The following is a 101,690-nucleotide window of genomic DNA, read 5'->3' as shown; positions in this document are numbered from 1 at the left end:
CGAAGCTCGAAGCTCGAAGCTCGAAGCTCGAAGCTCGAAGCTCGAAGCTCGAAGCTCGAAGCTCGAAGCTCGAAGCTGGGTCGTTATGGTAAGCTGTGGCTCCATTTTCCGAGCAGCGATGCCTTCCCCATGGACGACGTCACGGCGATCCTCGATCAGATGAATCCGGCCCAGCGCGAGGCCGTCAGTGCTCCCCAGGGCAACATGCTGGTACTGGCCGGTGCGGGGTCGGGCAAGACGAGGGTCCTGGTGCATCGCATCGCCTGGCTGATGCAGGCCGAGGGGCTTTCGCCTTATGCCGTGCTGGCGGTGACCTTCACCAACAAGGCGGCTCGGGAGATGCGCACGCGGCTCGAGGCCTTGCTGGGCATTTCGCTGCGCCATGTCTGGGTGGGGACCTTCCACTCCATCGCCCATCGCTTGCTGCGCACCCATTGGCAGGATGCCCGCCTGCCGCAGCATTTCCAGATCATCGACAGCGATGATCAACTTCGCCTCATCAAGCGTCTGCTCAAGGACTACAACATCGACGATGAGCGTTATCCGCCACGTCAGGTGCAGTCCTTCATCTCGGGATGCAAGGAAGAGGGCCTGCGTCCTCATCAGGTGGATGCGCATGGCGATGCCTATCTGTCGCAGATGGTCGAGCTCTACGAGCGTTATCAATTGACCTGTGAGCGTGGCGGGTTGGTCGACTTTGGCGAGCTGCTGCTGCGCAGCCTGGAGTTGCTGCGTGACAATCCCGCTCTGCTGGCCCATTACCAGGAGCGCTTCGGTCATGTGCTGGTCGACGAATTCCAGGACACCAATACCCTGCAGTATGCCTGGCTGAAGCTGCTCACCGGCATGCGCACGCCGATGACCGTGGTCGGCGACGACGACCAGTCGATCTATGGCTGGCGTGGCGCGCGGATCGAGAACATCCGCCGCTTCGAGAACGAGTTTCCCGACACCAAGCTGGTGCGCCTGGAGCAGAATTATCGTTCCACCAGTGTGATCCTTGATGCTGCCAACGCCCTGATTCGCTACAACGCCGATCGCATGGGCAAGGAGTTGTGGACCGCCGGAGATCATGGCGAACAGATTTCGGTGTATGGCGGCTTCAATGATCTCGACGAGGCGCGTTATATCGTCGACACTATTCGCGAGCGGGTCGCCGAAGGCTTCAACCGCCGCGAGATTGCCATCCTTTATCGCTCCAACGCCCAGTCGCGGGTCATCGAGGAAACGCTGATCCGCCAGGGCGTGCCCTACCGGATCTATGGCGGCCAGCGTTTCTACGAGCGGCTGGAGATCAAGAACGCCCTGGCCTACCTGCGTCTGCTGCTCAACCGCGATGATGATGCCTCCTTGGAGCGGGTGATCAACGTGCCGGCGCGCGGCATCGGCACCCGCACCGTCGAAACCCTGCGCAATCGTGCCCGCCAGACCGGGGAGTCGCTCTGGCAGTCGCTCCACGATGCCACTTCGGATGGCAGCCTGCGTGGGCGTGCCGTCACCTCGTTGAAGGCCTTCGCCGACTTGATCGAGCAGCTCGACAACGAGGCGGCTGGGCTGTCGCTCCACGAGATCATCGATCGTGTCAACGAGCGTACCGGCTTGGTTGAGCATCACCGCAACGAGAAAGGCGAGAAAGGCCAGGCCCGGGTCGAGAACCTGGAAGAACTGGTCACCGCCGCCAAGGCCTTCACCCAGGGCGAGGCCTTCGAGGGCGTGGAAGCCGGAGAAGGCATGGCCGCCCTGGAAGCCTTTCTGGCCGAAGCGGCGCTCAATGCCGGCGACCACGAGGCCGATGAGTTCGAGGACTGCGTTCAGCTGATGACGTTGCACTCGGCCAAGGGCCTGGAATTTCCGGTGGTGTTCATGGCCGGCGTGGAGGAAGGCCTCTTCCCGCACAAGATGTCGATGGAAGAACCCGGGCGTCTCGAAGAGGAACGCCGGCTCTGCTATGTGGGCATGACACGCGCCATGAAGAAGCTCTATCTCACCCATGCCGAGCTTCGTCGACTGCATGGCAAGGAAACCTTCCAACGGCCTTCGCGCTTCCTGCGCGAGATACCCGAAAACTTCATGGAAGAGGTCAGGCTGCGTGGCCAGATCTCTCGTCCCGTTACCACCTCGCGGCCTTCGCCGGGCCTGCAGCAGAACGGCGTCGAGGGCGGAGCGGATTTGCCATCACTGTCGCTTGGCCAGCGGGTCAGTCATCCCATCTTCGGCGAGGGTGTGATCCTCAACGCCGAAGGCGAGGGCGAACGCGCACGCGTCCAGGTCAGTTTCGAAGGCGAGGGCGACAAGTGGCTGGTGCTGGGCTTCGCCAAGTTGACGCCGCTGTAGTTGATGCTCTTGTAGGATGCCTCTGTAGAAAGGCACAAGCGCGTGATGCATCGTCGCGTTCGCGACAAAGGGTAGCTCCAGTGGTTCGCTTGCCGATGAAATCGGCCTTCGCGCATACTGCCTATCGGACACGGTGCCGCTTGGCACGCCGTATAAAAATCATCAAGGAGCCGCCCTCGCCATGGAGCGTCGCAACTTTCTCAAGACCAGTCTCAAGACCCTGGGTGCCGGTACTGCCGGCGTCGTCGCCGCCCCCTTCGTCAATACCGCCAGTGCGCAGGAGACCATCACCTGGAACATGGTGACCTCTTGGCCGAAGAACTTTCCTGCCCTGGGAACCGGCGCGAATGCTTTCGCCGAGCGCATCGAGCGCATGTCGGGCGGGCGCATGCGCGTGAAGGTCCATGGTGCCGGGGAAATGGTACCGGCCATGGAAGTCTTCGATGCGGTATCGGCCGGCACCGCCGAGATGGGCCACTCTGCGTCCTATTATTGGCGTGGCAAGGTCGCCGCCGCCCAGTTCTTCACTGCCGTGCCCTTCGGCATGACCACCACCGAGACCAATGCCTGGCTATATGATGGCGATGGCCAGCCGCTGTGGGACGAGGTCTATGCCGAGCACAATCTCAAGCCGTTCCCGGTGGGCAACACCGGCACTCAGATGGCCGGCTGGTTCAAGAAGGAAATCAAGTCTCTGGAGGACATGCAGGGGCTCAAGCTACGCTTGCCCGGGCTGGCCGGGGAGGCGATGAGCGGTATCGGCGTGACGACCATGACCACGCCCGGCAGCGAGATCTTCACCTCCATGCAGACCGGCGTGCTGGATGCGGCTGATTGGGTCGGCCCCTACAACGACCTGGCCTTCGGCCTGCATCAGGTGGCGGATTACTACTACACCTCGGCCTGGAACGAGCCCAGTGCCATTCTGGAGGGGACCGTCAATCTGGACGCCTGGAAGGCACTGCCGGATGATCTCAAGGCCGTGGTGACGGAAGCCGCGCGGGCCTCCAACCTGGCCATGATCAGCGAGTTCGCGCTGCGCAACGCCGAGGCGCTGAAGACCCTGGTCGACGAGCACGGCGTCAAGCTGCGGGAATTCCCCGACGATGTCATGTCGGCCCTGCATGAATCCTCGAAGAAAGTGCTCCAGAAGCAGATCGACAGCGACGAGGCATCGCGTCGGATATATGACTCGTATCGTGCTTTCCAGCAGAAGGTGCGCCCCTTCACTGATGTCGGCGAGTTTGCCTATCTGAAGGCGCGCGAGCAGCAACTGAGCGAGAGTTGATCGATTCAGGCTTCGCCCTGACGCACGGCCCGGATTCGGCCCTTGTCGTCCAGGGCGACCATCACGAAGCGCGCTTCGGTGACCTTGTGCAGCTCGTTGGGGTCGCGTTCCTGGGGTGAGCGGCTCCATACCTCGACATCGATCTTGAGCGAGCTGTGGCCAATTTCGCGGATCTCGGTGAAGATGTTGACCATCGAGCCCACTCGGACCGGGCAGAGAAAATCCATCGCCTCGATGGCCACGGTGGCTGTGCGGCCGTGGGCCTCACGGCCAGCGGCCAGTTCGGCGGCCTGATCCATGTGGCCGACCAGCCAGCCGCCGGGAATGTCGCCGTGGAAATTGGTGTCCTGGCGGTTGGCGACCAGCTTCAATGTCAACTGACCGCGCGGAGCCGGGATATCATCGAGTTCATTCATGGGTCGGGGCCTGGCTTATTGTTTTGAGTGAGTTGTTTTGAGTGAGTTGCTTTGGGTGAGGGGCCATCAAGGATTGATTCAGCATTTCCTGATCATCCCGTCCTGGCGAGCCATGATAAACGGCAAGTTCGTGGTCGCTCCACCTTTTGCGACATCATGTCATGCGAGAGCCCATCAACCGCTTGTTCCGTCGGGAGGACGCATGCCATCCGCCATTCGCCAACGCCTATGGGCCGTCTTGCTGGCCATGAGCGTCATCTGGACGTCGCCGGTGTGGGCCGAGGAGCCCGTTGGCACTTTGGGGACCGTGGGCTCGGATACCATGGCAGGACTGATGTTGCGCTGGGGTGAGCGGTTGGCGCACCAGCATCCGGGCATGCGTCTGCAACTCCAGGCCAGTGGCTCGGCCAGCGCACCGCCGGCGTTGACCGCCGGGACCACCCTGATAGGCCCTATGTCGCGGCCGATGACCGAAGACGAGAAGGTGGCATTCGAGCATCGTTATGGTTATCCCCCTCGGGCCTTGGTGGTGGCGAGGGATGCGCTGGTCGTGGTGGTGCATCGGCATAACCCGTTGCAGAGCCTGAGCCGCCCCCAACTGGATGCGATTTTCTCGGATGGCCGCCGTTGCGGTGCGGAAGATGACATTAACCGTTGGTCGTCATTGATCGATGGAGCTATTCAGGGGCGCATTGCGCGGCATGGCCGCAATGCCGTCTCCGGCACGCACGAGCTGTTCCGTCGCGAGGTCCTGTGTGATGGGGCCTTTCGTCCCGAGATCAGTGAGCATCCCGGCTCCGCCGCCGTAGTCGAGGCGGTGGCTTCGGACCCACGGGCGATCGGCTATGCGGGCCTCAATCACTTGACGCCCAGCGTGCATCCGGTGGCGCTGCGCGGTGCCGATGGTGTCCTGCATTGGCCCGATCCGGCAACGGTACGGCGTGGCGACTATCCTCTGGCCCGTGATCTGCGGCTTTACGTGAACCTTCCACCAGGCGAGTCGTTGCCCGATGTCGAGCGTGCCTTCGTCGACCTGATCCTGTCGCCGGAAGGCCAGGCGATCGCCGAGGAACTGGGTTTCGTCGCATTGCCGCAGGAGGCTCTGGAGCGTCAGCGTCAGGAACTCGGTCTGGAAACGCCGGATTCCTGATGGTTGTCACTGCATTGTCATGATTCTGTCGTATTTTTCCGCTACCGCATTCATTCCGTTCTGGATCCGTCATGCAGCACATGCCTTCACCACCTCCTTTGCGTCGGCATTTCCGGCAGACCCGTGACCGCCTGGCCACGGCGCTGATCACTGCCGGTGGCATTGGCGTGATCGCTGCGGTGATGGCCATCGGCGTGTTTCTGGCGGTGGAAGTCGTGCCGCTGTTCTGGTCGTCATCCGGTGACGCGCCCCGGATCAACATGGAAACGTTGTGGCTGCCCCAGACCTATGAAGGTCATCAGACGCCGGTGCATCGTTGGCAGCCCGCCTTGTCCGAAGGAGGCGGCGAGCCGCGTTTCGGCATGTTGCCGCTGGTATGGGGAACCCTGGAAGCGGCGGTCTGGGCGCTGTTGATCGCCGTGCCGTTGGCGTTAGGAGCGGCGGCGCACTCGGCGCTGTTCATGTCGCGTCGCCTGCGGGCACGCATAAGGCCGACCCTGGAGCTGATGGAGGCCATGCCGGGCGTGGTCATCGGCTTCGTTGCCGGGCTGGTGCTGGCGCCCTGGCTCGATGTCCATCTGGCGCAGGGTATGACCCTGCTGATCGTGCTGCCTGCGGGGCTGCTGCTCGCCGGGAGGCTGTGGGCGCTCCTCGGGAGTGGGCTGCGTCGTCGCCTGCCGATGGGATGGGCGGCGTTGTGGCTGTTGCCCTGGTTGCTGCTGTTCTGGTGTCTGTCGTCCTGGCTGGCGCCTTTGCTTGAGGCGTGGTGGTTCGGCGGCGATCTGCGCGCCTGGCTGGAAGTCTCCCTGGGACTGGACTACACGAATCGCAACGCGATCATCGTCGGCATGGCAATGGGCTTTGCGGTCGTGCCCAGCATCTATGCACTGGCCGAGGATGCCCTGTCGGGAGTGCCGAAGAGCCTCGTCGAGGGCGCCGAAGCGCTCGGTGCGACACGCTGGCAGACGCTCTGGAAGGTGGTACTGCCAGCCGCCGGTCCTGGGGTGCTGTCGGCGGTGATGATCGGTGCCGGTCGGGCCGTGGGAGAAACCATGATCGTGCTGATGGCCAGCGGCAATACCGCGCTGATGACCGCCAGTCCGCTGGATGGCCTGCGCTCGATGGCGGCCAGCATTGCCATCGAACTCCCCGAAGCTGCACCGGGCGGGACCCATTATCGCCTGCTGTTGCTGGCGGCGCTGCTGCTGTTCGTCTTCACCTTCTGCGTCAATACCTTGGCCGAGGTGGTCAGGGCACGGCTGCGCCGTCGCTATCGTCGCATGGAGGGACTGTCATGAGGGCTCCCTGGCGACGTTCATCGACGCGTGCGGCGCGCGGCGAAGGGCCATGGGCCTGGCTGGCTGCCGGCAGTGTGGCGGTGTCGCTGGCACTGTTGGCGGTGCTGTTGGGGCTACTGGCGGTACGTGGACTCGGGTATTTCTGGCCGGCCGAGGTATCGTTGGTGACGCTCGATAACGGCCAGCAACTGGCCGGACGCGCGGTCAAGGAGGCCCCATTGCCGGGTGGCGATGCTCGGGAGCGGCTGTATCGTACCGGCAACCGCGATCTGGATGGTGCCATCTGGACCTGGGTGGGTCTGGACGAGATCCGTGAGGAGAGTCATCCCTCCGATCTGGTGGTCCTGGAACGGCGGCGCTGGAGCGCGTTTATCGGGCGTCTCGAGGCCATCGAGACCGGGGATGCAGGGCGGATCACCGGGGAGGAGGCCTGGGGGGCCCTCAGGCAGCGCCTGCACTCGCTAGACTCGCGTTGGGCAGAGATCGAGAGCTTGCACCATCGGACCATCCAGCCCCTGGTGCGTCGCCTCGAGGCGGGGGCGGCGACACCGGAGGAACATGAAGCGCTGACCAGGGCCCAGGCACGGGTTCGTGAGCTGCAGGCCGGTATGCCCGATGACACTCTGGTGCTGAAAACTGTCGATGGCCGGCAGCTGCGCGAACCATTGATCGAGGTGGCAAGGGCGCTGCGGCCCAATAACATGGACATGCTCGAAAAAGGGCGTGTCTGGGTTCAGGGCGTCTGGAGCTTCCTCTCCGAGGGGCCGCGTGCCGCCAACACGACCGGTGGCGTCTGGCCGGCGATCTTCGGCACCATCCTGATGGTGGTGCTGATGTCGATCTTCGTGACACCTTTCGGTGTGCTGGCGGCGGTCTATCTCAACGAAGTGGCTCACCAGGGCCGCCTGACCCGCTGGGTCCGCATCGGGGTGCGCAACCTGGCCGGCGTGCCATCCATTGTTTATGGCGTCTTCGGGCTCGGGGTCTTCGTCTATGGTATCGGCGGTCATCTGGATGACTGGTTCTTCGCGTCGTCGTTGCCGTCGCCGACGTTCGGCACCGGTGGCCTGCTGTGGGCGTCATTGACGCTGGCGCTGCTGACCCTGCCGGTGGTGATCGTCGCCACCGAGGAAGGGCTGGCGCGCATCCCCGAGAGCCAGCGCGAAGGGGCTCTGGCGTTGGGCGCCACCCGGCTCGAGATGCTGACCCGTGTGGTATTGCCGATGGCTATGCCGGCCATGTTGACCGGGGTGATCCTGGCCGTGGCGCGGGCGGCCGGGGAAGTGGCGCCGCTGATGCTGGTCGGGGTCGCCAAGCTGGCGCCCCAGGTTCCGGTGGACGGCGAGTTCCCCTTCCTCCATCTTGAGAGAAAGTTCATGCATCTGGGCTATCACATCTTCGATGCCGCCTTCCATAGCGGCGATGTCCAGGCAGCAATGCCGTTGATCTATGCCACGGCATTGCTGCTGGTCCTGGTGATCCTGGTGCTTAACCTGACTGCAATATTTCTGCGTCACTATTTGAGATCGCGCCACGGCACCCTCTCGAAATATTGAGACAGCACCGTCGCGCCGAGGGGAACCTTGATGACAGTCATGCAGGAGACGCGATCCTCGCCGGGAGCGTTCATCGATTTCAGCCCCGATGCCACGAGCCTGGAAGTACGCGGTTTCGGCTTGCGCTATGGTGACAAGCCGGCACTCGACAACCTGACGTTGCGGGTGCCGCGCCACCGGGTCACGGCCTTCATCGGCCCTTCGGGGTGCGGCAAGTCGACGTTGCTGCGTGCGCTCAACCGTCTGCATGACCTCAACGAGGAGGTAACGTGGGAAGGCACGATCCGTCTCGAGGGCCAGGACATCCATGCCCCCGAGGTGGCGGTGGCCGAATTGCGTCGTCGGGTGGGCATGGTCTTCCAGGCGCCCAATCCCTTCCCCATGTCGATATATGACAACGTGGCCTTCGGGCTGCGGTTGCAGGGGAGGATGCCCAAGCGACGTGTCGACGACATCGTCGAGTGGGCGCTGCGCTCGTCGGCCCTGTGGGATGAGGTGAAGGACCGTTTGCGGGCCTCTGCCTGGTCATTGTCCGGTGGTCAGCAGCAACGCCTGGTGATTGCCCGCACCCTGGCGGTGGGTCCCGAGGTGCTGCTGCTCGACGAACCGGCCTCGGCACTGGATCCGATTTCCACGTTGAAGGTCGAAGAGTTGATCCGCAACCTGAAATCGAGCCTGACCCTGGTGCTGGTCACGCACAACATGCAGCAGGCAGCGCGTGTCTCGGACTACACCGCCTTCCTGCAGGACGGCGAGCTGGTGGAGTATGCCCCCACCGATACCCTGTTCACCAATCCGCGTCTCGCGCGTACCGAGAACTACATCACCGGACGCATGGCCTGATGGCCCTGCCCCCAGGAGAGTCAGATGGACATCACCAGCGACATTCATAGCCAGCATATTTCTCGCCAGTTCAATCATGAACTCGAGGAACTCAAGACCCACCTGATGGCCATGGGCGGTCTGGTCGAGAAGCAGGTACAGGACGCGGTGAGCGCTCTGCTCGACGCCGATTCCTCCCTGGCCGAACGGGTGGTGGATAACGACCGCGCCGTCAACGACATGCAGATCAAGATCGACGACGAGTGCACCCGGGTGCTGGCGCGCCGCCAGCCTGCCGCTTCCGACCTGCGGCTGGTGCTGGCGGTGATCCGTGCCGCCTCCGATCTGGAGCGCATCGGCGACGAGGCCAGCAAGATCGCCCGTAATGCCATCGAGCTGATCGAGAACAATGTCGGCAACCGTGGCTTCGTCGAAGTACGCATCATCAGCGAACACGTGCGACGCATGATGCGCGACGCCCTGACGTCCTTCGCCCGCTTCGACACCGAGCTGGCGCTGCAGGTCGTTCAGGAAGACGAGCAGGTCGACAGCGAGTACCAGACCGCCATGCGTTCGCTGATGACCTTCATGATGGAAGATGCCCGCTCGATCTCGTCGGTACTCAGCATCATGTGGATCCTGCGTGCCCTGGAGCGTGTCGGCGATCACGCCAACAATCTGGCTGAATATGTGGTCTATCTGGTCAAGGGACTCGACATTCGTCACACGGATCCGGAAGATCTCGATCAGGAGCTCGGCGAGAACTCTTGACCTGGCCATCAAATAGATCATCCTGATCCATCCGACAGGCAAGGGGCCGTCGCCATGCGCGACGGCCCATGTCGTTGTGATTGAGGATATTGAACCGATGCTGGATGCTTTCACGGCCCTGTCCCGAGGGACTCGCCTGGTCTACACGCGCGGAATGCGCCGCTATGTGTTCCTGCCGATACTTGCCAACTTGTTGGTCTACGCGAGCATGCTGACCTATGTGCTGGGCCATTTCGGTGGCTGGTTGGACGGCTGGATGGCAATGGTGCCGGGGTGGCTCGATTGGCTCTCCTGGCTGATCTGGCCGCTGTTCGTGATCAGCCTGGTGTTGATCGTGTTCTTTACCTTCACCCTGGTGACGCACCTGATCGCCGCGCCCTTCTACGGCTTCCTGGCGGAGAAGGTCGAGATCGCGGTCACCGGGCGTGCACCGCTGGATGACCGCGGCCTGGCGCGTACCGCCATCGATGCTCTCGGCCGTGAGCTGGTCAAGCTGGCCTATATCCTGCCACGCATGGCGATTCTGTTCGTGATCAGCTGGATTCCCGTGATCAACCTGATCGCGCCGCTGCTGTGGGCCGCCTTCACGGCCTGGACCATGGCCATCACCTATCTCGACTACCCCATGGACAACAACAAGGTGAGCTTCGCCGACATGCGTCGACGGCTGGCGGCGCGTCGTTGGCCGACCCTTACCTATGGCGGCTGGGTGACGCTGATCACCTGGGTGCCGCTGGCCAATCTCTTCCTGCTGCCCGGTGCCGTGGCCGCCGCGGTGCTGATGTGGGATCGCCATTATCGGGAGCTAGGCCCGCTCGGCAATGGTGCCGCGCCGCCTCGGCCGCGCTGAGCCGCTGCGTCAGGCCCGTCTCATGCCTGGCGCTGGTGACAGCTGTCGTGTTCGGCGTCGGTGAGCCGTGTATCGGGGAATACGCAGCGAAAGACGGTGCCTTCGCCGGGATGGGAGCTGATTTCCAGGCGTGCGTCATGGCGCAGCAGCACGTGCTTGACGATGGCCAGGCCCAGTCCGGTGCCGCCGGTGGCGGTACTGCGGCCCTTGTCGACCCGGTAGAAGCGCTCGGTGAGACGCGGAATGTGGTGCGGGTCGATGCCCTCTCCGTCGTCTTCCACTTCCAGGCAGGCACCGTCCGTGTGGTGCGTCCAGCGCAGCACGATATGGCTCTGATCGCCGGCGTAGCGCACGGCGTTGAAAGCGAGATTGGAGAGCGCGCTGTGGATTTCCTTCTCGCTGCCGACCAGGCGGCGGGGCTCGTCGATCTCCACGTCGATGCGGTGGTGGCCGTTGGAGAGGGCCTCGGCATCGCGGCGAATATTGTCCAGCAGGCTGGTCAGCTCGATGGGGGTATCGTCCTGGCCGCCCTGGTCGATCTCGAGCCGTGACAGCAGCAGCAGGTCGTTGACCAGGTTCTGCATACGTGTCGTCTGGCTTCTCATCTGCTCGAAACCCCGTCCCAGCCGGCCAGGCAACTGGTCGGCCATGTCGCCATAGGTTTCCAGATAGCCGCTCAGCACCGTCAGCGGTGTGCGCAGTTCATGGGAAACATTGGCCACGAAGTCGCGCCTCATCTGTTCAAGGCGGTGCAGGCGGGTGATATCGCGGGCCATCACCAGGCGTTCGTCATCGCCGTAGAGGGTGATCTGGAACTGCAGGATCATCTGCTCGTCGATGGGGGAGCTCAACGTCAGGGGCTCACGATAGTCGCGGGCCTGGAAGTAATCGACGAAGCGTGGATCGCGCAGCAGGTTGGTGATGTGCTGGCCTCGATCGAGGGCGGGCTTCAGCCCCAGCATGCGTTCGGCGGCACTGTTCCACCATTCCATGTCGCCGTGACGGTCGAGCATGACCACGCTGTCACGCATCGCCTCGGAGGATTCCTGAATCCGGCTGAGGGTGTCGCGCAGACGCCGCTGGGTGATGCGCTGGCCCTTCTGGTAGCGATACAGGCGGTCGAACAGCTCGCCCCACAGGCCCGAGGCGGAAGGGGGCTCGTCATGGGGATGCTGGGCCAGCCATTCGTGCAGGGCGCGCAGTTGGTGCAGTTGATAGGCCAGCTGGAGTGCCAGAGCCACCGCGATGCCGGCGCCGATGGCGGAGAAAGGCCAGCCGATCAGCGCGCCAATGGCGGTCAGTCCCGCCAGGCGCCATAGTTCGCGTTTCCAGAGGCGTTGCACGTCAGCCCTTGGTGGAGAAACGGTAGCCCGTACCACGCACGGTCTGGATCAACTGTTGGTACGGGTCACCCAGTGCCTTGCGCAGGCGGCGAATATGCACGTCCACGGTACGCTCCTCGACATAGACATTGCCCCCCCAGACCTGATCGAGCAACTGCCCACGAGTATAGGCGCGCTCTTGATGGGTCATGAAGAATTGCAGCAGCCGGTATTCGGTAGGCCCGACTTCCAGGGAGTTGCCGTCGACGCTGACGCGATGGCTGACCGGATCGAGCAGCAGGCCCTCGACTTCCACCGGATCCTCGACACCGTGAGGCGTCGAGCGGCGCAGCACCGCCTTGAGACGGGCCACCAGCTCCCGGGGCGAGAACGGCTTGGTGATGTAGTCGTCAGCGCCGGCCTCGAGTCCCTGGATCTTGTTGTCTTCCTCTGTCTTGGCGGTCAGCATGATGATTGGCATTTCGGCGGTGGTTTCCTCGCGCTTCAGGCGACGCGCGAGCTCGATACCGCTGGTACCGGGCATCATCCAGTCGAGCAGGACCAGGTCGGGCTGGTGATCGACGATCATGGCGTGGGCGGCCTGGGCATTGTCCGCCTCGAGAACATGATAGTCGGCCATTTCCAGCGCGACGGCGATCATTTCGCGGATCGGCGCTTCATCATCGACGATCAGTACGGTCTTGGCAGTCATCCCGGGGCCTCATGGTCAAGGTCAATGACAAGTCGGTGACGATGACAGCATTTCTTTATGACAATACCGTGACAAGCGTGGCTTGTCGCCTCCCTGGCGTCGCGCCTCCTCGCGGATTTTTCCTCGGCGCCCCTCGTCATATCCCATGGCGATAGCCTTGCCCGTTGGTCATGATCTTAGCCGCCGAGGGTGGGCCACCAGGACAGTCCGATACCCGCGAATACCAGCAGGCCCGACCAGTGATTGTTGAGAAATGCCTGGAAGCAGCGGTCGCGTTCCCGGCCGTGAATCAGGCGTTGCTGGTGCACGAAGGTCGCCGCCATGGCGGCGAGCCCCAGCCAGAAGAACCCGCCCAGGCCCAGGGAGTGACCGACCCAGGCCAGCAGCGCCAGGGTGACGAGTTGCAGCAGGCCGATCATCAGTTTGTCGGCGCGGCCGAACAGCACGGCAGTGGACTTGATGCCGATCTTCAGGTCGTCGTCCCGGTCGACCATGGCATATTCGGTGTCATAGGCCACGGTCCAGGCCACGTTGGCTGCCAGCAGCAGCCAGGCTTCGACGGGAATGTGGCCGAGCACCGCCCCGAATGCCATGGGAATGCCCCAGGAGAAGGCCGCGCCCAGAAACACCTGGGGCAGGTGGGTATAGCGCTTCATGAAGGGATAGATGAAGGCCAGGAAGACGCCACCGATCGACAGCATCACCGTAAAGGGATTGGTGAGCCACACCAGGGCAAAGGCGAGCAATACCAGGATGACGAACAGTCCTTTCGCTTCCCGCTCGCTGATCCGTCCCGTGGCCAGGGGGCGGTTGCGGGTACGCTTGACGTGGCCGTCGAAATGGCGGTCGGCGTAATCGTTGACCACGCAGCCCGCGGCGCGCATCAGATAGACGCCGGCGACAAAGACCAGCACGATCTTGCGCTCGGGAATGCCCTGAGCCGCCATCCAGAGCGCCCAGAGCGTCGGCCACATCAGCAGCCAGGTACCGATCGGGCGGTCGAGGCGGGTGAGATGCAGGAAATCGGGGAGTCGGGCCAGCCCGGAAGGGCGCATCAGGGATGAATCCATCAGGTTCTCTCGCATGGAGGCGGCCTTGTCGCTGTCGCGGTTTCTGGAAGTTCTTAGCCTAAAGGAAGCGCTGATTTATGTCGCGAGCGACGAGAGACTGGTTCGTCGCCGGAACGCAATAACCGCAGTTTACACGATAGTAAATGAGGATTTGACCGGGCTCGCGCGCGAGTACCGCCGGCGGCCAGGCTCTCGAGCGCAGTAATAAATCAGTGTTTTCTTAACGTGAAGGCAGCCCAAGATCATCCACCATGGCCCGCTGAAAGAACTCCTGGACGAGCACCGTGCAACGGTCATGTTGCAGCACCGAGCGGCGTCCCCAGGGGCCTTCGGCCTCGCGGAAGGGGCCCGGGGACGCGCAGATCTCGATCGGGCCGCGTTCGAGGTCGGGTTGGCGGAACAGCCAACTGCCCATGGAGCGCTCGCCGAGCCATTCCAGCCAGTGCTGGCCGTGGGAAGGGTTCAGCGGTGCCACCGAGCGGGCCATGACCCAGGGACGATCATCGAGGCACAATGCCACCTCGCGCACCCAGGCGAGTCGGTGCGTAGCCAGGTCCAGCGCCAGGGCTTCGTCGCGGCTCGGGTATCCATGACGCTGATCGAGCAATCGAACCCGAAAGTGACGCGGGTGGCCTGCCTCGATCAGCCGTTCGGTCAATGAGTCCCGGGAAGCCAGCCATTCCCACCAGCTAGGGCTCATGTCCGGACGAGCCGCCGCCAGGGGGCGCCATCGAGGTTCGAGTGATGGGCCATTGCGCAATTGAGGCTCTCCGCGTCCAATCCTGAGGCCGGCTAGTGTACCATGGCGTGCCGATATTCCGCTCCGTGGTGGGCCATGGCGGCCCGTGCAACGAGGATTTCCATGACCGCTCCTCTGACCCTTATCGGCTCCGGCATGGCCGGTCTCGGCCTGGTGCGCCAGCTGCGTGCCCTGCAGCCGGAGCGGCCGATCACGCTGATTACCGCCGACAGCGGCGACGACTACTCCAAGCCGATGCTGTCCACTGGCTTCTCCAAGCGCCTGCCTCCCGAGCGTCTGGCGAGCCGCTCCGCCTTCGAGGTCGCCGAGGCGCTCGATGTGGTGGTGCGCACCCAGACCCGGGTCGACGCCATCGACCCGGCGAAGCGCCACCTGAGCCTCGGCGCCGAGCGCCTGCCCTACGACGAACTGGTACTGGCCACCGGCGCGGTACCCACGCCGCCCTTCGCCATTCCCGAGGCTCTGGCTGGCCGGGTCTTCACCATCAATGATCTCGATGATTATCGCGCCTTCCACGCCGCCCTGGAGGCGCTGGGCAGACCGGCCAGGGTGGCCGTCGTCGGCATCGGTCTGGTGGGTTGTGAGTACGCTAATGACCTGTCCGCCGGTGGGCATGCCGTCGAGATGATCGCGCCGGAAGCCGCGCCCCTGCCGCGCCTGCTGCCGGAGCCCTTGGGGCATGCTCTCGGCGAGGCTTTCCTCGAGGCCGGCATCGCGCTGCGCACGGGTCGCCGTGTGGTGGAACTGCGTGATGAGGGCGCCCGAGTGGGCGTGAGCCTCGACGATGGTGTCGGCCTCGAGGCCGATCTGGTGCTGGTGGCCACCGGACTACGGCCGCGCAGCGAGCTCGCCGAGGCGGCGGGGCTATCGGTCGCCGCCGAGGGCATACGCACCGATCGTTATCTCGCCACCTCGGCGCCCGGTATCCACGCCTTGGGGGACGTGGCTTGCGTCGACGGGATCAACGCCATGTATGTCCAACCGCTGCAAGCCAGCGCCAAGGCACTGGCGGCAACGCTGGCCGGAACGCCCACTGCCGTGCATTATGGGCCCTGGCCGGTACTGGTGAAGACACCATTGCTGCCCGTGGTCTCGCTGCCTCCGAAGGAGGAACCGGTGCGTTGGCGCATCGAGGGCGAAGGCTGTAACTTGAGCGCCCTGGCCGAAGATGCAGACGGACGTTTGATCGGATTTGCGTTGACAGGAAGCCAGGTGCGTCGGAAAGTCGAACTGGCGCGGATCGCTCCGCCGTTGCTAGGCTAGAGTCGTCGTCGACGGCGCCACCCGGTGTCTCCGGTTGTCGGCCGTTGCCAGCGGGCGGAGTTGGACGATTCATGATCAAAGAGCATGACCGAAGAACAATAGTACCGGTGGGGCTACACCGGTAGGACGTCAAACAAGGAGGGCTGTATGCGCAAACCAGAACTCGCCGCGGCGATTGCCGAGCGTGCCGATCTATCCAAGGACAAGGCCAGTCAGGTACTCAATGTCATTCTCGATGAGATTACCGGTAGCGTGTCCGATGGGAAGGATGTGTCCTTGATCGGCTTTGGAACCTTCACCGTGCGCGAGCGAGCTGCCCGCACCGGCAAGAACCCCCAGACCGGTGAGCCGCTCACCATCCCGGCCAGCAAAACGGTGGCTTTCAAGCCGGGCAAGGGGCTCAAGGACGCTGTCACCAAGTAACGATGACCCGCTGCGTCCCGGCACGGTCCGCCGCCCAGGCGGGCCGTGAATTTCCCGCCCGAACCATCCGGATATCCCTACATGAAGCTTCGAGTGATGTTGTGGTTGCTGGGTGTGCTGCTCAAGCGGGCTCTGCGCCGCAAGCCCCGATTCCGTGAACGTCTGACCGAGATGCGCGGGCTGGACTGGGGCATTGCCACCGAGGATCTTTCCATCGCCCGGCACTATCGGATGTCGCCGAAAGGTATCGAGAGCAGTACCGGCCTCCCGGTGGACCTTGACCTTGAACTGCGTTTCGAGGATGCCGCTACCGCGGTACGTGTCCTTCGTAAGCCGACCCAGCAAGCCTTTCTCGACGGCATGATGGCAGGTCGGGTTCGCCTGGTTGGTGATTCCGGCGATCTAAGTCGATTGCAGAAGTTGCTGCGCGATATTTGAGCAGTCGCTGCCGGGGAGTCGGCGAACTGCAGAGAAGGCGTTATACTAAAGTCTAATGCTTGGCCGTTATTCAGAACCGGCCTGCGCTTTCCACGACCCCCACGGAGCCTATGCTGCCGCCTTCTCTCTCCCATACCCTGCGTCGCCTCTGGACCCTGGAGTCCTTTGCCTACAGCCTGCGCGTCTTCATCGCCCTGACCGGCACCGTCATCCTGTGTTGGTGGCGCGATGACATGAACAGCCTGATTCCTCTGTTCCTGGGGATCATCGCCAGCGCCCTGGCCGAGACGGACGACCACTGGCGAGATCGGCTACGGGCCTTGCTGGTGACCCTGTGCTGTTTCACGGTGGCATCGCTGGCGGTGGAGCTGCTGTTCGACAAGCCGGGATGGTTTGCTCTCGGGCTAGCGCTGTCGGCCTTCGCCATGACTATGCTCGGTGCGGTGAATCAGCGCTATGCGACCATCGCCAGCGCCACCCTGATCCTGGCGATCTACACCATGATCAGCCTCGAGCATCGCGGTAACCCGGCCCTGGGCGATGTCTGGCGCGAGCCGGCCCTGCTGGTCGCCGGTGCCGCCTGGTATGGCGTGATCTCGGTTGTCTGGTGCGTGCTCTTCTCGCGTCAGCCCTTGAAGCTTTCCCTGGCACGGGTCTTCCGCGAACTGGGCCGTTACCTGGCGCTCAAGTCGGCGCTTTTTGAGCCGTTGCGTGACCTGGATGTCGAGGAGCGTCGCCTGGCCCTGGCCCGGCAGAATGGTCGCGTGGTCGAGGCGCTCAACCAGGCCAAGGAGATGATCTTCCGCCGCCTGCAGGGCGCCCGAGGGAGCGGCAAGCTGGATCGTTACCTGCAGCTTTATTTCATCGCCCAGGACATTCATGAACGCGCCAGTTCGACGCATTACCCCTATGGGGAACTGACTGAGGCCTTCTTCCATCATGATGTGCTGTTTCGTGCCCAGCGTCTGCTCGATCAGCAGGGGCAGGCCTGCCGGGCCCTGGCCAGCTCACTCTTGCTCAATCGTGCCTTCGAGCACGCGCGCAGCGAGCGGGCGCTGGAGGACCTGAACGCCTCGCTTGCCCATCTCGAGAAACAGGATCGGCCCGAATGGCGCTCCCTGCTTCCCTTCCTGAGTGCGCTGGCCGATAACCTGGCGACCCTGGAGCAGAGTCTGGCCCGCGCCAGCAATCCCGAGACCACGAGTCCGCGGTCGGACACGGCGCTCTACGACCGCACGCCCCATGGCGCGCGGGACGTCGGGGAGCGCATCCTCGACCAGTTGACGCCGCGCTCGGCGGTGTTTCGCCACGCCGTGCGCCTGACCGTGACCCTGCTGGTGGGCTATGGGGTGCTGCATCTGATCCATCCCACCCAGGGGTACTGGATCCTGTTGACCAGCCTCTTCGTCTGCCGGCCAAGCTTCGGGGCCACGCGACGCTTCCTGAGACAGCGTATTCTGGGCACCGTGGTCGGCCTGGTGGCCGGCTGGGCGGTGATCACCCTGTTTCCCGCCGCGCCACTCCAGGTGGCCATCGCGGTGCTGGCCGGCGTGGCCTTCTTCGCCCTGCGAGGACGACACTACCTGCTTGCCACGGCCTCGATCACTCTGATGGTGCTGTGCTGCTTCAACCAGGTGGGCGATGGCTTCGGGCTGATCTGGCCGCGCCTTTTCGATACCTTGCTGGGCGCCGGCATAGCGGGGCTGGCGGTGATGCTGATTCTGCCCGACTGGCAAGGGCGCCGTCTTCACCATCAGGCGGTGGCCACTCTGGATGCCAGCCGTGCCTATCTCGTCGCGATCGTCGACCAGTACCGTCATGGCAAGCGTGACGATCTCGGGTATCGGTTGGCACGACGCAATGCCCACAATGCCGATGCCGAACTTTCGACGCTGCTCGGCAATGTGCTGCAGGAACCGGAGTTCTTCCGCCGGGATGCCGACGTCGGTCTGCGCTTCCTGCTGCACTCGCATACATTGCTCAACTACCTTTCGGCCCTCGGCGCCCATCGTGACGAGCGGGAAACGTCATTCGACGCCTCGCTTGAGGCGGCGGCCGAAGCCATCGAGGCATCGCTGGGGAAGCTGGCACACGCCCTGAGCACGCGTGAGCCAGTGTCCGAGAAGGACGAGGCACTGTCGACAGGACTCGCCTTCCTGGACGCCGAACCGGCCTCGGACGAGCCCCCGCTGTTGCGCACCCAACTGGCGCTGATCGGTCAGCAGCTGGTGCCATTGCGGCAGGCAGCGGCGAGACTCGATCACGCCGATGAGTCAGAAAACGCCGGGCTGCGCTCGGAGTCGTAAGTTAGGGAAGCACCTGCATAAATACCTGCTCCTGCAAATCGCTGCGTTACGCGGTACTCGAAAGCTCGCCTAACGCCTCTGGCTTGTTTGGCAGCAATAGCTCTTACTTCATTCCGCCTAGACCTGCCCATAACGGTCGGCAGTTTCGCCGAGCCAGCGGCGGATAAGCGGTTGGCTGGCTTCCGGGTGGGTGGCCAGCAGCGCTTCGGCGAGGGGCGAGACGTGCGGCAGCAGGTCGGCGTCGCGTTCGAGATCGGCGATCTTCATCTGTGCCAGGCCAGTCTGGCGGGTGCCGAGTACCTCGCCGGGTCCGCGAATTTCCAGGTCGCGTTCGGCGATGCGGAAGCCGTCGGTGGTCTCGCGCATTACCGTCAGGCGCTGTCGTGAAGTGTCGGAGAGCGGCGGATGATAGAGCAGCAGGCAGTAGCTCTCGGTGGAGCCCCGGCCGACCCGGCCGCGCAGCTGGTGAAGCTGTGACAGGCCCAACCGCTCGGGATTTTCGATGATCATCAGGCTGGCATTGGGCACGTCGACACCGACCTCGATCACGGTGGTGGCCACCAGCAGATCCAGTTCGCCTTCCTTGAAGGCTTCCATGACCTCGGCCTTTTCGCTGGCCTTCATGCGGCCATGCACCAGGCCGATGTTCAGACCTGGCAGCGCTTCGACCAATTCGTCCTTGGTCGCTTCGGCGGCCTGGCACTGCAGTGCCTCGGATTCCTCGATCAGGGTGCAGACCCAATAGGCCTGGCGCCCCTCGGCGCAGGCGTGGCGAATCCGCTCGACCACCTCCGGGCGGCGTTCGTCAGGCACCACCGCGGTCTTTACCGGGGTACGCCCCGGGGGCAGTTCGTCGATCACCGAGACATCCAGGTCGGCGTAGGCGCTCATCGCCAGGGTGCGCGGGATGGGGGTCGCGGTCATCACCAGTTGGTGCGGGGTGAGCCCACCGGCCTCGCCCTTCTCGCGCAGCGCCAGGCGCTGGTGGACCCCGAAGCGATGTTGTTCGTCGATGATCGCCAGTCCCAGGCGCTGAAAGTGCACATCGCCCTGGAAGAGTGCATGGGTGCCGACCACCATCCGTGCCCGGCCGTCGTGAATCGCCGCCTTGGTATCGAGCCGTGCCTTGCCCTTGAGCTTGCCGGCCAGCCAGGCAACCTCGATGCCGAGGGGCTCGAACCAGGCCCGGAAGGCACGGTAATGCTGCTCGGCGAGAATCTCGGTGGGCGCCATGATGGCTGCCTGGCAACCGCCGGCGATGGCCGACAACGCCGCCATGGCGGCCACGACCGTCTTGCCCGATCCCACATCGCCCTGCACCAGCCGCAGCATGGGCATTTCACCGGCCAGATCGGCCCGTATCTCGTCGAGAACGCGGCGTTGGGCACCGGTCAGCGAAAAGGGCAACTGGGTGAGAAAGCGTGCCTGGAGACCGCGTCCGTCGGGCAGCGAGGGGGCGCCATCACGCTGGATGCGCAGGCGAACTTCGCGCAGGCTCAACTGATGGGCGAGCAGTTCCTCCAGGGCCAGGCGACGAGTAGCTGGGTGCTGGCCTTCAGCCAATGCCTGGGGATCGGCATCCGGCGGCGGGCGATGCAGGGTCTGCAGGCATTCGTGCAATGCAGGAAGCGCGAAGCGCTGGCGCAGGGTCTCCGGCAGCCATTCCGGCAATTCATCGGGCGAGGCGTCGAGGCGGGTCAGCGCCTGGTCGATCAAGGCGCGCAGTCGGGTCTGATGCAGCCCCTCGGTAGTGGGATAGATCGGTGTCAGGTGATCTTCCACCGGGGCGGTGGCATCGTTGAGCAGCCGATATTCCGGATGATAGATCTCGAGACCCGTGGCCCCGGCGCGGGCCTCACCGAAGGCGCGCACCCGGATGCCGGCGCGGAACTGCTGCTGCTGGGCCGGGGAGAAGTGGAAGAAGCGCAGGCTGAGGATGCCGGAGCCATCGCGCAGGCGCACCAGCAGGCTGCGGCGGCGGCCCCGGACCACTTCGGCGGCGGCCACCTCGCCTTCCACCACCGCCTCGCCACCAGCGCGGAGGGTGGCTATGGGCGTCACCCGTGTGCGGTCCTGGTAGCGCAGCGGCAGGTGAAACAGCAGATCGGCCACGGAATCGATCCGCAAGCGGGCTAGTTTCAGAGCCAGCGCCTCGCCGACGCCCTTGAGGTCCGTGACGGGGGCGTCGAGCTCACTCATGCCGGTGCCGATTCTTGCGCTCGACAGTGCGCGATGGCGTTGGTCACCGCGTCGATGGCCTGGGGCCGAGGGAAGCTGGCTCTCCAGGCGATGGCCACGGTGCGTCCCGGCGCCGGCGGCGTGAAGGGCAAGCTGGTCAACAGCCCTTGCTCATAGTGGCTGCCGATGGCCGAGTTGGGCAGCACCGTGATGCCGAGCCGTGAGGCGACCATATGGCGAATGGTCTCCAGCGAGCCGCCCTCGGCGGTGAGAGTGTTGTTGGGGCTGTTGAGCTTCTGGCTGATAGCCGGACAGGCCTCGAGAATCTGGTCGCGGAAGCAGTGGCCCTCGCCGAGCAGCAACAGGCGTTCCTGGAGGAGATCTTCCTTGGCGATGCTGTCGCGGCCTGCCCAGGGGTGGTCGGCGGGCATCAGCACCTTGAAGGCTTCCTCGTAGAGCGGCTTGGTTACCACATCGGTCTCGGTGAAGGGTAGTGCGACGATAATGGCGTCCAGTTCACCGCTGCGAAGCTTGCGACGCAGTTCGCCCGTGAAGCCCTCTTCGATGTAGAGAGGCATCTGCGGCGCCTGTCGACCCAGCTCCGGCACCAGATGCGGAAACAGATAAGGGCCGATGGTATAGATGGCACCGATGCGCAGCGGGCTGGCCAGTTGGTCGCGGCCAGCGGAGGCCAGCTCCTTGATCACGCTGCTCTGCTCGAGCACGCGCTGGGCCTGTTCGACGATCCGCTCGCCCAGCGGCGTGACTTGCACGGTGGATTTGGAGCGCTCGAAGAGCGCCACGCCGAGCTCTTCCTCGAGCTTCTTCACCGCGACAGACAGGGTGGGCTGGGAAACGAAACAATGCTCGGCGGCGCGCCCGAAGTGGCGTTCCTGAGCCAAGGTTACGATATAACGGAGTTCTGTTAGAGTCATCGTGGTGCCGGGCATCCTCTCATATACGTCGTGGGTCGCGCCGTCAGGGTGTACTCATATGATAGGGACTTTTTATCAGGGGGCGAAGCAAAGGTGAAGAAGACAACGCTTATTCTTGGTTGCGGTGATATCGGCACGTTCCTGGGAAAGGAGCTTCATGGGGTCGGTCATCGGGTCGTCGGCGTACGCCGGGACGCCCGTGAGCTGGCCGATACGGTCATCAAGGGCGTCTCGGCGGATCTCGGTGATGCTGAGGCTCTGGCCGCGCTGCCGGATGCCGATATTCTGGTCTATGTGGTCAGCGCCGATCGCTTCGAGGAAGATGCCTACCGCGCCGCCTACCCGGATGGCCTGAAGGCGGTGCTCGCCGAGTTCGCAGAACGCAAGCGGGCACCTCGTCACGTTTTCTTCGTCTCTTCCACCAGTGTCTATGCTCAGCAGGACGGCGAGGTCGTCGATGAGGAAAGCCCGACCGAACCCAGGGGGTTTTCCGGGGTGCTGATGCGCGAGGCCGAACAGGCCCTGATCGAGCACCGGCTGCCCGGCAGCGTGGTGCGCTTCTCGGGCATCTACGGGCCGGGTCGCGACCGCCTGATCCGCCAGGTGGGGGAAGGCCGGATCGCCGCCGCCACACCGACCATGTATTCTAATCGCATCCACCGCGATGACTGCGCCGGCGTACTGGTTCACTTGATCGAACGCGCCCTGGCCGGCGAGACGCTGCACAAGCTGTATCTCGCCAGCGATTGTGAACCCGCGCCCATTCATGAGGTGATGACCTGGCTGGCCAAGCAGCTCAAGGTCGAATCCAGCGAGACCATACAGTCGCCGCTGCGGCGGCGTGCCAGCAAGCGCTGCGACAATACCCGCCTGCTCGAGAGTGGCTATCGCTTCCGCTATCCCAGCTTCCGGGAAGGTTATGCCCAGGTGCTGCGCGCAGGCGGCCACTTGCCGGATCCGGCCATGGGCTGACCCCGGTCCTACATTCGAGACCAGGCCAGGGGCGTGTAACGGCTTCCCTGGTCGGTGGGTTCCGAGAGCACCAGTGCCGCCCGCGTATAAGACCATTCCTCGTCGAAGTCGGGCAATGATGGTCCGGGCGGCTGTTCGGCACGTCTCAGCAGGGTGATGTGCGGCGTGAAGCGTCTGGGCTGGGAGGCGATGCCGAGGCCTTCCAGTTTCTCCCGCAGGGATTGCTGAAGCTGCACCAGAGGGTTTTCTGGTTCACCACCGATCCACACGATGCCGGGTCCGGCGAAGTGTCCCCAACGATCGAGCCGCCATTGCCCCGGGGCAATGCGGATACCGTTCAGCCAGTCGGCGAGCTCCTCGGCTTGCCGCTCGGGCTGCTCGCCGAGAAAAGCCAGGGTGAGGTGCAGGTTGTCATCGGGAACGCGCCGCCCGCTGCAGTGGGCGTGGGCGGTGTCGGCGAGTTCGCCGAACCGCCGCCGGAGCGCCGGCGGCGGAACCAGGGCTAGAAAGAGTCGCATGGTGCTAGTGAGCAGGAGCCATCCAGGCGTTTCGTTGCCATGTGCGTGAGGCGACAAGCGTGAGCGAGGGTCCTTTGCCATGGATGGCAAAGGTAGCGCCCAAGGAAGGGTTCACAGCGCCCTCGCGAATGCTTGCCGCCGCCCGGTCGAGCATCGCTCAGTCACCGATGACCAACACCGCCTCGGCCTCAACCTGACTACCCTTGGGCAGCGCCTTGACACCGACAGCGGCGCGCGCCGGATAAGGCGTGTCGAAGACCTCTTCCATGATGCGGTTGACGATGGCGAAGTTGTCCAGATCCACCAGGTAGAGGTTGAGCTTGACCACATCCTTGAGGCCGCCGGCGGCTTCCTCGCAGACGGCCTTGAGGTTGGCGAAGACCTGGCGTGCCTGAGCCTCGAAATCGTCGGAGACGATCTCCATGGTTTCCGGGTCCAGAGGGATCTGGCCGGACAGATAGACGGTGTTGCCTGCCTTGATGGCCTGGGAATAAGGGCCGATGGCGGCGGGCGCCTGGTCGGTATTGATGACAGCCTTGTTGCTCATGGTGTTCTCCGTGTGGTGGCTGTGTTGAAACGCGGCAAATAAAAAGGACTACCTCGCCCGTCGCTGCCGCGACGGGCGAGGGCGAAACGGATCAATTGCTGAGTCGGGTGATCTTGCCGACGTGCGAGAGGTTGCGCAGTCGCTTGATGATGCGTGCCAAGTGCACGCGATTGCGCACGGCCAGGGTCAGACTGACGATCGACAGGCGAGCATCGCGCTCCTCGATATCGATACGCTCGATGTTGGCGTCCGCGTCGGTGATCAGGCTGGCCAGCTCCGCCACCAGACCGCGCCGGCTTTCCACCTCGATGCGCAGCGGGACCGGGAAGTCCTCGTCGGTCTGATCGGACCAGTTCAGCGCGAACAGTTTGTCCGGGTCGCTGCGAAGCTCGGCGAGATTGCGGCACTCCGTCCGGTGGACGACGATGCCCTTGCCCGCCGAGAGATGGCCGATGACCGGGTCGCCGGGCAGCGGATGGCAACAGCGCGCGAACTTGATCACCATGCCTTCGGCACCACTGATCATGATGGGCCCCTGGGGCTGACCTTCGACATCGGCTAGCGGCGCATGTTCGCCGTGCTGGAAGTCGACGAGGCGCCGCGCGACCACGTGGGCGACCCGGGTGCCGAGCCCGATGGAGGTCAGCAAAGCATCTTCGTTGGCCAGGTCGTTCTCGGCCAACAGGGACGCCAGCGGCCCGGAGGGCAGTTCCTCGAGGCTCGTCTCGAAGGTGGCCAGTGCCTTGTTGAGTAGGCGTCGTCCGAGCTGCACGGCCTCGGTATGCTGTTGGTGCTTGAGGGCGTGACGAATCGCCGAACGGGCCTTGGCGGTCACCACCACATTGAGCCACGCCAGGTTGGGGCGGGCTCCGGGCGCGGTGATGATCTCCAGGGTCTGGCCACTCTCCAGGCGCGTGGAGAGCGGTGCCAGGTGGCGGTCGATACGACAGGCGATGCAGCTGTTGCCGATATCGGTATGCACGCTGTAGGCGAAATCGATCACCGTGGCGCCCTGAGGCAGCTCCATGATGTCGCCCTTGGGAGTGAACACGTAGATATCGTCGGGGAAGAGGTCGTTCTTGACGTGCTCGATGAATTCCAGCGAATCCCCGGCATGGCGCTGCATCTCGAGCAGCCCCTTGACCCAGGCCCTGGCCCGGGCGTGACTGCCCTCGGCGATGGGATGCTCGGTCTGGCCGGCCTTGTAGAGCCAATGGGCGGCGATGCCGTTGTTGGCCATGGCCTCCATCTCGCGGGTGCGGATCTGTACCTCGATGGGCATGCCGCCGGTGCCGAACAGGGTGGTGTGCAGGCTCTGATAGCCATTGGCCTTGGGGATGGCGATATAGTCCTTGAAGCGCCCCGGCACCGGCTTATAGAGGTTGTGCACCACGCCGAGGATGCGATAGCAGGTATCCACGTCCTGGGTGATGATGCGAAAGCCGAAGACATCCATGATCTCGGCGAATGACTTCTGCTGGTCGCGCATCTTGCGGTAGATCGACAACAGGTGCTTCTGGCGACCGATCACCGACCCCTTTAGGCCCTCGTCGTCGAGGCTCTTCTGCAGGCTGTTCTGTATCTGGCGGATCGAGGCACGGCGCTGCCCGCGGGCACTCGCCACGGCGCGCTTGATGCGCTCGGAACGCATTGGATGCAGCGCCTGGAAGGAGAGATCTTCGAGCTCGACGCGGATGGTATTGATGCCAAGACGGCTGGCGACGCGAGCGTAGATTTCCAGCGTCTCGCGGGCGATGCGGCGCTTCTTCTCGGGACGCAGCGCGCCCAGGGTGCGCATATTGTGCAGGCGGTCGGCAAGTTTGACGATGATCACCCGGATGTCCCGGGACATCGCCAGTACCATCTTCTGGAAATTCTCGGCCTGGGCGACCGCCTTGTCCTCGAAGGTGATCTGGGTCAGCTTGGAAACACCGTCGACCAGTTCCGCCACCGGCTTGCCGAATTGCTCGCCAAGGGCCTCCTTGTCGACGCCGGTGTCCTCGATCACGTCGTGCAGCATGGCCGCCATCAGGCTCTGATGGTCCATGTGCATGTTGGCGAGAATGTTGGCGACCGCCAGGGGGTGGGTCACATAGGGCTCGCCGGAGCGGCGACGCTGACCGTCGTGTGCCTGCTCGGCATAATAGAAGGCACGCTTGACCTGCTGGATCTCGTCCTGGGGTAGGTAGCCGCTGAGACGGTCGGCCAGGTCATCGATAGTGAACATGCGGCGCGCCCTGAATGCTTCGTGATGGCCCCGAGGAGGCGTCGGCGGAAAACCGAGGGACCGGGATTACTCCTCGATGGGGGCGCCCTGCTCGGCATCGGGCCCTGTGTAGTCGCGGCGTACCGGGGGCGGCGTGGCTTCCAGGGGCTCATCCAGCACGCTGGCGTCCACCAGACCCTCGGCAATTTCGCGCAGGGCCATCACGGTGGGCTTGTCGTTCTCCCACGGCAGCAGGGCGTCGCGGGAGCCGCGTGACAGCTGGCGGGCCCGCTGGGTGGAAATCATGACCAGCTTGAAGCGGTTTTCGACGTTTTCCAGACAATCTTCGACAGTGACTCGCGCCATGGATGCCTTCCTGAGTGCTGACGGGAAAAGCCCCAGCGACGTCTTGGCGCCCCGGGGATTCCAGTGGATAGACGGGATAGATTACTCGACCCTCGGCTCCTCTGACAAGAGCGTCTGAAGCAGAGGGGCCAGGCGCTCACCGGCCTGCGCCTGGCTCAGGCGCTGGGCAATCACCAGCGACTGCAGTTCGCGCAGGGCGGTGGTGAAGTCGTCGTTGATCACCAGGTAATCGTATTCATGATGATGCGACATCTCGCTGATCGCCTCGTGCATGCGTGCGGCGATCACGGCGTGCTGATCGGTGCCACGGCCAGCCAGGCGGCGCTCCAACTCCTCCCGCGAAGGCGGCAGGATGAAGACCGAGACGGCATCGGGAAAGCGGGCCCGTACCTGGCGAGCGCCTTGCCAGTCGATCTCGAGAATGACGTCCTGGCCGGCGTTCAGCAGGTGTTCCACAGCGGAGCGGGAGGTGCCGTACAGGTTGTCGAAGACCTGGGCATACTCGAAGAATTCGCCCTGCTCGATCATCGACTCGAAGGTTTCGCGGTCGACGAAGTGATAGTTCACGCCATCGACCTCACCCTCGCGGCGCGGACGCGTCGTGTGCGAGACCGATACCTTGAGGCCGTCAAGGCTCTCGATCAGCTCGCGCACCAGGCTGGTCTTGCCGGCGCCGGAGGGAGCGGAAACGATGAACAGCGTACCTTGGGGCATGAGCGGAGATCCTAAGCAATGGGCGGCTCGTGGGAAGGGCCGCAGTATCGCATATTCGCCCCTGTCGCCCTACCCCCGCCCCGCGCGTGCTCAGGCCGCGTTCGGCGAGCCGTATCGGCGACGCTCCTGCCACAGGCCGATGGCGAAGACCACCAGACCGCCGAAGGCGAGGGCGGCGCCCACCAGGCCGGATGACGACCAGACGGCTCCCGACTTGATGGTCACCGCGGCCAGCCAGGCGCCCAGGGCATTGGCGCAGTTGAAGGCCGCGTGATTCATCGAGGCTGCCATGGTCTGGGCATCGCCGGCAACATCCATCAGGCGGGTCTGCAATGCCGGCCCGAGCGCCATGCTGGTGCCGACCAGGCCGACGAAGATCAGCCCGGTGACGAGATGGTTGGCGGCGAAGAAGAAGCCGCCCTGCACCAGCAGGCACCAGACCAGGATGTAGGGAATCGACTTGATCAGGTTCTTGTCGGCCGCGCGGGCGCCGACCAGATTGCCGATGATGGTGCCGACACCGAAGATCGTCAGCACCCAGGGGCCCACAGTCTCGGACATGCCGGCCTGATTCGACAGGGTGGGCACCACATAGCTGAATACTGCGAACATGCCGCCGAAGCCGATGCTGGCCACGCCCAGGGTGAACAGCACGCGCTGTTTGACCAGTGCCGAGAGCTCGCGCTTGGGACTGGCGTTGGGGTCGTGCGGTTGGCTCGGCACCCAGAGGCGAATCATCACGGCGGTAACCAGGGCGATCACCCCCACACCAAGGAAGGCGCTGTGCCAGCCGAGCCATTGGCCGGTCCAGGTCGCCAGGGGGGCGCCGATCACGATGGCCGTGGTCAAACCCAGCATGACCCGGCTGACCGCCCGGGCGCGCTGTTCGATGGGAACGGCAGCGGCCGCCACCAGCGCGGCAACGCCGAAATAGGCGCCATGCGGCAGGCCGGCCAGGAAACGCAGGCCGACGAAGGGCCAGAAGGAGGTGGCCAGGGCACTGGCGATGTTGCCGACGGCGAACACCAGCATCAGGACGATCAAGAGCAGGCGACGTGGGACACGGGCGGCCAGCGCCGAGATCAGCGGCGCGCCGACCACCACGCCCAGGGCGTAGCTGGAGATGGCATAGCCCACCTCGGCGGTGGCGACCTGCAGGTCGGCGGCGACTCGCTCCAGCAAGCCCATGATCACGAACTCGCTGGTGCCGATACCAAAACCGCCCAGGGCCAGCGCGAGCTCGGCCAGGCGGGGGTTGTGCGCCTTGGTGTCGGTCGACATGGTTTTCTCCGAAAAAACGAAAGCGATCCTGCCGGGAGGACAGGATCGCGGAAAATTACTACGAAAGTATAAAGGGTGGTGGCGCGGGATGCGACCCAAGGCGTTCACATTTGCCGTCGGTTGGGGCTCAGGGCGCCTCACCGCCCATGATGGCGCGTAACTTGTCGGGCGAAGGCGCGCCCATGACCCGGTGCACACCTTCGTCGTCGCGATAGAAAGTGACGGGCGTCGCGGGAAGCTGGGCATCATCCATGAGCCGGGTATTCGCGCTGACATGGTGCTCGCTCTCGTCGCTGCCCTTGATGTCCGGCATGGTGCCGGTGCGATAGTGCTCGGCAATGGCTTTGCTGGGGTCGTCGGCACTGAGCAGGGCGGCTGCTTTAGGGGCGCTACTGGGCTTGAGCACGCCGACCATCAGGTGACGAATCTGGACCTGGCCGCTCTCGATCCAAGGTTGGGCATCCTGCCAGAACTTGCGGCAATAGGGGCAATTCGGGTCACTGAAGGTATACACCACCCGCTCGGCATCGCCATCGCCATCTCTGACCCAATGATGGTCAGCCAGCTTGTCCCAGAGCTTGGCATTCTTCGGTCCGTTGACCAGCCTTTCTAGCTCTTCGGCCGATACGTTCTGACCCTGTGCATCGATCAGCGTGCCCACCACGGCATGCTCTCCATCCGGTGTCAGGTAAGCTGCCACGGTCTGGCCGCTGACACTCGCCGCATAGCCTTCGAGACCGCCCGGGGCATCGAATTGACCATGAAACGTAAAGCCTTGCTGCTTGAGTGCCTGCATCGGCTTGGGCAGCTCATCGGCGCTGGCGGGCAGGCTGACTGCCAGAGTGATTCCAGCGCCCAGGGCGAGGGCAAGCGGCAAAGTCTTCACGCGGGGAAGGCGAGCATTCATGCGTATTGTCTCCATCATCAGAAGGGTCATGGTTCGAGATGCGCTGAAAATGAAGCTATCAGGTGCTACTGGGCCGCAGGAGTAGTTTCGTGACGTGCTTGGTCGGCGCTACTCAATATTCTGAATCTACTCAATCAGCACCTTTAGCTCCGCGGCGCAGCGAGGCGAGTTCATTCTTGACAGGCGATAATATCTATTCTATTGGTGTATTTATTCGTATAAATATAATAATTGATTGGTCGCCAGCACGATCACCCCCGGTCGGTTCTGTAACGTCCGGGACATACCGCCCCCACCGTCAATCAGAATAAGGGGATGAACGATGCGAAAGATGCTCCCACCTCGCAAGCTTGCCCTCTATGGCAGCATGTTTTTGGGGTTCTTGATGCTCGAGAGCCCGATGATCCTAGTAGCTAACCAGATCGAGCCCATGATCATGGGCGTGCCTTTTTTCTTTATCTGGAATCTCGGTTGGTGGGCATTCCTTACTGCCCTGTTCCTGGTGGCCTACCTGACCAATTGGGGAAGTGAAAGCGTATTTTCTCAGAGTACGACCACTCAGGAGGCTTCGCTATGACCGGCAGCATTCTGATCATCGTTGCTTTCATGGTTATCCCATTGATTGTCGGGGTAGTCTCGTCGAGACAATCTCAGGAAACGAGCGAGGATTTCTTCGTCCAAGGCCGTGCGATGGGGAGTATTGCAGTGTTCTTCACCGTCGCTGCCACCTGGTGGAGCGCCTTCGCCTTTTTGGGTTCCAATGCGACCTTCTATACCAGTGGACCTGTATATCTCACAGCTCTGGCCTGGAATCTGCTTTTTGGCTTCATGTACTACTGGGTTGGAAAGCGTGTCTGGTTTTTGGGTAAACGCTTCAATTATCTGACCCCATCGGATCTGATGGGCGATTTTTATAACAGCGAAGCACTACGCATTCTGGTGGCGTTGATTACCTTGGTATTCACTGTGCCTTATTTGCAGATCCAACTGACAGGTGGCGCCTACCTGATCGAGGTTGCCTCGAATGGCGTTGTGCCTTTCTGGCTAGCTGCGTTGCTGTTCTATTTCATCATCATCGTATACGTCTGGGTGGGAGGTATCCGTGCCATTGCCTGGACGGACGTAATCTATGGCGCCCTGTTGTTCTTCGGCATGATGTTCGCCGGCTACTATATATCTAACCAGGTGGGTGGTCCCGCAGCGTTGTTTGCCCAACTGCAGGAAGGTTCACCCAGCCATCTGACCATGCCGGGACCAGATGGCAATATGGGTTACAGCATGTGGTTTTCGCTGTTCGTGATCGTTGCCATCGGGGCCTTTATGGGACCGCAGATTTGGCTACGCATGTATTCGGTGAAAAGCGGCAAGTTGTTCAATCTGATGCCCTTTCTGCTGGGCTTGGCGGCTTTTGCCTACTTTGGTTCGGTGCTCACTGGCTACACAGGCGTGCTGCTCGAGCCCGACCTGGAGAATGCCGATCAGGTTCTACCGGTCATGCTGATGAACTATGCCCCTTACCTACTGGCTTCGATGATCATGGCCGCAGGTGCCGCTGCAGCCATGTCCACAGCTAACTCTCAGATCCATGCGGTGTCCACGGTAGTGACCATGGATATCTACCAACGGTATGTGAACCGTCATGCCTCACAAGCACGTATTGTCACCATCGGCCGTCTATCGTTGGTAGGTTTCTCGTTAGTTGCCTACATCCTGGCCCTGACAGTGCCCGGTCTGCTGGTGACAATCGGTATCGCTGCGTTGGCCGGCACCGCCCAGCTCATCGTACCTACGATTGGGGCCATCTCCTGGAAGCGTGCCCATCCGATGGCTGCCTTCTGGGGGCTAATTGGTGGCGTAGGCTGTGTTCTGTTGTTGACCTACGGTGCCAGTGTCAGCAACCCGCTCGGCTTGCACGCCGGTATCTGGGGGTTGCTGCTCAATACCACGCTGTTTGTTGGTTTGAGTCTGGTGTTTCAGCGTCACGATCAGGATGTGGTCGAGCGCTTCGCCAAGGCCCGCAAGGAATATGATGCCCAGTTCCACCCGGAGCGCCTGGAGGACGGTGTGAAGCGAGTTGCTGAGGTGACCGCAACTCGCTGAACCTCAATACGGGGCCTGTTTTGGAGGGCCTTGTTTCGCAAGGAGTCATGCATGGACCAGACCCCATCACCCCGTCGTCGCCAGAAACTCGCTGAATTGATCAGCGACGACATCAAAAGATGGATTGCTACCGAAGGGTTGACGGAGGGTGACCGCCTGCCCAATGAGAAGACCTTGATGGAGCTTTACGGCTGCGCCAAGGGTACGGTCCGCGAGGCTCTGAAGATCCTCGAAGTGGAAGGCCTAATTGCCCTCAAGACCGGGCCTGGCGGTGGTGCCATCTTACGCACGCCGAGCATGGAGCCGGCCAGTCGAATGCTGCGTAACTTCCTACACTTCCGCTCGCTCGATGGTCACCAAGTCTACCAGTTGCGTCGCCTACTGGAGGTGGAGATGGCCGTCTCCGTGGTCGGTCGGTTGGGCAAGGCTGACCTCGATGGCCTGGAAGCTAACATGTCGGCGTGCGAGTGCAGTCGTTCCGACGATGAGGACCAACGACGCCAGCGTTTCCTGGAACTGGAGTTTCACAATCTGCTGGCCAGGGCCTGTCCCAATCCGTTACTGGCATTCATGTGTCGGTTTCTCAACGACATGCTGCGCGACCTGGTAGTGGTCAAGAAGGCCTATGTGCCGGAGCGCAAGCAGTTCGACGAAGCCAATCATCGCTACCACCGCGAGTTGGTCGATGCCTTTCGTGACGAAGATGCTGAGCGGGTTCGGCGACTGATGGATGAGCATATGCGCGATGCTGAGGACCATATGGCGGCGTTGGAAGGCGAAATGGCTGAACAGATGCTCATTTCCCTGGACGCCTTCAATGGAGCAACCGAGGCGTCGCCGTTGCTGCGGTTCGTCAACAATGATCAATAACGAGGAAGACCAATGACGCTCACCGAGACCCAATCTCCTGTCACTGCTTTGCGCACTGACCGTGAACGCCTGTGGCGATCCCTAATGGACCTGGCCCGACTGGGCGCCACTCCCAAGGGTGGTGTCAATCGCCAGGCACTCACCGAACTAGATCGTCAGGCCCGTGATTTATTTATTGAGTGGTGTCACGCCGAAGGCTGTACGGTGCGTATCGATGCCATCGGCAACATTTTTGCTCGTAGGCCTGGTCTCGATCCTGATGCGCCGGTAGTGATGACAGGTAGCCATCTCGACAGTCAACCTACCGGTGGCAAGTTCGATGGATCTTACGGCGTATTGGCTGGCCTGGAGGTGATTCGGACCCTCAATTACCACGATATCCGTACTCGGGCACCTATCGAGGTTGTGGCCTGGACCAATGAAGAAGGCTGCCGTTTTCCGCCCTGCATGATGGGGTCTGGCGTGTTTGCCGGACAGCTCGAGCTTGAGGCGATGCTCGCCCAGACCGATGCCGAGGGTGTTACTGCTGGTGAGGCGCTGGATGCTATTGGCTATCGTGGCAGCAACGAGATCGACAAGTATCATATCAAGGCCTTTTTCGAGTGCCACATTGAGCAAGGGCCAATACTCGAGGATACCGACAATGCCGTGGGTGTCGTGGTGGGGGCGTTAGGCCAGAAGTGGTTCGATCTCACTCTCACTGGTCTGGAGGCCCATGCTGGCCCCACGCCGATGTCACTAAGGCGTGATGCGATGCTGGGGGCTGCTGAGATCACTCAGGCGGTCAATCGTATCGCCAACGATCATCCGCCCCACGGTCGCGGTACTGTTGGTGTGCTGCAGCTGCATCCCGGGTCGCGCAATGTTATCCCCGGGCAGGTCAGGATGACTGTCGACTTGCGACACTTCGAGCCTAAGGCACTTGTCGCCATGGCCGAGGAACTGCATCAGGTCGTGGAAGAGACTAGCCAGCGCCATGGCCTGAGCGCCGAACTCAAGCCCACCGCCGACTTCGCTCCCGAGCATTTCGCTGACAGGTGCGTCGATGCAGTGCGTCGTGCAGCCGAGGCACTGGAATGTTCGCACATGGACATCGTCAGTGGAGCCGGCCATGACGCTATTTTCATGAGTCGAGTTGCGCCGGCGGGAATGATTTTCGTGCCCTGTGAGAACGGCATCAGTCACAATGAGATCGAGAATGCTGATCCGAGTGACTTGCATGATGGTTGCAACGTCTTGCTTCATGCCATGCTCGAACAGGCCATCACGGTCGAGGAGGAATGATCCTGTATGGTGTCATCATTCTCTTCTTCTGGGCTGGCTGATCTGACGGCCAGCGAGGCCTTGGTTCTGTTCCGGCGACACGCTCTCTCCCCGGTAGAGCTGACTGAGGATTGCCTTGCGCGTATCGAACGTGACAACCCGCAGGTTAATGCCTTCGCGCATGTTGATGCTAACCAGGCGTTAGCTGTTGCTAGGGCATCGGAGGCGCGTTGGCGAGCCGGTACTCCTTGTGGCGTTCTGGACGGTGTGCCGACCACCATCAAGGACCTGACATTGACTAGTGGCATGCCAACGCGCTTCGGTTCAGCCACTTCCAGCGCCGAAGGTCAGTGGGACACGGATGCCCCCATAAGCCGCCACCTGCGCGAGGCTGGCGCAGTAATCCTTGGCAAAACGACTTCCCCGGAATTTGGTTGGAAAGGGGTCACTGACAACCCATTGCATGGCATCACTCGCAACCCTTGGGATCTGCGCCTGACGCCGGGGGGATCTTCTGGTGGCGCAGCCGCAGCCGCAGCTCTCAATCTCGGGCTGCTCCATCAAGGCAGCGATGCCGGCGGCTCGATCCGTATTCCTTGCAGCTTTACAGGCACCTTCGGCATCAAGCCTACATTCGGTTGGGTACCCCAATGGCCGGCCAGTGCTATGAGCACTCTCTCCCATCTTGGCCCCATGACTCGCACCGCTGCCGATAGTGCCCTGATGCTCAGCGCCATGGCCCGCCCTGATTCCCGAGACGGCTTTCTAGGCAATCCTCGTGTCGAAGATTGGCTGATACCACCGCCTGCTTCTCTGAAGGGATGGCGGATCGCCTATAGCCCGGACTTGGGATTTGCGAACGTGGCGCCCGATATTGCTTCTTGTGTACGCGAGGCGCTCCTGCTGCTGCAGGAACTGGGGGCCACGGTCGAGGAGGTAAATCCTGGCTTTGGCGATGTCCTCGATACTTTCAATACCCTGTGGTTTGCCGGTGCTAGTCAGGTGCTCGAGCGACTGGATGAGGAAAAGCAGGCTCTTCTTGACCCGGGGTTCCTCGACATAGCTCAGCGCGGCCAGGACATTACGCTTCGTGACTACCTGGCTGCATGCCGTGAACGAGAGCGCTTAACTGCCTGGATGCAGGCGTTCCATCAAGACTATGATCTTCTTGCGACGCCCACCATGCCCATTGCCCCCTTCGCTGCAGGTCACAACGTGCCACCCGATGGTCCCTATCGCGACTGGATGGACTGGACGCCCTTCAGCTATCCCTTCAATCTCACCCAGCAACCTGCGGCTTCTTTACCCTGTGGGGTTGATGGCCAGGGCCTTCCGGTTGGTCTTCATCTGGTTGGTTCTCGCTTTCAGGACCTCAAAGTTTTGCATGTGGCTCAACTGCTTGAGGCCCGGCTACCTCGGCTGACACCTCCTCATCCGCATAAGATGGAAGATGGTTAATAAGTCTCGAGCGAGTTTTCTGCAAGCTTCATCGTACCCCAGCGCGATAGCTATCGGGTTCGAGCCATAGTTGGTCGTGGAGATCTCCTTGTAGGCAGAACATCCGTGGCTGCTTGCGGAAATCGAACAGTCGATACAGATGGTAACTCTCTGCGTTGTCGCGTGAGCAGTTGAGCTCATTTGGCGAAATGAAGAAGGCGCATTCCTTAGCGAAAGCGGTAGTTTTTACCTCAATCAACCGCTCGCTGCCATCGGCTGAAAATGACCGAATATCGAAGCCGGTACCGTCGCCCTGAGTCTCGGCAACATGTTCCACAGCTTCGGCAAGCTGGGAGGCGCCTTGGCTAATCAGGCGTTGGCGTTCGTAAGCGAGTATGAAGCACTCGCCTGCATGACCTAGGTCGCGGTTGCGAGCTTCACGAGCTAAATAGTCTCGTTTAATGACATAGCTGCCAGGCCTTTCTTGTACCTGCAGAGACGTTGTGGGGGGGTGAACAACCAAGCCATCGAGTGTTTCAGGAGAAGTCTCGATGGCGGGACGCTCTGCCGCTGACAGGGCCGCACGATCGAATATTTCGCTGCGCAATAAGCACTCTTCGACGCTGTCGGCCAGTATTGCCTGATAGTTACTGCGCGGCTTGTAGCCTGGAACATAAGGGCAGTCGGCATCGCGTAGGATTGCACTGATGTTGCAGTGCTTGAATTCGATAGAGCCAGGCGAGCGCTTGGGCAAGCGTTCTGCTAATTGACGGTTAAGCGCCGCTTTGTTGTAGCGCTGTTGGCCTAACTCAGCGATCAGCATTCGCCGATAAGTTTCGACAATAGCTTCGATTTCGTCGACGGACCACGAATCCTCTCGGGGCATGATATTCACTCGATGTTCTGAATCTACTCGCACATTTATTCAATCGGCACCTTTAGCTCCGCGGCGCAGCGGGTGGCGGTGGCCGTTGGCGCCACGAGGGGGCGGACATGAACGCTCAGGCTGGGGTGAAAAGGCCGAGCATGTCAGCATGCCCGGCCGGGGTGTCATCCACGTGGTGTGGTAGCCGCAGGTGGCGCATTCGAGGCGTGTCGGTGCTTCCAGTAACCGGCCAGTAGTGAGCCGGACACGTTGTGCCATACTGAGAACAGAGCCCCGGGCAGTGCCGCGCCGGCACTGAAGAACTGGTTGGCCAGTGTCACCGCCAGCCCGGAGTTCTGCAGGCCGACCTCGAAGGCGATGGTACGTGCAGTGCGCGTGTCGAAGCGCAGCAACCGCGCCAGACCGTACCCCGCGGCGAGACCGATGCCATTATGCGCGATGACCGCCAGCGCCACGATCGGCCCCAAGGTAGTCAGTCGTCCGGCATTGAGTGCCACCACGATGGCGATGATCAAGACGATGGACGCCATGGCCAACGTCGCCAGAGCCGGTTCCACACGCTGGATATGTGTCCCCAGGAAATGGTGGATCACCACGCCCAGCATGATGGGGGCCACCACCAATTGGCCGATGCTCATCAGCATTCCCATAACAGGCACCTCGATGCTCTGGCCCAACAGCAGCAGCGTGAGCAACGGCGTGGCAAAGACCGAGATCAAGGTTGAAACCATGGTCATCGACACCGACAGTGCCACATGCCCGCCGGCCAACCAGGTCATCACGTTGGATGACGTACCGCCTGCCGTGGCGCCCACCAGCACCATGCCAATGGTCAATTCGGTGGAGAGACCCAACAGCCTTGAGATCAATAACGCTGCCAGCGGCATCACCAGGAACTGCAGGAGCACGCCCACGGCGATCGGCTTGGGCGATTTCACCACGCGCGCGAAATCGCCCTTGGTGAGTGTCAGTCCCATGGCGAACATGATGACTACCAGCAGTGTCTTGATATAGCCGGCCAGCCCAGTGAAAAACTCCGGCACAAGGGCCGCGATGACCGCCAGCAGGATGGCCCAGACGGGAAACAGGCGGTTGATGCGTTCGAAGGTGGCCATGTGTATTCCAGGCGTTGAAGGATCAATTAACGGCCGCTGAAATGCGACTCTGATTGTCGCGAGGCGTCGGGCGCCGTCGCGTTGAGAGAGGCATATGATGCCGCAATGACACGATGCTCGAAAGTCGACCTTCTATGCATCGCATCGCATTCACGATGTGGTTGGGCCGCCATCACTCAATATTCTGAATCTGCTCGCGCATCTGTTCGATCAACACCTTGAGTTCCACGGCGCAGCGAGTGGTGTCGGCGACGATGGACTTGGACGACAGGGTGTTGGCCTCGCGGTTGAGTTCTTGCATCAGGAAGTCCAGTCGTCGGCCGATCGGCCCTTTGCTGGCCAATTGGCGCCTCACCTCGGCGACGTGCGTCTCGAGGCGGTCGAGTTCTTCAGCGACGTCGGCCTTCTGGGCGACGAGGACCATCTCGGCTTCGAGGCGTTGCGGTTCGAGCTCGGCCTTGGCGCTTTCCAGCCGCTCGTGGAGCTGGTCGCGTTGGCGCGCCAGGATATCGGGCAGTAGGCGGTGAACCTCGGCGATCTGCTCGAGGATGGCATCGAGGCGTTCGTCGATCAGGGCGGCGAGCTTGTCGCCTTCACGGGCACGGCCGGCCTCCAAGTCATCCAGAGCGCTGCGGAAGAGGGCGCGAGCCTCGGACTTGACGATCTCCATGTCAGGACCGGGAGCGTCCAGCACTCCCGGGTGGTCGAGCAGCGCCAGGGCGTCGGGCATGGCGGCCTCGGGCACGTTTTCGCGCACTTCGGCCAGCGCCGTGGCGAGGGTGGCCAGGCGAGTGCGGTTGACGGTCAACCGAGCATCGCCGCCAGCGGGCGTGAAGCGCAGGTGACACTCGATCTTGCCGCGCGCCAGTCGGCCGCGCAGGGCCTCCCGAAAGTGGGGCTCGAGGTCGCGCAGCGTTTCGGGCAGGCGGAAATGGGGTTCGAGATAGCGCTGGTTGACCGAGCGCAGCTCCAGTTGCAGGTACCCCCAGTCGGCATCCAGGTCCTGCCGGGAAAAGGCCGTCATGCTGTGGACCATGTCAGACTCCGGTCGGCGGTCGGTGAAACTGGCAGTGTAAGGGAAACCCACGGCAAATGCCTGGGGTCCGTCGTGGGTGGGGGTTTTCCCGGAATGGCCACGATTCTTGTGGTGGAGCGTGTAGAATGTGCCCATTCCGTTCGTATCTGATTCCCTTACAGCCAACAGCAAGAGAGGTGCCATGCCCTCGGACATCCGGCGTCCCAGCGGACGCGCGACCGATCAGACCCGCGATATTCGCCTGACCCGCGACTACACCCGTCATGCCGAGGGATCGGTGCTGGTGGAGTTCGGCGATACGCGTGTGTTGTGCAATGCCAGTGTCGAGGCCGGCGTGCCGCGCTGGCTGCGTGGCAAGAAGCAGGGCTGGGTGACCGCCGAGTACGGCATGCTGCCGAGGGCCACGCACACCCGGGGCGGTCGCGAGGCCAGCCGCGGCAAGCAGGGTGGCCGCACGGTGGAGATTCAGCGCTTGATCGGCCGCTCGCTGCGCGCCTCGATTAACCTCAAGAAACTCGGTGAGTTCACCATCACCGTGGACTGCGATGTCATTCAGGCAGATGGCGGTACCCGCACGGCGGCCATCACCGGCGGCTGCGTGGCCCTGGTGGATGCCGTGCGCTATCTGCAGCGCGAGAAGCTGATCAAGGGCGATCCCTTCCATCAGTTGATCAGTTCGGTATCGGTGGGGATCTATCAGGGCACGCCGGTGGTCGATCTGGACTATCCGGAGGACAGCCGCGCCGGTACCGACATGAATGTGGTGATGGCCGAGAACGGCGAACTGATCGAGGTGCAGGGCACCGCCGAGTCGGGCACCTATAGCCGCGCCGAACTCAACGCCATGCTCGACCTCGCCGAGAAGGCCGGTGGAGAATTGTTCGACCATCAGCGTGAGGCACTGGGCATCCGTCGCTGAGGTCTGGCTCAGATCGTCGGGCGCGCTGCTCCGGGCCGCGGGCACGGCAGATCAAGGCTTCCCGAATGCAATACGCCGGCCACTGGCCGGCGTATTGCATCGCGCGGCAGCACGATAGCGACGTAGGGAGGCGCGTCAGAGTGTCAGGTCGTACTCGACGATCAGCGGCGCGTACTCGGAGAAGGTGGCGTCGTAGTCGATCCAGGCGTCCACCACATGGCGGCGGAAGTTGGGTCCAACGATCTGATAGTCGATGCGCCAGCCCTCCTGGCGTTCGCGCGGCTGGTCCTGGTCGAGTGCCGGCCACCAGGTGTATTCACCGGCGTCGCGGTTGATCTCGCGGAAGGTGTCGATGAAGCCGGTCGGGCCGAATACCTGGTCCATCCAGGCACGTTCCTCGGGCTTGAAGCCCGGGGTGGTCTGGTTGTCCGCCCAGTTCTCCAGGTCAATGGTCTTGTGGGCGATGTGCCAGGTACCGCAGATGATGTACTCGCGGCGCTTGCGCGCCATCTTGGTCAGGTATTCCTGATACTGCGCCATGAAGTTCTGCTTGGCGGCCGGGTCGCTGCCGTCGGGCATCAGGAAGGAGGCGATGCTGAAACGGTCGTAGTCGGCTTGCAGAAAGCGCGCCTCATGATCGCACTGCGGGAAGCCCAGGCCGTACATGATCGCCTTGGGAATCTTGCGGCAATAGAGGCCAACACCCGAGAAGCCGTCCTGCTCGGCGTCGAGGAAGTAGCCTTCGTAGCCTTCCGGGTAGAGGATGCTGTCGTCGAGCTCGAAGCTCTTGGCCTTGAGGTTCTGCACGCAGACGACGTCGGCGTCCTGGTTAGCTAGCCAGTCGAGAAAACCTCGGCCGACTGCCTCGCGAATGCCGTTGACATTGATGGTGGCGATTTTCATACATGGTCCCTTTTGCGTCGCGCGTGTACGATACCCGACGTTTCGACGTTTGGGTAAATGGCATCGGTCCATGAACGTGATAGGAGGCCCCGTGGCGGATCATCGAGTCGCATCGTCCCTGCAACCGTATCAACAGGCGTTCATCGCGTTCGCCATCGAGCAAGGCGTGCTCCGCTTCGGCGAGTTCACCCTCAAGTCCGGCCGGGTCAGTCCGTATTTCTTCAACGCTGGTTTGTTCAAGTCCGGTGCTGCCCTTGCTCAACTGGGCCGCTTCTACGCCCAGGCCATCGCCGACAGCGGTCTGGAGGCTGATGTCCTGTTCGGCCCTGCCTACAAGGGTATCCCATTGGCGGCCACCACTGCCGTGGCACTGGCCGATCATCATGACCGCGACTTGCCTTATGCGTTCAATCGCAAGGAGGCGAAGGCGCATGGCGAGGGCGGCAATATCGTTGGCGCCGAGCTCGCTGGCCGCATCCTGATCATCGACGATGTCATCACCGCCGGCACAGCTATCCGTGAGGTAATGGGCCTGATCGAGAATGCCGGGGCTGGGGCTGCCGGGGTCGTGGTGGCGCTGGATCGCCAGGAGCGCGGCGGCGATGACGGCGACGCTCGCAGCGCTATCCAGCAGGTCGAAGCGGCCTACGGCATGCCGGTGGTCAGCATCGTTAACCTGGACATGGTGCTCGAATACCTCGAAGTCCATGCCGGCGAGGCATTGCGGGGCCATGCCGAGGCCATCCGCGATTACCGTGATCGCTACGGCGTGACCGCCAGCTGAACGAGGTCAGCCGTGCCTCGTCGGCGTTCGACCCCAGGTAGCCGACTATGCTCGATGTGGTGCTTTTCCAGCCCGAGATTCCGCCCAATACGGGCAATTTGATCAGGCTGTGCGCCAATACCGGATTCCGCCTTCACTTGATCGAACCGCTCGGTTTCGAGCTCGACGACAAGCGCCTGCGCCGCGCCGGGCTCGATTATCACGAATGGGCCAGGGTCCGTGTGCATCGGGATTGGGACACCTTCATCGAGGCGGTGTCGCCCCGGCGGGTCTTCGCCGTCTCCACGCGCGGTCGCACCGGCTATCACGAGCCGGCTTATGGTCCGGGCGATGCCCTGGTGTTCGGCCCCGAGACCCGTGGTCTGCCCCAGACGATGCTCGATGCCCTGCCGGAAGCGCAGCGGCTGCGCATTCCCATGCTCCCCGAAAGCCGCAGCCTGAACCTTTCCAATGCCTGCGCCATCCTGGTCTATGAGGCCTGGCGTCAGCTCGACTTCGACGGCGCCCAAGTGCCGACGACCGGGAGTCCGCCATGACGACCAGCATCGCCAGCCGTCTCGCCAAGCTCAATCCTCGTCAGCGCGAGGCCGTGAAGGCCATCGACGGCCCCTGCCTGGTGCTGGCCGGTGCCGGTTCCGGCAAGACCAGCGTGATCACCACCAAGATCGCCTACCTGGTGCAGGAATGTGGCATGAGCGCCCGTCGCATCGCGGCGGTGACCTTCACCAACAAGGCGGCCCGGGAGATGAAGGAGCGGGTGGGGCAGATGCTCAAGGGGCGCGAGGCGCATGGGCTGAGGGTTTCCACCTTCCATACCCTGGGGCTCAACATCATTCGCGGCGAGCTCAAGGCGCTGGGTTACAAGCCGGGTTTCTCGCTGTTCGATCCCGAGGACGCCAAGGCGCTGCTGCGCGACCTGATGAACAAGGACGCCCAGGTCGATGCCGAGCAGATCAATCGCGTCCAGTCGGTGATCTCCACCTGGAAGAATGACCTGGTGCTGCCCGGCCAGGCGCTGTCCCATGCCGCCGATGAGGACGAGCTGTTCGCGGCCCGGGTCTACGAGGCCTACGTTCGCCATCTCAAGGCCTACAACGCGGTCGATTTCGACGACCTGATCCTGCTGCCGGTCACCCTGCTGTGCGATGATCCCGAGGCGCTGGCGCGCTGGCGGCGCAAGATCCACTACATGCTGGTGGACGAGTATCAGGACACCAACGTCAGCCAGTACCAGCTGGTGCGCATGCTGATGGACGAGCGGGCGACCTTCACCGTGGTCGGCGACGACGACCAGTCGATCTATGCCTGGCGCGGGGCGCGGCCCGAGAACCTGGTGACGCTGGGCGAGGACTTCCCGCGCCTCAATGTCATCAAGCTCGAGCAGAACTATCGCTCCACCGGCACCATCCTGCGCGCCGCCAACACCCTGATTGCCAACAATCCCCACGTCTACGAGAAGACGTTGTGGTCGGACATGGGGCAGGGCGAGGCGATCCGTGTGGTGGTCAACCGGCACGAGGAAGCGGAGGCCGAGCGGGTGGCCAGCGAGATCCTCACCCGACGCATCAAGGAACGTGCCGAATGGCGCGACTTCGCCGTGCTCTATCGTGGTAACTTCCAGGCGCGGCTGCTGGAGCTCAAGCTGCAGCACTACCAGATTCCCTACAAGCTTTCCGGCGGCACCTCCTTCTTCTCGCGCAACGAGATCAAGGACGCCATGGCCTACCTGCGGCTGCTGATCAATCCGGCCGACGACAACGCTTTTTTGCGCATCGTCAACGTGCCGCGCCGGGAGATCGGCCCCGGTACCCTGGAGAAGCTGGCCAACTACGCCACCGAGCGCGGTGCCTCGCTGTTCGCCGCCTGTCATGAGCTGGGACTGGCCGAGCAACTGCCGGCGCGGGCGGTCGAGCGCCTGGGACGTTTCACCCATTTCATCGACGGCGTGCGACAACGCATGGATGGCGGCGACGCCATCGCCGCCATCCGTGGGATGCTGCATGAGATGGACTACGAGGCCTGGTTGTACCAGAACGCCAGTGCACCGACCATCGCCGAGCGGCGCATGGCCAACGTCTGGACCCTGGTCGACCAGCTCGAGAAATCGATGCGGGCCGACCCGGATGAGGAAAGTCCCAGCACCGATACTGAAACCGACGATGTGGAAGCGGCGATCTCGCGACTGGTATTGCGCGACATCCTTGAGCAGCAGGCCGAGGAGGACGATTCCGATCGCGTCCAGCTGCTGACCATGCACGCTTCCAAGGGGCTCGAGTTCCCGCATGTCTATCTGATGGGGCTCGAGGAAGAACTGCTGCCGCACCGCAATGCCATCGAGGTCGGTACCGTAGAGGAAGAGCGCCGTCTAGCCTATGTGGGCATCACCCGGGCGCGGCGCACCCTTACGTTGACGTTGGCCCGCCAGCGCAAGGCATATGGCGAGCTGATGGACTGTACACCCAGTCGTTTCCTCGATGAATTGCCCGAGGACGCGCTGGAATGGGAAGGTCGGGCCGACCGGGAGGATCTGGACAAGAAGCAGGCCCGGGGGCAGGATGCTCTGGCGGGGATTCGCTCGCTCTTGGGTTAATAGCGCCTGGCGCGAACCCTGCGAGGGATTTACAGCGCCTTTGCAGGCTTCCCCGGACAAGCCTCTATGGGTGGCAAGAGGCCCCGAAAGTTGTGCCTGGCCTGGCTACTGCGATTCTTCGAGCAGGTAATCGACGGCCGCCTTGACTTCGGCGTCGGAAAGACTGGGATCGCCCCCCTTGGGCGGCATGGCATTGAAACCGTCGATGACGTGGGTATAGAGCGTATCTGTGCCCTTCTCCAGGCGTTGCGACCAGGCCTCGGTGTCGCCCATCTTCGGTGCATTGGCCACGCCGGTAGCATGGCAGGACGTGCATATAGACTCGTAGATGGCCTGCCCATCGATGTTGCCGTCTCCACTCCCTGCACTGGTATCGCCACCTCCGGCCGAGGACGTACTGGTCCCGCAGTCCTGGCCCTGCAGACAGAGATCTCCCACGGGTGCCAGGCGCTTGGCAATGGCATCGTGACTCGCGTCTTCCTGGGCGAAGGTCAGGCCCGTCAGGCCGAGGGTGGCCAGGCACCCCACGATCAGCTTGCTGGACTTCACTGTGCCACCTCTCTTGTTATTGGGCGCCGTCACGGTCGGCATTCGAGCCGCGCGCAACGCAACCGGAACGGCCATGCGATGGTGGTCAGTATAACCAGCATCGGCAAAAGCGGAAAAACGCGCTGACACCTCAAAGCACAGCGCCCGTCCGGGTGGACAGCCGCCAGGCGGCAAGGTAGGATAACGCCCGCCTTAGCGCAATCGCTGTCAGGCATCAAGCGCCCTTAGCTCAGCTGGGCGTAGCCGGAGCAGCAGAAGCACGCCTTCTGCCCGGTGGAGCGCCGAGCGCCATGCAAGGCGATCGGCAGGACCCGAAGGCAACGCCTGAGGGGAGCGTCAGCAGCGCGCAGCGCTGCCGGCGAGCGGAGTGAACGAGGCTCCGACAAGCAGAAAATCCGCGCCCTTAGCTCAGCTGGATAGAGCGTCGCCCTCCGGAGGCGAAGGTCAAAGGTTCGAATCCTTTAGGGCGCGCCAGAATCGCAGTAGAAACGGCCACCAGCTCACAGCAGCGGTGGCCGTTTTTCGTTGTGCGCACCATGCCATTCGATGATCGAGCCTCATTGTTGCGCCAGCCACTCGCGTCCTGAAGTCACGGCACCATCGCGGGTGCCAGCTTGCATACCTTCGCATGCGTCTGCATCCTTGAGAGACATCTCCAATAAAGGCAAACCAGATGACCAAGCAACCCATGAGTCACAGCCTTCGCATTGCTGGCCTCGCCTTGGCCGCCGGAAGTGCTCTCGCTGCCGGTACCGTCCAGGCCCAGGACAAGGGAACCGTGGAACTGGGATATGTCGAGTGGTCCTCGGAAGTCGCCTCTACCAACGTGGTTCGCGCCGTGCTGGAGCAGGCCGGTTACGATGTCGAGCTGACCTCATTGTCCGCCGCTGCCATGTGGCAGGCGGTTGCCAGCGGCGATTCTGATGCCATCGTCGCCGCCTGGCTGCCCACGACCCATGCCGACTATCTGGAGCGTGTCGGTGACGAGGTCGAGAATCTCGGCCCGAACCTCGAGGGCACTAAGCTCGGCCTGGTGGTGCCCGAGTACACCAATGTCGATTCTATTGATGAACTCAATGCCAACGCCGACACCTTCAATAACGAAATCATCGGTATCGATCCTGGCGCCGGCTTGATGGGCCTAAGCGAGGAGGTTGTCGACGAGTATGGCCTGGATCTCGACCTGCGCAGCGGTAGCGGGGCCACCATGACCGCCGCCTTGCAGTCGGCCATCCAGAATGAAGAGGACGTCGTGGTGACCGGCTGGACGCCGCACTGGATGTTTGCTCGCTGGGATCTCAAGTACCTGGACGATCCCAAGAATGTCTATGGCGGGGCCGAGCACATCAACACCATCGTGCGCCAGGGGCTCAAGGAAGACATGTCGGAGGCCTATGCCATCCTCGATGCCTTCGCGTGGACGCCCGAGCAGATGGGCGAGGTCATGCTGATGAACCAGGAAGAAGGCGCCGACCCATACGAGAACGCCAAGAAATGGGTCGAAGAGAACCAGGACGTCGTGCAGGAGTGGCTGCCCGAGTCGTAAGTGAAACGCCTTGGTTCATTGAGGCAAGTGACGACAAGAGGGAGGTGCCATTGGCACCTCCCTCTTGCGTTGTGGGCGACCGGTACACGGCGGGTGAAGCGTTGTTTTCGGGGGAGCATGCCCGCACCTACTGAGTACATCTCACTATAGGCACATGGGCTGCCTGTTCGAAGGAGTTGAAACATGAGTAACGCGATCCAACCGATTCTCATCGTGATGACCAGCCATGGCACCAAGGGCGAGGGCGGTGATCCGACCGGGTTCTTCCTGTCCGAGGTCACGCATCCGCTGGCGGTGTTCGAGGCGGCAGGCATCCCGGTGGATTTCGCTTCCATTCAGGGCGGTGAACCGCCCGTGGATGGCTTCGATCTCGAGGACGAGACGAACGCCCGTTACTGGAACGATGCCGATTTCCGCGAACGGCTCCGCCATACCAAGGTGCTTGCCGAGATCGACCCCGCTAATTACTCGACGATCTTCTTCGCCGGTGGGCATGGCGCCGTGTGGGACTTTCCCGACAGCACCGCCGTGCACGACAAGACCCGAGCGATCTGGGAGCGTGGCGGCGTGGTAGGAGCGGTCTGCCATGGCCCCGCGGCCCTGGTGAACGTGACCCTCTCGGACGGCACTCATCTGGTGGCCGGCCGGGACGTCGCGGCCTTCACCGATGCCGAGGAAGAAGCGGTCGGACTCACCGACGTCGTGCCCTTCCTGCTGGAATCGACGCTTGCCGAGCGTGGGGCGAAGTTGCACCCCGCTGCTGACTGGACGGCCCAGGTGATCACCGACGGCCGGCTGGTGACGGGACAGAATCCGCAATCGGCCACCGGCGTCGGGGAAGCGCTGCGCGACCTGCTCGTGTCCTCGAGCTGATCCGGTATCGGGAAACGGCCCGCACGGGAGGTCTTCGGATATCGGTGCGGGCCGCCCTGATGCGAGCCATGTCGTGAGGGATAGGTAGGTAATTAGACCAAAGTATATAGACCAAGGTATAATGCCCAGTACATTCCTCAACGCACAGGTTCGACTGTCATGACGACTACCAAGGTTGTTGAACGTACCGACCGCATGCCCCTGCTCAAGCGCTTCGGCAAGATGGCCTACCGTTTGCTGGAAACCATGACCGAGAGCGCCTATCGCGGCTTTCAGTCCCGCATGCCCTATGCCTACATCTGAGCCCTGTCGGCTCAAGGTTCCCTCCGGCGAGCCACAGCTTCGCTAGCGCGCCTTGCCCGGTGACCTTTTCGGGTAACACCAGGAGGGCGCCGGCCCCTTTCTTCTCTTCTTCATGTGACGCCTCATGCGCGATGAGCGGCCATGCCCGCCTGCACGGTTGCCCCGGTCAGGCGCCGTTATCAGGGTCGGCTGGTTCTTAGAAAACCCCTATCGGTTGGATCAGAGAGTTCAATTTACCCTATAAGACCTTGGTAGATATCCTAGGCGCTGTCTTAACCCGATTATCCACGACAGCAAGGAGCATCATCGATGTCACTGCTCAATACCGAAGTCCTGCCGTTCAAGGCCACCGCTTATCACAACGGCGAATTCGTCGACGTTACCGATGAGAGCCTGAAGGGCCAGTGGAGCATCTTCTTCTTCTATCCGGCCGACTTCACTTTCGTCTGCCCCACCGAGCTGGGCGATCTGGCCGACAACTACGAAGAGTTCAAGAAGCTGGGCGTGGAAATCTACAGTGTCTCCACCGACACCCACTTCACCCACAAGGCCTGGCACGACAGCTCCGAGACCATCGGCAAGTTGCAGTACCCGATGCTGGCCGACCCGACTCACGTCGTGTCTCGCAACTTCGACGTGCTGATCGAGGAAGACGGCGTCGCTGACCGTGGCACTTTCGTCGTCGACCCCGATGGCAAGATCCAGATCATCGAGCTGAACGCCGGCAACATCGGCCGTAACGCCGAGGAGCTGCTGCGCAAGGTCAAGGCCGCCCAGTACGTGCGTGCCAACCCCAACGAAGTCTGCCCGGCCAAGTGGGAAGAAGGCGAAGAGACCCTGGCGCCGTCCCTGGACCTGGTCGGCAAGATCTAAGTAAGCCCTGCCGACACCTTCCTGATGAGCCCGGGCGTCGCCCGGGCTTCTCTCAGCCGAATTTCATGCAGGACGCGCCGCCCCGCCCCCGCCCCCGCGAGCGTGAAGGGCGAGTTGCGTCTTGATGATCCGCGACGAGGATATCGCCGTTATGTTGGACGACAATCTGAAATCCCAGCTCAATGCCTATCTCCAGAAGGTCACGCGGCCATTCGAGATCGTCGCCACTCTCGATGACGGCGACAAGTCCCGAGAACTGCACACCTTGCTGCAGGAAGTCGCGGGTCTGAGCGACAAGATTAGCCTGCGCGAGGATGGCGACGACGCCCGTGCGCCGTCCTTCGCCCTGTACCGCGAGGGGGAGTCCACCGGCGTGGTGTTCGCCGGCATTCCCATGGGCCACGAATTTACCTCGCTGGTCCTGGCACTGCTGCAGGTGGGCGGACACCCACCGAAGGCGAGCGACGAGACGATCGAGCAGATCAAGGCGTTGCCTGAGGGCCTGCACTTCGAAACCTATTTCTCGCAGTCCTGCCAGAACTGCCCGGACGTGGTGCAGGCGCTGAACCTGATGGCGGTTCTCAACCCCGGCATCAGCCACGTGGCCATCGATGGCGCCCTGTTCAAGGACGAGGTCGAGGCCCGCGAGGTGATGTCGGTACCCGGCATCTTCCTCAATGGCGAGCCCTTCGATCAGGGCCGCATGAGCCTCGAGCAGATCCTGGCCAAGGTGGACACCGGCGCCCAGGAGCGCGAGGCGGAGAAACTCAACGCCATGCCGGCCTTCGACCTGCTGACCGTGGGCGGTGGCCCGGCGGGTGCCGCGGCGGCCGTCTATGCGGCGCGCAAGGGCATTCGCACCGGCGTCGCTGCCGAGCGTTTCGGCGGCCAGGTGCTCGACACCCTGGGCATCGAAAACCTGATCTCGGTGCCCTATACCGAAGGCCCCAAGCTGGCCGCGGCGCTGGAAGAGCACGTCAAGCAGTACGACGTCGACATCATGAACCTCCAGCAGGCCGTCGAGCTGGTACCCGCCAGCGAGCCCGGCGCTGAGCACGAGGTGCGTTTTGCCTCGGGCGCGAGTCTCAAGAGCCGTACCCTGGTGCTGGCCACCGGCGCCCGCTGGCGGGAAATGAACGTGCCCGGCGAGGCCGAGTATCGCAACAAGGGCGTGGCCTACTGCCCGCACTGCGACGGCCCGCTGTTCAAGGGCAAGCGCGTGGCGGTGATCGGCGGCGGCAACTCCGGCGTCGAGGCGGCCATCGACCTGGCCGGCCTGGTCAAGGAAGTCATCCTGATCGAGTTCATGGACGAGCTGCGCGCCGACGAGGTTCTGCAGAACAAGCTCGCCAGCCTGCCCAATGTCGAGATCATCAAGGGCGCGCGGACGACCCAGATCAATGGCGATGGGGCGAAGGTTTCCGGCCTCACCTATGAGGAGCGCGCCAGCGGTGAGCTTCGCGATATCGAGCTGGAAGGCGTCTTCGTGCAGATCGGCCTGGTGCCGAACACCGAGTGGCTGCGCGGTTCGCCCATCGAGCTTTCCGCGCATGGCGAGATCATCACCGACGAGCGCGGCATGACCTCGGTACCGGGCATCTTCGCCGCCGGCGACGTGACCACCGTGCCCTACAAGCAGATCGTCATCTCGCTGGGCGAAGGCTCGCGGGCAGCGCTGGGGGCCTTCGACTACTTGATTCGCCAGTAACACCTAGCCAAGCCATCATCCCGTGGCGGATGACGCCCTCGTCGGATTACCGGCGGGGGCGTTGTCTTTTGGGCTTGAGGGCGGCGTCTCGCACAGGCGGCTCATGCGGGCCAGTGCCTGGTCGGCACCGTTCAAGCTGAAGACCATGAACCAGTAGTCCTCCTCAGCTCGGTGGATGCGCAGGCGCAGTGTCTCGCCGTGACGCATATCGTCGAGCAGGGCATCGGTGTCCGGCATCGACAGGCGCACGTAGAAGCCATCGTCGCCGCGCTCGGTGATGAAGGCGGCCTCGCCGCTGTGGACATCGTCGCGGTCGATCAGCACGTCCACCGGCACTTGGTCCCAGGTGGTGCTGCGGGGTTGGAGCTTGCCGAGCGCTACGCGAATTTCCATCCAGGGATGGGCGCAGGCGCCGGGCGTGGCGTTGATGCTGAACACGCTGTCGTCGTAGCTGTGTTGCTCGATGGCCCGAACGTGGCGTTCTCCGCCCAGGGCCAGGCTCAGCGAGTGCCAGTTGCCATGGGCCTGGACATCGCCGGTGTTGAAACTGGTGGCCTGGGTCGGGGTGACGAACAGGGCGGCGAGCGGCAGCAGCCCGCTCGCGAGGATGGTGACAAGACGCATGGGATATTCCACAACCGTGATCCGCGCAGGCTAGCATGTCGCCCACCCGGCTGTCCGGTGGCTCAACGCACCTCGCAGGGCCGGCGTAGAGGTGCACGATCCGCCGCCACTCGTCTGACTCAACGGCCGTGGTTCAACGTGCTTCGGCGATGGCCGCGGCCAGCGAGCGGACCCGCTCCAGCACGGCTCGCTTACCGTCGGCCGGTCGCTCGGCTTGCTGGAAGCAGTCGGTCAGCGCGGAGCCGACCACGACGGCATCGGCGAATTCGGCGATGCATCGCGCCTGGTCGGGCGTGCGGATGCCGAAGCCGACACCGATCGGCAGTTCGGTCTTCTGGCGGATCCGGCTCAACTGGGCCTCGATCCGTTCCGGGCTGGCCTGGGTCGCGCCGGTCACGCCGGTGCCGGAGACGTAATAGAGAAAGCCGGTGGCATCCTGCAGGACCCGCGGCAGGCGGCATTCGTCGGTGGTTGGCGTGGCCAGCCGGATGACGTGCAGGTCGTGTTCCCGTGCCGGCCGGCGGATCTCCTCGTCATGTTCCGGCGGCAGATCGACCACGATCAGCCCATCGACACCGGCAGCGGACGCCAACGCCAGGAAAGGCGCCACGCCCAGGCGATGGATCGGGTTGTAATAGCCCATCAGCACCAATGGCGTCTCGTTGTCGTGCTCGCGAAAGGCACGGACCATGGCCAGGGTCTTGTGCATGTCCTGCCCGCCCTGGAGCGCGCGCTGGGAGGCTTGCTGGATCGACGGCCCGTCGGCCATCGGGTCGCTGAATGGCATGCCCAGCTCGATGATATCAGCACCGGCCGCCGGCAGGCCCAGCAGGGTGTCGAGGCTGGTGTCGTAATCGGGGTCGCCGGCGCTGATGAAGGTGACGAGCCCGGCGCGATCGGCCGCCTGGAGCTCGGTGAAGCGGCGCGCGATGCGGTTTCGCGTGGGAGCCATCATTGCGTTCCTCGGTCGTTGGGCTTGGCGGTCATGTAGTCGGCGACGCTCGCCATGTCCTTGTCGCCGCGTCCGCTCAGGTTGATCACCATGCGGTGCGAGCGCGGCAATGTCGGCGCCAGCTTGATGGCGTGGGCAATGGCATGGGAGGACTCCAGGGCGGGAATGATCCCTTCCAGCCGGCAGAGGGTATGGAAGGCGTCGACCGCTTCGTCATCGGTGACGGCGACATACTCGCCGCGTCCCGTCTCGTGCAGCCAGGCATGCTCCGGGCCGATGCCCGGATAATCGAGCCCGGCCGAGATGGAATGGGCATCGACGATCTGCCCCTCTTCGGACTGCAACAGGTAGGTGCGATTGCCGTGCAGGACACCGGGCGCGCCGCCCTGCAGGCTGGCGGCATGCCGGCCGGTCTCGAGGCCCTGGCCGGCCGCTTCCACGCCGATCAGGCGTACGTCGGGCTCGTGCACGAAGGGGTGGAAGAGACCCATGGCATTCGAGCCGCCACCGATGCAGGCCAGCAGGGAATCGGGCGGCCGTCCTTCCCGTTCGAGCATTTGCTCGCGAACCTCCTGGCCGATGACGGACTGGAAATCCCGGACCAGGCTCGGATACGGATGGGGGCCGGCCACGGTGCCGATGACATAGAAGGTGGAGGCCACATTGGTGGTCCAGTCGCGCATCGCCTCGTTCATCGCATCCTTCAAGGTGCCCGTACCGTGACTCACCGGCACGATCTCGGCACCGAGCAGTTGCATGCGCTCTACATTGGGACGCTGGCGGTCGATGTCGGCGCTGCCCATGTAGACGGTGCAGTCCATCCCGAAGCGGGCCGCCACGGTGGCTGTCGCCACGCCGTGCATGCCGGCACCGGTTTCGGCGATGATCCGTCGCTTGCCCATGTGCCGGGCGAGCAGCAGCTGGCCCAGGCAGTTGTTGATCTTGTGTGCGCCGGTGTGCATCAGGTCTTCGCGCTTGAGGTAGATCGTCGCGCCCTGCAGTCGCTCGGTCAGGCGCTCGGCGAAATACAGGGGACTTTGACGGCCGACGAAGTCCCGCTGCAAGGCAGCCAGTTCGGCACGAAATGAGGCGCTGTCCTTCACTGCCGCATATTGCGCCTGAAGGTCGAGCGTCAGTGGCATCAGGGTCTCGGCGACGAAGCGGCCCCCGAAATGGCCGAAGCAGCCATTGGCATCGGGGACGGGGTCGTGCCTCGGTGTGGAAAAGCCCATGGCGATCACTCTCTCGCGGCAGGTGTAGTGGCATGCAGATTAGCCAGCCGACGAGGCGGTGAAAATCGATGATTATGCGCTAATATGTGAGAAAAACTGACATGATGGAGAAGGCGTTGAGCCAGTCACTACCATCGCTGAATGCCCTCAGGGCCTTCAATGAAGTCGCCCGGACACTGAGCGTGACGCGTGCGGCAGAGACGCTAAATGTCACGCATGGAGCGGTGAGCCGGCAGATTCGCCAGCTTGAGGATCAACTCGGGGTGAGCCTTTTCCGTCGCGAAGGACGAGGGCTGGTCCTGACGGCGGAGGCGGAATATCTTCGTGCCTCGACCTCACAGGCCTTCGAGCAGCTGACCCATGCCTGTGGCCACCTGAGGCGGCGCGCGGCGGGAGCGCCCGTCGTGCTGGGGTGTTCGGGAAGCTTCCTGGCGCGCTGGTTCATTCCGCGTCTGCATCGCCTGAAGGCGCGGTACCCGGACCTGAACCTGCATCTCACGGCCGATGAGGGCGAGAAGTGGCCGCTGGGAGCCGATGTCGACGCCGTGATGCGGTTTGCCGAGCCGCCCTGGCCGGCTGACGCCCGGGTGATCGAGCTGGCGCCGGAGCGCATCGGACCCGTCATGGTGCCCGAGCTGATCGAGGTGGCAGCGCCCGACCCTAGTGAATTGCTGGGGTTGCCGCTGTTGCACACCGAGTCCCGGGAACAGGCATGGCCGCGCTGGTTTTCCGCAGAGGGGCTGGATGTGACGCAGGTGCGCAAGGATCAATCGTTCGAGCACCTCAACTACATGCTGGAAGCGGCCCTGGTGGGATTGGGCGTTGCCATCGCGCCGGCCTATCTCGTGGAGGAAGACCTGCGGGCCGGGCGTCTCGTCGCGCCCTGGGGCTTCATCGACACCTCGGCCCGGCTCGGCCTGTGGCTGCCGCCGGGTGAGCCGGGCAGGGAGATCGAGCGGTTGATCCAATGGCTCCGCCTCGAACTGGAGGCGCAGTGAGCGGGGCGTTGTCGTGACAAACGTTTAATGGCAGCGTTGCCGCGATGACGAGGGGGTTGCTAAATTCGCAGGCGTCGCATTGCGATGCATGCACATTACAAGACAACAATGGAGTTTCTGGTCATGCGCAATAACAACAAGGCACTGGTGGCACTATCCCTCGCCACCCTGTCGCTTGGAACGGCTGCTTCCGCCTCGGCGGCGACCCTGGACGAGGTCAAGGAACGCGGTGAGCTGCACTGTGGTGTCAACGTCGGGCTGGCTGGCTTCTCGTCATCGGACGAGGACGGCACCTGGCAAGGCCTGGACGTGGAGACCTGCCGTGCGGTGTCCTCGGCTATCTTCGGCGATCCCGAAAAAGTGGCTTTCACTCCGCTGACCGCCAAGGAGCGTTTCACCGCGCTGCAATCCGGCGAGATCGATGTCCTCTCGCGCAACACCACCTGGACGGCGACCCGGGACAACTCCCTGGGACTGAATTTCACCGCCACCACCTTCTACGATGGCCAGGGCTTCATGGTCGACAAGGAGCTGGGCATCGAGAGCCTCGAGGACTTGAACGGCGCCTCGATCTGCATCCAGTCCGGCACCACCCACGAACTCAACCTCGCGGACTATTTCCCCTCCCGCAATATCGATATCAAAACCGTGACCTTCGATACCCCGGATCAGACGGCCCAGGGCTTCGCCAGCGGTCGCTGTGACGTGCTGACTTCCGATACCTCCCAGCTCAGTGCCCTGCGCCTGCAGTTGCCGGAGCCGGACAGCGTCGAGATCCTCACCGAGCTGATCTCCAAGGAGCCGCTGGGCCCGGTGGTGCGCCAGGGCGATGACCAGTGGTTCAACATCATCAAGTGGACGATCTTCGCCATGGTCAACGCCGAGGAAATGGGCGTGAACAGCGACAATGTCGACGAGATGAAACAGGATCCGCCCAATCCCGGGGTGGCGCGTCTGCTCGGTGTCGACGGCACCTACGGTGAGCAACTCGGTCTCGGCAACGACTGGGCCTACAACATCATCTCCCAGGTAGGTAACTACGGCGAAGTGTTCGCCCGCACAGTGGGCGAGGATTCGCCGTTGGGTATCAGCCGTGGCATGAACGCGCTGTGGAACGAGGGCGGCATTCTCTACGCGCCGCCGGTTCGCTGAGCCAATCCTCTGGATATGGCCTGCGTGGTCTGATCGTGCGCGATAGCCGCCCTTGCATGGCGGCTATCCGGTGGCCTTGGCATGTTGCCGGGGTCGTTGTAACGGTCATGCCGCGTCAGGCCGGCTGATTCCTGCATCCGCCGTTTCCCCTCCCTGATGGGTAGCGGCGGATCGTGATATCCCGTTCGAGGCTCGACATGCAGCGTTCTTCTTCTACCGAACGGGGGCCGCTATGGCGTGACCCCGCCGTTCGTGCGTTGGTGATCCAGGCGATCCTGTTGCTGGCCCTGCTGGGCTTCATCGCCATGATCGTGACCAACACCCTGGCCAACCTGGAGGCACGTGGCATCACCACGGGCTTCGGCTTTCTCCAGGAGCGCGCCGGCTTTTCCATTCCACAGACCCTGATCGACTACAGCGGTGACAGCAGCTATGCGCGCACCTTCGTGGTCGGCCTGCTCAATACCTTGCTGGTCTCGGGCATGGGCATCGTGGCGGCGACCATCATCGGCTTCGCCGTGGGCATCTCGCGGCTGTCGAGCAACTGGCTGCTGGCCAAGCTCGCCGCCGCCTATGTCGAGATATTCCGCAACATTCCGCTGCTGGTGCAGATCCTGTTCTGGTATTTCGCGGTCCTGCAGGCCCTGCCGAGCCCGCGCCAGAGTCTGTCGCTGTTCGAAGCCTTCTTTCTCAACGTGCGTGGACTGGTGGTGCCGGCGCCCGAGCCGTTGCCGGAATTCTCGGCGACCCTCTGGGCACTGTTGCTGGCCGTCATCGTGGTAGTCGTGCTGAGCGTCTATGCGCGGCGTCGGCAGACCCGCACCGGCAAGGCCCTGCCGGTTTTTCGCCTGGGCGCGCTGATCCTGATTGGCCTGCCGTTGGTGGTCTTTCTGATCACCGGACGACCGCTGTCCTGGGAAGTACCGGCGCTGACCGGGTTCAATTTCAAGGGCGGGGTGACGGTGATCCCCGAGCTGGTGGCGCTGTGGCTGGCGCTGTCGATCTACACGGCCTCCTTCATCGCCGAGATCGTGCGTTCGGGCATCCAGTCGGTGCCCCAGGGGCAGGTCGAGGCGGCGCGGGCGATTAGCCTGCCGGGTGGCGTGATCCTGCGCAAGATCGTCATTCCCCAGGCGATGCGCGTGATCGTGCCGCAGCTCACCAGCCAGTATCTGAACCTGACCAAGAACTCGTCGCTGGCCACTGCCATCGGCTATCCGGACCTGGTAGCGGTGTTCGCCGGAACGGCCCTCAATCAGACCGGGCAGGCCATCGAGATCGTCGCCATCACCATGGCGGTCTATCTGCTGATCAGCCTGGTGGTATCGGCGCTGATGAACCTCTACAACGCGCGCACCCTGCTCAAGGAGCGATGAGATGGCGACACGAACCGAGATGATCGAGGCGCGTCGTCCGCCGGACATGCGCCGTGGCGCGGTCGGCTGGCTGCGCGCCAACCTCTTCAATGGCCCGCTCAACAGCATGCTCAGCCTGGTGGCCATCGTGCTGCTGACCATGGCGCTGTGGCCGCTGGCACAATGGGCGCTGATCGATGCCGACTGGCTGGGCTCGACCCGTGAAGCCTGTACCGGCGAGGGGGCCTGCTGGGTGTTCATCAGCGCCCGCTTCGAGACCATCATCTACGGCTTCTATCCGGATGCCGAGCGCTGGCGGGTGGATATCGTCCTGGCCTTGATGGCGTTGCTGATCGCCTGGCTGGCGATTCCGCGCTTGCCGGCCAAGCGCTGGGTCGGTCTCTTCGCGCTGGTCGGTTTCCCGGTCCTGGCCTTCGTCCTGCTGCTGGGTGGGCATTTCGGCCTCGAGGCGGTGCCGACCCGCGAATGGGGCGGGCTGATGCTGACCCTGACGGTAGCCACCGTGGGTATTGTCGGCTCGCTGCCGATCGGCGTAGTGCTGGCCCTGGGGCGGCGTTCCCAGATGCCGCTGGTGCGTAGCCTGTGCGTGGTGTTCATCGAATTCTGGCGCGGCGTGCCGTTGATCACGGTGCTGTTCATGGCCTCGGTGATGCTGCCGCTGTTCGTGCCCACCGAGGTGGAGTTCGACAAGCTGCTGCGCGCGCTGATCGGCATCATGTTCTTCTGGAGCGCCTACATGGCCGAGGTGGTGCGCGGCGGCCTGCAGGCGATTCCCTCGGGCCAGGAGGAAGCCGCCAAGGCGCTCGGCATGGGCTACTGGCGTCGCATGGGGCTGATCGTGCTGCCGCAGGCGCTGAAGCTGGTGATTCCCGGAATCGTCAACACCTTCATCGCGCTGTTCAAGGATACTTCGCTGGTGCTGATCATCGGCTTGTTCGACCTGCTGGCGATCATCCGCGCCGGGCTCACCGACAGCAACTGGCTGGGCTTCGCCACCGAAGGCTATGTGTTCGCCGCGCTGATGTTCTGGGTCTTCTGTTTCAGCATGTCGCGGTATAGCCAGTATATCGAGCGGCGGCTCCATACGGGTCATTGATTCAGCGCTCAAAAAACAAGGACACACGCTCATGACGGCAAGCAACTCAGCAAGCACGCCCTCCCCGGACTCTCCAATGATCCAGGTCGAGGGGCTCAACAAGTGGTACGGCGACTTTCACGTGCTGCGCGACATCGACCTGACGGTGGCGCGGGGCGAGCGTATCGTCGTCTGCGGCCCTTCAGGGTCGGGCAAGTCGACACTGATCCGCTGCTTTAATCACCTGGAGGAACACCAGCAGGGGCGGATCGTGGTCGATGGCGTGACCATGACCCAGGACGTCAAGCGCATCGAGCAGATCCGCCGCAACGTCGGCATGGTGTTCCAGCACTTCAACCTCTTTCCGCACCTCTCGGTGCTCGACAACTGCTGCATTTCCCAGACCTGGGTGCAGAAGAAGCCCCGCGCCGAGGCCGAGAAGACCGCCATGGAATTCCTCGAACGGGTGCAGATCGCCGATCAGGCCCATAAGTACCCGGGCCAGCTGTCCGGCGGGCAGCAGCAGCGCGTGGCCATCGCCCGGGCGCTGTGCATGCGCCCCGAAGTGATGCTGTTCGACGAGCCGACCTCGGCGCTCGACCCGGAGATGATCAAGGAGGTGCTCGACGTCATGGTCGAGCTGGCCCACGACGGCATGACCATGCTCTGCGTCACCCACGAGATGGGCTTCGCCAAGACGGTGGCGGATCGGGTGATCTTCATGGATCAGGGCCAGATCATCGAGCAGGCACCGCCGGAGACCTTCTTCAACAACCCGGAATCCGAGCGCACGCAGCTGTTCCTGAGCCAGATCCTCGGGCATTGAAAACGCCGTGCCATCGGTCACTGGTGGCACGGCGTGGTTTGCGCCTCAGGCGACGATCCGCAGGCACTGGCCGGCGTGGTAGAGGGTAAAGCCGCCCTCGTAGGCGGAGCTCCAGAGCGGCCTGGCGCGTAGTGGCCGGGCGCGGCAGACCGGCAAGGGCAGCAGGCTGTCGTCGCCGCTGGTGAGGTAATGGGCAAAGCCCTTGCCGACAATCGTGCCGGTGGTGATGCCGCGACCGTTGTAGCCCGCCGCGGCCAGAATACCCGGCGCCGGTTCGAACAGGCGCAAGGTGTGGTCCGGCGTGAACCCGACCTGGCCCGTCCAGGTGCATTCCCAGTCCACTCGTCCCAGTTGCGGGAAGTAATGGCGCTGGATCCGATCGGCCCAGCAGCGCAGGAAAGAGGCCGGTTTGGTGTCGCCGCAGCCCAGGCTGCCGAGAATCAAACGACCCTCGGCATCGCGCCTCAGGCTGCTGAGTACCGTCCGAGTATCCCAGGCCCCCTGGCTTTCGGGCAGAATGTCGCCGGCAATCTCGTCGGACAGCGGCGGAGAGGCTACCTGGTAGAAATGCCCGCGGAAGAAGACATTGCGCACCTGGTTCCAGTGTCCTTCGGTGTAGGCATTGGTGGCGATCACCAGGTGTGGTGCCTCGACGCTGCCGCCCGGTGTATCGACCCGCCAATGATCACCTTCGCGCTGGATGCCTTGGGCGGCACTGTGAGTGTGGAGATTGGCGCCTGCGCCATGGGCCGCCCGGGCGAGCCCTCGGGTATAGGCTGTCGGGTTGAGGGTGCCGGCCCGCCGGTCGAGCAAGGCTCGCTGGATGCGGTGGGTGCCGATACGTCGCTGACACGCCTCGCCCTCAAGAAGTTCGACCGGCGCGCCGCACCTTGAGAATTGTTCGAAGCGCCGCGCCAGTTCCTCGGCACCCTTACCGTTGTGAGCGAGGTGCAGGGTGCCGGTCCGGGTATCCTGGCAGTCGATGCCGTGCCGGTCGATGAGAGTGAAGACCTCGGCGGGGGCGTGGCCGAGCACCTCGTTGGCGCGCTCGCCGTTTTCCGGGCCCAGGGCCTCGAGAATGTCGTCTGGCGGTATCCACATCCCCGCGTTGACAAGACCGACACTGCGTCCGGAACCGCCACTAGGGATGTCGCCTGCCTCCAGCAGGGTCACCGAGACACCGGATTCAGCGAGGTGCAGGGCGGCACTCAGCCCGGTGATACCGCCCCCGATGATGGCGACATCGGCCTTCTCCTTACCTTCCAGGCGTTGGTATTCCCGTTGTCGTTCGGGAGATGTGGATATCCAGATACAGGCCGATTTCATGGTGCCTCCCTGATGTCGGTGGCGCTCGACCAGTCGTAGAAGCATTGAGGGTTGTGCTGCAAGGACTGGCGCTGTGCTTGTTGCCACTCTCGGATCTCGGGGGCATGTTCGCTATCGGGGTGTTGCAGCAGCCAGCGCTCGAGATCCCGGAAGGCGCGTGGCGAGTAGGGTTCGAAATCGCCCTGTGAGTGGAGCAAGGCCAGCTTGCGTTCCTCGCGACGCATCGAGACGATCAGGGCGCCGCCGGCCACGCCCCACAAGGCGATGATGGATGTGATCATGACGACGATGGCGGATGGGCTCATGATGACTGACCTCCTGTGGACGTGGCGACATGGGGCGTTTCAGGGCGACGGTTCATGATCCACATGCACAGCGGGATCATCAGGGTCAGGATGACCAGGCCGCTGACCGTCTTCCAGGGCGTCTGCCCGAGGTTGGTGTAGAGGAAGTAGATCATGATGCCGAGCATGATGGTGGGGATCTGGTAGCGTATGACCAGCTCCCAGACGCGCGGCACGTAAAGGTCGGCCCCCCGGTTGAGGCTCAGCACGCGCAGCCGGTGGGCATCGAACTTCCAGCCGATGGCGATCATGATGATGAAGGTCGACAGCGGCAGGCCCCAGTTGCCGACCACGAAATCCAGATAGCCGAGAATGTCGGCATTCATGGCACTCGGGATGCCCAGTAGCCAGATGATGCCGCAGATGGTCAGTACGGCCTTGGTACGACTCGTGTTGCGCTCCTCCCGGTAGGTGGTGACGCCGACCTCGGTGATGGCGATGGCGGTGGTCAGGTTGGCGAAGAAGAACCCCATGAAGAACAGCAGGGCCCAGAGGTAGCCGCCCGTCATGCTGCCGAAGGCATTGGCCAGGGCCACGAAGGCCAGTTCGGCGCCGGAGCTGGGCGAGATACCGAAGGCGAAGACGATGGGAAAGACGGCAAAGATGGCAAGCAGACCGAAGCTGGTGTTGCCAATTGCCGTGAAGATGCCACCGCCCAGGGGGATGTCGTCGTTGCGGCCAAGGTAGCTGCCGTAGGTCAGGGCGATGCCCCAGCCTAGGCCGGTGGAGAACAGGGCCTGGCCCAGTGCCGCCAGCCAGGTTTCTCCCCGTGCCAGATAGGCCCAGTTGGGCGAGAAGCTGAACTCCAGACCGGCCATGGCACCCGGTAGCGTTATGCCCCGGATGGCGATGGCGATCAAGGCAATGGTCAGGATGGGCATCATCCACTTGGCCAGACGTTCGATACCGCCCTTGATGCCGAACAGCAGGATGCCGGTGACCAGTAGCATGGCGACGCTGTGCATGCCGACGTTCAAGGCGGTGTTGCCACTGAAGGCCTGCCACAAAGCGGCGGTGCCGAAGTCGGTCTGGGTGAAGGTGCCGATCAAAGCATGAAAGGCATAATAGATCGACCAGCCGACGATCGACGAATAGTAGGACATCAGTACGATGTTGAAGATCAGGATCACCAGGCCCAGGCCGACGAGGCGATTGTTGCCGTAGAGCTTGCGGAAGGTTCCGACCAGTCCTTGCCGGGTATAGCGCCCGAGGCTGGTCTCGCCCATCAGGCCCGGCACTGCGATCAGGTAAAGCAGCAGAAAGTAGGCAATCAGGAAGGCGCCTCCGCCGTTCTCACCCGTCACGTAGGGCATGCGCCAGATATTGCCGGCCCCGACCATGGCGCCGACGACGGCCATCAGGTAGCCGAAACGGCTACCCCACTGTTCACGAGAAATTGTTGTTGTCATCTTTGGACTCCATGACACGTCCTGAATGGCCGGGCGTGCCGGAAACCGGGATATCGGGCACGTCCGTACAGCGCTTCGCTAATTCGTTGCAGGGTCGCTCGCGCTCAGTCGAACTTGATTCCCTGGGCCAATGGCAGCTCGCGGGAGTAGTTGATGGTATTGGTCTGGCGGCGCATGTAGCTCTTCCAGACATCGGAGCCGGACTCGCGGCCACCGCCGGTCTCTTTCTCTCCACCGAAGGCGCCACCGATCTCCGCGCCGCTCGGGCCGATGTTGACGTTGGCGATGCCGCAGTCGCTGCCGACATCCGAGACGAAGGCCTCGGCTTCGCGCACGTCGCTAGTGAAAATGCACGACGAAAGTCCCTGGGGAACGTCGTTGTGCAGGGCCATGGCCTCGTCGAAGTCGCGGTAGCTCATGACATAGAGGATTGGGGCGAAGGTTTCGTTCTTGACCAGGTCGTCCTGTCGCTCGACCTCGACAATGGCCGGGGTCACGTAGTAGGCATCGGGATACTTATCGGCGAGCTGGCGTTCACCGCCAAAGACGCCGGCACCTTTCTGGCGGGCCTGGTCGAGTACGGACTGCATCTGGTCGAAGGCCTGGGCATCAATCAGGGGGCCAACCAGATTGCCTTCCATGGGATCGCCGATGGTCACGCCGGCATAGGCTTTCTTCACGCGCTCGACGACCTCGTCGCGGATCGATTCATGGACGATCAGACGACGCAAGGTGGTGCAGCGCTGTCCGGCAGTGCCCACGGCGGAGAACAGGATGGCGCGTACTGCCATGTCCAGGTCGGCGCTGGGCGCCAGGATCATGCCGTTGTTACCGCCCAGTTCGAGGATGCTGCGGCCGAAACGAGCGGCGACCCGAGGTGCGACCTCGCGACCCATGCGGGTGCTGCCGGTGGCGCTGATCAGCGGCACGCGCGGGTCGTCGGCCAGGCGTTCGCCGGCCTCGCGGTCTCCCGTCATCACCTGGCTGAGGCCTTCGGGCGCTTCGTCGCCGAATTCGGCCATGGCACGTTCCAGCAGCGACTGACAGGCCAGGGCGGTGAGCGGGGTCTTCTCGGAGGGCTTCCACAGCAGGCTGTTGCCGCAAACCAGAGCCAGAGCGGCATTCCAGGCCCAGGGCGCCACCGGGAAATTGAAGGCGGTGATCAGGCCGATCGGCCCCAGCGGATGCCAGCTTTCGCGCATGTGGTGACCGGGGCGCTCGGAGGCGATGGTCAGGCCGTAGAGCTGGCGCGATTGACCGACGGCCAGGTCGCAGATGTCGATCATCTCCTGCACTTCGCCGAGGCCTTCCTGGTAGATCTTGCCGCACTCCAGGGTGACCAGGGCACCGAGATCTTCCTTGTGGCGGCGCAGTTGCTCGCCGAACAGCCGAACCAGCTCGCCGCGGCGAGGGGCGGGCACCCGGCGCCATTGCTCGAAGGCGTGCTGGGCACGTACCACGCGGGCCTCGACGGCATCGGCGCCCTCGAGATGGATTCGACCGAGCTCGCTTCCATCGGTGGGTGAGGTGACCGTGAAGTCGCCCTGGCGGTAAGCGTTCTCGGAGACGCCGAGGCGCTGCATGAGGGATTCGATCATTCTTCCTCCTACTGTTCATTTCGGGGGCGGGAAACGAAACCAGTATTGGCGCGGTGGTTGACGCCCTTCAAACGACGTTTTATATGGAGGTTATTCCTTTTTTTCTGGTTATAGCCCTCGAGCTGAAAAGAAGGGCCACGACGCGGAGCCGCCCATGACAAGGAGTGGTACATGAAGAGGAGAGACGCATGAGCCGTCGCCACCTGCCCACCCTGACCGCCATGCAGTGCTTCGAGGCCTCGGTGCGGCACATGAGCTTCACTCGTGCCGCCGACGAGCTGAACCTGACCCAGAGCGCCGTCAGCAAGCAGGTGGCCCAGCTCGAGTCGGTGCTCGAGCACCCGCTGTTCCGCCGCGTGCGCAAGCGTCTCCAGGTCACCCCCGAGGGCTCGCTGTATCTCACCGAGGTGCGCAAGATCCTGGCGCAGGTGGAGATGTCCACGCGCTACATGCAGTCCTACGGCGGCCAGAGCGAAGTGCTCAATGTCACCACCCTGCCGACCTTCGGGGCGCGCTGGCTGATTCCGCGGCTCAATGGGTTTCGCTTCCGGCATCCACGGGTCTACCTGAACATCGCCAATCGTTCGGAACCCTTCGACCTGGAGGAGGAACGTGTCGATGTCGCCTTCTTCTTCGGCCACGGCGCCTGGCCGCGGGCCGAATGTATCCGGTTGCTCGATGAGGAGATGGTGGCGGTCTGTGCGCCGTCCGCATTGCCTAACGGCGGTATCCAGGAGCCGCTGGCGCTGACACGGCTGGTGCTCCTGCAGAGCGCGACACGGCCCGAGGCCTGGCACGACTGGTTCGAGGCTCAGGACTGCTATACCGAGCACAGCTACCACGGGCCGCGTTTCGATACCTTCTACATGGCCCTGCGTGCGGCCCGGGCCGGTTGCGGCGTGGCCCTGGTGCCGCGTTTCCTGGCCGAGGAGGAGCTACAGGCCGGCCTGCTGACGATTCCCTGGTCGTTCGGCCTGGCCAGCCGGGATGCCTATTACCTGGCCTACCCCGAACACAAGGGAGAGGTTGCCAAGGTGCGTGGCTTCATCGACTGGATACTCGAGCATCGGGATGGCCCCGGAGGGGCTCTCTAAGCAGTGTTTCCCTAACGTGATGTGCCGGCCGGCGTATCCGCCTCGGCACACGCCAGCACATGGGCGACGAAGCGGCGCACCCGGGAGAGTTCGCCGAGGTGCTCCGGGTGCACCAGGTAGTAAGTGTCGGGCCCCTTGAGGACGTGGGACCAGGCGAGGGACAGCCGGCCCTCGGTCAGTTCGGCGTCGACGAAGAAGCGCGGCACCAGGGCAAGTCCGCCGCCGCTCATCGCCGTGCGGATCAGCATCTGGAAGGTCTCGAAGCGCGTGCCGTGATAACTGCGGTCGGTGGTGATGCCCTGATCGGCGAACCAGCGGTGCCAGGCATCGGGGCGGGTAGAGAGATGCAGCAGGCGGCACTCGGCCAGGTCGGCGGCGCTCGTCGGTTGCTGACGGGCCAGGTAGTCGGGTGCGCCGACCGCGACCACCTCCTCGTCGAACAACTTGTGGCACTCCAGGTTTGGCCAGCTGCCATGACCGTGGAAGATGGCCACGTCGATATCCTCCTGATCCAGGTCGAAGGCCTCGACATGGTCGCGAACGCTCAGGTCGATATGCGGATTGGCGTCCAGGAAGTCGGGCAACTGGCGGGCCAGCCAGCGGGCCCCGAAGGTCGGTAGGCTGGCGACTCGCAGCACCTCGCCCTGGCCGCTGTAGGTCATGATGGTATTCGCTGACATCTCGATCTGGGCCAGAATCTTGCGCACCTCGGTGAGATACAGCGAGCCCTCCGGTGTCAGTACCAGGGTGCGGCGCACGCGTCGGAACAGCTTGTGTTGCAGATACGCTTCGAGTTGTGCCACCTGCTTGCTGACCGCGCTCTGGGTGATGCTCAGCTCGTCGGCGGCACGGGTGAAGCTCATGTGCCTCGCGGCCGCCTCGAAGCACTGCATGGTGATGGTCGAGGGCAGGTGACGTGCTGTCATGCCAGGGCTCCGCGTTTCATGGATTCTCATGGGTCATGCTGGAAGGGCGATGCACCGGGCGGGAAGCCGGATAATCGCTGATGTCTTCGATGCTTCAGCATAATGCATGACAACAGGGAATGGATAGCGCGCTTTTTTTCGTTTGAAGCCCGGAACGTGGCTCTGTTCTCATCATGGCCATACGCTCCCACAGGACGACGACATGGACCTCCCGCACATCAGTGACTCGCTCGGCATCGTGCACCCCATCTGCATCGAACGGGGCCGCAACGCCGAGGTCTGGGACGAACAGGGCATGCATTACGTCGACTTCGTCGGTGGTATCGGCGTGCTCAACCTGGGGCATGGCCATCCCGCCGTGGTCGAGGCGGTCAAGGCACAGGTCGGCACCCTGATGCACTCCGCCTTCAATGCCCTGCCGCATCGTGGCTATCTCGAGGTGGCCCGGGCCCTGGATGCCTTCGTGCCGGTGTCGTATCCGTTGTCCTGCATGCTCACCAACAGCGGTGCCGAGGCCACCGAGAACGCTCTCAAGATCGCCCGCGCCGCCACCGGGCGCCAGGGCGTGATCGCCTTCGACGACGGCTTCCATGGCCGCACGCTGGCGGCGTTGAATCTCAACGGTAAGGTCAAGCCCTACAAGAACCGCCTCGGTGCCTTGCCCGGCCCGGTGCATCACTTGCCCTTCCCGAGTCGCGACGGCGGAGTCGATGCCGACACCGCCATGACAGCTCTGGAGCGGCTGTTCGACGTCGAGATACCCGCCGACGAGGTCGCCTGCATCATCGTCGAGCCGGTCCAGGGCGAGGGTGGTTTTCGCCTGCTGTGTGCCGATTTCGCCGTGCGTTTGCGGGCGCTGTGCGAGTCCCACGGTATTCTGCTGATCTTCGACGAGATCCAGTCCGGTTTCGGGCGCACCGGCAAGCGTTTCGCCTTTTCCCACCTGGGTGTCGAACCCGATCTGCTGCTGATGGGCAAGAGCATGGCCGCCGGGCTGCCGCTGGCGGCTGTGGCTGGCAAGGGGGAGATCATGAATGCCCCACCGAAGGGCGGTCTGGGTGGCACCTATTCGGGCAATGCCGTTGCTTGTGCCGCGGCCCGGACGGTGATGGAGGTGATGAGCGAGGATCGCCTGGCCGGCTGGAGCGAGCGCCAGGAGACGATGGTGCGGGAGGCGTATCGTGACTGGCGGGCATCCGGCCGCTATCCGATGCTCGGCGAAATGACCGGCGTGGGCGCCATGCGCGGTATCGTCTTCGAGGATACGCCTGGTGCCACCGGCGCCGAGCATCTGGCGGGCCTGCTGGCTGCCGGCCGCGAGGAGGGCGTGCTGTTGATGCCCAGCGGGCGGCGGCGCAACGTGCTGCGCCTGTTGCCTCCGCTGACCACCGAGCCCGAGGTGCTTGGAGAAGGCCTGGCGAGGCTCGAGAGAGCCTTGGGACGGCTGCAGCCATGATCGCCGGGCCCGGCGGTGCTCTGCACCGTCCTGCGCGACACATCAACCGAATCCATGACGACTGAATATCGAGAGGCATTATCCGATGACGTCCCCCGTTTCCCATCACGAGATCCGTGATCGTTTTTCCAGGGCCATGTCGGCCATGTATCAGGCCGAGGTGCCCCAGTACGAGACCCTGCTCGAACTGGTCGCGGAGGTGAACCGCGAGACTCTGGCGCGCGCCCCCGAGCTGGCCGAGCGGCTCGAGGCCCATGACGAGATGAACCGGCTCGGCGTCGAGCGGCACGGCGCCATTCGCGTCGGTACGGCCGAGGAGCTTGCCATGCTGCGCCGGTTGTTCGCGGTGATGGGCATGTACCCGGTGGGCTATTACGATCTCTCCGAGGCCGGCGTGCCGGTGCATTCCACTGCTTTCCGGCCCATCGACGACGAGGCCCTGGCGCGCAATCCTTTCCGTGTCTTCACTTCGTTACTGCGCCTGGAACTGATCGAGAGCGCCGAGCTGCGCAAGCGCGCCGCCGCTATCCTCGCCAAGCGTGACATCTTCACGACCGGCGCCCGGGAGTTGATCGAGCTCAGCGAGCGGCAGGGCGGGTTGACCGACGAGCAGGCCGACCGCTTCGTGGCCGAGGCGCTGGAAACCTTTCGCTGGCACCATGACGCCACCGTGGATCTGGAGACCTACGAGGCGCTGCATGCCGAGCATCGGTTGATCGCCGACGTGGTCTGCTTCCGCGGGCCGCACATCAATCACCTGACGCCGCGCACCCTGGACATCGACGAAGTGCAGCGCCGCATGCCGGCGGTGGGCATGAATCCCAAGGAGGTCATCGAGGGTCCGCCGCGTCGCGACTGCCCGATCTTGCTGCGCCAGACCAGCTTCAAGGCCCTGGAAGAGCCGACCCGCTTCGCCGGTGAGCAGCAGGGGACCCACACCGCGCGCTTCGGCGAGATCGAGCAGCGTGGCGTGGCGCTGACCGTCGAGGGTCGTGCGCTCTACGACCGGCTGCTCGCCGAATCGCGTCGGCGTACCAATGGGCTGCCCAATGCCGAGCACCAGCGCGTCCTGGCCGAGGTGTTCGCCGGTTTCCCGGACACCGAGGCCGAGTTGCGCCGCCAGGGCCTGGCTTTCTTCGAATATCGGCTGACCGAGGCAGGGCACGAGGCAGGTCCGGTCGCCGAGACCGAGCTGGAGGCGTTGATTGAGCAGGGGCTGGTCAGCGCACGGCCGATCACCTATGAGGATTTCCTGCCGGTCAGCGCGGCTGGCATCTTCCAGTCGAACCTCGGCGGCGGTAGCAATGACGCTTACGCCGGTCATGCCAACCGGGAGGCCTTCGAGGAGGCGCTGGGGGCCGAGGTGACCGATGAGCTGGCTCTTTACGGCGAGCGTGAACGTGCCTCCCGCGAGGCCGTACTGGAAGCGCTCGACGTCTGATCGACTATATTGTCGACAGATGTCGGCATGAGGTCGGAGGCGAGGATGGCCCGGAGCGAGGGACCGGCGAGCAGGATCTCGTTGGATGTGGTGGAGGCACAGGCGGGAGGGGATGTCGGTCGTGTCATCATGGATGGTGTGACCGACCTGCCTGGGAGCACTGTCGTTGGGCGTGCGGAGTTCTTGCAGCATGAGGCCGACGGGCTGAGACGATGCTTCGTATCCCCACCTCACGGTACGCCTTCCCACTGTCTCAACCTGATCGTGCCGCCGTCCGATGCACGGGCCGATGCCGGGCTGATCATCATGGGCCCCATGGGGTATCCGGGGTTCTCGGGATCGAATGCCATGTGTGCCGTGGCCGCCCTGGCCGAAGCGGAGAGACTGCCGACCACGGAGGCGGAACAGCGGCTGGTGCTGGAGACGCCGGCAGGTCTTTCCACGTTGGATATCGGCTGTCGGAATGCGCGAGTGGAAACGGTGACGTATGAGGCCGTGCCGGGGTTCGTCGCGACCGGAGAGCATCGCCTGGAGGTCGAGGGTTGGGGCTCTGTGCCACTCGAGCTGGTATATGGTGGCACTTCCTATGTGATGGTGCGTGGTGCAGAGATAGGCATCGACCCCGCCACGGCCTCCGTCGAGGCGCTTCAACGCTTCTGCGCGGCGCTCTTGGCGAGCCTGGATCCTGCGTGGTGCATCCATCATCCGCTGCTCGGCGACCTGCCGCCTCCCTCCATGATCCTGCTGGCGGGTGCCCCGGAACGATCCCCCATCAAGGGGATGAGCGTGCCTCTTGCCGTTTACATGCATCCCGGCGTGATCTGTCGCGGACCGACGGGCACGGGAACGACGGCCTTGCTTGCCCATCTGATGAAGCGTGGAGAGCTTCCGCCCGGCACGACTGTTCGCACGGTCTCGCCGTTCGGCAATGTCTTTGAAGGGACGTTGCTGGGGAGCGCGAGAATCGGCGATGTCACTGGCGTGAGAACGTCGATCCGGGGACACCCTCGCGTTCTGGCACGTAGTCAGGTCTTTCTGGACGAGGAGGCCTTGTCCTGCGATGTACAAGGCTTCCGGCGGCTATTTGAAGCGCCGCCCGGCGATGGGCGGGTGGGCTGACGCTGCTTTGCGGGCGGGTTATTCCAGCCGTCTTTTGTCGCCTGAAATCTCGAGTGTCCGGCATTCGGGGCCTGGTAAGATGCTCGGCTGATACAGCACTTCTCAAGGATGTGCCATGCCATTGCCGGATAGCCTGTCGCCGCTCGATGGCGGCGTCGAACTCCTGTTGATTCTGCTCTCGACCCTGACCTCCATGATCAGTGCCTCGATGGGTGTCGGCGGAGGGACCCTGCTGATCATGACCATGGCGCAGGTGATGCCTGGGGCGGCATTGATCCCGGTGCATGGCATGGTGCAGCTGGGTTCCAACGGTGGGCGAGCGCTGATGACGCTGCGTCACCTGGCCTGGCCGATCCTGGCGGCCTTTGTGCCGGGTGCACTGGTCGGTGCCCTGGCGGCCAGTTGGATGCTGGTGCGCCTGCCGACCGGCCTGCTGGAGCTGACCATCGCTGGCTTTGTGCTGTTCACTCTCTGGGGGCCAGGGCTGCCCAAGCGAAGCCTGGGTCAGGTTGGCACCGCTGTTGCAGGGGGCATCACGACCTTTCTCTCGAGCCTGGTCGGAGCCAGTGGTCCGATGGTCGCGGCCTTCATCAAGCAGCACGGCGGCTCACGGCAGTCCACCGTGGCCACCTTCGCCGCCTGCATGACGCTACAGCACCTCACCAAGGCTTTCGTGTTTGGCGCCGCCGGCTTCGTGTTCCGTGACTGGCTTTGGCTGATCGCGTTAATGATCGCCTCCGGTGTGGTCGGCACCTGGCTGGGATTGCGGCTGCTGGGGCGGCTTTCCGAGCGGCGTTTCGACGGTCTGTTTCGCTGGGGCCTGACTCTGCTGGCGTTGCGTTTGATCTGGCTGGGGTTGCAGCGACTCGGCGTCATCGGTTGAACCTGACGGCGATGATGATGAGCTATCGAACCAGGGCGGCACGAAAAAGCCGATTTTTGTGGCCTTTTCCCCTGTACAGGACGCTATTGTGGGTCATAATGCGCTTGTGTAGGGAAGCCACAAATATCAGGGGAACACCCATGGGGCTCATAATGACACGGCGATGGTGCCTCGCCCTCATCTTGCTGTTGGCTGTCACGCTGCTGGCGAGCACCGCCCAGGCGCAAAATCCGCGTTATGCCGGTATCGTGATCGATACCGATACCAGCGAGATTCTCTATGCCGAGAATGCCGATGCACCGCGCTATCCGGCTTCTCTGACCAAGATGATGACGCTCTACATGCTGTTCGAGTCGCTCGAGCAGGGCAGCATGACGCCGCAACAGCGGTTGCCAGTGTCATCCACGGCTGCCGCAATGCCGGCCACTAAGCTCTGGCTGAAGCCGGGTGAGAGCATTCCGGTGGAGAAGGCCATTCAAGCCCTGGTCGTTCGTTCCGCCAATGATGTGGCGGTGGTGGTGGCCGAGGCGCTCGGCGGTAGCGAATCGAGCTTCGCACGGATGATGACCTCGCGCGCCCATGAGCTTGGCATGCGCAACACGACGTTCCGCAACGCCTCGGGGCTGCCGGATGATCGGCAGGTCACCACGGCTCGCGATATTGCGCTGCTCGCCCGGCGCCTGATGCTCGATTTCCCCCAGTACTATTCCTACTTCTCCCTGGATCGCTTCACCTGGCGCGGCAAGACCCTGACGGGCCACAATAATCTGCTGGACAGTTATCCGGGAGCCGATGGCCTGAAGACCGGCTTCATCCGGGCCTCCGGCTTCAATGTGGCAACCTCGGCGAAGCGCGGTGGCCGACGCATTCTCTCGGTGGTCATGGGCGGCTATACCGCTGCCTCCCGGGATAAGCACATGGCTAACCTGCTGGACCGTGGGTTCCTTCGTGCCTCGCTGGCCGATGGGCGGGGCTTTCTGGCCAATACCCGGATCACTGATGACCATCTTCTGCCCAATGCTCGGCAGCCGATGTCGCCGCCGTCTGGTCAGATGCTGGCCAGTTCCGGCAATGCCGGGACCGCCAGTACTCCTGGCCCCGCAGCGCAGCCAGTTAGCTCGGCTTCCCGGGACGAAGTCATCGCGGCGGCCGATACCGGCATGGGGTCTGCAACTCCGGCCCCTGAGCCGGTCACGGCTTCTGAACCGGCCGTGATGTCGGAGCCCGCGCCGAGCGCTTCTTCACGGCCGGCCTCCACTGTGTCCGTTGCCTCGGCGACCCCGCGCAATGAGCCCGACCCGATCCGTCGCGTCGCCGATCACCGCGAGGCGGCGGTGCCTGGTGGTTGGGGCGTGCAGGTCGGTGCCTTCAGCGATGCTGACCATGCGCGGCGTCTGGCCGCTCGGGCGGCCGAGCGCTTGACGGCTGAACTCGCCGATGCGCGTGTGGCGGTGCCGCACGTCGCTGAGGTTGGCATCTATCGTGCTCGCCTGGTAGACATGCAGGAAGGCGAGGCGCGAAGCGCCTGTCGGCGTCTGCAGGCACAGGGGATGGACTGTATGGTCGTGCAGGCTGCTCTCTAGGGGTTGTCGCCACCCGTCACAGCCATTAGCTTGATATCTCAACATGCCTCACCCCGCCGCTTCGCCGGTGGGGTGGTTTTTTTGGTTCACCCTTAAAGCCGGGCGGCAGGGCAACTGCAAGGAGGCAAGATGTCATCATCCTTCAAGGGCATCCTGTGCATGTGTGGTGGTGTCCTGTGTCTGGCACTGGGCGATGCCATCACCAAGTGGCTCGGCGAGACGCACTCGCCGCTGCAGATCATCTTCTTTCGCACCCTGGTGTCGCTGCCGCTGATCGCGCTGATTGCCCATTTCAACGGCGGGTTGCGCAAGCTGGCGACGCGCCGTCCGGGGGTTCACCTGCTACGCGGCCTGATCTTCACCGGCACCATGATCTGCTTCATGTGGGGCTTGACCCTACTGCCGCTGGCCGAGACCACCGCCATTGCCTTCGCGGCGCCGTTGTTCGTGAACCTGTTGTCGGTGCCACTGCTTGGCGAGCGGGTCGATCGGACCACGCTGCTGGCCACCATGCTGGGGTTCATCGGCGTACTGGTGGTGGTACGGCCGGGAGGCAGCAGCTTCCAGCCGGCCGCCCTGATCGTGGTCGGGGCGGCGGTCTTCTACGCTCTGATGATGATCACGGCGCGTCGCTATGGCGGCCGCGAGCATCTCTGGGCGATGGTCTTCTATACCACCCTGGTGCCGATGCTGGTGTCGGCGGTGACCCTGCCCTGGGTGTGGCAGATGCCGGCACCCATCCACTGGCCCTTCTTCCTGCTGGCCGGTGTGCTCGGCGTGGGCGCCATGGTCGGACTGACCCTGGCGTTTCGCTATGCGCCGGCGGCACTCGCTGCGCCCTTCGACTACACAGCGTTGCTGTGGGCCGTGCTGCTGGGCTGGTGGCTGTGGGATGAGGTGCCGGACCTGTGGGTGTTCGTCGGCGGCACTTTGATCATCGTCAGTGGCCTGGTCATCGCCTATCACGAGCGGCGCGTTGCCCTGAACCGGCGCCCCTCCGCCTGAGGGGGCGGCTCAGCGCCGAGGAAAGCCCGGGGAGGTGCCCCGGCGAAAGCAGCGGGCCGCGGCTTCCGGGTCCGGCATGCCGCAGATGGCCGAGATCACGGCCAAGCCATCGGCACCGGCGCGACGCACGGCCTCGGCGTGTTCGGCCTTGAGGCCGCCGATGGCTACGGTCGGCAGGGGGCTGGCGCCGGCCAGTTCCGCCAGGCCGTCGAAGCCGAGAGGTTGGGCGTGGTCGCGCTTGCTGGGTGTGGCGAAGACCGGCCCCAGCCCCAGATAGTCGAGCTTGGCGGCATTGATGCGGGTGAGTTGCTCGGGAGTCTGCACCGAGAGGCCAAGGATGGCGTCCGCTCCGAGGGCGGCCCGGGCATCGTCGACTTCGCCGTCGTCCTGGCCGATATGCAGCCCGTCGGCGCCGCTGGCCAGGGCCACTTCCAGTCGGTCATTGATCAGCAGGGGGACGCCGCTGCCCGCGAGGGCGGTCTTCAGGCGTCGCGCCACCGGTACCAGTTCGGCATCGCTGGCGTGCTTGTCGCGTAGCTGTACCAGGGTCACGCCACCGCGCACGGCGGCGACGACGGTTTCCTCCAGGCCACGCTCGGCGCATAGCTCGGGGTCGGTGACCAAGTAGAGGGAAAGGTCAACGCGCATGGGTGATCTCCAGTCGGGCGCGGGCGGTCAGGGTGTCGGTGTCTAGGGCATGCAGGGCATCGAGGAAGGCCACGGCGAAACTGCCTGGCCCCCGGGCGTTTTCTCCGGCGATGCTGCCGGCCACGGTGTAGCCGGCCAGCGCTGCCACGCTGGCCTCGAATGGATCCTCGGCGACGGCCAGGTGAGCGCCCACCACGCCCGTCAAGGCACAGCCCAGGGTGGTGACGCGTGGCATCAGGGCATGCCCGCCGGCCACGCGTGCCAGGCGCTCGCCATCGGTGACGAGGTCGGTTTCGCCGGTGACGGCGATCACGGCGCCGGTGCGGCGGGCCAGGTCCACGGCGGCACGTTCCGCCGCTTCGGTGGTATCGGTGCTGTCGACACCCTGACCACCGCCGCCCTGCTCGGCCAGAGCCATGATTTCCGAGGCATTGCCACGCACCACCGTCGGCGAAAGCGCCAGCAGGCGGGCGCCGGCCTTGCGGCGCAGGATCGTGGCGCCGACTGCTACGGGATCGAGCACCCAGGGCGTGCCGGCCTCATTGGCGGCGCGGGCGGCAGCGTCCATGGCGTCCACCCAGTCGGGCGACAGGGTGCCGATGTTGAGCGTCAGTGCACCGGCCAGGGCGGCGAACTCGTCGACTTCCTCGCGGGCATGGGCCATGGCCGGTGAGGCGCCCAGGGCGAGCAGGACGTTGGCCATGGTGTTCATGGCGACATGATTGGTGATGTTGTGAACCAGCGGGCAGGTCTCGCGCACACGGTTCAGGTGGCGAGCGAGGTCGATGGTGTGCATGGCGCCTCCCGGGCGGCGGGAGGTGCTGGCCTCGGGATGGCCGGCACGACTCCCTCCGCCGGCATTATCCGGGTCAGGTGATGAGGGTGCGTCTCAGCCGGGCGGCATGGCGTCCGGCGCCCCTGTCGTCAGGCCTTCTACTATCCGTGCCCGGTTGGCAGCTGTAAAGAGGCGACGACGAGCCTTGCCGTCGCCGCCGTGCTTTACCTCAGGAGCGCTTGGGCTGCTTGACCAGGCGCAGATAGGGCTTCTGCTCGTCCCAGCCTTCGGGGAAGAGGGTCTTGGCTTCTTCGTTGCTTACGGCGGGCACGATGATGCAGTCATCGCCATCCTGCCAGTTCACCGGAGTGGCCAGCTTGTGCTCGTCGGTGAGCTGCAGGCTGTCGAGCACGCGCAGCACCTCGGCGAAGTTGCGGCCGGTGCTGGCCGGATAGGTGATGGTCAGGCGGACCTTCTTGTTCGGATCGATGATGAAGACGCTACGCACCGTCAGGGTGTCGTTGGCGTTGGGGTGAATCATGCCGTAGAGGTCGCTGACCTTGCGGTCGCCGTCCGCCAGCAGCGGGAAGTTCAGCCCTTGGCCCTGGGTTTCCTGAATGTCGCCGGCCCAGGCTTCATGATCCTCGAGCGGGTCCACGGAAAGGCCGATCGCCTTGGTGTTGCGCTTGTCGAACTCCGGCTTGAGCCGCGAGACTTCGCCGAGCTCGGTGGTGCACACCGGGGTGAAGTCCTTGGGGTGCGAGAACAGGATGACCCAGTTGTCTCCGGCCCACTCGTGGAAATTGATGGTGCCAGCGGTGCTTTCCTGGGTGAAATCTGGCGCGATGTCGCCGAGTTGCAGTGACATGTCAGGCTCCTATCAGTTGAGTTGATGGCATCGAGAGACGGTGCCGGTTCGACGGCATCAAGCATTGCACGATGAAGGTGTCGGTGGAAACAACCGCTGGCCATATGCTCAGTCGAATTTACGCTTAGTGACGAGCTTCGAGCTTCGAGCTTCGAGCTTCGAGCTTCGAGCTTCGAGCTTCGAGCTTCGAGCTTCGAGCTGCAGCTCTGGAGGCGGTTGTCGGGGTTCGGATCTCGCATCTCGCCGCTCGTATGCTTTGGGTTTCGAGCGTCGAGGGCAGGCACGTTTCGTACCGTCCCTAAGGGGCTGGGGCGGCGGCGCCGAGATACCGCTCCCGCCAGTAATCCAGATCCACCGCTGAGGTGGTGACGCGCCGCCCCTGGCCTGGGGCGTGGATCATCTGGCCATGCCCCAGGTAGATGCCGACATGGCTGGCATCACCGCCTCCGGCGGTGTCGAAGAACAGCAGATCCCCCGGCCGGGCCTTGTCGATCGGCGGCAAGTTCTCGAACTGCCGACGGGAAGTCCGGGGCACCTTGATGCCCGCCCGGGCGTAGGCGAGTTGCACCAGCCCCGAGCAGTCCAGCCCTCTCGGGGTGTCCCCGCCGAAACGATAGGGCGTGCCGAGCGTCTGGCGTGCTTCGGCGAGGATCATGGTGCGCTCCATGGAGAGATTGCCATCGTCTCGAGTCGCCAGGTCGGGACCGGCACAGCCGGCCAGCCACAAGAGCGATAGTGCTGCCAGCAGCCATTTCGGTACAAGGGGCACTGCTTGGCGGTGACAAGCGAGTCGTGGTGGCATGCGCGGCTCCATGGCGTGAGGGATCCCTCTCCCGCCTACAGCCTAGCCCGTGATGCCGGCGCTGGCGAGTATCAGCGGAAGGCGATACGCGTGCCATGGGTCAAGCGTTCTTCGGGCGTCATGGCGTGTCCTGGCACGCCGATCATTTCGTCGCCGCACTGGTCGTCCCAGGTCAATACGCCGTGGGTCAGGCCCAGTTCGCCGAGGCGTTCGCGAATCTCGCCGGTGCCCGAATAGGTGCAGGTATGCCCTGCCTTGTCGGTGAGGGTGGAGACGCCGCTGGCATGGTGGAAGCGCACCGTATAAATGCCATCCTGGGATTCCACCTCGACGATGGGCGAGAACCCGTGAGCCAGGGCGTGGGAGAGCTGCTTGTAGGTGATGCGATCACCCGGGGAGAAGTCGGTGGTGGCCATGACGAGCCCCTTCACGTGACGGTCGCTTCTATCAATGTAGAAGCCCGCAGGAAACGCCGCCATCCGGCCGGTGGGGTGGAAATTCCGACGTCTCGCCCCCATGCAGGCATCCTGAGCCCATACGAGCAGAGGAGAACGCCATGAGCTTTCAGGGTGAGCAGTACCCCGGCGTGAAGGCGCCGGCCGCCGAGACCGATGGCTTCCGCCTGAACCACACCATGCTGAGGATCAAGGATCCACAGGCGGCGCTGGACTTCTACTCGCGTGTCTTCGGCATGCAGGTGCTGCGCCGGCTGGATTTCGAGGAGATGCAGTTCTCCCTGTACTTTCTGGCCAAGCTCGAAAAAGGCGATGAGGTGCCGGAAGACAAGGCGCAGCGCAGCGTCTGGACCTTCAGCCAGAAAGGGCTGCTGGAACTGACCCACAACTGGGGAACCGAGGACCAGGCGGATTTCGCCTATCACGACGGTAACGCCGAACCTCAGGGCTTCGGGCACATCTGCTTCTCGGTGCCGGATCTGAAGGCCGCCGAGGCTTGGTTCGATGCCAATGAGGTCGAGTTCATCAAGCGCGCCGACCAGGGCAAGATGCCGGATGTGGTCTTCGTCAAGGACGTGGACGGCTACTGGATCGAGGTGGTCGAGGCCGCGCGGATGGCCGACAAGGGCGACTGAGGCCAAGCGTCGAGAGAGGGGCCGTGGGGCCCAAGCCGGCGCACCTGGACGCCAAAGAGGCCGCCCGAGATCGGGCGGCCGCTTTCGTCGTACGGCTCTGAGTGGGGATTAGTGCTCGTGTTGTGACTCGGGCTCCGATGCACCTTTGGCTTCCGGATCGGCCAGGGCGTCGTGCAGCACGCGAGCGTTGTGGCGCATCATGCCGATATAGGTGCTGGCCTCGCCTTCGGGCGACAGGGCGCCGGAGTAGAGTGTGCCGGCCACCGGGCGGCCGGTTTCCTCGGCGAGCTGGTCGATGATCGCCGGGCTAGTCATGTTCTCGTGGAACAGAGCCTGAACGTTGTTGGCTTCGATCACGTCGATCAATTCGGCCATGTGGGCGGCACTGGGTTCGGTGGCCGTCGTCAGCCCGGCTGGTGACAGGAAGCTGACGCCATAGGCTTTCGAGAAATAGCCGAAGGAATCGTGGCCGGTAATGACGCTGGTGGACTCGGGCAGTGCCGCCATCTGCTCATGGATCTCGGCATCCAGGGCGTCCAGGTCGGCCATATACGCTTGGGCTCGTTGGCGATATTCCTCTTCATGCGCCGGGTCTGCGGCGATCAGGCCGTCGCGGATATTGGCCACGTAGCGCTTGCCGAGCATCGGGTCCAGCCAGGCATGCGGGTCCTGACCGCCGTGATCGTGCCCTGAATGATCGTGTCCATGGCCGTGCCCGCCATGGTCATGCTCGGCGTGATCGTGCCCTGAATGATCGTGGCCATGGTCGTGCCCACCATGGTCATGCTCGGCATGGTCGTGGCCCGAGTGATCATGGCTCTGGCTGTCTTCTCCCTCTTCCTGGGTCGCGATGCCTGCTGTGGCCACGACCTTGGGGCCTTCATAGTCGCCGGCATTCAGCAGGCGTTCCATCCAGCCTTCGAAGTGCATGCCGTTGAACACCACCAGGTCGGCGTGTGCCAGGTTGCGGGCATCGTCGGGGCGAGGTGAGTAGACATGGGCGTCGCCGTCCGGGCCGACCAGGGCGTCGACCTCGACGTATTCACCGCCGACTTGTTCGACCATGTCGGCCAGGATGCTGAAGCTGGCGATGACCTGCACGCGTTCCTCGGCCAGGACGCTCGGCGTGGCCAGCAGAGCGGAGAGGCCGGCGATCAGTGCGGCGTGGCGCTTGAAGGGGATGGTGAATGGCATCGGGAGAATCTCCTGGAAAGTCAGTGGGGAGCGGGGGCGCCCAGAGGAGCGGCGCGGCGCCGGTGGCGAGCGATGAGGCTATGGTGGCGACCGCACAGTGCCGAGGCGATGTATGCCAGGCCGGCGAGCAGGATGATTGCCGGGCCGGAGGGCAGGCTGAAGTGATACGACAGCAGCAGGCCGCCGAGGTTGGCGAACAGGGCAATACCGATGGCGATGATGATCAGGCCTTCCAGGCGCTGACTCCAGAAGCGCGCGGTGGTGGCCGGCAGCATCATCAGGCCCACGGCCATCAGGGTGCCCAGGGTCTGGAAGCCGGCGGTGAGGTTGAGCACCACCAGGCCCAGGAAGACACCATGCACCAGGCCGCCGCGTACGCCCTGGCCGCGCAGGAACAGCGGGTCGAGACACTCGACCACCAGGGCGCGGAAGATGCCCGCCAGCGAAAGTACGATCAGCGTGGCGATGCTGGCGATCAACAGCAGGGCGGTGGTGTCCACGGCCAGTATCGAGCCGAACAGCACATGCGTGAGGTCCACGCTGCTCCCGCCCAGTGACACCAGCATGACGCCGGCGGCCAGCGAGATCAGGAAGAAACTTGCCATGGCCGAGTCTTCGCGATGACCGGTCATCTGCGAGACGCTGCCGGCCAGCACCGCCACGACCAATCCCGACAGAATGCCGCCCAGGCTCATGATCGGCAGCGAGAAGCCGGCGAACAGAAAGCCCAGCGCGATGCCGGGCAGGATGGCGTGGGACATGGCGTCGCCGATCAGGCTCATGCCGCGCAGCATCAGGAAGACCCCTAGGGGCGGGGCGGCCAGTGACAGGGCCAGGCCGGCGACGGCGGCGCGGCTCATGAAGCCGTAATCGAAGGGCGCGAGCAGCCAGGCGTCAAGCAGTGCCAGCATGGGGAATATCCGAAAAGTCGATGGGCAGGCGGGGCGCGCGGGCGGGCTGGCCCCTGTGATGATCGAGCAGGGCCTCGGTGCCGACCCAGCGACCATGGCCGCCGGCCAGCAACAGCACGTCGTCGGCCAGGCGCGACAACTGCTCCATGTCGTGCAGCACCACCAGAATGGTGGCGCCGGCGGTGGCCATGTCGCGCAGCACCTCCATCAGGACCTCGACGGTCTCGCCGTCGACATTGGCGAAGGGCTCGTCGAGCAGCAGCAGTTCGGCTTCCTGCATCAGGGTGCGGCCGATCAGGGCGCGCTGGCGCTGGCCGCCGGAAAGCTCGCCCAACTGACGGTGGGCCAGGTGAGAAATACCCAACTGGCCCATGATCTCGCGGCCCCGGCGATAATGCGCGGCGCAGTATCCCTTCAGGGCGCCATGACTCGGCCAGGTGCCCGTCATGATCAGTTCCTCGACGCTCATCGGGAAGGTCAGGTCCAGGGCGAGCTGCTGGGGTAGCCAAGCGCAACGTTCCCGGGACACCTTGCATTCTACGCGGCCGGCCACCGGTGGCAGAATGCCCATGATCGCTGAGATCAAGGTGCTCTTGCCGGCGCCGTTGGCGCCGATCAAGGCGGTGATGGCGCCATCCTGGAAGCGGCCGTCGAGATGCTCGAGGACGGTCTGTCCGCCTCGTGCCAGTTGCAGGTCGTGGAGTTGCAGGCGTGCCATCAGCCAGCGCCTCCAAGTACCCAGACCACCGCCAGCCACAGCAGGGCCAGCGGTGCTGCGACGAGCAGCAGGCGACGTGCCGCGGACAGCGACATCAAGGAAAAGTGGCACGGCCCCTCGGGGCGGTGACGGTGAGAACGATGCGCCATGGTGAAGAACCTCCGGTAAGGCGCAGAGGTTATAACATAACATAACTGGCGAGGCCAAACGGATCCATCGCCCTGTATGAGACGGAAGTCGCCCTGTTGAGGAAGGAAGAGGTATGAGGTTGTATGACGCGGTTCGGCAGCGCTTGTATCCCGCTTTGGGCCGGCCGCGTTGACATCATGGGGGAAAATTGTTGCGATGCAGCGCCTTTGGCCGGGTATCGTCCGGCCCTGCGGTCATCTTGTAACCGCACTTTTTTCCTTACCTCAACAAAACGAGTTCATTCTATGACTACGGATACGCACAAGGAGGTCGAAGAGCGCGATCGCCTCAATCCGGTCGTTTTCTACAGCTCCCTCGTCGGTATCATCGTCTTTTCATTGTGGACGATGCTGTTCACCGAGCAGGCCAATGCCGTGATCGGCACTGTGCTGGGCTGGATCTCCCGGACCTTCGGTTGGTACTACTTTCTGACCGTCGTGATCTACCTGGGCTTCGTGATTTATCTGGGCTTTTCTCGCTATGGCAAGATACGCCTCGGCCCTGAGCACTCGCGCCCCGACTTCAACCTGTTCTCCTGGTCCGCCATGCTGTTCTCGGCGGGTATCGGCATTGGGGTTATCTTCTTCGCCCTGGCCGAGCCAGTGACTCAGTTCTACACCGCGCCGGAAGCCCCCGACGGACAGGTTGCCGCGGCACGCCACGCCATGCAGTTGACCTTTCTGCATTGGGGCCTGTCCGGCTGGGGCATCTATACCCTGATCGGTATGGCGTTGGCCTTTTTCAGTTACCGTCACAATCTTCCGCTGACCATTCGTAGCGCCCTGTATCCGATCTTCGGGCAGCGCATCTACGGCGTCATCGGGCATGCCGTCGATACGGCGGCTGTGCTGGGCACGGTATTCGGCATCGCGGCCAGCCTGGGGATCGGGGTCATCCAGCTCAACTTCGGGCTGGACTACATGTTTGGCATTCCCGAGAGTACCTGGACCCAGGTCGTGCTGGTGCTCGGCATCGTGCTGTTCGCCACCATTTCGGCCGTTACCGGGGTGGAGCGTGGCATTCGACGACTCTCCGAGTTCAATATCCTGCTGGCCATCCTATTGCTGCTGTTCGTGCTGTTTGCCGGCAAGACCGTCTTCTTGCTCAATGCCTTGGTGATGAACATCGGCGACTACCTCTCGGGCTTCGTCGAGATGTCGTTCAACACCTATGCCTTCGACCCGCCCGAGGACTGGCTCAATGCCTGGACGCTGTCCTTCTGGGCCTGGTGGATCGCCTGGGGGCCCTTCGTTGGTCTCTTCCTGGCGCGCATCTCGCGTGGCCGCACCATCCGCACCTTCGTGCTGGGCACGCTGACGCTGCCGATCGTCTTCATGATCCTGTGGATGTCCCTGCTGGGTAACAGCGCCATCGACATGGCCATGAACGGCGCCACCGATTTCGGTCAGCGCATCATGGAAAACCCGCCGGCGGGGATCTATCTGTTCCTCGAGGAGTATCCGGCGCCTATTGTCACCACGATGGCGGTCAGCATCCTGGCTATCGTCTTCTTCATTACATCAGGGGACTCCGGTGCCCTGGTGCTGTCGAACTTCACCTCGATTCTCAAGGATGTCAGTTCCGATGCGCCGATCTGGATGCGGATTCTCTGGTCGGCGGTGATCGGTATATTGACGCTGGCACTGGTGTTGGCAGGAGGCCTGGGCGCCTTGCAGAGTGCGGTCGTCATCACCGGCCTGCCATTTTCGATCGTGATGTTCTTCATCATTGCCGGGCTGCACAAGGCATTGAAGATGGAGGCCTTCAAGGAGGATAGCCGGATGCTCAGCCTGTCCAGCAGCCTGTCCGGGCGTACCGTTGGTGGACGCGACAAGCGTGACAATTGGCAGCATCGCATCAGGCGTGCCATGAGCTTCCCCAACGAGAGGCAAGCCAAGCGTTTCATGAACGAGACCTGTTTGCCGGCGTTTGAGGCCGTGCGAGATTCCCTGACCGAGCAGGGGGTTCAGGTGGAGGTCAACCAAGGCGTGCAGAACGGCTATGACTACATGTCGATCAATGTCGATCTGCAGGACGAGCAGAACTTCACTTATCAGGTGTGGAGCGAGGGCTTTCCCACGCCGGGCTTTGCCATGCATACCCCTCAGGCCGACAAGCGCTACTATCGGGTCGAGGTCTACCTGATGGAAGGTAGCCAGGGGTACGACCTGATGGGATACAGCCGGGAGCAGGTGATCGAGGATGTGCTCGACCAATACGAGCGGCACATGCAGTTCCTGCACCTCAACCGGATGGAACCGGGACATATCACCATGCCGGACAGCCCCGAGCAGCCGCCGGTCTAAGCTGGCTCGGCTTGACGCTGATACGCCGCCTGTCCTGCCATGGACCGGCGGCGTTTTCTTTTGTTGCCCTGTCGATTCGAATGAACTGGTAGACTGCCTGCCCACTTCTTTCGCAAGGATGACGAGATGTCCCTCAAACGTGGATTGCCGACGCTCAGCGCCCTGGGTGTGGCTGGCCTGCTGGCCCTGGCGGCCCCCAATGCTTTCGCGACCGGCAATACCGGCTTCTATCTCGGTGGTGGTGTTGGTCAGACGCATGGCGACGGCAACTTCGATGACGAGGCCGAACACTGGAAGTTGGTGGGTGGTTACAACGTTGGCTGGCTACCCTTCCTGGATGTGGGCGCGGAGCTTGCCTACGTCAACGTCGGTACTCTCGATGGCGAAGCGAATGGCCACTCGGCCAGTCTCGATGTCGAGAGTGTTCAGGCTACCGGCGTGCTGGGCTGGAGTCTCGGGCCGTTGGGGCTCTATGCCAAGGCCGGCATGGCCGATTGGGATGCCGATCGGCACGGTCGTGGCATCGGCGGCGACCTCTCCGGTACCGACCCGGTCTACGGCGTGGGCGCACGGTTTGGCCTATTCGGCCTGACTGGCCGACTGGAGCTCGAGCGCCTCGATACCGACGAGATCGGCGACCTGGATATGGTGACGGTTGGCGCGGTCTACACCTTTTAACTCTGGTGAAGAAGCGGGACGCCAGGCCATGGCTCAAGACCAGAGAATCCAAGAGGCCAGGGATTCGCGGTTGGCGATCTCGATCTGCTGGGCGCGGGGATTGGCCTCCGCATGGTGCGGATTGACGCCCAGCTCGCGCAGGGCATAGCGCACCAATGGGCCGCGACAGTACAGCTCCAGTTCGCCGTCGTGCATAGCGTAATCCAGTGCCAGCAGATCACGTTCGGCCTGGGGAAGGCGCCGGTCGGGAATTAGGCGCACCGCCACGCGAGTCTGCCAGCGTTCGTCATGCTCGACATCCTGCTTGCCGAGCATGGCCCCCGCATCCTCCGGCACGCCGCGAAAGCGGCTCAGCACGAAATCCCGGTAGTTGCGATGCTTCTCGCAATAGGCGCGCACATGCCAGCGCCCGGCGGCGAATACCAGCGTGTGCGGCACGAGGATACGATCCTCACCCTCCGGGTTCGAGAAGGAGGCATACGTCACCTCCAGCCGGCGCCCCTCCCTGGCTGCCTTGACCACCTCTCGCACCACCTGCGGAGATATCGACCGGTTCGGCATCGGCAGCGACTCGGTGTTCGCCGCGCCCATGCCCAGGCCCGCGAAAGGCGAGCTCAGAGTGTCGTGAGCATTCAGCAGGTGCAGGTACTCATCAACCCGGCCCTGGGTGAAGCGAGGCAGGAACTCGGGGCCTGGCAGAAAGCCATGGCGAGTATCGTCGTAACGCAGGTTCTCCGGGGCCAGCTCCCGATAACGCCGCAGCACCTTCTGCGCCTGCTGGCGCCCGATACCGAACGCCTCACCGATCTGACCCGCGACTACCCGACCCTCCCATAGCGCCAGAATTTCGATCAGCCGATAGCGAGCCAGAGTGTCCCAGGCAATGGGCGTGTGTGCATTCATGACGGCCTCCATCCATGGTTGCCATATTCGACCCAACGATAATGCCCCGAATCGGAGCCGGGTTGAAGAGTATCGTGGATGGATGTCCAGCGGTGGCGGAGGCGGGGCGTGCGTGCTTGGATGGAGGGAGTGTCGCGCTGAGGAGACATGGATGTTGTATTACCTGTATTGGGGCAAAGCCAAGCCTGCGGATGGCGGCGATAATTGTCATTTGCTGCCTTATCACAGCCTGGATGTTGCCGCCGTAGGATGATTGCTTCTAGCGCCGGAACATCCTCTCACCAGGCGTCTGGCTGACGAGTTGGATATGTCACCAACTGAACTGCGGCGTTTCTTCGTTTTTCTGCTTGGGTTGCATGACGTTGGCAAGTTTTCCCGTGCCTTCCAGGGGTTGGCACAGCCTGAAGGGGTGGCGCTAGTGCCGCCGATCGAGCGGCTAGCCTATACCGAGCGCCATGATCGGTTGGGAGCCGTGCTTTGGCAGTCACACTGGATGGAGTGGTGGCAGGATGGCACCTTGGGCGGGAGAGGAGAATTGCCACCGCGACGTGAACGCCGCCAGTTGGCTGACACCCTGCGTGCCTTGCTGGCGCCGATGTTTGGTCACCATGGCCAGCCGGTGGATGCCGGAGGGCTGGAACTATCGGAGTTCTTCAGGCGTGATGATAGCGCCTCGGATAGTGAGGCCGCTCGAGCGTTCATCGCGGACTGGGCCGCTCTGATCGAGCTCGATTGGCCGGTCGACAAGCTGGTATCCCAAGAGTGGCGGGAAGCCTTCCTGACGGTGAGCTGGACGGTGGCCGGCTGGGCGACCCTCAGCGACTGGCTGGGCTCGAATCGCGATCACTTCATCTACTGCCAGAAGGAGATGCCACTGGCCGAGTATTGGCCGATAGCGCTCGAACGCGCCGAGCAGGCGTTGCAGGAGAGCGGCTTTGCCAAGCCTCCCGAGCCGGTGCCCTATGCCGGGCTGGCCAACTGGTTCGACGGCCAGTCGGTCACGCCGACCCCATTGCAGAGAGAGGCCGAGACCCTGGCGATCGGCGATGGCCCGCAACTCTTCATCCTCGAGGATGTGACCGGCGCCGGCAAGACCGAGGCGGCCTGCATTCTCGCCCAGCGACTGCTGGCGGCCGGCCATGGCGAAGGGCTCTATTTCGCCTTGCCGACCATGGCGACCTCCAACGCTATGTATGAACGCCTCGGTCATTTGCACCGGCGCTTCTATGACGAGGCATCGCGCCCTTCATGCGTGCTTGCCCATGGCGCTCGTGAATTGAACGACACCTTCATGCGGGCCGTGGCCGCGGAGCAGCCGGAGGATCGGGACTACGCCGCCGACGACATGACGGCCACCACGCGCTGTAACCGCTGGCTGGCCGATTCGCGGAAGAAATCGCTGCTGGCCGATGTGGGGGTCGGCACCATCGATCAGGCCCTGATGGGGTTGCTGCCCTTTCGCCACCAGTCGCTGCGCCTGTATGGCCTGGCACGCAAGGTACTGATCATCGATGAAGTACATGCCTATGACCATTACATGCAGACCTTGCTCAACCAGTTGCTGGCCCATCATGCCCGCCAGGGCGGCAGCGCCATCCTGCTGACGGCCACCATGCCACGCGCCATGCGGGAATCTCTGTCGACGGCATGGCGCGAGGGACTGGGGCAGGCGCCGACCGAGCTGCGGGAACAGGCGTTCCCGCTTTTGACCCAGGTCGGTCATGGTCTGGAGCGGGAAACTCCGCTGGCCACCCGCCCCGAAGTGTCGCGTGAGGTAGGCATCGACTGGCTGGCATCCGAGGAACGGGCGATCGAGGCCGTCATGGCGTCAGTCGAGGCGGGGGAGTGCGTGGCCTGGGTGCGCAATACCGTGGACGACGCCATTCGCGCCTATGAACAGCTATGTCAGCGCCATCCCGATCCGGAGCGCTGCCTGCTGTTCCATAGCCGCTTCGCGATGGACGATCGTCAGCGCATCGAGTCGGACGTCATCGAGCGGTTGGGCAAGACCTCTACTCCCGATCTTCGTCACGGCCAAGTCCTGGTAAGTACGCAGGTTTTTCAGGAGTCCCTCGACTGCGATGTTGACCATATGGTCAGCGATCTGACCCCCATCGATCTGCTGATTCAGCGTGCCGGGCGCCTGCAACGGCATGTGCGCGGCCCGCGTCGCGCGCCCGTGCTGTCCGTGCTGGCGCCGGAGTGGAGCGACGAGCCGGATGCCGAGTGGCTGAAGCGCGCCCTGCCGGGCACCCAGGCGGTTTACCGTGATACCTCCCTGCTGTGGTTGACCCAGCGTGTGCTGCGCGAGCTCAAGGCGATCCGCATGCCCGATGAGGCGCGTGCCTTGATCGAGAATGTCTATGGCCCGGTCGCTGACCTGGTGCCGGATGGCTTGCAGGAGGCGAGGTGGGAGCAACGCGGGATGCAAGGGGTGGCCGTCTCGATGGCTAACTTCAACGCCCTGGCTCTCGAACAGGGTTACCTTCGCCAGCCTGGGTTCGACCAGTGGCAGGAGGAACTGGAGATCGGCACGCGACTGGTCGATGAGCCGACGCGTAACGTCGTGTTGCTGAAGCGGACTGAAGATGGCGGGCTGGCGCTATGGGCCGAGGGCGAGCGCCATGCCGCCATGCTCAGCCAGGTGAAGCTGCGCCAGAGCCAGGCGAAGAAACTGATGGAGTTGCCAGCTGATTGCCAGCCCCAATGGGAGGAGCTTCAGGAGCACTACAAGGCGTTGCGTTTCACCCGCCCCTGGCTGGTCGAGGCCGATCCCGTCTGTGCCTATGACGCCCAGTGGGGAGTGAGGTTTGCAAGGGAAGGAGAAAATCCCCGCTGACGCGGGGAACGGGTTGGCGTGTAGGCCAGTAACGGTTCATCCCCATTCAGATGGGGAGCAGCGCCTATGATCTCACTCTTCTGGTTTGGTCGTCCATGTGAGAGTCTTTTGAGAGGAGTGGGGTTTTGTAAGGCATTTAGGCTAGTAACTTGTATTGATGCGATGGGTGAGGTTACCCTTAAGCCATCATGTGCTGATGAGGGGCTTTGGTCGTGCGCAACTGGCTTGAGGAAGTGTTCTGGAAGATTGGTGAGTGGGACTGGGTAAGCATCGTTGTGAAGGCTGCCTGTTTCTCTATCCCGCGAGTGATTGCTGGCCTCATAAAAAGGAGGGGAAAGAGGTAATGAACCTACTTAATGACCCATGGCTGCCTTTTCGCACCAAGGAAGGCGCCATCGACTACCGGTCGCCCAGCGCGGTGGCCGACCCCGATATTGTCGATCTCGCCCTGCCCCGGGCCGATTTCCAGGGCGCCGCGTATCAGTTCCTGATCGGTCTGTTGCAGACGGCGCTGCCGCCCCAGGATCACGGCGACTGGTTGGACCGCTTTATCGAGCCACCCGACATCGATGAACTGGAAGCCGCCTTCGCGCCCTTTGCCAGTGCCTTCGAGCTGGATGGCGACGGGCCGCGTTTCATGCAGGACCTCGATCCGCTCGACGACGTCAAGGAGGCCACGGTCAGCGGCCTGCTGATCGATGCGCCCGGAGCGAACGGCATCAAGAACAACACCGATTTCTTCGTGAAACGCGGTCGCGTTGAGGCGATGTGCGAAGACTGCGCGGCTCTCGCCCTGTTTACCATGCAGATCAATGCTCCGGCCGGTGGCGCGGGCATTCGTGTCGGCCTACGCGGCGGCGGGCCGCTGACCACGTTGGTATTGCCGGAGTCGGCCGATGCCGGCCTGTGGTCTCGGCTGTGGTTGAACGTTGTGACACCCCAGGTACTGACACGGCCCGGACAGTCATGGCAGGCGCCCAGCGTCGATGACGACAGCCTGTTCCTGTGGATGGCGCCGACGCGGGTCAGCGATAAGAAGGGTACCGAGGTACTACCCGAGGGTATGCACCCGCTGCATCCCTACTGGTCGATGCCGCGTCGTTTCCGGCTGCTTTTCGAGGATGAGGCATGTCGCTGCGATATCTGTGGGCGTGAAGTCACACGCTTCGCGCGCCGCATTCGCGCCAAGAAACAGGGAGCCAACTACGACGGACCCTGGCTGCACCCGTTGACACCCTATCGGCGTGATCCCAAGAAGCCCAATGAGCCGCCCCTGTCCACCAAGGGGCAACCGGGAGGTTTGGGCTATCAGCACTGGTCGAACCTGGTGCTTCATGATGCCGACACCAGTGGCGCGTTGCCCGCTCTGTCGGTGCAGGACTACGTCTCGCGGAAGGTCTGGACCATCGATGAGGAGCGCCGCGCCGGGGAGGAGGTCGCGGCGCTGCTCAAGCACGCCCGGCTGTGGGCTTGTGGCTACGATATGGACAACATGAAACCCCGTGGCTGGTATAGCATCGAGATGCCGCTGGTGGCGGTGCCTCCCGCGCAGCAGGAACAGTTGCGTGCCTGGGTCCAGCGGTTCACCGATCTGGCCCGGCAGGTCGCCTGGATGGTGCGCACCCAAGTCAAGAATGCCTGGTTCGAGAATCCTGCCGATGCCAAGGGCGATATGAGCCACCTTGACCTCGCCTTCTACGACGCCACCCGTGGCGCCTTCTTCGACGCCTTGTACGGTTTTCAGAAGACACTGGCGGAAGCCGGGGAGATACCGTGCTTGCCTCCCGAGGTGTCCGAGCGGTGGTATCGCACCTTGAAACGCGAGGGGATGGCGCTGTTCGAGGAGCAGGCGTTGAGCGGGGCACTGGAGGCGGCGGATCTGAAACGTTCGACCGCGGCGCGACGCCAGTTGCAGGGTTTCCTGGCCGGCCGCAGCAAGGGCAGCAAGGCCATTCGTCAATTTGCCGAGACCGGCGGTTTTAGCTTGGTCGCCGAACCGGCAGTCACCGAGGAGAGCGTGTCGTGAGTGAAACGGAACTTGCCTCAGAAGCAGAGGCGCCACCACTTGTGCCCGAGCGACTCTATGCCATCGAGCCGAAGGAGGCCGATGCCCTGCGACGCTGGTGGCGGCGCTTGACGTTGTCCGCCGAGGCGCTGAAGGCCCATACCGATGCCCCGCCCTGGCCCAAGGGCCTGCGGGCGACGCTGCGTCGCTGCGACACCATCGAGGCGGCCATGCTGACGGAGGCCTTTCGCCACCTTTGGCAGCGGTTGCCGGTTGAGGAGGGCGAGCCCGAGTGGCGGCGCAATCAGCGGCTGCAAGCCTGGTCCTGTATCGCCCTGGTGGTGGCCGAACTGCGCGAAGATGCGCCCAAGATGCCCTTGGGGGCGCGCCTCGGCCAGCAGAAGCGTGAAACCGGCAAGCCTTGCATGAGCGAGCTGCGCTTTCAGCAACTGATGACGTCTCGCACGCCGGGAGAACTGTTGCAGCGCCTGCGCCGAGCTCTGGCGTTAATCGACAAGCGCGGCGTCAGCGTTGTGCATCTGGCCGACAATATCGCGCTGTGGTGGCGCGAATACCAGGGCGGGATTTCCCCCAAACCTACTCGGCGCCTGGGCTTTGTCTGGGCCAATGACTACTTCGGTGCCACGGCCGGCTATCGGCAAGACAACCAATGATCCGTTGACACGACAGGGAGCTAAGCACATGAGTCATTTTATCCAACTGCACCTGCTGACCGCCTATCCACCGGCCAATCTCAATCGCGATGATTTGGGCCGCCCCAAGACCGCCATCATGGGCGGCGCCAAGCGTCTGCGTGTGTCATCGCAGAGCCTCAAACGGACCTGGCGCACCTCCGCGTTGTTCGAGGAAGCCGTGGGGCAACATCGCGGCATGCGCACCAAGCAGGTAGGTATCAAGGCCGTCGAGCGTTTGCAGCAGAGGGACGTGAAAGAGAAGGATGCCCGTGCATGGGCCACGGAGATCGCCAAGGTCTTCGGCGATGTGGCCAAGGGTGAGCTGGAGACTAGCCAACTGGTGCATATAGGCCCCGAGGAGCAGGCGGCGGTCGATGCCCTAGTCGAAAAACTGGCCGATGAGAACCGCGAACCGACCAAGGAAGATCTCAACCTGCTGCGCCACAAGCCAACGGCGGTGGATATCGCCTTGTTTGGTCGCATGCTGGCGGCCTCTCCGGCCTTCAATGTTGAGGCCGCCTGTCAGGTTGCCCATGCCATTACCGTGCATGCCGCCGAGGTCGAGGACGATTACTTTACGGCGGTGGATGACCTGAACAGCGGTGACGAACATCGTGGGGCGGCGCACGTCGGTGAAGCCGGTTTCGGGGCGGGGCTGTTCTATAGCTATGTGTGTATCGATCGCCGTCAGTTGATCGAGAACCTCAATGGTGAAGAGGAGCTGGCTGATCGAGCTATAGCGGCCTTGGTGGAGGCCGCTGTGAAGACCTCGCCCAAGGGCAAACAGAACAGCTTTGGTTCGCGTGCTCACGCCAGTTACGTGCTGGCTGAGAAGGGCGATCAGCAGCCGCGCTCGCTGGCTCCCGCTTTCCTACGTCCTGTGGCGGGCCAGGATCAGACGCTGGATGCCATCGCCCGGCTGGAGCGCCAGGCCCAGGCGTTCGACGATGCCTATGGTGTGGGCGCCGAGCAGCGTTTCGTCGTGGCTGCGGATCCTGACTACCGGGAGTCGCGTCTGTCCGGTGGGGTCACCATGGGTAGCCTCACCGAACTGGCTGACTTCCTGAACACCGAGCAGTAAGGAGCCGTCATGACGGAGTATCTGGTCTTTCGGCTCTATGCGCCGCTCGCCAGTTGGGGCGAGGCGGCGGTGGGCGAGTCGCGCCCCACCGCCACCTATCCTGGGCGTGGCGCCATCATCGGGTTGCTCGGTGCAGCGTTGGGCGTGCGTCGGGACGACGATGAGGGGCAGCGCCGGCTTCGCGATAGCGTCGGCATTGCCATCAAGCAACGCTCCCCCGGCAGTCTGATGCGCGATTATCACACCGTTCAGGTACCGGCTTCGCAGTCCAAGGTGATCTACCGCACTCGACGGGATGAGTTGAACGCCCCGCGCAAGGTCATCAATACCATCCTTTCCAGCCGCGACTATCGCTGTGATGGGCTTTGGACCGTCGCCGTCTGGTTGATGCCCCAGGCGAAAGTGGCGCTCGAGGAGCTGGAACAGGCTCTCAAGAGCCCGTACTTTCCACTCTACTTGGGGCGCAAGGCGTGCCCGCCAGCGGCGCCTCTTGCCCCCCGAAGAGAGGCGTTCTCTCAACTGCGAGATGCTCTGGATGCTAGCTTCCTGCCATTGTGTGGTAAGGATCAGGAAGACGAGCAAAAAGCCTTGAGGCTGCCGGAAAACGTCGTTTACGCCTGGGAAGGTGACGCCGAAGCCCTGGATGGCAATGGCCGGGGCGTGGAGTCCAGCGATGTCTGGGATCAACCGCTCAATCGCCGGCGCTGGCAGTTCGGGCCTCGCATCGAATACCGTCGCGTGGTACGAGCAAGGGAGGAGCGCTGATGTATCTTTCTCGAGTACGTGTCGATCTCAACGGCCTTTCCCGAGGTGCTTTGTTCGACATCATGGATGGCAAGGCCTATGCCGCTCACCAGTTACTCTGGCGGTTGTTTCCGGAGTATCAGGGCGCGCGTCCATTCTTGTTTCGTCAGGAAATGGAAGAGTCGGAAGAAGGGGGAGCACCGCGAGGGTTGCCGCTGTTCTATGTGCTGTCCGATCGCGAACCGGTCTCGATCTCCAGATTGCTCGAGGTGCAGTGCAAGCCATTTTCGCCAGTGCTGGAAGTCGGGGAGCGACTCGCCTTTCGCCTGCGGGCCAATCCCACCGTGGCGAAATCGGTGGCGGGCAAGCGAGGGCGGCGAGCCGATGTCTTGATGGCGGCCAAATATCCTTTCGAAGCCGGTGGAGAAAGGAAGAGCCCGGCTTGTGCCGAGGCGATGGATACGGCCGCGCGCGGTTGGTTGGAAGCGCGCGCCGAGTCCTGGGGGGTTCGCTTACCGACCGGGCCGGAGGTGGGCGCCTATCGCCAGCATGCCTTGCCGAAGGACAAGGGGCGCCCCATTCGCTTTTCCAGCGTCGATTATGAAGGGCTTCTTGAGGTGACTGACCCGGGGCGGCTGATCGAGACGCTGGCGCAGGGTGTCGGACGCGCCAAGGCTTTCGGCTGTGGCATGCTGATGTTGCGTCGCCCATAGAACGCGGACTGGCAGGGAGGCCAACAAGATGGGCTTTATTCCACTGAAGCCGATTCCCGAGAAGGATCGGATGTCGATGATCTTCGTCGGCATGGGGCAGATCGATGTGCGCGACGGCGCCTTCGTGGTCATCGACGAGGTCAACGGTGAACGCATGCATATTCCCGTCGGCTCGGTGGCCTGCTTGCTGCTGGAGCCGGGCACGCGGATCTCGCATGCCGCCGTCAAGCTGGCATCGGTCGTCGGCACCTTGTTGATCTGGGTCGGCGATGCCGGGGTCCGCCTCTACAGTGCCGGCCAGCCCGGCGGAGCGCGCTCCGACAAGCTGCTCTATCAGGCGCAACTGGCGTTGGATGAAAAGCTGCGCTTGAAGGTCGTGCGCAAAATGTTCGAACTGCGGTTCGGGGAGCCACCGCCCTCACGGCGTAGCGTCGATCAACTTCGGGGCATGGAAGGTGCCCGAGTACGCAAGACCTACCAGCTTCTTGCCAAGCAGTATGGTGTCAAGTGGCAAGGGCGTCGCTACGATCCCAGCCAATGGAGTGCCTCGGATGTGGCGAATCAGTGTCTTTCCGCGGCCACCGCTTGCCTCTACGGCATCACCGAAGCCGCGATCCTGGCGGCGGGTTATGCACCAGCGATTGGCTTTTTGCATACCGGGAAGCCTCAGAGCTTCGTCTACGATATCGCGGATATCGTGAAGTTCGAGACGGTGGTGCCCGCTGCCTTTCGGGTGGCGGCACGCAGCCCGGTCGTGCCCGAGCGCGAGGTGCGCATCGCCTGCCGAGATGCCTTCAAACAAACGAAATTGCTGCAACGGCTGATCCCGATGATCGAAGACGTGCTGGCGGCTGGCGAGATCGAGCCACCGCCGCCAGCGCCCGAGGCCATGCCGCCGGCGATCCCCGAGCCGGATTCTGTCGGCGACCAGGGGCACCGGAGCAAATAGCGATGGCGATGTTGGTTGTGGTAACCGAGGCGGTACCACCTCGCCTGCGCGGGCGGCTAGCCGTCTGGCTGTTGGAGATCCGTGCCGGTGTCTATGTCGGTGACGTCACCAAGCGTGTGCGCGAGATGATCTGGGAGCAGGTCAACGCGCTGGCCGAGGAGGGCAATGTCGCCATGGCCTGGGCCAGCAACCATGAGTCCGGCTTCGAATTCCAGACTTACGGCGAGAACCGTCGGGAGCCGGTCGATCATGACGGGCTGCGTCTGGTGCGTTTTTTACCACTCGATACAACTGACTGATTTTGTTGGCTCTTTAACAATACGTTCTGGTTGGAAAATGATCAAAATCGCTGGTGGAAATTCCATCGGCGATTTTTCATTTGCAAAACAGGTATCTACAATTAGTCCGATCCCCGCACCTGCGGGGATGAACCGGTCCAGAGCACCGACCTGGGGCGCGAGTTCCACTCCCGCATCTGCGGGGTATGGCGTTAGTGATCGTTATGTAGAGCAATACCCAATCATCAGTCGTTTACTCCTCCCTAACGTCCTTCAACCGGTCGGGGAAGTTGGTGAAGAGGCCGTCGACGCTCCAGTCGAGCAGTTGGCGCATCTGGTCTTTCTCGTTGATGGTGTAGACGTGCACCAGCAGGCCGTTGGAGTGGGCCTGGTCGATGAAGTCGGCATCGATCACCGGTTGGCCGTCGTAGAGGTAGTTGGGCCCGACGCCGTCGGCGTAGTCGGCGATGGCCTGGAAGTCGGCGTCGGTGATGTCGGCTGGGCTGGGGGTGACGCCGGTCCATTCCTCGAGCGTCTTGCCGTCTTCACTGGGGGAGTACCAGAGCAGCTGGACGAGCGGGATGTCGGGGTTGAGGTCGTGCACTTCCTTCAGGCTGGCCTGGCTGAAGGATTGGATGACCACCGAGCCCGATTGCACCAGGCCGTCGGCCTCGAGCTTGCTGACCAGGGCGTCCTGCAGTTCGGGGTAGTCCTTGGGCGACTTGGTCTCGATGTAGTAGCGCACGTCCTGGCCGTAGCGGTCGATGACCTCGTCCAGGGTGAGGAGTTCGGCGCCGGCGTAGGCGTCGTTGGCGTGTTCCGGGTGGGCCTCATTGAACCAGCTACCGGCGTCCAGCGTCTTGAGCTCGTCGAGGTCGTGGTCCTTCACCGGCCCCTGGCCGTCCGTGGTGCGGTCCAGGGTGGTGTCGTGAATGGCGATCAGTTGCCCATCGGCGCTCATGTGCACGTCCAGCTCAAGGTAGTCGGCGCCCATGGCCAGCGCCTGGTCGTAGGCCGGCCAGGTATGTTCGGGGGCGTGGCCGCTGGCGCCGCGATGGGCGATGATCTGGAAGCCTTCGAGGTCCTGTCGCTGTTGTTCAAGCGCGTCGGCTTGGGCGGTCAGCGGGGCCATGAGAGTAGCGCCGCCCAGCAGGGCGAGCGTGGACGAAAGCGCGGGACGATGGGAAAACATAGGCATCCTTTTTATTGAATGAGTGTGCAATAACCTAACCGGGTCATGGGGCTCCCTGCAAATCGGTGCCCTGGTGATCGCGGCGTGTTTACATGGAGGCGACCGTCGATAAAGGACCCGAGGAGGAGAACATCATGTCAGCATCGTCTGCCTATCAGCGGGCGCTCGACGCCCTGGACGCCCTGCACGCGGAAGACCCGCGTCGGGTGGAGGTCGAAGGGCGGTCCTCGCCCAAGGAGCTTGTGCCGAAGGAACTTGTACCGAAAGAACTATGGCACGCCGAACGCATGAGCGCCTGGCTGGAGCGCCTCGAGGCCTCTCCCGATGAACTCGTGCGCCTGGCAGTACGCGGCCAGCACCTGCAACGCTGGCAGGTGCCGCGCGATGCTTATCCCGAGGGCCGTGTGGGCTATCTCACCTGGCGGCGCGACCAGGGGCAGCGGGCCGGCGAGACCACGGCGAAGCTGATGCGCGAGGCGGGCTTCGACGAGGAGGACGCCGAGCGCGTGGCGCGCATGATCCGCAAGCAGGGACTGGGTCGCGATGCCGGTACCCAGGCGGTGGAAGACTGCGCCTGCCTGGTGTTTCTGGAGAATTACTTCGCGGATTTCTCGCGTCAGGTGGAGCGCGATCATTTGATCCGCATCGTGCGCAAGACATGGGGCAAGATGTCGCCGCAGGCGCATGAGCTGGCCCTGGAGTTGCCGATGAGCGATGAAGCGAGGGAGATCGTGGAGGCCGCACTGCGTACCTGAGCGCCTTGACAGATTGTCACGCCCTGACCAATATTAAAAATGATAATTGTTATCATTCATTGGGTCGATCAGGATTGGCCCGAAGAGCGAGCAACGCGAGGGAGAGTGACATGGCCTATCACATCAAGACGGCGTTTCGCGGCACGAATCCCATCCTGCAGATCTGTGATATCAGTTCGGGCTCGGTGCGCATGGCTTGGGAGTATCCGAAGGACGACCTGGAGCGTGGCGAGGACCCGGAACTGCTGGCAATGCGCCGGGAGGAAGCCATCCATGATCTCTTTCGGCGCCTGTTTCTGCTGACCACCGAGCAGTATCTCAAGGGAGAGCTTGAGCCGATGCCTCGGCTGGGCGCCTGGCGTCGTGCGCCCCGCCCCGGTGTGAAGTGATCGTTCGTTGTGGGTCGGCAATGCAGAGGCCGCCACTTTCCGAGTGGCGGCCTTCCTGCTGAGGGGGCTCAGCGCGAGGACTTGGCGTTGTAGACGTCCTCGTCCAGCTCGCCTTCGCTCTTGCCGACCAGGGTGGTGACCATCAGGTCGCCGGCCACGTTCACGCAGGTACGCGCCATGTCGAGGATGCGGTCGATACCGGCGATCACCGCGATGGCTTCCAGCGGCAGGCCGATCTGGGCCATGACGATGGAAAGCATGACCAGGCCTGCGCCGGGCACACCGGCGGTGCCGATCGAGGCCAGGGTGCCGGTGAGGATGATCATGCCGTAGTCGGTCATGCTCAGGTCGACGCCCAGCAACTGGGCGATGAACACCGCGACCACGCCCTGGTAGATGGCGGTGCCATCCATGTTGATGGTCGCGCCCACCGGCAGCACGAAACCGGCGACACCTTCCGATACGCCGAGGTTATTGCGGGCACAGCGCAGCGAGACCGGTAGGGTGCCGGAGGACGACGCCGAGGAGTAGGCCACTACCAGGGCATCGAGGATGCCTTGCAGGTAGCGCAGCGGGTTGAGGCGGCCGAGCAGGGCCAGCAGCCCGGAGTAGACCAGCAGCACGTGCAACACGCTGGCCAGGTAGGCCACGCCGATCACCTTGGCCAACGGCAGCAGCACCTCCAGCCCATAGCTGCCTGCCACGTGGGCGATCAGCCCGAAGACGCCGAAGGGCGCGAAGCTCATGACGATATTGGTCAGCTTGACCATCGCTTCAGCGAAGCTTTCGAACACCTTCACCACGGGCTCGCCCTTCTCGCCGATCAGCGTCAGCGAGATACCGAGCCCGATGGCGAAGACGATGATCTGCAAAATGTTGCCGTTGGCCAGGGCGTCGATGGGATTCTGGGGTACCAGGCCGACCAGGATCTCCACCAGGGTAGGTGCTTTCTGGGGGTCGACACCGGAGTCGAAGGTCATGTCCAGGCCCACGCCGGGCTGGAATATCCAGGACGCGAGCAGGCCGATGGCGATGGCGAAAGCCGTGGTCAGCAGGTAGAGGGCGATGGTGCGCAGGCCGATTCGGCCCATCTTCTGCGGGTCGCGCATGGCGGTGATGCCGACCACCAGGGTCGAGAACACCAGCGGCACGATCAGCATCTTGATGGCGTTGATGAAGATGTCGCCGAGCGGTTTGAAGAGGCTGGCCCGTTCGCCCATCAGGGCGCCGGCCAGAACACCGAGGACCAGGCCGGCGAGGATCTTCTGCCACAGGGGGATGCGTTGCCAGAGATTGGGACTGGCAGCCGGGTCTTGTTCGGACAAGGGGAGCTCCTTTCTGAAAACGTGTGTTCACGCGGTAAATTCGAATGCCGGTCGGCGATTCTACCGAAACATTCACGCGGTCGTTTACATAAAGGAGCCTTTCTATTTGCCCTTGGCGGCGGCTCATCGTCTACGGGGTGGCAACCTTATAGCACCTCGTCGAGCAGGTCGTGGAAGGCGGCCCAGGCTTTTTCGTCGGCGCGCTGCTGATAGGCATCGCTGCCGATGACGGTGAAGGCATGGGGCGCGCCGGAGTAGACCTCGATCTCGTAGGGGGCGCTGGCGGCTTCCAGCTCCTCGGCGAGTGCGGCGACGTCCGACATGCTGATGGAGGTGTCGGCACCGCCGTGGGCGATCAGGATGGGCGGCGTATCGGCGGAATACGTTTGGCCTTCCGGCGTGTCGAGGCCGCCGTGGAAGGTGGCGTAGCCGCGCACGTCCTCGGCCTGCCCGGAACGGGCCAGTTCCAGCACCACGGCGCCGCCGAAGCAGTAGCCCATGACCACGGTCGGCTGGGCGACGCCCTGGCGGCGGGCTTCCTCCAGACCGGCCAGGGTCAGGCGGCGCATGCGCTCGCGGTCGTCGTAGAGCCGTGCGGTCTCGGCCTTCTTGGCATCGGTTTCCACGGGGCGATTGCCCTTGCCATAGAGATCGATGGCGAAGGCATCGTACCCCTCGGCGGCAAGCATGTCGGCACGCTGGCGCTCGTAGTCGGTCAGGCCGTCCCAGTCATGGACGATCAGCACGGTGCCTCGAGCCTCGTCCGGGGCGCTGGCCAGATAGCCGGTGAAGGCCTCGTCGTTCACCTGATAGTCGATGCGCTGGCCGCTGGTTTCCTCGGCCAGGGCGGTGCCGGTAAATCCGCCGAGCAGCAGGCCGCTAAGCAGCAGGCCGCTAAGCAACAGGTTGCTGAGGGGCAGCGTTGCGATGCGTCTCATGTCGGGACTCCCTTCTGGCATGGTGGTCAGCACCTCAGTATAGGACGACATCCCCGCATGGCGCCGAACGTTGGCAGGCATCGCTTGTGTTTTAGCGTCTCGCCTTCCAGATTGTGGAGTGTGATCCTGTGTAACCAGAAGCGAGACCAACAATCATGAATAAACGCATTCTAGCAATGGCGGTGGCGGCGTCCTCCGTGGCATTTACCGGCCTGGCCCAGGCCGAGGTGAAGATCGGTTTTCTCGGCGGCTTCACCGGGGGGATCGAGAGCCTGACGCCGCCGATCTATGACGGCGCCCAGCTGGCGGTGAAGCAGATCAACGAACAGGGCGGCCTGCTGGACGGCGAGGAAATCGTCATGCCCACCGGGGATACGACCTGCTCCGATGCCTCGGCGGCCTCCAACGCGGCCGATCGCATGGTCAATACCGAGGAGGTCACGGCCATCGTCGGGGCCTTGTGTACCGGGGCCACGATCGCGGCAGCCAACAACGCGGCAGTACCCGGCGGCGTGACCATGGTCTCGCCGGCTTCCACGGCGCCGGCGGTGACCGATATCGACGATAATGACCTAGTATTCCGCACGGTGCCCTCGGATGGTTTCCAGGGCAAGATGCTGGCCAAGCTGCTGCTGGACAAGGGCATCGATGAAGTCGTGGTCACTTACGTCAACAATGACTATGGCAGCGGTCTGGACGAGGCCTTCACGACGGCCTTCAAGGAAGGCGGCGGCACAGTGGCAGAGAACCTGCCCCACGAGGACAACCGTTCCGACTATCGCGCCGAACTGGGGCGGCTTTCTTCCACCGGCGTGCCCAACCTGGTGGTCCTGGCCTATGCCGATACGTCGGGACAGACGGTGCTGCGTCAGGCCTACGAGGGCGGCATGTTCACCCAGTACATCGGGGCCGACGGCATGGTCGGCGGCAGCCTGATCGAGGCTATCGGCGCTGATGTGCTCGACGGCATGATTGCCACGCGGCCGGGTAGCCCGGAGCTGCCGGGTACCGAGATCTTCAACGAGGACGCCAAGGCTGCAGAGATCGATCCCAGCGCGGTGTTCGCCGCCCAGGCCTATGACGCCGCCTTCCTGCTGGGCCTGGCCATCGAGCAGAACGGCAACGCCGGGCGCGAGGGGCTTTCCGAGGCGCTGCGCAGCGTGGCCTCGGCGCCGGGCGAGGTTGTTCTGCCCGGTGAGTGGGAGAAGGCCAAGGAACTGATCGCCGCCGGTACCGAGATCAACTACGAGGGCGCCTCGGGCTCCCACGAGTTCGACGAGAACGGCGACGTGCCGGGTGTGGTGCTGGAAATGGTGGTCCAGGACGGCGCCTTCACCAGCCAGGGATTTGTCAGTGAGGACAACGGGGCGGATGACAGCGAGTCGAGCGAGGATAGCGGCTCCTGACGCGCAAGGGCTCGCTGGTTGAGCTTATCGTTGATGCCTGCAACCCCAAGCGCCCCGGTCGTGAGACCGGGGCGCTTTTCGATTACCGCCTTCCGTCCGTCTTCCTGGTCGGCATCAGCCGTGATGGCGTACCTTCTCGGGCAGCATGCCCTTGGGCGCGAAGCGTAGCACCAGGCTGATCAGCAGGCCGATCACGAAAACCCTGGCCTGCAGGGCGCGGCTGTCCAGGTTGGTGGGGGCGTCCCAGCCGAAGGTGGCGCTACCGATGTCGACGGCCAGTTGCATCAGAAACAGCGCCAAGGGTTCGGACATCAGCCAGATAATATAGACCGCCACGGCGCCGAAGATGGTGCCCAGATTGTTGCCCGGCCCACCGAGGATCACCATCACCAGCACCAGGAAGGTGTGGTTCAACGGCAGGTAGCCCTGAGGATCGAAGAGGCTATTGAAGCTGGCCAGCACGGCGCCGCCGATGCCCATCAGAATGCAGCCCAGCACGAAGATCTCCAGGCGGCGCTTGTTGATGTCCTTGCCCATGGCCGCAGCGGAGACTTCATTGTCGCGGATGGCGCGGATCATTCGCCCCCAGGGGGCATTGTAGGCGCGATGCAGCAGGAAGAAGATCACCGCGATGATCACCGCGGTAACCGAGAGATACAGTGCCCGGGCCAGGGTAAAGCCCACTTCGCCGGGGCCGGGCACTGGCCAGGGCAATGGCGAGACGGTAGCGGTGCCGCGTGTCAGCCAGTCGGCATTCTTGAGAAAGGCCTTGATGATCTCGGCGATGCCGATGGTGGCGATGGCCAGGTAGTCGCTGCGCAGCCCCAGGCAGACATGGCCAATGAAATAGCCGACGCCGCCGGCCAGGGCGCCGCCGACGATCCAGCCGAACCAAACCGGCAACGCCATACCCCCGATAAAACCGGCCTGCGACTCGATTTGGCCGGCCACCTCGCGGAAGTTGTTGATCACCACCATGTAGAGCACCACGCCGAGCACTACGGCGATCAGCGTGCGTAATGGCTTGGGAATACCGATCCGGTCGAGGCGGGAGGCGGCGACGACCAGAACGATGGCGGCGAGCATGTAGAGTAGCGCCAGCCCCAGCTCGCCGGGCAGCTCGCTGTTCCAGAAGGCCTCGTTGACGGGGATACTAAAGAACATGGCGCAGAAGCCGCCGAGGGCGACGAAGCCCATCACGCCGGCGTTGAACTGCCCGGCGTAGCCCCACTGAATGGTCAGCCCCAGGGCGAGGATGGCGTAGCAGGCCGACTCCACCAGCATGCGAGTGCCATAGGCCGAGCCCATGGCAGTGTAGACCGCCAGCACCACGACCATCAGAGCCAGAAAGAGGGTCAGCTCGCGTAGCGGGAAGCGACGTGGCGCGGCCACGCTATCGGCACGTTGTTGGCTCGGGGGACGCGGCTGTGTCATGTGATCACCTTACCCTTGAAGATGCCGGTGGGGCGCCACACCAGGATGGCGACGAGGATGAAGAAGGGCACCACAATCTTGTACTCGGTGCCGACGAAGGCCAGGTTGCTCGGCAGAGCCAGCCACTCGGGCAGGCTGTCGCGGAAGGGCCTCAGCAACACGCTCCAGTTGAAGACCGCCAGGGACTCGGCAAAGCCGACCACGAAGCCGCCGGCGACGGCGCCGAAGGGATGGCCCACGCCACCGACGATGGCCGCCGCGAAGATCGGCAACAGCAGGAAGAAGCTGAGGTCGGGCTTGAAGGTCACGTCCAGCGACAACAGGGTGCCGGCGATGGCGGCCAAGCCGCCGGCGAGCATCCAGGTCACCGCAACGATGGTGTTGGTGTTGATGCCCGAGGCCTGGGCCAGGTCGGGGTTGTCGGACATGGCACGCATCGCCTTGCCCAACCGCGAACGGCTGAGGAAGAAATGCAGGGCCACCACGCAGATGATCGTCAGCGCGAACAGATAGAGCTGGGGTTCGGTGATCACCACCGGCATCCGCACGCCCTCGATGGGGATCGGCAGGCGGAAGATTTCCTTGCGGTCATCCACATAGAGGCTGGAGCCGCCGGTGCCGGCAAACAGCCGGATCAAGCCCTGCAGCATCAGGGTCACGCCCAGCGAGGCGATCACCATGACGATGGGTTTGACGCCATGGGCGCGCAGCGGCTTGTAGAAGGTGTGGTCGATGCCTACCGCCAGCCCAGCGGTCAGTACCATGGCCAGCGGCAGCATGAGTATCGGCGTGGGTACGCCGATGGCGGCGCCGGCCTGCGGGAAGAGGGTGGTCAGCAGCAGCACCATGAAGGCGCCGAAGGTCATCATGTCGCCATGGGCGAAGTGGGCGAAGCGCATGATGCTGAAGATCAGCGTCACGCCCACGGCGCCCATGGCGTAGATCGAACCGGAAACACTACCGGCGATCATCACGTTGTTGATAAAGAAGACGAGTTCGTTCAAGGCATAGCCTCCAGATGGTTTCGTCGACGCCGAGCGAGGCTCAGCCGCCCAGAAAACTCTTGGCGACGTCCGGATCGGCCAGCAGGGCCGCGCCGGTGTCGGTGAAACGGTTCTGGCCGGCGGCCAGCACGAAGCCCCTGTCGGCGATGCCGAGCGCCTGCTTGGCGTTCTGTTCGACCATCAGCACGCCCACGCCGGCGGCGTTGATCTCCTTTACCCGGGCGAATATCTCGTTCATGTAGCGCGGTGACAGGCCGGCGGTAGGCTCATCGAGCAGCAGCAGGTCGGGCTCGGCCATCAGCGCGCGGCCCATGGCGACCATCTGGCGTTGTCCGCCGGATAGCTCGCCGGCCGGCTGGTGGCGCTTGTCGTACAGCGGCGGGAAGAACTCGTAGATGCGTGCGAGCATGCGCTTGACGTTGTCGGGCTTGAGGTAGGCACCCATCTGCAGGTTTTCCTTCACCGTGAGGCTCGGGAAAATATTGTGTTCCTGGGGTACGAAGCCCATGCCGCGCTTCACCAACTGGTTGGGCGGCTGATTCTGGATGGGCTCGCCGTTCAGCAGGATTTCGCCCTGACTGACATTGAGCAAACCGAAGATGGCCTTGAGCATGGTCGACTTGCCGGCCCCGTTGGGCCCGACGATGACGCCGACCTCGTTGGCCTCGATGGCCATGTCCACCCCGTTGAGGATGTTCATGCCGCCATAGCCACCGTGCACGTTGCGTGCGTCGAGTAGAGGCATAGTGAAGAGTCTCTGCGTTATCGAGCGCGTCTTGGCGTCGCCCGCTTGTTGTCCGAGTTATCCGATGGAGTGCTGCCTCAGGCAACGTCGGCACCGAAGTAGGCCTCGATCACCCGCTTGTCGTTGCGTATCTCCTCGATACTGCCCTCCATCATCACGCTGCCCTGGGCGAGCACGATCACTGGATCGCAGAGCCGCGCGATCATGTCCATATCGTGCTCGATGACCAGGAAGGTGTAGCCCATCTCGCGGTTGAGGCGCTCGATATTGCGCATGAGGTCGCCGAGCAGGGTGCGGTTGACCCCGGCGGCGATCTCATCGAGCAGCACGATGCGCGCGTCGGTCATCATGGTGCGGCCAAGCTCGAGAAGCTTCTTCTGGCCGCCGGAGAGGTTGCCGGCCAGCTCGTTGCGCACATGGTGCAGGCCGATGAAGTCGATGACATCCAGGGCCCGCCGACAGACCTCGGCCTCCTCGCGTCCCACGGCGCGGGGCTTGAGCCAGGTGCTGAACAGGTGCTCTCCGGCCTGGCGAGGCGG

97 protein-coding genes, 1 tRNA gene, 1 pseudogene and 1 riboswitch (1 of these 100 running past the window's edge) are annotated in these 101,690 nt (G+C 63.4%); of the genes and pseudogenes, 55 read left to right on the top strand and 44 right to left on the bottom strand.

Annotated features, from left to right (window positions below; translation table 11 throughout):
* Nucleotides 1-129: 129 nt before the first annotated feature.
* Both uvrD and FZZ93_RS07295 read left to right on the top strand, forming a co-directional pair.
* The gene (uvrD, locus tag FZZ93_RS07300; RefSeq protein ID WP_149321665.1) at nucleotides 130-2,334 is read left to right on the top strand and encodes a DNA helicase II; all 2,205 of its coding nucleotides are present in this window, start codon (nucleotides 130-132) and stop codon (nucleotides 2,332-2,334) included.
* A gap of 181 nt (nucleotides 2,335-2,515) precedes the next feature.
* Nucleotides 2,516-3,622 carry a TRAP transporter substrate-binding protein gene (locus FZZ93_RS07295; protein WP_149321664.1) on the top strand — a complete coding sequence of 369 codons (1,107 nt, stop codon included), beginning with the start codon at nucleotides 2,516-2,518 and terminating at the stop codon, nucleotides 3,620-3,622.
* Nucleotides 3,623-3,627: 5 nt separating this feature from the next.
* On the opposite strand, the gene FZZ93_RS07290 is transcribed toward FZZ93_RS07295, so the two are convergent.
* Nucleotides 3,628-4,038 (bottom strand): acyl-CoA thioesterase, encoded by a 411-nt coding sequence (locus tag FZZ93_RS07290; protein WP_149321663.1) that lies wholly within the window; start codon nucleotides 4,036-4,038, stop codon nucleotides 3,628-3,630.
* 202 nt (nucleotides 4,039-4,240) lie between these two features.
* Here FZZ93_RS07290 and FZZ93_RS07285 point away from each other — a divergent pair, with 202 nt between their 5' ends.
* From FZZ93_RS07285 to cysZ, 6 genes are all read left to right on the top strand, one after another.
* Nucleotides 4,241-5,188, top strand: coding sequence for a phosphate ABC transporter substrate-binding protein (locus FZZ93_RS07285; RefSeq protein ID WP_149321662.1), 948 nt, complete (start codon nucleotides 4,241-4,243; stop codon nucleotides 5,186-5,188).
* Nucleotides 5,189-5,259: 71 nt separating this feature from the next.
* Entirely contained in the window at nucleotides 5,260-6,486 is a 1,227-nt protein-coding gene (locus tag FZZ93_RS07280) for an ABC transporter permease subunit (protein WP_149321661.1), read from the top strand.
* Entirely contained in the window at nucleotides 6,483-8,042 is a 1,560-nt protein-coding gene (pstA, locus tag FZZ93_RS07275) for a phosphate ABC transporter permease PstA (protein ID WP_149321660.1), read from the top strand. The genes FZZ93_RS07280 and pstA overlap by 4 nt, the downstream gene beginning before the upstream one ends.
* Nucleotides 8,043-8,072: 30 nt before the next feature.
* Nucleotides 8,073-8,885, top strand: a complete 813-nt coding sequence (gene pstB / locus FZZ93_RS07270) for a phosphate ABC transporter ATP-binding protein PstB (RefSeq protein ID WP_149321659.1) — start codon at nucleotides 8,073-8,075, stop codon at nucleotides 8,883-8,885.
* A gap of 24 nt (nucleotides 8,886-8,909) precedes the next feature.
* Entirely contained in the window at nucleotides 8,910-9,635 is a 726-nt protein-coding gene (phoU, locus tag FZZ93_RS07265; protein WP_149321658.1) for a phosphate signaling complex protein PhoU, read from the top strand.
* Between the two features lie 97 nt (nucleotides 9,636-9,732).
* Nucleotides 9,733-10,485, top strand: coding sequence for a sulfate transporter CysZ (cysZ, locus tag FZZ93_RS07260; RefSeq protein WP_149321657.1), 753 nt, complete (start codon nucleotides 9,733-9,735; stop codon nucleotides 10,483-10,485).
* A 20-nt stretch (nucleotides 10,486-10,505) separates the two neighbouring features.
* On the opposite strand, the gene phoR is transcribed toward cysZ, so the two are convergent.
* The 4 genes from phoR to FZZ93_RS07240 form a co-directional block, all read right to left on the bottom strand.
* The gene (gene phoR / locus FZZ93_RS07255) at nucleotides 10,506-11,828 is read right to left on the bottom strand and encodes a phosphate regulon sensor histidine kinase PhoR (protein ID WP_149321656.1); all 1,323 of its coding nucleotides are present in this window, start codon (nucleotides 11,826-11,828) and stop codon (nucleotides 10,506-10,508) included.
* Between the two features lies 1 nt (nucleotide 11,829).
* Nucleotides 11,830-12,519: a phosphate regulon transcriptional regulator PhoB gene (gene phoB / locus FZZ93_RS07250; RefSeq protein WP_149321655.1), complete on the bottom strand. Its 690-nt coding sequence runs from the start codon at nucleotides 12,517-12,519 to the stop codon at nucleotides 11,830-11,832.
* 176 nt (nucleotides 12,520-12,695) lie between these two features.
* A complete protein-coding gene (gene ubiA / locus FZZ93_RS07245; RefSeq protein WP_149321654.1) occupies nucleotides 12,696-13,589 on the bottom strand; it encodes a 4-hydroxybenzoate octaprenyltransferase in 894 nt (297 codons plus the stop codon).
* A 220-nt stretch (nucleotides 13,590-13,809) separates the two neighbouring features.
* A complete protein-coding gene (locus FZZ93_RS07240) occupies nucleotides 13,810-14,289 on the bottom strand; it encodes a chorismate--pyruvate lyase family protein (protein WP_149321653.1) in 480 nt (159 codons plus the stop codon).
* Between the two features lie 162 nt (nucleotides 14,290-14,451).
* Here FZZ93_RS07240 and FZZ93_RS07235 point away from each other — a divergent pair, with 162 nt between their 5' ends.
* The 4 genes from FZZ93_RS07235 (at nucleotide 14,452) to yccS (ending at nucleotide 18,779) form a co-directional block, all read left to right on the top strand.
* Nucleotides 14,452-15,612, top strand: coding sequence for an NAD(P)/FAD-dependent oxidoreductase (locus FZZ93_RS07235; RefSeq protein WP_149321652.1), 1,161 nt, complete (start codon nucleotides 14,452-14,454; stop codon nucleotides 15,610-15,612).
* A gap of 147 nt (nucleotides 15,613-15,759) precedes the next feature.
* Entirely contained in the window at nucleotides 15,760-16,035 is a 276-nt protein-coding gene (locus tag FZZ93_RS07230) for an HU family DNA-binding protein (RefSeq protein ID WP_013334167.1), read from the top strand.
* Between the two features lie 81 nt (nucleotides 16,036-16,116).
* Nucleotides 16,117-16,473 (top strand): hypothetical protein, encoded by a 357-nt coding sequence (locus tag FZZ93_RS07225; RefSeq protein ID WP_149321651.1) that lies wholly within the window; start codon nucleotides 16,117-16,119, stop codon nucleotides 16,471-16,473.
* 110 nt (nucleotides 16,474-16,583) lie between these two features.
* On the top strand, nucleotides 16,584-18,779 hold the full coding sequence (gene yccS / locus FZZ93_RS07220) for a YccS family putative transporter (RefSeq protein WP_149321650.1): 2,196 nt from the start codon (nucleotides 16,584-16,586) through the stop codon (nucleotides 18,777-18,779).
* A 117-nt stretch (nucleotides 18,780-18,896) separates the two neighbouring features.
* On the opposite strand, the gene recG is transcribed toward yccS, so the two are convergent.
* Both recG and FZZ93_RS07210 read right to left on the bottom strand, forming a co-directional pair.
* Entirely contained in the window at nucleotides 18,897-20,978 is a 2,082-nt protein-coding gene (recG, locus tag FZZ93_RS07215; RefSeq protein WP_149321649.1) for an ATP-dependent DNA helicase RecG, read from the bottom strand.
* Nucleotides 20,975-21,892 carry a LysR substrate-binding domain-containing protein gene (locus tag FZZ93_RS07210; RefSeq protein WP_149321648.1) on the bottom strand — a complete coding sequence of 306 codons (918 nt, stop codon included), beginning with the start codon at nucleotides 21,890-21,892 and terminating at the stop codon, nucleotides 20,975-20,977. Before FZZ93_RS07210 ends, recG begins: the two co-directional genes overlap by 4 nt.
* A 93-nt stretch (nucleotides 21,893-21,985) precedes the next feature.
* Between FZZ93_RS07210 and FZZ93_RS07205 the strand changes: the two genes are divergently transcribed.
* Nucleotides 21,986-22,864: an SDR family oxidoreductase gene (locus FZZ93_RS07205; RefSeq protein WP_149321647.1), complete on the top strand. Its 879-nt coding sequence runs from the start codon at nucleotides 21,986-21,988 to the stop codon at nucleotides 22,862-22,864.
* Nucleotides 22,865-22,872: 8 nt separating this feature from the next.
* Here the strand turns inward: FZZ93_RS07205 and thpR are convergent, their stop codons facing one another.
* The 7 genes from thpR to dsbG all read right to left on the bottom strand — a co-directional run bounded on the left by thpR (nucleotide 22,873) and on the right by dsbG (nucleotide 29,403).
* On the bottom strand, nucleotides 22,873-23,382 hold the full coding sequence (thpR, locus tag FZZ93_RS07200; protein WP_149321646.1) for an RNA 2',3'-cyclic phosphodiesterase: 510 nt from the start codon (nucleotides 23,380-23,382) through the stop codon (nucleotides 22,873-22,875).
* Nucleotides 23,383-23,539: 157 nt separating this feature from the next.
* Nucleotides 23,540-23,929: a RidA family protein gene (locus FZZ93_RS07195; protein ID WP_149321645.1), complete on the bottom strand. Its 390-nt coding sequence runs from the start codon at nucleotides 23,927-23,929 to the stop codon at nucleotides 23,540-23,542.
* Between the two features lie 91 nt (nucleotides 23,930-24,020).
* Nucleotides 24,021-26,156, bottom strand: coding sequence for a RelA/SpoT family protein (locus tag FZZ93_RS07190; RefSeq protein ID WP_149321644.1), 2,136 nt, complete (start codon nucleotides 26,154-26,156; stop codon nucleotides 24,021-24,023).
* 66 nt (nucleotides 26,157-26,222) lie between these two features.
* The gene (gene rpoZ, locus FZZ93_RS07185; protein ID WP_149321643.1) at nucleotides 26,223-26,501 is read right to left on the bottom strand and encodes a DNA-directed RNA polymerase subunit omega; all 279 of its coding nucleotides are present in this window, start codon (nucleotides 26,499-26,501) and stop codon (nucleotides 26,223-26,225) included.
* Nucleotides 26,502-26,582: 81 nt separating this feature from the next.
* Nucleotides 26,583-27,215, bottom strand: coding sequence for a guanylate kinase (gene gmk / locus FZZ93_RS07180; RefSeq protein WP_149321642.1), 633 nt, complete (start codon nucleotides 27,213-27,215; stop codon nucleotides 26,583-26,585).
* A 90-nt stretch (nucleotides 27,216-27,305) separates the two neighbouring features.
* The gene (locus FZZ93_RS07175; RefSeq protein WP_149321641.1) at nucleotides 27,306-28,496 is read right to left on the bottom strand and encodes an MFS transporter; all 1,191 of its coding nucleotides are present in this window, start codon (nucleotides 28,494-28,496) and stop codon (nucleotides 27,306-27,308) included.
* Between the two features lie 127 nt (nucleotides 28,497-28,623).
* On the bottom strand, nucleotides 28,624-29,403 hold the full coding sequence (gene dsbG, locus FZZ93_RS07170) for a thiol:disulfide interchange protein DsbG (protein WP_187774482.1): 780 nt from the start codon (nucleotides 29,401-29,403) through the stop codon (nucleotides 28,624-28,626).
* Nucleotides 29,404-29,725: 322 nt separating this feature from the next.
* On the opposite strand from dsbG, the gene FZZ93_RS07165 reads away from it, so the two are divergent.
* From FZZ93_RS07165 to FZZ93_RS07145, 5 genes are read left to right on the top strand one after another with little or no spacing between them, the layout of a single operon-like run.
* Entirely contained in the window at nucleotides 29,726-29,980 is a 255-nt protein-coding gene (locus FZZ93_RS07165) for a hypothetical protein (protein WP_149321639.1), read from the top strand.
* Nucleotides 29,977-31,503 (top strand): sodium:solute symporter family protein, encoded by a 1,527-nt coding sequence (locus FZZ93_RS07160; protein ID WP_149321638.1) that lies wholly within the window; start codon nucleotides 29,977-29,979, stop codon nucleotides 31,501-31,503. The genes FZZ93_RS07165 and FZZ93_RS07160 overlap by 4 nt, the downstream gene beginning before the upstream one ends.
* 51 nt (nucleotides 31,504-31,554) lie before the next feature.
* Complete coding sequence (locus FZZ93_RS07155; protein WP_149321637.1) at nucleotides 31,555-32,373, top strand: FadR/GntR family transcriptional regulator; 819 nt, start codon at nucleotides 31,555-31,557, stop codon at nucleotides 32,371-32,373.
* A gap of 12 nt (nucleotides 32,374-32,385) precedes the next feature.
* Complete coding sequence (locus FZZ93_RS07150) at nucleotides 32,386-33,657, top strand: Zn-dependent hydrolase (protein ID WP_149321636.1); 1,272 nt, start codon at nucleotides 32,386-32,388, stop codon at nucleotides 33,655-33,657.
* Nucleotides 33,658-33,663: 6 nt separating this feature from the next.
* Nucleotides 33,664-35,094 carry an amidase gene (locus FZZ93_RS07145; RefSeq protein ID WP_149321635.1) on the top strand — a complete coding sequence of 477 codons (1,431 nt, stop codon included), beginning with the start codon at nucleotides 33,664-33,666 and terminating at the stop codon, nucleotides 35,092-35,094.
* 28 nt (nucleotides 35,095-35,122) lie between these two features.
* Here the strand turns inward: FZZ93_RS07145 and FZZ93_RS07140 are convergent, their stop codons facing one another.
* The 3 genes from FZZ93_RS07140 to FZZ93_RS07130 all read right to left on the bottom strand — a co-directional run bounded on the left by FZZ93_RS07140 (nucleotide 35,123) and on the right by FZZ93_RS07130 (nucleotide 38,110).
* The gene (locus tag FZZ93_RS07140; protein ID WP_223111774.1) at nucleotides 35,123-35,959 is read right to left on the bottom strand and encodes a protein NO VEIN domain-containing protein; all 837 of its coding nucleotides are present in this window, start codon (nucleotides 35,957-35,959) and stop codon (nucleotides 35,123-35,125) included.
* A gap of 164 nt (nucleotides 35,960-36,123) precedes the next feature.
* On the bottom strand, nucleotides 36,124-37,074 hold the full coding sequence (locus FZZ93_RS07135) for a bile acid:sodium symporter family protein (RefSeq protein WP_149321634.1): 951 nt from the start codon (nucleotides 37,072-37,074) through the stop codon (nucleotides 36,124-36,126).
* A gap of 172 nt (nucleotides 37,075-37,246) precedes the next feature.
* The gene (locus tag FZZ93_RS07130; protein WP_149321633.1) at nucleotides 37,247-38,110 is read right to left on the bottom strand and encodes a YicC/YloC family endoribonuclease; all 864 of its coding nucleotides are present in this window, start codon (nucleotides 38,108-38,110) and stop codon (nucleotides 37,247-37,249) included.
* Between the two features lie 181 nt (nucleotides 38,111-38,291).
* Here FZZ93_RS07130 and rph point away from each other — a divergent pair, with 181 nt between their 5' ends.
* Complete coding sequence (gene rph / locus FZZ93_RS07125) at nucleotides 38,292-39,029, top strand: ribonuclease PH (protein ID WP_013334149.1); 738 nt, start codon at nucleotides 38,292-38,294, stop codon at nucleotides 39,027-39,029.
* A 135-nt stretch (nucleotides 39,030-39,164) separates the two neighbouring features.
* Here rph and FZZ93_RS07120 read toward each other — a convergent pair whose 3' ends face one another.
* Entirely contained in the window at nucleotides 39,165-39,932 is a 768-nt protein-coding gene (locus FZZ93_RS07120) for an exodeoxyribonuclease III (RefSeq protein ID WP_065241853.1), read from the bottom strand.
* A 91-nt stretch (nucleotides 39,933-40,023) separates the two neighbouring features.
* Here FZZ93_RS07120 and pyrE point away from each other — a divergent pair, with 91 nt between their 5' ends.
* Genes pyrE through rep form a run of 3 tightly spaced genes read left to right on the top strand, consistent with a single transcriptional unit; the run spans nucleotide 40,024 to nucleotide 43,306 of the window.
* A complete protein-coding gene (pyrE, locus tag FZZ93_RS07115) occupies nucleotides 40,024-40,716 on the top strand; it encodes an orotate phosphoribosyltransferase (protein WP_246146136.1) in 693 nt (230 codons plus the stop codon).
* 47 nt (nucleotides 40,717-40,763) lie between these two features.
* Nucleotides 40,764-41,252, top strand: coding sequence for a tRNA (uridine(34)/cytosine(34)/5-carboxymethylaminomethyluridine(34)-2'-O)-methyltransferase TrmL (trmL, locus tag FZZ93_RS07110; protein WP_149321631.1), 489 nt, complete (start codon nucleotides 40,764-40,766; stop codon nucleotides 41,250-41,252).
* Entirely contained in the window at nucleotides 41,249-43,306 is a 2,058-nt protein-coding gene (rep, locus tag FZZ93_RS07105) for a DNA helicase Rep (RefSeq protein WP_149321630.1), read from the top strand. The genes trmL and rep overlap by 4 nt, the downstream gene beginning before the upstream one ends.
* A gap of 105 nt (nucleotides 43,307-43,411) precedes the next feature.
* On the opposite strand, the gene FZZ93_RS07100 is transcribed toward rep, so the two are convergent.
* Nucleotides 43,412-43,855: a c-type cytochrome gene (locus tag FZZ93_RS07100; protein WP_149321629.1), complete on the bottom strand. Its 444-nt coding sequence runs from the start codon at nucleotides 43,853-43,855 to the stop codon at nucleotides 43,412-43,414.
* Between the two features lie 397 nt (nucleotides 43,856-44,252).
* On the opposite strand from FZZ93_RS07100, the gene FZZ93_RS07095 reads away from it, so the two are divergent.
* From FZZ93_RS07095 to ahpF, 6 genes are all read left to right on the top strand, one after another.
* Nucleotides 44,253-44,329: transfer RNA gene (locus FZZ93_RS07095), tRNA-Arg, on the top strand.
* Between the two features lie 199 nt (nucleotides 44,330-44,528).
* The gene (locus tag FZZ93_RS07090) at nucleotides 44,529-45,401 is read left to right on the top strand and encodes a glycine betaine ABC transporter substrate-binding protein (RefSeq protein WP_149321628.1); all 873 of its coding nucleotides are present in this window, start codon (nucleotides 44,529-44,531) and stop codon (nucleotides 45,399-45,401) included.
* A 183-nt stretch (nucleotides 45,402-45,584) separates the two neighbouring features.
* Nucleotides 45,585-46,274, top strand: coding sequence for a type 1 glutamine amidotransferase domain-containing protein (locus FZZ93_RS07085; protein WP_149321627.1), 690 nt, complete (start codon nucleotides 45,585-45,587; stop codon nucleotides 46,272-46,274).
* Nucleotides 46,275-46,433: 159 nt separating this feature from the next.
* Nucleotides 46,434-46,577: a hypothetical protein gene (locus FZZ93_RS18315; RefSeq protein ID WP_187774481.1), complete on the top strand. Its 144-nt coding sequence runs from the start codon at nucleotides 46,434-46,436 to the stop codon at nucleotides 46,575-46,577.
* A gap of 309 nt (nucleotides 46,578-46,886) precedes the next feature.
* Nucleotides 46,887-47,450 (top strand): alkyl hydroperoxide reductase subunit C, encoded by a 564-nt coding sequence (gene ahpC, locus FZZ93_RS07080; RefSeq protein ID WP_149321626.1) that lies wholly within the window; start codon nucleotides 46,887-46,889, stop codon nucleotides 47,448-47,450.
* A gap of 151 nt (nucleotides 47,451-47,601) precedes the next feature.
* Complete coding sequence (gene ahpF / locus FZZ93_RS07075) at nucleotides 47,602-49,158, top strand: alkyl hydroperoxide reductase subunit F (protein ID WP_149321625.1); 1,557 nt, start codon at nucleotides 47,602-47,604, stop codon at nucleotides 49,156-49,158.
* Between the two features lie 15 nt (nucleotides 49,159-49,173).
* On the opposite strand, the gene FZZ93_RS07070 is transcribed toward ahpF, so the two are convergent.
* The 3 genes from FZZ93_RS07070 to trpB all read right to left on the bottom strand — a co-directional run bounded on the left by FZZ93_RS07070 (nucleotide 49,174) and on the right by trpB (nucleotide 51,966).
* Nucleotides 49,174-49,782 carry a hypothetical protein gene (locus tag FZZ93_RS07070; protein ID WP_149321624.1) on the bottom strand — a complete coding sequence of 203 codons (609 nt, stop codon included), beginning with the start codon at nucleotides 49,780-49,782 and terminating at the stop codon, nucleotides 49,174-49,176.
* A gap of 133 nt (nucleotides 49,783-49,915) precedes the next feature.
* Entirely contained in the window at nucleotides 49,916-50,737 is an 822-nt protein-coding gene (gene trpA / locus FZZ93_RS07065; protein ID WP_149321623.1) for a tryptophan synthase subunit alpha, read from the bottom strand.
* The gene (trpB, locus tag FZZ93_RS07060) at nucleotides 50,734-51,966 is read right to left on the bottom strand and encodes a tryptophan synthase subunit beta (RefSeq protein WP_149321622.1); all 1,233 of its coding nucleotides are present in this window, start codon (nucleotides 51,964-51,966) and stop codon (nucleotides 50,734-50,736) included. The genes trpA and trpB overlap by 4 nt, the downstream gene beginning before the upstream one ends.
* A gap of 116 nt (nucleotides 51,967-52,082) precedes the next feature.
* On the opposite strand from trpB, the gene FZZ93_RS07055 reads away from it, so the two are divergent.
* The 5 genes from FZZ93_RS07055 to FZZ93_RS07035 all read left to right on the top strand — a co-directional run bounded on the left by FZZ93_RS07055 (nucleotide 52,083) and on the right by FZZ93_RS07035 (nucleotide 57,393).
* Nucleotides 52,083-52,964 (top strand): LysR family transcriptional regulator, encoded by an 882-nt coding sequence (locus FZZ93_RS07055; RefSeq protein ID WP_149321621.1) that lies wholly within the window; start codon nucleotides 52,083-52,085, stop codon nucleotides 52,962-52,964.
* Nucleotides 52,965-53,087: 123 nt separating this feature from the next.
* Nucleotides 53,088-54,116: an amino acid ABC transporter substrate-binding protein gene (locus FZZ93_RS07050; protein ID WP_149321620.1), complete on the top strand. Its 1,029-nt coding sequence runs from the start codon at nucleotides 53,088-53,090 to the stop codon at nucleotides 54,114-54,116.
* A 197-nt stretch (nucleotides 54,117-54,313) separates the two neighbouring features.
* Complete coding sequence (locus tag FZZ93_RS07045) at nucleotides 54,314-55,492, top strand: amino acid ABC transporter permease (protein WP_149321619.1); 1,179 nt, start codon at nucleotides 54,314-54,316, stop codon at nucleotides 55,490-55,492.
* A gap of 1 nt (nucleotide 55,493) precedes the next feature.
* On the top strand, nucleotides 55,494-56,588 hold the full coding sequence (locus tag FZZ93_RS07040; RefSeq protein WP_149321618.1) for an amino acid ABC transporter permease: 1,095 nt from the start codon (nucleotides 55,494-55,496) through the stop codon (nucleotides 56,586-56,588).
* 31 nt (nucleotides 56,589-56,619) lie between these two features.
* Nucleotides 56,620-57,393 carry an amino acid ABC transporter ATP-binding protein gene (locus FZZ93_RS07035; protein ID WP_281290365.1) on the top strand — a complete coding sequence of 258 codons (774 nt, stop codon included), beginning with the start codon at nucleotides 56,620-56,622 and terminating at the stop codon, nucleotides 57,391-57,393.
* Between the two features lie 45 nt (nucleotides 57,394-57,438).
* Here the strand turns inward: FZZ93_RS07035 and amaA are convergent, their stop codons facing one another.
* The 4 genes from amaA to amaB all read right to left on the bottom strand — a co-directional run bounded on the left by amaA (nucleotide 57,439) and on the right by amaB (nucleotide 62,070).
* Entirely contained in the window at nucleotides 57,439-58,719 is a 1,281-nt protein-coding gene (gene amaA, locus FZZ93_RS07030; RefSeq protein ID WP_149321617.1) for an L-pipecolate oxidase, read from the bottom strand.
* Nucleotides 58,716-59,024, bottom strand: coding sequence for a DUF8026 family protein (locus tag FZZ93_RS07025; protein ID WP_149321616.1), 309 nt, complete (start codon nucleotides 59,022-59,024; stop codon nucleotides 58,716-58,718). The genes amaA and FZZ93_RS07025 overlap by 4 nt, the downstream gene beginning before the upstream one ends.
* Nucleotides 59,021-60,472 (bottom strand): sodium-dependent transporter, encoded by a 1,452-nt coding sequence (locus tag FZZ93_RS07020; protein WP_149321615.1) that lies wholly within the window; start codon nucleotides 60,470-60,472, stop codon nucleotides 59,021-59,023. Before FZZ93_RS07020 ends, FZZ93_RS07025 begins: the two co-directional genes overlap by 4 nt.
* A 104-nt stretch (nucleotides 60,473-60,576) precedes the next feature.
* Complete coding sequence (gene amaB / locus FZZ93_RS07015; RefSeq protein WP_149321614.1) at nucleotides 60,577-62,070, bottom strand: L-piperidine-6-carboxylate dehydrogenase; 1,494 nt, start codon at nucleotides 62,068-62,070, stop codon at nucleotides 60,577-60,579.
* Nucleotides 62,071-62,258: 188 nt separating this feature from the next.
* On the opposite strand from amaB, the gene FZZ93_RS07010 reads away from it, so the two are divergent.
* Nucleotides 62,259-63,164 (top strand): LysR family transcriptional regulator, encoded by a 906-nt coding sequence (locus tag FZZ93_RS07010; RefSeq protein WP_149321613.1) that lies wholly within the window; start codon nucleotides 62,259-62,261, stop codon nucleotides 63,162-63,164.
* 11 nt (nucleotides 63,165-63,175) lie between these two features.
* Here the strand turns inward: FZZ93_RS07010 and FZZ93_RS07005 are convergent, their stop codons facing one another.
* Nucleotides 63,176-64,090, bottom strand: coding sequence for a LysR substrate-binding domain-containing protein (locus FZZ93_RS07005; protein ID WP_149321612.1), 915 nt, complete (start codon nucleotides 64,088-64,090; stop codon nucleotides 63,176-63,178).
* Between the two features lie 202 nt (nucleotides 64,091-64,292).
* Here FZZ93_RS07005 and FZZ93_RS07000 point away from each other — a divergent pair, with 202 nt between their 5' ends.
* The 6 genes from FZZ93_RS07000 to FZZ93_RS06975 all read left to right on the top strand — a co-directional run bounded on the left by FZZ93_RS07000 (nucleotide 64,293) and on the right by FZZ93_RS06975 (nucleotide 71,577).
* Nucleotides 64,293-65,546 (top strand): 2-aminoadipate transaminase, encoded by a 1,254-nt coding sequence (locus FZZ93_RS07000; RefSeq protein WP_149321611.1) that lies wholly within the window; start codon nucleotides 64,293-64,295, stop codon nucleotides 65,544-65,546.
* 85 nt (nucleotides 65,547-65,631) lie between these two features.
* Nucleotides 65,632-66,987: a 2-oxoadipate dioxygenase/decarboxylase HglS gene (gene hglS, locus FZZ93_RS06995; RefSeq protein WP_149321610.1), complete on the top strand. Its 1,356-nt coding sequence runs from the start codon at nucleotides 65,632-65,634 to the stop codon at nucleotides 66,985-66,987.
* A gap of 45 nt (nucleotides 66,988-67,032) precedes the next feature.
* Entirely contained in the window at nucleotides 67,033-68,106 is a 1,074-nt protein-coding gene (locus FZZ93_RS06990) for a proline racemase family protein (protein WP_187774480.1), read from the top strand.
* A gap of 115 nt (nucleotides 68,107-68,221) precedes the next feature.
* Nucleotides 68,222-68,989 (top strand): sulfite exporter TauE/SafE family protein, encoded by a 768-nt coding sequence (locus FZZ93_RS06985; protein WP_149321608.1) that lies wholly within the window; start codon nucleotides 68,222-68,224, stop codon nucleotides 68,987-68,989.
* A gap of 152 nt (nucleotides 68,990-69,141) precedes the next feature.
* A complete protein-coding gene (locus tag FZZ93_RS06980) occupies nucleotides 69,142-70,572 on the top strand; it encodes a serine hydrolase (RefSeq protein WP_246146135.1) in 1,431 nt (476 codons plus the stop codon).
* A 129-nt stretch (nucleotides 70,573-70,701) separates the two neighbouring features.
* Entirely contained in the window at nucleotides 70,702-71,577 is an 876-nt protein-coding gene (locus FZZ93_RS06975; protein WP_149321606.1) for a DMT family transporter, read from the top strand.
* Between the two features lie 9 nt (nucleotides 71,578-71,586).
* On the opposite strand, the gene thiE is transcribed toward FZZ93_RS06975, so the two are convergent.
* From thiE to FZZ93_RS06950, 5 genes are all read right to left on the bottom strand, one after another.
* Nucleotides 71,587-72,225, bottom strand: a complete 639-nt coding sequence (gene thiE, locus FZZ93_RS06970) for a thiamine phosphate synthase (protein WP_149321605.1) — start codon at nucleotides 72,223-72,225, stop codon at nucleotides 71,587-71,589.
* Nucleotides 72,215-73,021: a hydroxyethylthiazole kinase gene (gene thiM / locus FZZ93_RS06965; RefSeq protein WP_149321604.1), complete on the bottom strand. Its 807-nt coding sequence runs from the start codon at nucleotides 73,019-73,021 to the stop codon at nucleotides 72,215-72,217. The genes thiE and thiM overlap by 11 nt, the downstream gene beginning before the upstream one ends.
* Before the next feature lie 33 nt (nucleotides 73,022-73,054).
* Nucleotides 73,055-73,155: riboswitch (TPP riboswitch) on the bottom strand.
* A gap of 74 nt (nucleotides 73,156-73,229) precedes the next feature.
* Nucleotides 73,230-73,868: a peroxiredoxin gene (locus FZZ93_RS06960; RefSeq protein WP_149321603.1), complete on the bottom strand. Its 639-nt coding sequence runs from the start codon at nucleotides 73,866-73,868 to the stop codon at nucleotides 73,230-73,232.
* Between the two features lie 298 nt (nucleotides 73,869-74,166).
* Complete coding sequence (locus tag FZZ93_RS06955; protein WP_149321602.1) at nucleotides 74,167-74,670, bottom strand: C40 family peptidase; 504 nt, start codon at nucleotides 74,668-74,670, stop codon at nucleotides 74,167-74,169.
* A gap of 71 nt (nucleotides 74,671-74,741) precedes the next feature.
* Nucleotides 74,742-75,086, bottom strand: coding sequence for a hypothetical protein (locus tag FZZ93_RS06950; RefSeq protein ID WP_149321601.1), 345 nt, complete (start codon nucleotides 75,084-75,086; stop codon nucleotides 74,742-74,744).
* Nucleotides 75,087-75,226: 140 nt separating this feature from the next.
* On the opposite strand from FZZ93_RS06950, the gene gloA reads away from it, so the two are divergent.
* Entirely contained in the window at nucleotides 75,227-75,760 is a 534-nt protein-coding gene (gene gloA / locus FZZ93_RS06945) for a lactoylglutathione lyase (protein ID WP_149321600.1), read from the top strand.
* Nucleotides 75,761-75,868: 108 nt separating this feature from the next.
* On the opposite strand, the gene FZZ93_RS06940 is transcribed toward gloA, so the two are convergent.
* Genes FZZ93_RS06940 through FZZ93_RS18310 form a run of 4 tightly spaced genes read right to left on the bottom strand, consistent with a single transcriptional unit; the run spans nucleotide 75,869 to nucleotide 78,732 of the window.
* Nucleotides 75,869-76,954, bottom strand: coding sequence for a metal ABC transporter solute-binding protein, Zn/Mn family (locus FZZ93_RS06940; RefSeq protein ID WP_149321599.1), 1,086 nt, complete (start codon nucleotides 76,952-76,954; stop codon nucleotides 75,869-75,871).
* Between the two features lie 20 nt (nucleotides 76,955-76,974).
* The gene (locus FZZ93_RS06935; protein WP_149321598.1) at nucleotides 76,975-77,865 is read right to left on the bottom strand and encodes a metal ABC transporter permease; all 891 of its coding nucleotides are present in this window, start codon (nucleotides 77,863-77,865) and stop codon (nucleotides 76,975-76,977) included.
* Nucleotides 77,849-78,583 carry a metal ABC transporter ATP-binding protein gene (locus tag FZZ93_RS06930; RefSeq protein WP_149321597.1) on the bottom strand — a complete coding sequence of 245 codons (735 nt, stop codon included), beginning with the start codon at nucleotides 78,581-78,583 and terminating at the stop codon, nucleotides 77,849-77,851. The genes FZZ93_RS06935 and FZZ93_RS06930 overlap by 17 nt, the downstream gene beginning before the upstream one ends.
* Complete coding sequence (locus FZZ93_RS18310; protein WP_187774479.1) at nucleotides 78,583-78,732, bottom strand: hypothetical protein; 150 nt, start codon at nucleotides 78,730-78,732, stop codon at nucleotides 78,583-78,585. Before FZZ93_RS18310 ends, FZZ93_RS06930 begins: the two co-directional genes overlap by 1 nt.
* A 285-nt stretch (nucleotides 78,733-79,017) precedes the next feature.
* On the opposite strand from FZZ93_RS18310, the gene betT reads away from it, so the two are divergent.
* Both betT and FZZ93_RS06920 read left to right on the top strand, forming a co-directional pair.
* Nucleotides 79,018-81,078 carry a choline BCCT transporter BetT gene (gene betT, locus FZZ93_RS06925; protein WP_149321596.1) on the top strand — a complete coding sequence of 687 codons (2,061 nt, stop codon included), beginning with the start codon at nucleotides 79,018-79,020 and terminating at the stop codon, nucleotides 81,076-81,078.
* A gap of 126 nt (nucleotides 81,079-81,204) precedes the next feature.
* Nucleotides 81,205-81,756, top strand: coding sequence for an outer membrane beta-barrel protein (locus FZZ93_RS06920; RefSeq protein ID WP_149321595.1), 552 nt, complete (start codon nucleotides 81,205-81,207; stop codon nucleotides 81,754-81,756).
* Between the two features lie 33 nt (nucleotides 81,757-81,789).
* Here FZZ93_RS06920 and FZZ93_RS06915 read toward each other — a convergent pair whose 3' ends face one another.
* The gene (locus tag FZZ93_RS06915) at nucleotides 81,790-82,659 is read right to left on the bottom strand and encodes a WYL domain-containing protein (protein ID WP_149321594.1); all 870 of its coding nucleotides are present in this window, start codon (nucleotides 82,657-82,659) and stop codon (nucleotides 81,790-81,792) included.
* Here FZZ93_RS06915 and FZZ93_RS18525 point away from each other — a divergent pair.
* The 9 genes and pseudogenes from FZZ93_RS18525 to cas2e all read left to right on the top strand — a co-directional run.
* Nucleotides 82,640-83,497 (top strand): annotated as a pseudogene (locus tag FZZ93_RS18525) (CRISPR-associated endonuclease Cas3''); the annotation flags it as partial. The gene FZZ93_RS06915 and the pseudogene FZZ93_RS18525 overlap by 20 nt on opposite strands.
* Nucleotides 83,498-83,527: 30 nt before the next feature.
* A complete protein-coding gene (gene cas3 / locus FZZ93_RS06910; protein WP_246146139.1) occupies nucleotides 83,528-85,498 on the top strand; it encodes a CRISPR-associated helicase Cas3' in 1,971 nt (656 codons plus the stop codon).
* 343 nt (nucleotides 85,499-85,841) lie between these two features.
* Nucleotides 85,842-87,524, top strand: coding sequence for a type I-E CRISPR-associated protein Cse1/CasA (gene casA, locus FZZ93_RS06905; protein ID WP_149321593.1), 1,683 nt, complete (start codon nucleotides 85,842-85,844; stop codon nucleotides 87,522-87,524).
* Entirely contained in the window at nucleotides 87,521-88,177 is a 657-nt protein-coding gene (gene casB / locus FZZ93_RS06900) for a type I-E CRISPR-associated protein Cse2/CasB (protein WP_149321592.1), read from the top strand. Before casA ends, casB begins: the two co-directional genes overlap by 4 nt.
* A 28-nt stretch (nucleotides 88,178-88,205) precedes the next feature.
* Complete coding sequence (cas7e, locus tag FZZ93_RS06895; protein ID WP_149321591.1) at nucleotides 88,206-89,279, top strand: type I-E CRISPR-associated protein Cas7/Cse4/CasC; 1,074 nt, start codon at nucleotides 88,206-88,208, stop codon at nucleotides 89,277-89,279.
* 9 nt (nucleotides 89,280-89,288) lie between these two features.
* On the top strand, nucleotides 89,289-90,044 hold the full coding sequence (cas5e, locus tag FZZ93_RS06890; protein ID WP_149321590.1) for a type I-E CRISPR-associated protein Cas5/CasD: 756 nt from the start codon (nucleotides 89,289-89,291) through the stop codon (nucleotides 90,042-90,044).
* Entirely contained in the window at nucleotides 90,044-90,736 is a 693-nt protein-coding gene (gene cas6e, locus FZZ93_RS06885; RefSeq protein ID WP_149321589.1) for a type I-E CRISPR-associated protein Cas6/Cse3/CasE, read from the top strand. Before cas5e ends, cas6e begins: the two co-directional genes overlap by 1 nt.
* Before the next feature lie 28 nt (nucleotides 90,737-90,764).
* Entirely contained in the window at nucleotides 90,765-91,685 is a 921-nt protein-coding gene (gene cas1e / locus FZZ93_RS06880) for a type I-E CRISPR-associated endonuclease Cas1e (RefSeq protein ID WP_149321588.1), read from the top strand.
* A gap of 2 nt (nucleotides 91,686-91,687) precedes the next feature.
* A complete protein-coding gene (gene cas2e, locus FZZ93_RS06875; RefSeq protein ID WP_149321587.1) occupies nucleotides 91,688-91,984 on the top strand; it encodes a type I-E CRISPR-associated endoribonuclease Cas2e in 297 nt (98 codons plus the stop codon).
* A gap of 232 nt (nucleotides 91,985-92,216) precedes the next feature.
* On the opposite strand, the gene FZZ93_RS06870 is transcribed toward cas2e, so the two are convergent.
* Nucleotides 92,217-93,155, bottom strand: coding sequence for a glycerophosphodiester phosphodiesterase (locus tag FZZ93_RS06870; RefSeq protein WP_149321586.1), 939 nt, complete (start codon nucleotides 93,153-93,155; stop codon nucleotides 92,217-92,219).
* 134 nt (nucleotides 93,156-93,289) lie between these two features.
* Between FZZ93_RS06870 and FZZ93_RS06865 the strand changes: the two genes are divergently transcribed.
* Both FZZ93_RS06865 and FZZ93_RS06860 read left to right on the top strand, forming a co-directional pair.
* Nucleotides 93,290-93,910, top strand: a complete 621-nt coding sequence (locus FZZ93_RS06865) for a DUF4202 domain-containing protein (RefSeq protein ID WP_149321585.1) — start codon at nucleotides 93,290-93,292, stop codon at nucleotides 93,908-93,910.
* Between the two features lie 110 nt (nucleotides 93,911-94,020).
* Nucleotides 94,021-94,299, top strand: a complete 279-nt coding sequence (locus FZZ93_RS06860) for a hypothetical protein (RefSeq protein WP_149321584.1) — start codon at nucleotides 94,021-94,023, stop codon at nucleotides 94,297-94,299.
* A 68-nt stretch (nucleotides 94,300-94,367) separates the two neighbouring features.
* On the opposite strand, the gene FZZ93_RS06855 is transcribed toward FZZ93_RS06860, so the two are convergent.
* Together FZZ93_RS06855 and FZZ93_RS06850 are read right to left on the bottom strand one after the other, a co-directional pair.
* Nucleotides 94,368-95,624 (bottom strand): dicarboxylate/amino acid:cation symporter, encoded by a 1,257-nt coding sequence (locus tag FZZ93_RS06855; protein WP_149321583.1) that lies wholly within the window; start codon nucleotides 95,622-95,624, stop codon nucleotides 94,368-94,370.
* Between the two features lie 146 nt (nucleotides 95,625-95,770).
* Nucleotides 95,771-96,562, bottom strand: a complete 792-nt coding sequence (locus tag FZZ93_RS06850) for a dienelactone hydrolase family protein (protein ID WP_149321582.1) — start codon at nucleotides 96,560-96,562, stop codon at nucleotides 95,771-95,773.
* Nucleotides 96,563-96,714: 152 nt separating this feature from the next.
* Between FZZ93_RS06850 and FZZ93_RS06845 the strand changes: the two genes are divergently transcribed.
* Nucleotides 96,715-97,968, top strand: coding sequence for an ABC transporter substrate-binding protein (locus tag FZZ93_RS06845; RefSeq protein WP_149321581.1), 1,254 nt, complete (start codon nucleotides 96,715-96,717; stop codon nucleotides 97,966-97,968).
* 114 nt (nucleotides 97,969-98,082) lie between these two features.
* On the opposite strand, the gene FZZ93_RS06840 is transcribed toward FZZ93_RS06845, so the two are convergent.
* From FZZ93_RS06840 to FZZ93_RS06825, 4 genes are all read right to left on the bottom strand, one after another.
* Nucleotides 98,083-99,402 (bottom strand): branched-chain amino acid ABC transporter permease, encoded by a 1,320-nt coding sequence (locus tag FZZ93_RS06840; protein WP_149321580.1) that lies wholly within the window; start codon nucleotides 99,400-99,402, stop codon nucleotides 98,083-98,085.
* Nucleotides 99,399-100,406, bottom strand: coding sequence for a branched-chain amino acid ABC transporter permease (locus tag FZZ93_RS06835; protein ID WP_149321579.1), 1,008 nt, complete (start codon nucleotides 100,404-100,406; stop codon nucleotides 99,399-99,401). Before FZZ93_RS06835 ends, FZZ93_RS06840 begins: the two co-directional genes overlap by 4 nt.
* 40 nt (nucleotides 100,407-100,446) lie before the next feature.
* Nucleotides 100,447-101,151, bottom strand: a complete 705-nt coding sequence (locus tag FZZ93_RS06830) for an ABC transporter ATP-binding protein (RefSeq protein WP_013330874.1) — start codon at nucleotides 101,149-101,151, stop codon at nucleotides 100,447-100,449.
* Between the two features lie 77 nt (nucleotides 101,152-101,228).
* Nucleotides 101,229-101,690 carry the 3' portion of an ABC transporter ATP-binding protein gene (locus FZZ93_RS06825; protein WP_149321668.1) on the bottom strand. 309 nt of this gene lie beyond the right edge of the window, so the window shows 462 of its 771 coding nt (coding positions 310-771); its start codon lies off the right edge, out of view — the gene reads right to left on this strand; it ends in the stop codon at nucleotides 101,229-101,231.

This window comes from Halomonas eurihalina, from assembly GCF_008274785.1.
GTDB lineage: Bacteria > Pseudomonadota > Gammaproteobacteria > Pseudomonadales > Halomonadaceae > Halomonas > Halomonas eurihalina.
The sequence above is the reverse complement of the archived record's forward strand: the minus strand, read 5'-3'. Positions and strand labels throughout refer to the sequence as shown.

Bases quoted from the DNA above. Each gene is read 5' to 3' on its own strand.
- uvrD (WP_149321665.1), top strand. From the start codon at position 130: ATGGACGACGTCACGGCGATCCTCGATCAGATGAATCCGGCCCAGCGC.
- FZZ93_RS07295 (WP_149321664.1), top strand. From the start codon at position 2,516: ATGGAGCGTCGCAACTTTCTCAAGACCAGTCTCAAGACCCTGGGTGCC.
- FZZ93_RS07290 (WP_149321663.1), bottom strand. From the start codon at position 4,038: ATGAATGAACTCGATGATATCCCGGCTCCGCGCGGTCAGTTGACATTG.
- FZZ93_RS07285 (WP_149321662.1), top strand. From the start codon at position 4,241: ATGCCATCCGCCATTCGCCAACGCCTATGGGCCGTCTTGCTGGCCATG.
- FZZ93_RS07280 (WP_149321661.1), top strand. From the start codon at position 5,260: ATGCAGCACATGCCTTCACCACCTCCTTTGCGTCGGCATTTCCGGCAG.
- pstA (WP_149321660.1), top strand. From the start codon at position 6,483: ATGAGGGCTCCCTGGCGACGTTCATCGACGCGTGCGGCGCGCGGCGAA.
- pstB (WP_149321659.1), top strand. From the start codon at position 8,073: ATGACAGTCATGCAGGAGACGCGATCCTCGCCGGGAGCGTTCATCGAT.
- phoU (WP_149321658.1), top strand. From the start codon at position 8,910: ATGGACATCACCAGCGACATTCATAGCCAGCATATTTCTCGCCAGTTC.
- cysZ (WP_149321657.1), top strand. From the start codon at position 9,733: ATGCTGGATGCTTTCACGGCCCTGTCCCGAGGGACTCGCCTGGTCTAC.
- phoB (WP_149321655.1), bottom strand. From the start codon at position 12,519: ATGACTGCCAAGACCGTACTGATCGTCGATGATGAAGCGCCGATCCGC.
- ubiA (WP_149321654.1), bottom strand. From the start codon at position 13,589: ATGGATTCATCCCTGATGCGCCCTTCCGGGCTGGCCCGACTCCCCGAT.
- FZZ93_RS07240 (WP_149321653.1), bottom strand. From the start codon at position 14,289: ATGAGCCCTAGCTGGTGGGAATGGCTGGCTTCCCGGGACTCATTGACC.
- FZZ93_RS07235 (WP_149321652.1), top strand. From the start codon at position 14,452: ATGACCGCTCCTCTGACCCTTATCGGCTCCGGCATGGCCGGTCTCGGC.
- FZZ93_RS07230 (WP_013334167.1), top strand. From the start codon at position 15,760: ATGCGCAAACCAGAACTCGCCGCGGCGATTGCCGAGCGTGCCGATCTA.
- FZZ93_RS07225 (WP_149321651.1), top strand. From the start codon at position 16,117: ATGAAGCTTCGAGTGATGTTGTGGTTGCTGGGTGTGCTGCTCAAGCGG.
- yccS (WP_149321650.1), top strand. From the start codon at position 16,584: ATGCTGCCGCCTTCTCTCTCCCATACCCTGCGTCGCCTCTGGACCCTG.
- recG (WP_149321649.1), bottom strand. From the start codon at position 20,978: ATGAGTGAGCTCGACGCCCCCGTCACGGACCTCAAGGGCGTCGGCGAG.
- FZZ93_RS07210 (WP_149321648.1), bottom strand. From the start codon at position 21,892: ATGACTCTAACAGAACTCCGTTATATCGTAACCTTGGCTCAGGAACGC.
- thpR (WP_149321646.1), bottom strand. From the start codon at position 23,382: ATGCGACTCTTTCTAGCCCTGGTTCCGCCGCCGGCGCTCCGGCGGCGG.
- FZZ93_RS07195 (WP_149321645.1), bottom strand. From the start codon at position 23,929: ATGAGCAACAAGGCTGTCATCAATACCGACCAGGCGCCCGCCGCCATC.
- FZZ93_RS07190 (WP_149321644.1), bottom strand. From the start codon at position 26,156: ATGTTCACTATCGATGACCTGGCCGACCGTCTCAGCGGCTACCTACCC.
- rpoZ (WP_149321643.1), bottom strand. From the start codon at position 26,501: ATGGCGCGAGTCACTGTCGAAGATTGTCTGGAAAACGTCGAAAACCGC.
- gmk (WP_149321642.1), bottom strand. From the start codon at position 27,215: ATGCCCCAAGGTACGCTGTTCATCGTTTCCGCTCCCTCCGGCGCCGGC.
- FZZ93_RS07175 (WP_149321641.1), bottom strand. From the start codon at position 28,496: ATGTCGACCGACACCAAGGCGCACAACCCCCGCCTGGCCGAGCTCGCG.
- dsbG (WP_187774482.1), bottom strand. From the start codon at position 29,403: ATGAATGCTCGCCTTCCCCGCGTGAAGACTTTGCCGCTTGCCCTCGCC.
- FZZ93_RS07165 (WP_149321639.1), top strand. From the start codon at position 29,726: ATGCGAAAGATGCTCCCACCTCGCAAGCTTGCCCTCTATGGCAGCATG.
- FZZ93_RS07160 (WP_149321638.1), top strand. From the start codon at position 29,977: ATGACCGGCAGCATTCTGATCATCGTTGCTTTCATGGTTATCCCATTG.
- FZZ93_RS07155 (WP_149321637.1), top strand. From the start codon at position 31,555: ATGGACCAGACCCCATCACCCCGTCGTCGCCAGAAACTCGCTGAATTG.
- FZZ93_RS07150 (WP_149321636.1), top strand. From the start codon at position 32,386: ATGACGCTCACCGAGACCCAATCTCCTGTCACTGCTTTGCGCACTGAC.
- FZZ93_RS07145 (WP_149321635.1), top strand. From the start codon at position 33,664: ATGGTGTCATCATTCTCTTCTTCTGGGCTGGCTGATCTGACGGCCAGC.
- FZZ93_RS07140 (WP_223111774.1), bottom strand. From the start codon at position 35,959: ATGCCCCGAGAGGATTCGTGGTCCGTCGACGAAATCGAAGCTATTGTC.
- FZZ93_RS07135 (WP_149321634.1), bottom strand. From the start codon at position 37,074: ATGGCCACCTTCGAACGCATCAACCGCCTGTTTCCCGTCTGGGCCATC.
- FZZ93_RS07130 (WP_149321633.1), bottom strand. From the start codon at position 38,110: ATGGTCCACAGCATGACGGCCTTTTCCCGGCAGGACCTGGATGCCGAC.
- rph (WP_013334149.1), top strand. From the start codon at position 38,292: ATGCCCTCGGACATCCGGCGTCCCAGCGGACGCGCGACCGATCAGACC.
- FZZ93_RS07120 (WP_065241853.1), bottom strand. From the start codon at position 39,932: ATGAAAATCGCCACCATCAATGTCAACGGCATTCGCGAGGCAGTCGGC.
- trmL (WP_149321631.1), top strand. From the start codon at position 40,764: ATGCTCGATGTGGTGCTTTTCCAGCCCGAGATTCCGCCCAATACGGGC.
- rep (WP_149321630.1), top strand. From the start codon at position 41,249: ATGACGACCAGCATCGCCAGCCGTCTCGCCAAGCTCAATCCTCGTCAG.
- FZZ93_RS07090 (WP_149321628.1), top strand. From the start codon at position 44,529: ATGACCAAGCAACCCATGAGTCACAGCCTTCGCATTGCTGGCCTCGCC.
- FZZ93_RS07085 (WP_149321627.1), top strand. From the start codon at position 45,585: ATGAGTAACGCGATCCAACCGATTCTCATCGTGATGACCAGCCATGGC.
- FZZ93_RS18315 (WP_187774481.1), top strand. From the start codon at position 46,434: ATGACGACTACCAAGGTTGTTGAACGTACCGACCGCATGCCCCTGCTC.
- ahpC (WP_149321626.1), top strand. From the start codon at position 46,887: ATGTCACTGCTCAATACCGAAGTCCTGCCGTTCAAGGCCACCGCTTAT.
- ahpF (WP_149321625.1), top strand. From the start codon at position 47,602: ATGTTGGACGACAATCTGAAATCCCAGCTCAATGCCTATCTCCAGAAG.
- FZZ93_RS07070 (WP_149321624.1), bottom strand. From the start codon at position 49,782: ATGCGTCTTGTCACCATCCTCGCGAGCGGGCTGCTGCCGCTCGCCGCC.
- trpA (WP_149321623.1), bottom strand. From the start codon at position 50,737: ATGATGGCTCCCACGCGAAACCGCATCGCGCGCCGCTTCACCGAGCTC.
- trpB (WP_149321622.1), bottom strand. From the start codon at position 51,966: ATGGGCTTTTCCACACCGAGGCACGACCCCGTCCCCGATGCCAATGGC.
- FZZ93_RS07050 (WP_149321620.1), top strand. From the start codon at position 53,088: ATGCGCAATAACAACAAGGCACTGGTGGCACTATCCCTCGCCACCCTG.
- FZZ93_RS07045 (WP_149321619.1), top strand. From the start codon at position 54,314: ATGCAGCGTTCTTCTTCTACCGAACGGGGGCCGCTATGGCGTGACCCC.
- FZZ93_RS07040 (WP_149321618.1), top strand. From the start codon at position 55,494: ATGGCGACACGAACCGAGATGATCGAGGCGCGTCGTCCGCCGGACATG.
- FZZ93_RS07035 (WP_281290365.1), top strand. From the start codon at position 56,620: ATGACGGCAAGCAACTCAGCAAGCACGCCCTCCCCGGACTCTCCAATG.
- amaA (WP_149321617.1), bottom strand. From the start codon at position 58,719: ATGAAATCGGCCTGTATCTGGATATCCACATCTCCCGAACGACAACGG.
- FZZ93_RS07025 (WP_149321616.1), bottom strand. From the start codon at position 59,024: ATGAGCCCATCCGCCATCGTCGTCATGATCACATCCATCATCGCCTTG.
- FZZ93_RS07020 (WP_149321615.1), bottom strand. From the start codon at position 60,472: ATGACAACAACAATTTCTCGTGAACAGTGGGGTAGCCGTTTCGGCTAC.
- amaB (WP_149321614.1), bottom strand. From the start codon at position 62,070: ATGATCGAATCCCTCATGCAGCGCCTCGGCGTCTCCGAGAACGCTTAC.
- FZZ93_RS07010 (WP_149321613.1), top strand. From the start codon at position 62,259: ATGAGCCGTCGCCACCTGCCCACCCTGACCGCCATGCAGTGCTTCGAG.
- FZZ93_RS07005 (WP_149321612.1), bottom strand. From the start codon at position 64,090: ATGACAGCACGTCACCTGCCCTCGACCATCACCATGCAGTGCTTCGAG.
- FZZ93_RS07000 (WP_149321611.1), top strand. From the start codon at position 64,293: ATGGACCTCCCGCACATCAGTGACTCGCTCGGCATCGTGCACCCCATC.
- hglS (WP_149321610.1), top strand. From the start codon at position 65,632: ATGACGTCCCCCGTTTCCCATCACGAGATCCGTGATCGTTTTTCCAGG.
- FZZ93_RS06990 (WP_187774480.1), top strand. From the start codon at position 67,033: ATGGCCCGGAGCGAGGGACCGGCGAGCAGGATCTCGTTGGATGTGGTG.
- FZZ93_RS06985 (WP_149321608.1), top strand. From the start codon at position 68,222: ATGCCATTGCCGGATAGCCTGTCGCCGCTCGATGGCGGCGTCGAACTC.
- FZZ93_RS06980 (WP_246146135.1), top strand. From the start codon at position 69,142: ATGACACGGCGATGGTGCCTCGCCCTCATCTTGCTGTTGGCTGTCACG.
- FZZ93_RS06975 (WP_149321606.1), top strand. From the start codon at position 70,702: ATGTCATCATCCTTCAAGGGCATCCTGTGCATGTGTGGTGGTGTCCTG.
- thiE (WP_149321605.1), bottom strand. From the start codon at position 72,225: ATGCGCGTTGACCTTTCCCTCTACTTGGTCACCGACCCCGAGCTATGC.
- thiM (WP_149321604.1), bottom strand. From the start codon at position 73,021: ATGCACACCATCGACCTCGCTCGCCACCTGAACCGTGTGCGCGAGACC.
- FZZ93_RS06960 (WP_149321603.1), bottom strand. From the start codon at position 73,868: ATGTCACTGCAACTCGGCGACATCGCGCCAGATTTCACCCAGGAAAGC.
- FZZ93_RS06955 (WP_149321602.1), bottom strand. From the start codon at position 74,670: ATGCCACCACGACTCGCTTGTCACCGCCAAGCAGTGCCCCTTGTACCG.
- FZZ93_RS06950 (WP_149321601.1), bottom strand. From the start codon at position 75,086: ATGGCCACCACCGACTTCTCCCCGGGTGATCGCATCACCTACAAGCAG.
- gloA (WP_149321600.1), top strand. From the start codon at position 75,227: ATGAGCTTTCAGGGTGAGCAGTACCCCGGCGTGAAGGCGCCGGCCGCC.
- FZZ93_RS06940 (WP_149321599.1), bottom strand. From the start codon at position 76,954: ATGCCATTCACCATCCCCTTCAAGCGCCACGCCGCACTGATCGCCGGC.
- FZZ93_RS06935 (WP_149321598.1), bottom strand. From the start codon at position 77,865: ATGCTGGCACTGCTTGACGCCTGGCTGCTCGCGCCCTTCGATTACGGC.
- FZZ93_RS06930 (WP_149321597.1), bottom strand. From the start codon at position 78,583: ATGGCACGCCTGCAACTCCACGACCTGCAACTGGCACGAGGCGGACAG.
- FZZ93_RS18310 (WP_187774479.1), bottom strand. From the start codon at position 78,732: ATGGCGCATCGTTCTCACCGTCACCGCCCCGAGGGGCCGTGCCACTTT.
- betT (WP_149321596.1), top strand. From the start codon at position 79,018: ATGACTACGGATACGCACAAGGAGGTCGAAGAGCGCGATCGCCTCAAT.
- FZZ93_RS06920 (WP_149321595.1), top strand. From the start codon at position 81,205: ATGTCCCTCAAACGTGGATTGCCGACGCTCAGCGCCCTGGGTGTGGCT.
- FZZ93_RS06915 (WP_149321594.1), bottom strand. From the start codon at position 82,659: ATGAATGCACACACGCCCATTGCCTGGGACACTCTGGCTCGCTATCGG.
- cas3 (WP_246146139.1), top strand. From the start codon at position 83,528: ATGCCACTGGCCGAGTATTGGCCGATAGCGCTCGAACGCGCCGAGCAG.
- casA (WP_149321593.1), top strand. From the start codon at position 85,842: ATGAACCTACTTAATGACCCATGGCTGCCTTTTCGCACCAAGGAAGGC.
- cas7e (WP_149321591.1), top strand. From the start codon at position 88,206: ATGAGTCATTTTATCCAACTGCACCTGCTGACCGCCTATCCACCGGCC.
- cas5e (WP_149321590.1), top strand. From the start codon at position 89,289: ATGACGGAGTATCTGGTCTTTCGGCTCTATGCGCCGCTCGCCAGTTGG.
- cas6e (WP_149321589.1), top strand. From the start codon at position 90,044: ATGTATCTTTCTCGAGTACGTGTCGATCTCAACGGCCTTTCCCGAGGT.
- cas1e (WP_149321588.1), top strand. From the start codon at position 90,765: ATGGGCTTTATTCCACTGAAGCCGATTCCCGAGAAGGATCGGATGTCG.
- cas2e (WP_149321587.1), top strand. From the start codon at position 91,688: ATGGCGATGTTGGTTGTGGTAACCGAGGCGGTACCACCTCGCCTGCGC.
- FZZ93_RS06870 (WP_149321586.1), bottom strand. From the start codon at position 93,155: ATGTTTTCCCATCGTCCCGCGCTTTCGTCCACGCTCGCCCTGCTGGGC.
- FZZ93_RS06865 (WP_149321585.1), top strand. From the start codon at position 93,290: ATGTCAGCATCGTCTGCCTATCAGCGGGCGCTCGACGCCCTGGACGCC.
- FZZ93_RS06860 (WP_149321584.1), top strand. From the start codon at position 94,021: ATGGCCTATCACATCAAGACGGCGTTTCGCGGCACGAATCCCATCCTG.
- FZZ93_RS06850 (WP_149321582.1), bottom strand. From the start codon at position 96,562: ATGAGACGCATCGCAACGCTGCCCCTCAGCAACCTGTTGCTTAGCGGC.
- FZZ93_RS06840 (WP_149321580.1), bottom strand. From the start codon at position 99,402: ATGACACAGCCGCGTCCCCCGAGCCAACAACGTGCCGATAGCGTGGCC.
- FZZ93_RS06830 (WP_013330874.1), bottom strand. From the start codon at position 101,151: ATGCCTCTACTCGACGCACGCAACGTGCACGGTGGCTATGGCGGCATG.